Source organism: Enterobacter sp. JMULE2 (assembly GCF_013337145.1).
Lineage (GTDB): Bacteria > Pseudomonadota > Gammaproteobacteria > Enterobacterales > Enterobacteriaceae > Enterobacter > Enterobacter mori.
In genome coordinates, this window is record NZ_SGWD01000014.1 from 223714 (window position 1) to 339056 (window position 115343).

The 115343-nt window shown below is 55.8% G+C and carries 105 protein-coding genes, 5 tRNA genes, 2 pseudogenes and 1 riboswitch (2 of these 113 only partly in view); of the genes and pseudogenes, 68 read left to right on the top strand and 44 right to left on the bottom strand.

Annotated features, from left to right (window positions below):
• The 3 genes in view from EXW94_RS16400 to nagB are tightly spaced (at most 56 nt apart) and all read right to left on the bottom strand, a layout consistent with a single transcriptional unit that may run on beyond the window.
• Positions 1 to 1182, bottom strand: the 5' portion of a protein-coding gene (locus EXW94_RS16400) for an N-acetylglucosamine repressor (RefSeq protein WP_010428629.1). 39 nt of this gene lie to the left of the window's left edge; 1182 of the gene's 1221 nt are visible here — the first part of the coding sequence; it begins with the start codon at positions 1180 to 1182; the stop codon falls past the left edge of the window.
• A gap of 8 nt (positions 1183 to 1190) precedes the next feature.
• Positions 1191 to 2339, bottom strand: a complete 1149-nt coding sequence (nagA, locus tag EXW94_RS16405; RefSeq protein WP_089598895.1) for an N-acetylglucosamine-6-phosphate deacetylase — start codon at positions 2337 to 2339, stop codon at positions 1191 to 1193.
• 56 nt (positions 2340 to 2395) lie between these two features.
• Positions 2396 to 3196: a glucosamine-6-phosphate deaminase gene (nagB, locus tag EXW94_RS16410; RefSeq protein WP_010428635.1), complete on the bottom strand. Its 801-nt coding sequence runs from the start codon at positions 3194 to 3196 to the stop codon at positions 2396 to 2398.
• A 329-nt stretch (positions 3197 to 3525) separates the two neighbouring features.
• Between nagB and nagE the strand changes: the two genes are divergently transcribed.
• The 4 genes from nagE to chiQ all read left to right on the top strand — a co-directional run bounded on the left by nagE (position 3526) and on the right by chiQ (position 9543).
• Positions 3526 to 5478, top strand: coding sequence for a PTS N-acetyl glucosamine transporter subunit IIABC (gene nagE / locus EXW94_RS16415; RefSeq protein ID WP_108415858.1), 1953 nt, complete (start codon positions 3526 to 3528; stop codon positions 5476 to 5478).
• Between the two features lie 179 nt (positions 5479 to 5657).
• Complete coding sequence (gene glnS / locus EXW94_RS16420) at positions 5658 to 7325, top strand: glutamine--tRNA ligase (RefSeq protein ID WP_010428641.1); 1668 nt, start codon at positions 5658 to 5660, stop codon at positions 7323 to 7325.
• A gap of 446 nt (positions 7326 to 7771) precedes the next feature.
• Positions 7772 to 9169, top strand: coding sequence for a chitoporin (gene chiP / locus EXW94_RS16425; RefSeq protein WP_120159152.1), 1398 nt, complete (start codon positions 7772 to 7774; stop codon positions 9167 to 9169).
• A gap of 47 nt (positions 9170 to 9216) precedes the next feature.
• Positions 9217 to 9543, top strand: a complete 327-nt coding sequence (gene chiQ / locus EXW94_RS16430) for a ChiQ/YbfN family lipoprotein (protein ID WP_120159167.1) — start codon at positions 9217 to 9219, stop codon at positions 9541 to 9543.
• Positions 9544 to 9647: 104 nt separating this feature from the next.
• On the opposite strand, the gene fur is transcribed toward chiQ, so the two are convergent.
• The 4 genes from fur to ybfF form a co-directional block, all read right to left on the bottom strand.
• Positions 9648 to 10094: a ferric iron uptake transcriptional regulator gene (fur, locus tag EXW94_RS16435; RefSeq protein ID WP_010428651.1), complete on the bottom strand. Its 447-nt coding sequence runs from the start codon at positions 10092 to 10094 to the stop codon at positions 9648 to 9650.
• Between the two features lie 291 nt (positions 10095 to 10385).
• Positions 10386 to 10916, bottom strand: coding sequence for a flavodoxin FldA (gene fldA / locus EXW94_RS16445; RefSeq protein ID WP_089598899.1), 531 nt, complete (start codon positions 10914 to 10916; stop codon positions 10386 to 10388).
• Positions 10917 to 11071: 155 nt separating this feature from the next.
• Positions 11072 to 11359, bottom strand: a complete 288-nt coding sequence (gene ybfE, locus EXW94_RS16450; RefSeq protein WP_010428654.1) for a LexA regulated protein — start codon at positions 11357 to 11359, stop codon at positions 11072 to 11074.
• 128 nt (positions 11360 to 11487) lie between these two features.
• Positions 11488 to 12261, bottom strand: a complete 774-nt coding sequence (gene ybfF / locus EXW94_RS16455) for an esterase (RefSeq protein WP_108415861.1) — start codon at positions 12259 to 12261, stop codon at positions 11488 to 11490.
• Between the two features lie 183 nt (positions 12262 to 12444).
• Here ybfF and seqA point away from each other — a divergent pair, with 183 nt between their 5' ends.
• Both seqA and pgm read left to right on the top strand, forming a co-directional pair.
• A complete protein-coding gene (gene seqA / locus EXW94_RS16460; RefSeq protein ID WP_010428659.1) occupies positions 12445 to 12993 on the top strand; it encodes a replication initiation negative regulator SeqA in 549 nt (182 codons plus the stop codon).
• A 24-nt stretch (positions 12994 to 13017) separates the two neighbouring features.
• A complete protein-coding gene (gene pgm / locus EXW94_RS16465) occupies positions 13018 to 14658 on the top strand; it encodes a phosphoglucomutase (alpha-D-glucose-1,6-bisphosphate-dependent) (RefSeq protein WP_174340556.1) in 1641 nt (546 codons plus the stop codon).
• A 145-nt stretch (positions 14659 to 14803) separates the two neighbouring features.
• Here the strand turns inward: pgm and potE are convergent, their stop codons facing one another.
• From potE to kdpF, 9 genes and pseudogenes are all read right to left on the bottom strand, one after another.
• Complete coding sequence (gene potE / locus EXW94_RS16470) at positions 14804 to 16117, bottom strand: putrescine-ornithine antiporter (RefSeq protein ID WP_108415862.1); 1314 nt, start codon at positions 16115 to 16117, stop codon at positions 14804 to 14806.
• A complete protein-coding gene (gene speF / locus EXW94_RS16475) occupies positions 16114 to 18312 on the bottom strand; it encodes an ornithine decarboxylase SpeF (protein WP_174340557.1) in 2199 nt (732 codons plus the stop codon). The genes potE and speF overlap by 4 nt, the downstream gene beginning before the upstream one ends.
• A 255-nt stretch (positions 18313 to 18567) precedes the next feature.
• Positions 18568 to 18672: a leader peptide SpeFL gene (gene speFL, locus EXW94_RS16480; protein ID WP_003858645.1), complete on the bottom strand. Its 105-nt coding sequence runs from the start codon at positions 18670 to 18672 to the stop codon at positions 18568 to 18570.
• 278 nt (positions 18673 to 18950) lie between these two features.
• Entirely contained in the window at positions 18951 to 19628 is a 678-nt protein-coding gene (gene kdpE / locus EXW94_RS16485; RefSeq protein WP_089598902.1) for a two-component system response regulator KdpE, read from the bottom strand.
• Positions 19625 to 22313: pseudogene (kdpD, locus tag EXW94_RS16490) on the bottom strand (two-component system sensor histidine kinase KdpD). Before kdpD ends, kdpE begins: the two are co-directional and overlap by 4 nt.
• Positions 22314 to 22889, bottom strand: coding sequence for a potassium-transporting ATPase subunit KdpC (kdpC, locus tag EXW94_RS16495; RefSeq protein ID WP_120159156.1), 576 nt, complete (start codon positions 22887 to 22889; stop codon positions 22314 to 22316).
• Between the two features lie 12 nt (positions 22890 to 22901).
• Positions 22902 to 24950 carry a potassium-transporting ATPase subunit KdpB gene (gene kdpB / locus EXW94_RS16500; RefSeq protein WP_010428671.1) on the bottom strand — a complete coding sequence of 683 codons (2049 nt, stop codon included), beginning with the start codon at positions 24948 to 24950 and terminating at the stop codon, positions 22902 to 22904.
• Between the two features lie 18 nt (positions 24951 to 24968).
• Positions 24969 to 26648, bottom strand: a complete 1680-nt coding sequence (gene kdpA, locus EXW94_RS16505; protein ID WP_174340558.1) for a potassium-transporting ATPase subunit KdpA — start codon at positions 26646 to 26648, stop codon at positions 24969 to 24971.
• A complete protein-coding gene (gene kdpF, locus EXW94_RS28280) occupies positions 26648 to 26737 on the bottom strand; it encodes a K(+)-transporting ATPase subunit F (protein WP_014069365.1) in 90 nt (29 codons plus the stop codon). The genes kdpA and kdpF overlap by 1 nt, the downstream gene beginning before the upstream one ends.
• 309 nt (positions 26738 to 27046) lie before the next feature.
• Here kdpF and EXW94_RS16515 point away from each other — a divergent pair, with 309 nt between their 5' ends.
• The 7 genes from EXW94_RS16515 (at position 27047) to nei (ending at position 33152) form a co-directional block, all read left to right on the top strand.
• Positions 27047 to 27253: a YbfA family protein gene (locus EXW94_RS16515; RefSeq protein ID WP_003858637.1), complete on the top strand. Its 207-nt coding sequence runs from the start codon at positions 27047 to 27049 to the stop codon at positions 27251 to 27253.
• 598 nt (positions 27254 to 27851) lie between these two features.
• Positions 27852 to 29264, top strand: a complete 1413-nt coding sequence (phrB, locus tag EXW94_RS16520) for a deoxyribodipyrimidine photo-lyase (protein WP_174340559.1) — start codon at positions 27852 to 27854, stop codon at positions 29262 to 29264.
• A gap of 10 nt (positions 29265 to 29274) precedes the next feature.
• Positions 29275 to 30018 carry a type 2 GTP cyclohydrolase I gene (locus EXW94_RS16525; protein WP_174340560.1) on the top strand — a complete coding sequence of 248 codons (744 nt, stop codon included), beginning with the start codon at positions 29275 to 29277 and terminating at the stop codon, positions 30016 to 30018.
• 14 nt (positions 30019 to 30032) lie between these two features.
• Positions 30033 to 30689: a 5-oxoprolinase subunit PxpB gene (gene pxpB / locus EXW94_RS16530; RefSeq protein ID WP_100165275.1), complete on the top strand. Its 657-nt coding sequence runs from the start codon at positions 30033 to 30035 to the stop codon at positions 30687 to 30689.
• Positions 30683 to 31615 carry a 5-oxoprolinase subunit PxpC gene (pxpC, locus tag EXW94_RS16535; RefSeq protein ID WP_108415868.1) on the top strand — a complete coding sequence of 311 codons (933 nt, stop codon included), beginning with the start codon at positions 30683 to 30685 and terminating at the stop codon, positions 31613 to 31615. The genes pxpB and pxpC overlap by 7 nt, the downstream gene beginning before the upstream one ends.
• Positions 31602 to 32342 (top strand): 5-oxoprolinase subunit PxpA, encoded by a 741-nt coding sequence (gene pxpA / locus EXW94_RS16540; protein WP_174340561.1) that lies wholly within the window; start codon positions 31602 to 31604, stop codon positions 32340 to 32342. Before pxpC ends, pxpA begins: the two co-directional genes overlap by 14 nt.
• A gap of 18 nt (positions 32343 to 32360) precedes the next feature.
• Entirely contained in the window at positions 32361 to 33152 is a 792-nt protein-coding gene (gene nei / locus EXW94_RS16545; protein ID WP_174340562.1) for an endonuclease VIII, read from the top strand.
• A gap of 84 nt (positions 33153 to 33236) precedes the next feature.
• Here the strand turns inward: nei and EXW94_RS16550 are convergent, their stop codons facing one another.
• Positions 33237 to 34520 (bottom strand): citrate synthase, encoded by a 1284-nt coding sequence (locus EXW94_RS16550; protein ID WP_126815562.1) that lies wholly within the window; start codon positions 34518 to 34520, stop codon positions 33237 to 33239.
• Positions 34521 to 35159: 639 nt separating this feature from the next.
• On the opposite strand from EXW94_RS16550, the gene sdhC reads away from it, so the two are divergent.
• From sdhC to sucD, 8 genes are all read left to right on the top strand, one after another.
• Positions 35160 to 35564 carry a succinate dehydrogenase cytochrome b556 subunit gene (gene sdhC, locus EXW94_RS16555; RefSeq protein WP_020684965.1) on the top strand — a complete coding sequence of 135 codons (405 nt, stop codon included), beginning with the start codon at positions 35160 to 35162 and terminating at the stop codon, positions 35562 to 35564.
• The gene (gene sdhD, locus EXW94_RS16560) at positions 35558 to 35905 is read left to right on the top strand and encodes a succinate dehydrogenase membrane anchor subunit (RefSeq protein ID WP_010428702.1); all 348 of its coding nucleotides are present in this window, start codon (positions 35558 to 35560) and stop codon (positions 35903 to 35905) included. Before sdhC ends, sdhD begins: the two co-directional genes overlap by 7 nt.
• A complete protein-coding gene (gene sdhA, locus EXW94_RS16565) occupies positions 35905 to 37671 on the top strand; it encodes a succinate dehydrogenase flavoprotein subunit (RefSeq protein ID WP_089598911.1) in 1767 nt (588 codons plus the stop codon). Before sdhD ends, sdhA begins: the two co-directional genes overlap by 1 nt.
• Positions 37672 to 37686: 15 nt before the next feature.
• Positions 37687 to 38403: a succinate dehydrogenase iron-sulfur subunit SdhB gene (gene sdhB / locus EXW94_RS16570; RefSeq protein WP_010428707.1), complete on the top strand. Its 717-nt coding sequence runs from the start codon at positions 37687 to 37689 to the stop codon at positions 38401 to 38403.
• Between the two features lie 238 nt (positions 38404 to 38641).
• Positions 38642 to 41449, top strand: coding sequence for a 2-oxoglutarate dehydrogenase E1 component (gene sucA, locus EXW94_RS16575; protein WP_089598912.1), 2808 nt, complete (start codon positions 38642 to 38644; stop codon positions 41447 to 41449).
• A gap of 14 nt (positions 41450 to 41463) precedes the next feature.
• A complete protein-coding gene (odhB, locus tag EXW94_RS16580) occupies positions 41464 to 42684 on the top strand; it encodes a 2-oxoglutarate dehydrogenase complex dihydrolipoyllysine-residue succinyltransferase (protein WP_089598913.1) in 1221 nt (406 codons plus the stop codon).
• Positions 42685 to 42801: 117 nt separating this feature from the next.
• Positions 42802 to 43968, top strand: coding sequence for an ADP-forming succinate--CoA ligase subunit beta (sucC, locus tag EXW94_RS16585; protein WP_047347067.1), 1167 nt, complete (start codon positions 42802 to 42804; stop codon positions 43966 to 43968).
• A complete protein-coding gene (gene sucD / locus EXW94_RS16590; protein WP_008501094.1) occupies positions 43968 to 44837 on the top strand; it encodes a succinate--CoA ligase subunit alpha in 870 nt (289 codons plus the stop codon). The genes sucC and sucD overlap by 1 nt, the downstream gene beginning before the upstream one ends.
• 83 nt (positions 44838 to 44920) lie before the next feature.
• On the opposite strand, the gene EXW94_RS16595 is transcribed toward sucD, so the two are convergent.
• Positions 44921 to 45637, bottom strand: a complete 717-nt coding sequence (locus tag EXW94_RS16595; protein ID WP_174340563.1) for a GntR family transcriptional regulator — start codon at positions 45635 to 45637, stop codon at positions 44921 to 44923.
• Between the two features lie 170 nt (positions 45638 to 45807).
• Here EXW94_RS16595 and mngA point away from each other — a divergent pair, with 170 nt between their 5' ends.
• The 20 genes from mngA to pnuC all read left to right on the top strand — a co-directional run bounded on the left by mngA (position 45808) and on the right by pnuC (position 62590).
• Positions 45808 to 47715 (top strand): PTS 2-O-a-mannosyl-D-glycerate transporter subunit IIABC, encoded by a 1908-nt coding sequence (gene mngA / locus EXW94_RS16600; protein ID WP_174340564.1) that lies wholly within the window; start codon positions 45808 to 45810, stop codon positions 47713 to 47715.
• A gap of 23 nt (positions 47716 to 47738) precedes the next feature.
• Positions 47739 to 50369: a mannosylglycerate hydrolase gene (gene mngB, locus EXW94_RS16605; protein ID WP_174340565.1), complete on the top strand. Its 2631-nt coding sequence runs from the start codon at positions 47739 to 47741 to the stop codon at positions 50367 to 50369.
• Positions 50370 to 51044: 675 nt separating this feature from the next.
• Complete coding sequence (cydA, locus tag EXW94_RS16610) at positions 51045 to 52613, top strand: cytochrome ubiquinol oxidase subunit I (RefSeq protein ID WP_108415875.1); 1569 nt, start codon at positions 51045 to 51047, stop codon at positions 52611 to 52613.
• A gap of 15 nt (positions 52614 to 52628) precedes the next feature.
• A complete protein-coding gene (gene cydB, locus EXW94_RS16615; protein WP_010428732.1) occupies positions 52629 to 53768 on the top strand; it encodes a cytochrome d ubiquinol oxidase subunit II in 1140 nt (379 codons plus the stop codon).
• A gap of 14 nt (positions 53769 to 53782) precedes the next feature.
• Entirely contained in the window at positions 53783 to 53896 is a 114-nt protein-coding gene (gene cydX, locus EXW94_RS16620; RefSeq protein ID WP_003858598.1) for a cytochrome bd-I oxidase subunit CydX, read from the top strand.
• Entirely contained in the window at positions 53896 to 54186 is a 291-nt protein-coding gene (gene ybgE / locus EXW94_RS16625; protein WP_010428735.1) for a cyd operon protein YbgE, read from the top strand. The genes cydX and ybgE overlap by 1 nt, the downstream gene beginning before the upstream one ends.
• A gap of 148 nt (positions 54187 to 54334) precedes the next feature.
• Positions 54335 to 54736, top strand: coding sequence for a tol-pal system-associated acyl-CoA thioesterase (ybgC, locus tag EXW94_RS16630; protein WP_174340566.1), 402 nt, complete (start codon positions 54335 to 54337; stop codon positions 54734 to 54736).
• The gene (gene tolQ, locus EXW94_RS16635) at positions 54736 to 55428 is read left to right on the top strand and encodes a Tol-Pal system protein TolQ (RefSeq protein WP_089598919.1); all 693 of its coding nucleotides are present in this window, start codon (positions 54736 to 54738) and stop codon (positions 55426 to 55428) included. The genes ybgC and tolQ overlap by 1 nt, the downstream gene beginning before the upstream one ends.
• Before the next feature lie 3 nt (positions 55429 to 55431).
• The gene (tolR, locus tag EXW94_RS16640) at positions 55432 to 55860 is read left to right on the top strand and encodes a colicin uptake protein TolR (protein WP_003858589.1); all 429 of its coding nucleotides are present in this window, start codon (positions 55432 to 55434) and stop codon (positions 55858 to 55860) included.
• A 28-nt stretch (positions 55861 to 55888) separates the two neighbouring features.
• A complete protein-coding gene (tolA, locus tag EXW94_RS16645) occupies positions 55889 to 57142 on the top strand; it encodes a cell envelope integrity protein TolA (RefSeq protein WP_174340567.1) in 1254 nt (417 codons plus the stop codon).
• Positions 57143 to 57276: 134 nt separating this feature from the next.
• Complete coding sequence (tolB, locus tag EXW94_RS16650) at positions 57277 to 58569, top strand: Tol-Pal system beta propeller repeat protein TolB (RefSeq protein ID WP_089598921.1); 1293 nt, start codon at positions 57277 to 57279, stop codon at positions 58567 to 58569.
• Between the two features lie 35 nt (positions 58570 to 58604).
• Complete coding sequence (gene pal / locus EXW94_RS16655; protein WP_003858578.1) at positions 58605 to 59126, top strand: peptidoglycan-associated lipoprotein Pal; 522 nt, start codon at positions 58605 to 58607, stop codon at positions 59124 to 59126.
• A gap of 9 nt (positions 59127 to 59135) precedes the next feature.
• The gene (gene cpoB, locus EXW94_RS16660; protein WP_100165267.1) at positions 59136 to 59930 is read left to right on the top strand and encodes a cell division protein CpoB; all 795 of its coding nucleotides are present in this window, start codon (positions 59136 to 59138) and stop codon (positions 59928 to 59930) included.
• 161 nt (positions 59931 to 60091) lie between these two features.
• A tRNA-Lys gene (locus EXW94_RS16665) sits at positions 60092 to 60167 on the top strand.
• Positions 60168 to 60194: 27 nt separating this feature from the next.
• A tRNA-Val gene (locus EXW94_RS16670) sits at positions 60195 to 60270 on the top strand.
• 3 nt (positions 60271 to 60273) lie between these two features.
• Positions 60274 to 60349: transfer RNA gene (locus EXW94_RS16675), tRNA-Lys, on the top strand.
• Positions 60350 to 60395: 46 nt separating this feature from the next.
• Positions 60396 to 60471 (top strand) — tRNA-Lys (locus EXW94_RS16680).
• Between the two features lie 23 nt (positions 60472 to 60494).
• Positions 60495 to 60570: transfer RNA gene (locus EXW94_RS16685), tRNA-Lys, on the top strand.
• Between the two features lie 234 nt (positions 60571 to 60804).
• Positions 60805 to 61848: a quinolinate synthase NadA gene (gene nadA / locus EXW94_RS16690; protein WP_126815566.1), complete on the top strand. Its 1044-nt coding sequence runs from the start codon at positions 60805 to 60807 to the stop codon at positions 61846 to 61848.
• A gap of 22 nt (positions 61849 to 61870) precedes the next feature.
• Positions 61871 to 62590: a nicotinamide riboside transporter PnuC gene (gene pnuC / locus EXW94_RS16695; protein WP_010428749.1), complete on the top strand. Its 720-nt coding sequence runs from the start codon at positions 61871 to 61873 to the stop codon at positions 62588 to 62590.
• Here pnuC and zitB read toward each other — a convergent pair.
• Positions 62587 to 63522, bottom strand: a complete 936-nt coding sequence (zitB, locus tag EXW94_RS16700; RefSeq protein ID WP_174340568.1) for a CDF family zinc transporter ZitB — start codon at positions 63520 to 63522, stop codon at positions 62587 to 62589. The two genes, pnuC and zitB, sit on opposite strands and share 4 nt — an antisense overlap.
• A gap of 99 nt (positions 63523 to 63621) precedes the next feature.
• The gene (locus tag EXW94_RS16705; protein WP_029485008.1) at positions 63622 to 64002 is read right to left on the bottom strand and encodes a YbgS-like family protein; all 381 of its coding nucleotides are present in this window, start codon (positions 64000 to 64002) and stop codon (positions 63622 to 63624) included.
• Between the two features lie 304 nt (positions 64003 to 64306).
• Here EXW94_RS16705 and aroG point away from each other — a divergent pair, with 304 nt between their 5' ends.
• The gene (gene aroG / locus EXW94_RS16710; protein ID WP_010428756.1) at positions 64307 to 65359 is read left to right on the top strand and encodes a 3-deoxy-7-phosphoheptulonate synthase AroG; all 1053 of its coding nucleotides are present in this window, start codon (positions 64307 to 64309) and stop codon (positions 65357 to 65359) included.
• A gap of 61 nt (positions 65360 to 65420) precedes the next feature.
• Here aroG and gpmA read toward each other — a convergent pair whose 3' ends face one another.
• The 8 genes from gpmA to modE all read right to left on the bottom strand — a co-directional run bounded on the left by gpmA (position 65421) and on the right by modE (position 74538).
• The gene (gene gpmA / locus EXW94_RS16715; RefSeq protein WP_089598926.1) at positions 65421 to 66173 is read right to left on the bottom strand and encodes a 2,3-diphosphoglycerate-dependent phosphoglycerate mutase; all 753 of its coding nucleotides are present in this window, start codon (positions 66171 to 66173) and stop codon (positions 65421 to 65423) included.
• 280 nt (positions 66174 to 66453) lie between these two features.
• Positions 66454 to 67611, bottom strand: a complete 1158-nt coding sequence (locus tag EXW94_RS16720; RefSeq protein ID WP_174340569.1) for a DDE-type integrase/transposase/recombinase — start codon at positions 67609 to 67611, stop codon at positions 66454 to 66456.
• A gap of 135 nt (positions 67612 to 67746) precedes the next feature.
• A complete protein-coding gene (gene galM / locus EXW94_RS16725) occupies positions 67747 to 68790 on the bottom strand; it encodes a galactose-1-epimerase (RefSeq protein WP_174340570.1) in 1044 nt (347 codons plus the stop codon).
• Positions 68784 to 69932, bottom strand: coding sequence for a galactokinase (gene galK, locus EXW94_RS16730; RefSeq protein WP_174340571.1), 1149 nt, complete (start codon positions 69930 to 69932; stop codon positions 68784 to 68786). The genes galM and galK overlap by 7 nt, the downstream gene beginning before the upstream one ends.
• 3 nt (positions 69933 to 69935) lie before the next feature.
• Entirely contained in the window at positions 69936 to 70982 is a 1047-nt protein-coding gene (gene galT / locus EXW94_RS16735; protein ID WP_174340572.1) for a galactose-1-phosphate uridylyltransferase, read from the bottom strand.
• Positions 70983 to 70991: 9 nt separating this feature from the next.
• Positions 70992 to 72008 carry a UDP-glucose 4-epimerase GalE gene (galE, locus tag EXW94_RS16740; protein ID WP_174340573.1) on the bottom strand — a complete coding sequence of 339 codons (1017 nt, stop codon included), beginning with the start codon at positions 72006 to 72008 and terminating at the stop codon, positions 70992 to 70994.
• 201 nt (positions 72009 to 72209) lie between these two features.
• Positions 72210 to 73682 carry a molybdate ABC transporter ATP-binding protein ModF gene (gene modF / locus EXW94_RS16745; RefSeq protein ID WP_174340574.1) on the bottom strand — a complete coding sequence of 491 codons (1473 nt, stop codon included), beginning with the start codon at positions 73680 to 73682 and terminating at the stop codon, positions 72210 to 72212.
• Positions 73683 to 73749: 67 nt separating this feature from the next.
• Entirely contained in the window at positions 73750 to 74538 is a 789-nt protein-coding gene (gene modE, locus EXW94_RS16750) for a molybdenum-dependent transcriptional regulator (protein WP_174340575.1), read from the bottom strand.
• A gap of 127 nt (positions 74539 to 74665) precedes the next feature.
• On the opposite strand from modE, the gene EXW94_RS16755 reads away from it, so the two are divergent.
• The 4 genes from EXW94_RS16755 to modC all read left to right on the top strand — a co-directional run bounded on the left by EXW94_RS16755 (position 74666) and on the right by modC (position 77516).
• Positions 74666 to 74815 carry an AcrZ family multidrug efflux pump-associated protein gene (locus EXW94_RS16755; RefSeq protein ID WP_008501118.1) on the top strand — a complete coding sequence of 50 codons (150 nt, stop codon included), beginning with the start codon at positions 74666 to 74668 and terminating at the stop codon, positions 74813 to 74815.
• A gap of 177 nt (positions 74816 to 74992) precedes the next feature.
• The gene (gene modA / locus EXW94_RS16760; protein WP_126815571.1) at positions 74993 to 75766 is read left to right on the top strand and encodes a molybdate ABC transporter substrate-binding protein; all 774 of its coding nucleotides are present in this window, start codon (positions 74993 to 74995) and stop codon (positions 75764 to 75766) included.
• Positions 75766 to 76455 (top strand): molybdate ABC transporter permease subunit, encoded by a 690-nt coding sequence (modB, locus tag EXW94_RS16765; RefSeq protein WP_010428783.1) that lies wholly within the window; start codon positions 75766 to 75768, stop codon positions 76453 to 76455. The genes modA and modB overlap by 1 nt, the downstream gene beginning before the upstream one ends.
• A 2-nt stretch (positions 76456 to 76457) precedes the next feature.
• On the top strand, positions 76458 to 77516 hold the full coding sequence (modC, locus tag EXW94_RS16770; RefSeq protein WP_174340576.1) for a molybdenum ABC transporter ATP-binding protein ModC: 1059 nt from the start codon (positions 76458 to 76460) through the stop codon (positions 77514 to 77516).
• Here modC and EXW94_RS16775 read toward each other — a convergent pair whose 3' ends face one another.
• Entirely contained in the window at positions 77517 to 78335 is an 819-nt protein-coding gene (locus EXW94_RS16775; protein ID WP_174340577.1) for a pyridoxal phosphatase, read from the bottom strand. It lies immediately after the preceding gene.
• Positions 78336 to 78475: 140 nt separating this feature from the next.
• On the opposite strand from EXW94_RS16775, the gene pgl reads away from it, so the two are divergent.
• From pgl to tisB, 3 genes are all read left to right on the top strand, one after another.
• Positions 78476 to 79471, top strand: coding sequence for a 6-phosphogluconolactonase (gene pgl, locus EXW94_RS16780; RefSeq protein ID WP_174340578.1), 996 nt, complete (start codon positions 78476 to 78478; stop codon positions 79469 to 79471).
• A gap of 250 nt (positions 79472 to 79721) precedes the next feature.
• Positions 79722 to 80527, top strand: a protein-coding gene (locus EXW94_RS16785; RefSeq protein WP_174339605.1) for an IS5 family transposase whose coding sequence is annotated in 2 segments (ribosomal slippage) — positions 79722 to 80072 and positions 80075 to 80527 — 804 coding nt in all. Because the reading frame shifts where the segments join, the coding sequence is not laid out codon by codon here.
• 260 nt (positions 80528 to 80787) lie between these two features.
• Positions 80788 to 80877 (top strand): type I toxin-antitoxin system toxin TisB, encoded by a 90-nt coding sequence (gene tisB, locus EXW94_RS16790; RefSeq protein WP_023332440.1) that lies wholly within the window; start codon positions 80788 to 80790, stop codon positions 80875 to 80877.
• Positions 80878 to 80930: 53 nt separating this feature from the next.
• On the opposite strand, the gene EXW94_RS16795 is transcribed toward tisB, so the two are convergent.
• Positions 80931 to 82214 carry a putative acyl-CoA thioester hydrolase gene (locus tag EXW94_RS16795; RefSeq protein WP_108415886.1) on the bottom strand — a complete coding sequence of 428 codons (1284 nt, stop codon included), beginning with the start codon at positions 82212 to 82214 and terminating at the stop codon, positions 80931 to 80933.
• 223 nt (positions 82215 to 82437) lie between these two features.
• Between EXW94_RS16795 and hutI the strand changes: the two genes are divergently transcribed.
• From hutI to hutH, 5 genes are all read left to right on the top strand, one after another.
• Complete coding sequence (hutI, locus tag EXW94_RS16800) at positions 82438 to 83661, top strand: imidazolonepropionase (protein WP_174340579.1); 1224 nt, start codon at positions 82438 to 82440, stop codon at positions 83659 to 83661.
• Positions 83658 to 84596 carry a formimidoylglutamase gene (gene hutG / locus EXW94_RS16805; RefSeq protein ID WP_174340580.1) on the top strand — a complete coding sequence of 313 codons (939 nt, stop codon included), beginning with the start codon at positions 83658 to 83660 and terminating at the stop codon, positions 84594 to 84596. The genes hutI and hutG overlap by 4 nt, the downstream gene beginning before the upstream one ends.
• 19 nt (positions 84597 to 84615) lie before the next feature.
• Entirely contained in the window at positions 84616 to 85350 is a 735-nt protein-coding gene (locus tag EXW94_RS16810; RefSeq protein ID WP_029485009.1) for a histidine utilization repressor, read from the top strand.
• Between the two features lie 127 nt (positions 85351 to 85477).
• Positions 85478 to 87163, top strand: coding sequence for a urocanate hydratase (gene hutU / locus EXW94_RS16815; protein WP_174340581.1), 1686 nt, complete (start codon positions 85478 to 85480; stop codon positions 87161 to 87163).
• On the top strand, positions 87163 to 88683 hold the full coding sequence (gene hutH, locus EXW94_RS16820; RefSeq protein WP_174340582.1) for a histidine ammonia-lyase: 1521 nt from the start codon (positions 87163 to 87165) through the stop codon (positions 88681 to 88683). The genes hutU and hutH overlap by 1 nt, the downstream gene beginning before the upstream one ends.
• Before the next feature lie 84 nt (positions 88684 to 88767).
• Here the strand turns inward: hutH and EXW94_RS16825 are convergent, their stop codons facing one another.
• Entirely contained in the window at positions 88768 to 89244 is a 477-nt protein-coding gene (locus EXW94_RS16825; RefSeq protein ID WP_063143124.1) for a kinase inhibitor, read from the bottom strand.
• Between the two features lie 48 nt (positions 89245 to 89292).
• Positions 89293 to 90582, bottom strand: coding sequence for an adenosylmethionine--8-amino-7-oxononanoate transaminase (gene bioA / locus EXW94_RS16830; protein WP_375336648.1), 1290 nt, complete (start codon positions 90580 to 90582; stop codon positions 89293 to 89295).
• A gap of 86 nt (positions 90583 to 90668) precedes the next feature.
• Here bioA and bioB point away from each other — a divergent pair, with 86 nt between their 5' ends.
• The 4 genes from bioB to bioD are packed head-to-tail and all read left to right on the top strand — an operon-like array spanning position 90669 to position 94296.
• Positions 90669 to 91709 (top strand): biotin synthase BioB, encoded by a 1041-nt coding sequence (bioB, locus tag EXW94_RS16835; protein ID WP_080327842.1) that lies wholly within the window; start codon positions 90669 to 90671, stop codon positions 91707 to 91709.
• Positions 91706 to 92863: an 8-amino-7-oxononanoate synthase gene (gene bioF / locus EXW94_RS16840; protein WP_174340584.1), complete on the top strand. Its 1158-nt coding sequence runs from the start codon at positions 91706 to 91708 to the stop codon at positions 92861 to 92863. Before bioB ends, bioF begins: the two co-directional genes overlap by 4 nt.
• The gene (bioC, locus tag EXW94_RS16845; RefSeq protein WP_174340585.1) at positions 92847 to 93602 is read left to right on the top strand and encodes a malonyl-ACP O-methyltransferase BioC; all 756 of its coding nucleotides are present in this window, start codon (positions 92847 to 92849) and stop codon (positions 93600 to 93602) included. Before bioF ends, bioC begins: the two co-directional genes overlap by 17 nt.
• Positions 93595 to 94296, top strand: coding sequence for a dethiobiotin synthase (bioD, locus tag EXW94_RS16850; RefSeq protein ID WP_174340586.1), 702 nt, complete (start codon positions 93595 to 93597; stop codon positions 94294 to 94296). The genes bioC and bioD overlap by 8 nt, the downstream gene beginning before the upstream one ends.
• On the opposite strand, the gene EXW94_RS16855 is transcribed toward bioD, so the two are convergent.
• Positions 94259 to 94981: an ABC transporter ATP-binding protein gene (locus tag EXW94_RS16855; RefSeq protein ID WP_174340587.1), complete on the bottom strand. Its 723-nt coding sequence runs from the start codon at positions 94979 to 94981 to the stop codon at positions 94259 to 94261. The two genes, bioD and EXW94_RS16855, sit on opposite strands and share 38 nt — an antisense overlap.
• A gap of 752 nt (positions 94982 to 95733) precedes the next feature.
• On the opposite strand from EXW94_RS16855, the gene uvrB reads away from it, so the two are divergent.
• Positions 95734 to 97749: an excinuclease ABC subunit UvrB gene (gene uvrB, locus EXW94_RS16860; protein WP_100165248.1), complete on the top strand. Its 2016-nt coding sequence runs from the start codon at positions 95734 to 95736 to the stop codon at positions 97747 to 97749.
• An 86-nt stretch (positions 97750 to 97835) separates the two neighbouring features.
• On the opposite strand, the gene yvcK is transcribed toward uvrB, so the two are convergent.
• Positions 97836 to 98744 (bottom strand): uridine diphosphate-N-acetylglucosamine-binding protein YvcK, encoded by a 909-nt coding sequence (yvcK, locus tag EXW94_RS16865; RefSeq protein WP_010428835.1) that lies wholly within the window; start codon positions 98742 to 98744, stop codon positions 97836 to 97838.
• Between the two features lie 225 nt (positions 98745 to 98969).
• Positions 98970 to 99103, top strand: a riboswitch (molybdenum cofactor riboswitch).
• Here yvcK and moaA point away from each other — a divergent pair.
• The 6 genes from moaA to EXW94_RS16895 all read left to right on the top strand — a co-directional run bounded on the left by moaA (position 99091) and on the right by EXW94_RS16895 (position 102708).
• On the top strand, positions 99091 to 100080 hold the full coding sequence (gene moaA, locus EXW94_RS16870) for a GTP 3',8-cyclase MoaA (protein ID WP_174340588.1): 990 nt from the start codon (positions 99091 to 99093) through the stop codon (positions 100078 to 100080). It overlaps the preceding riboswitch by 13 nt.
• 24 nt (positions 100081 to 100104) lie before the next feature.
• Complete coding sequence (moaB, locus tag EXW94_RS16875; protein WP_010428839.1) at positions 100105 to 100617, top strand: molybdenum cofactor biosynthesis protein B; 513 nt, start codon at positions 100105 to 100107, stop codon at positions 100615 to 100617.
• Between the two features lie 3 nt (positions 100618 to 100620).
• Positions 100621 to 101106 (top strand): cyclic pyranopterin monophosphate synthase MoaC, encoded by a 486-nt coding sequence (gene moaC / locus EXW94_RS16880; protein ID WP_089598948.1) that lies wholly within the window; start codon positions 100621 to 100623, stop codon positions 101104 to 101106.
• Positions 101099 to 101344, top strand: coding sequence for a molybdopterin synthase sulfur carrier subunit (gene moaD, locus EXW94_RS16885; protein ID WP_042719364.1), 246 nt, complete (start codon positions 101099 to 101101; stop codon positions 101342 to 101344). The genes moaC and moaD overlap by 8 nt, the downstream gene beginning before the upstream one ends.
• Position 101345: 1 nt before the next feature.
• Complete coding sequence (gene moaE, locus EXW94_RS16890; RefSeq protein ID WP_108415901.1) at positions 101346 to 101798, top strand: molybdopterin synthase catalytic subunit MoaE; 453 nt, start codon at positions 101346 to 101348, stop codon at positions 101796 to 101798.
• 104 nt (positions 101799 to 101902) lie between these two features.
• A protein-coding gene (locus EXW94_RS16895) for an IS5 family transposase (protein ID WP_174339605.1) occupies positions 101903 to 102708 on the top strand; the annotation gives its coding sequence in 2 pieces (ribosomal slippage) (positions 101903 to 102253 and positions 102256 to 102708; 804 coding nt in all).
• A 15-nt stretch (positions 102709 to 102723) separates the two neighbouring features.
• Here EXW94_RS16895 and EXW94_RS16900 read toward each other — a convergent pair.
• Complete coding sequence (locus tag EXW94_RS16900) at positions 102724 to 103161, bottom strand: hypothetical protein (RefSeq protein ID WP_174339604.1); 438 nt, start codon at positions 103159 to 103161, stop codon at positions 102724 to 102726.
• A gap of 194 nt (positions 103162 to 103355) precedes the next feature.
• Positions 103356 to 104082: pseudogene (locus tag EXW94_RS16905) on the bottom strand (IS5 family transposase); the annotation flags it as partial.
• Positions 104083 to 104165: 83 nt separating this feature from the next.
• Between EXW94_RS16905 and EXW94_RS16910 the strand changes: the two are divergent.
• On the top strand, positions 104166 to 104873 hold the full coding sequence (locus EXW94_RS16910; protein ID WP_010428846.1) for a Bax inhibitor-1/YccA family protein: 708 nt from the start codon (positions 104166 to 104168) through the stop codon (positions 104871 to 104873).
• Between the two features lie 105 nt (positions 104874 to 104978).
• Here EXW94_RS16910 and EXW94_RS16915 read toward each other — a convergent pair whose 3' ends face one another.
• The 3 genes from EXW94_RS16915 to EXW94_RS16925 are packed head-to-tail and all read right to left on the bottom strand — an operon-like array spanning position 104979 to position 107937.
• Positions 104979 to 105941 (bottom strand): YbhN family protein, encoded by a 963-nt coding sequence (locus tag EXW94_RS16915; protein ID WP_174340589.1) that lies wholly within the window; start codon positions 105939 to 105941, stop codon positions 104979 to 104981.
• Entirely contained in the window at positions 105941 to 107179 is a 1239-nt protein-coding gene (gene clsB / locus EXW94_RS16920) for a cardiolipin synthase ClsB (protein WP_010428848.1), read from the bottom strand. The genes EXW94_RS16915 and clsB overlap by 1 nt, the downstream gene beginning before the upstream one ends.
• Positions 107176 to 107937: an endonuclease/exonuclease/phosphatase family protein gene (locus EXW94_RS16925; RefSeq protein ID WP_126815586.1), complete on the bottom strand. Its 762-nt coding sequence runs from the start codon at positions 107935 to 107937 to the stop codon at positions 107176 to 107178. The genes clsB and EXW94_RS16925 overlap by 4 nt, the downstream gene beginning before the upstream one ends.
• A gap of 133 nt (positions 107938 to 108070) precedes the next feature.
• Between EXW94_RS16925 and EXW94_RS16930 the strand changes: the two genes are divergently transcribed.
• Positions 108071 to 108481: a YbhQ family protein gene (locus EXW94_RS16930; protein ID WP_089598953.1), complete on the top strand. Its 411-nt coding sequence runs from the start codon at positions 108071 to 108073 to the stop codon at positions 108479 to 108481.
• Here EXW94_RS16930 and EXW94_RS16935 read toward each other — a convergent pair.
• From EXW94_RS16935 to cecR, 5 genes are read right to left on the bottom strand one after another with little or no spacing between them, the layout of a single operon-like run.
• Positions 108443 to 109549 carry an ABC transporter permease gene (locus EXW94_RS16935; protein WP_042715003.1) on the bottom strand — a complete coding sequence of 369 codons (1107 nt, stop codon included), beginning with the start codon at positions 109547 to 109549 and terminating at the stop codon, positions 108443 to 108445. The genes EXW94_RS16930 and EXW94_RS16935 overlap by 39 nt on opposite strands.
• A gap of 57 nt (positions 109550 to 109606) precedes the next feature.
• Positions 109607 to 110740 (bottom strand): ABC transporter permease, encoded by a 1134-nt coding sequence (locus tag EXW94_RS16940; protein ID WP_089598954.1) that lies wholly within the window; start codon positions 110738 to 110740, stop codon positions 109607 to 109609.
• A complete protein-coding gene (locus EXW94_RS16945; RefSeq protein WP_174340590.1) occupies positions 110730 to 112469 on the bottom strand; it encodes an ATP-binding cassette domain-containing protein in 1740 nt (579 codons plus the stop codon). The genes EXW94_RS16940 and EXW94_RS16945 overlap by 11 nt, the downstream gene beginning before the upstream one ends.
• Positions 112462 to 113457: a secretion protein HlyD gene (gene hlyD, locus EXW94_RS16950; RefSeq protein WP_010428860.1), complete on the bottom strand. Its 996-nt coding sequence runs from the start codon at positions 113455 to 113457 to the stop codon at positions 112462 to 112464. The genes EXW94_RS16945 and hlyD overlap by 8 nt, the downstream gene beginning before the upstream one ends.
• Entirely contained in the window at positions 113454 to 114131 is a 678-nt protein-coding gene (gene cecR / locus EXW94_RS16955) for a transcriptional regulator CecR (protein WP_174340591.1), read from the bottom strand. Before cecR ends, hlyD begins: the two co-directional genes overlap by 4 nt.
• Before the next feature lie 207 nt (positions 114132 to 114338).
• Here cecR and rhlE point away from each other — a divergent pair, with 207 nt between their 5' ends.
• Positions 114339 to 115343: the 5' portion of an ATP-dependent RNA helicase RhlE gene (gene rhlE, locus EXW94_RS16960; RefSeq protein WP_089598958.1), read on the top strand. It continues 381 nt past the right edge of the window; 1005 of the gene's 1386 nt are visible here — the first part of the coding sequence; its start codon is at positions 114339 to 114341; the stop codon falls past the right edge of the window.

Here is a 115343-nt window from a genome sequence, read left to right on the forward strand (position 1 = left end):
CATGGCGCGTTTTACCAGGGCAAACGCACCAATTGCGGAGCGGTGATCCAATGTAGATCGCACTACCGGTAAATTCTGACGAAACGCTTTCAGCGCCTGGGTATTGATGCAACCTTCAATGGCGGGCAGTAAGACTTTTTCGGCTTCGACGATTTCCCCGGCAATCACGACTTTTTGCGGGTTAAACAGGTTGATAGCAATGGCGATGGTTTTGCCAAGATGGCGTCCAACCTGCTCGATCACTTCGCAGGCCAGCGCATCGCCTTTATTAGCGGCTTTGCAGATGGCACCGATCTTACAGTCGTTCAGCGTTACACGGCTTTGATAGCCCTGTTCCAGCAGATGGCGAACGCGGTGCTCGATGGCGGCGTTGGCGGCAACCGTTTCAAGGCAGCCGAAGTTGCCGCAGTGGCAGCGCTCGCCGAGCGGTTCAACCTGAATGTGACCAATCTCGCCGACGTTGCCGTTGCGACCGATGAAAATGCGGCCATTCGAGATAATGCCCGCACCCGTCCCCCGGTGTACGCGCACCAGAATAGAGTCTTCGCAGTCCTGGCTTGCACCAAAGTAGTGCTCAGCCAGCGCCAGCGAGCGAATATCATGTCCCACAAAGCAGGTGACTTTAAAGCGCTTTTCCAGCGCGTCGACCAGCCCCCAGTTCTCGACCTGGATATGCGGCATGTAACGAATCACGCCGCTTTCCGGGTCGACAAGACCGGGCAGGATCACTGAGATAGCGATAAGCTCGCGGATCTTACGCTGACAGCTCTCAATAAAGTGCGCGATAGTGTTCAGCAGCGCGTGTTCCAGCGTCTCCTGGGTGCGCTCCGGAAGCGGATAGTGCTCTTCAGCGATGGCTTTACTGCTCAGATCGTAAAGCGTAAGGGTGGTGTCGTGACGCCCAAGACGCACGCCAATCGCCTGGAAATTGCGGGTTTCGGTAATGATGGAGATGGCGCGGCGGCCCCCGGTGGAGGCCTGCTGATCGACTTCTTTGATCAGACCGCGCTCAATAAGCTGACGCGTAATTTTTGTTACGCTGGCGGGAGCAAGCTGGCTTTGTTCGGCTATCTGAATTCGAGAGATTGGCCCGTGTGAGTCAATCAGGCGATAAACTGCCGCGCTGTTAAGTTGTTTAACGAGATCGACATTACCGATTTGAGCTTGTCCGCCTGGTGTCATACTTTTACTTACTCAGTGACGACCTCGTTACCATTAACGATGGTCTTAATAATTTTATAATCGTGTGTGAACGCCGTCAGGTTTGCAACCATACCCGGTGCAATTCCGCCAAGCTGTTTATCCACGCCCATTGCGCGAGCCGGATAAAGCGTCGCCATACGCAGCACTTCATCAAGCGCAATGCCGCAATGCTCAACCAGGTTACGTACCCCTTCAATCATGGTCAGGGCAGAACCGCTCAGCGTGCCGTTTTCGTCCACACAGAGTCCATTGCGGTAGTATATTGTTTTACCAGCAAAAATGAACTGCTCAATATTTGCCCCTGCTGGCGCTGTGGCATCTGTTACCAGACACAGCTTGTCGCCTTTCAGGCGTTTTGCGTTGCGAATGTTGGTGAAATCGACGTGCAAGCCGTCTGCGATAATGCCGCAGTAAACGTCTGGCTCATCCAGAATTGCGCCAACCAGCCCCGGCTCGCGACCGGTAATATACGGCATTGCGTTGTACAGATGCGTCGCAAAAGTAATACCTGCGCGGAAACCGGCTTTCGCTTCTTTCTGCGTGGCGTTTGAGTGACCCGCTGACACCACGATCCCGGCGGCAGCCAGTTTGCTGATAACGTCAGTACCGGTCATTTCAGGTGCCAGCGTCACTTTGGTGATCACATCGGCGTTAGCACACATGTAGTCGACCAGCTCAGCGTCCGGTTTGCGGACGTAGTCAGGGTTATGCGTACCTTTCTTCACCATGTTCAGCCACGGTCCTTCAAGGTGCAGACCCAGCGCCTGATTAGGGTGTTTGGCCAGGTATTCACGCATCACGCGGATACCCTGCTTCATGAGGTCATCACTGCTGGTGATGAGCGTTGGCAAATAGCTGGTGCAGCCCGATTTCTCATTGGCTTTCTGCATGATCTCCAGCGTTTCGACCGTCACGGCATCCGCGGAGTCATTGAACTGCACACCGCCGCAGCCGTTAAGCTGTACGTCGATGAAACCGGGGGAGATTACTGCTCCATTGAGTGAGCGCTGTTCAATCTCCGGCGGCAGTTCTGCCAGCGGACAAACACGTTCAATCAGGCCATTCGCGATAACAATCGCGTGGTCATCCAGAATTTCATGGCCGGTATAAATCCGACCGTGGGTTAAAGCGTACATAACGACCCCCGGTTTAAAAAAAGCGACCGCCTCTGCATACAGAGGCGGTTATTCAATTACAGACCTTTGATGTTCTCTGCTTCTAACTCGTTGAAGTATTTCAGCGTTTTCACTTTCAGCTCCATCGTGGACGGTTCGTCACACACGACGACGGCTTTAGGATGCAGCTGCAGGCAGCTGATGGTCCACATGTGGTTAACGTTGCCTTCAACGGCAGCCTGGAGTGCCTGCGCTTTCACGCCGCCCAGCACCAGGATCATCACTTCTTCGGCATCCAGCAGGGTGCCTACGCCAACGGTCAGGGCGTATTTTGGAACCTGGTTCACGTCACCGTCAAAGAAACGGGAGTTTGCCACGCGGGTGTCATGGGTCAGCGTTTTAATACGGGTACGGGAAGCCAGAGAAGACGCTGGTTCGTTGAACGCGATATGACCATCGTTGCCCACGCCACCCATGAACAGGTGGATTTTACCGTAAGAACGGATTTTTTCTTCGTACTGACGGCATTCTGCGTCAATATCAGGCGCGTTTCCATTCAGCAGGTTAATATTTTCAGCAGGGATATCAACGTGATCAAAGAAATTACGGTGCATGAAGCTATGGTAGCTTTCCGGATGTTCCTTTGGAAGGCCAACATATTCGTCCATGTTGAAGGTCACAACATGCTTAAAGCTAACCTGGCCCGCTTTGTGCATTTCAACCAGGGCTTTATACGCTGTCAGCGGGGTACCGCCGGTTGGAAGGCCAAGAACGAAAGGACGATCGGCGGTAGGTTTGAACGCATTAATGCGGTTAACGATATGACGCGCAGCCCATTTACCGACTTGTTCAGCTGTTGCCAGGGGGATCAGTCTCATTGTTCACCTCTAAAGTTTAATTAAAAAAGTGGGCGGATGATTAGTGCAACCTGATACTCAAGCGTAACCTGGAACCTTTCAGGCCGGATCAATCCGTCTTGATTTTTTGAATGATAAAATAAGTTTTCGCTGTTAGCCAGTGGAAGGGAGGAGTGATTACGATATTTGGTGACAAAAATCACAAAAAACGGGTGTTTAATTTGCGATACGAATTAATTTTTCACACACTCACACTGCCAGTGAATCATCAACGGTATCTATCGTTCGTGACACAATAAAAACATAGTTTATGCACGAGCCTTAATAAGGGGTCTCGTAGGGGGAATAGGATGAATATTTTAGGTTTTTTCCAGCGCCTCGGTAGGGCTTTGCAGCTCCCTATCGCCGTGCTACCGGTTGCAGCGCTGCTGCTGCGATTCGGGCAACCCGATCTTCTTAATGTGCCGTTTATTGCTCAGGCAGGCGGTGCAATTTTTGACAACCTGGCGCTGATTTTCGCCATCGGTGTGGCATCAAGCTGGTCCAAAGACAGTGCTGGTGCAGCGGCACTGGCTGGGGCAGTGGGTTACTTCATCCTGACGAAAGCAATGGTCACCATTAACCCTGAAATTAACATGGGTGTGCTGGCGGGTATCATTACCGGTCTGGTCGGTGGCGCGGTCTATAACCGCTGGGCGAATATTAAGCTGCCAGACTTCCTGAGCTTCTTCGGTGGCAAACGTTTTGTGCCGATTGCGACGGGCTTTTTCTGTCTGGTTCTGGCCGCCATCTTTGGTTACGTTTGGCCACCGGTGCAGCATGCGATCCATGCGGGCGGCGAGTGGATCGTTTCAGCGGGTGCAATGGGTGCAGGCATCTTCGGCTTCATTAACCGTCTGCTGATCCCAACCGGTTTGCATCAGGTACTGAACACCATCGCCTGGTTCCAGATTGGTGAATTCACCAACGCGGCAGGTGCGGTATTCCACGGCGACATCAACCGCTTCTATGCGGGTGACGGCACCGCGGGTATGTTCATGTCTGGCTTCTTCCCAATCATGATGTTTGGTCTGCCGGGCGCTGCGCTGGCAATGTACCTGGCTGCGCCAAAAGCGCGTCGCCCAATGGTTGGCGGTATGCTGCTGTCCGTTGCGATTACCGCGTTCCTGACTGGCGTAACCGAACCGCTGGAATTCCTGTTCATGTTCCTGGCTCCGCTGCTGTATCTGATGCACGCGGTGCTTACCGGTATCAGCCTGTTTGTGGCGACTCTGCTGGGCATCCATGCTGGCTTCTCCTTCTCCGCAGGCGCAATCGACTATGTGTTGATGTACAACCTGCCAGCGGCAAGCAGTAACGTCTGGATGCTGATGGTGATGGGCCTGATCTTCTTCGTTGTCTACTTCCTTCTGTTCACTGCGGTTATCCGCATGTTTAACCTGAAAACGCCAGGTCGTGAAGATACCAGCGACGAAGTGGTGACCAGCGAAGCCAACAGCAATACCGAAGAGGGTCTGACTCAGCTGGCGACCAGCTATATCGCTGCCGTCGGAGGGACTGACAACCTGAAAGCCATTGATGCCTGTATTACCCGTCTGCGTCTGACGGTAGGTGACTCGGCGCGCGTAAGCGATGCAATGTGTAAACGCCTTGGCGCATCGGGCGTCGTTAAACTGAACAAGCAAACTATCCAGGTTATCGTGGGCGCCAAAGCGGAATCCATCGGTGACGAAATGAAGAAAGTGGTTGCCCGTGGCCCGGTAGCGGCGGCCTCAGCCGACAGCGCGACTGCATCGACGGCAGCCCCGGTAGTGAAGCCGCAGGCCGTGCCTAACGCCGTGACGGTGGCAGCGCTGGTGTCCCCGGTTACGGGTGACGTGGTTGCCATTGAGCAGGTACCTGACGAAGCGTTCGCCAGCAAAGCGGTCGGTGACGGCGTGGCCGTGAAGCCAACGGACAAAACCGTTGTGTCTCCTGCTGCCGGTACCATCGTGAAAATCTTCAACACCAACCACGCGTTCTGCCTCGAAACGGAAAAAGGCGCGGAGATCGTTGTCCATATGGGTATCGATACCGTTGCGCTGAACGGCCAGGGCTTTACTCGCCTGGTGGAAGAGGGTGCAGAAGTAGTGGCAGGCCAGCCGATTCTGGAAATGGATCTGGACTTCCTGAACGCCAACGCGCGCTCGATGATCAGCCCGGTCGTATGCAGCAATATCGACGACTTCAGCGGTCTGGTTATCCAGGCGAAAGGTCAGGTGATTGCGGGCCAAACGCCACTGTATGAGATTAAAGGCAAGTAATCGCTCCTGAGTAGAGTCATGCCTTAAGCGGCGGGGGATATCCTCCGCCGCTTTTTTTTGCAGCAAACGCCCCCATTATTTTCATCTGATACGTATTTTCCGTAACTAAGGGTTGTCACTACGTCCGGCTTATAAGATCATATGCCGTTATACGTTGTTTACGCTTTGAGGAATCCACGATGAGTGAGGCAGAAGCCCGCCCGAGTAACTTTATTCGTCAGATCATCGATGAAGATCTGGCCAGTGGTAAGCACACCACAATTCATACCCGCTTCCCGCCGGAGCCGAACGGCTACCTGCATATTGGGCATGCAAAATCTATCTGCCTGAACTTTGGTATTGCGCAAGATTATCAGGGCCAGTGCAACCTGCGTTTCGATGACACCAACCCAGTAAAAGAAGACATCGAATACGTTGAGTCCATCAAGAACGACGTGCAATGGCTGGGCTTCAGCTGGTCTGGCGATATCTGCTACTCCTCTGATTATTTCGATCAGCTGTACGCCTACGCTGTAGAGCTTATCAACAAAGGTCTGGCGTATGTGGATGAACTCTCTGCTGACGAAATCCGTGAATACCGCGGCTCGCTGACCGCACCGGGCAAAAACAGCCCATACCGCGATCGCAGCGTAGAAGAGAACCTGGCACTGTTTGAAAAAATGCGTGCCGGTGGCTTCGAAGAAGGCAAAGCGTGTCTGCGTGCCAAAATCGACATGGCCTCTCCGTTCATCGTGATGCGCGATCCGGTGTTGTACCGCATTAAGTTTGCGGAACACCACCAGACCGGTAACAAGTGGTGCATCTACCCGATGTACGACTTCACCCACTGCATCAGCGATGCGCTGGAAGGTATTACGCACTCTCTGTGTACGCTGGAGTTCCAGGACAACCGCCGTCTGTACGACTGGGTGCTGGATAACATCACCATTCCTGTGCATCCGCGTCAGTACGAGTTCTCTCGTCTGAACCTGGAATACACCGTGATGTCCAAGCGTAAGCTGAACCTGCTGGTCACCGACAAGCACGTTGAAGGCTGGGATGACCCGCGTATGCCGACCATCTCCGGTCTGCGTCGTCGTGGCTACACCTCTGCGTCAATTCGCGAGTTCTGCAAACGTATCGGTGTCACCAAACAGGACAACACCATTGAAATCGCTTCTCTGGAATCCTGCATCCGTGAAGACCTGAACGAAAACGCCCCGCGCGCGATGGCGGTGATCGACCCGGTTAAACTGGTTATCGAAAACTACCCGCAGGGCGAGAGCGAGCTGGTGTCTATGCCTAACCATCCGAGCAAGCCGGAGATGGGTACCCGCGACGTGCCGTTCAGCGGCGAAATCTGGATCGATCGTGCTGACTTCCGCGAAGAAGCGAACAAGCAGTACAAGCGTCTGGTGCTGGGCAAAGAAGTCCGTCTGCGTAATGCATACGTGATTAAAGCTGAGCGCGTTGAGAAAGATGCAGAAGGTAACATCACCACCATTTTCTGTTCTTACGATGCAGAAACGCTGAGTAAAGATCCTGCTGATGGCCGTAAGGTGAAAGGCGTTATTCACTGGGTGAGCGCTTCCCACGCGCTGCCGGTTGAGATCCGTCTGTATGACCGTCTGTTCAGCGTGCCTAACCCAGGCGCGGCTGACGATTTCCTGGCGACCATTAACCCGGAATCACTCGTTATCAGGCAGGGTTACGCTGAGCCGTCCCTGAAAGCGGCTGAAGCGGGTAAAGCGTTCCAGTTCGAGCGTGAAGGTTACTTCTGCCTGGACAGTCGTTACAGCACCGCAGAAAAACCGGTATTTAACCGTACCGTCGGCCTGCGTGACACCTGGGCTAAGATCGGCGAATAATATTGCTGCTCTGGTCAAGGAGAAACAAACGCCGCTTATTGCGGCGTTTTTTTTATTTAATGATCATGGTATTAAGCCAGGGCTTAAAGACAAGCCGCTAAAATATCAGGTCAATGAGGTGCTACTTATTTTTCTAAAAAAAGTTTGTATTTTTACGAAATACAAAAAGGATGAAAAATAAACAGCAAATACCTGCGCTACCTGCTGAAATTTCTGATATTTCCCCGCCAATCCTCGTTCTCCTGTAAATGTTACAAAGCACTACGAATTATGTGCACTTCGTCATAATCCTGACTTTTGCCCACGGAAAAGCATTGATAATTCGCGTCGCGAAAAATAACCTAAAGGCGGTAGTTAATTCGAGGGTATTTCTAACTACCCCTGACCTTTTGGTCTTTTATATTTTCGCCGTTGAGGCGTTTTAATTCGTCAAAGAGGAATAATCTATGCGTACGTTCAGTGGCAAACGTAGTGCGCTGGCGCTGGCTATCGCCGGTGTGACAGCAATGTCGAGCCTGGCGATCACCCCAGAAGCTAAGGCAGAAGGTTTCATCGATGATTCTACCCTCACGGGCGGTATTTATTACTGGCAGCGTGAGCGTGACCGTAAAGACGTCACTGAAGACAAATACAAAACCAACCTTTCGCACTCCACCTGGAACGCCAACCTGGACTTCCAGTCAGGCTATGCCGCAGATATGTTCGGTCTGGATATTGCTGCCTTCACCGCCATTGAAATGGCTGAAAACGGCGACAGCGGACACCCGAATGAAATCGCCTTCTCCTCCAGTAACAAAGCGTATAAAGAAGACTGGTCTGGCGATAAAAGCGGTGTCAGCCTGTACAAGGCAGCAGCGAAATTCAAATACGGCCCGGTGTGGGCGCGTGGGGGCTATATTCAGCCAACCGGTCAAACGCTGTTAGCGCCGCACTGGAGTTTTATGCCGGGTACCTACCAGGGCGCGGAAGCCGGGGCTAACTTTGACTACGGCGATGCGGGCGCGTTGAGCTTCTCCTATATGTGGACCAACGAGTACAAAGCACCGTGGCACATTGAGATGGACAAGTTCTACCAGAACGATAAGAAAACCAAAGTCGATTACCTCCACTCGCTGGGCGCAAAATACGACTTTAAAAACGACCTGGTCCTGGAAGCTGCATTTGGTCAGGCGGAAGGGTATATCGATCAGTATTTTGCTAAAGCCAGCTACAAATTTGATGTTGTGGGCAGCCCGCTGAGCACCAGCTACCAGTTCTACGGCACGCGTGATAAAGCCAGCAATGGTACCGTTAACGATATCTATGACGGCACTGCATGGCTGCAGGCACTGACCTTCGGCTACAAAGTGGGCCAGGTCGATTTACGTCTGGAAGGAACATGGGTGAAGGCAGAAGGGCAGCAGGGCTATTTCCTGCAGCGTATGACGCCAACCTACGCGTCCTCTAACGGTCGTCTCGATATCTGGTGGGATAACCGCTCTGACTTCAACGCCGACGGCGAAAAAGCGGTGTTCTTCGGCGCAATGTATGACCTGAAAAACTGGAACCTGCCTGGCTGGGCGGTGGGTGCATCTTACGCTTACGCCTGGGACGCAAAACCTGCGGATATGGCGACACCGGACGCGTACTACGATCCAAACTATCGTCTGAAAGAGTCTTCTTACAGCCTGGATGCGATCTACACCCTGCAGGATGGCCGCGCGAAAGGCACGATGTTCAAACTGCACTTCACGCAGTATGACAACCACTCCGATATCCCAAGCTACGCGGGCGGTTACGGCAACATCTTCCAGGATGAACGTGACGTGAAATTCATGGTTATCGCGCCATTCACTATCTTCTGATGAACACACCGGCGGGCAACGTCCCGCCGGTATGGAGACTGCACATGATGAAAAAAATCGTAATCGTCGCGTTGCTGGCATCAGGGCTGGTGGCGTGTGCTCAGACAGCGGCACCAAAAGAAGATTCCCGCCTGAAGGAGGCCTATAGCGCTTGTATCAATACAGCGGAAGGGTCGCCGGAGAAAATCGAAGCCTGTCAGAGCGTGCTGAACGTGCTGAAGAAGGAGAAAGCGCATGAGCAGTTTGCGACGCAGGAAAACGTCCGCGTGATGGATTACCAGGCCTGCATTCAGGCGCGTAAAACCGGTAACGATCAGGAAGTGGCGAAGCGTTGCGATAAGATCTGGAGCGATATTCGCAGTAACAATAAATAAGTTGCTTTACGCCCGGTGGCGCTGCGCTTACCGGGCTTTTTTTTGTCCAAAAACAGGCAAAAAAAAAGCCAACCTTACGGCTGGCTCAGAGTATAAACACGATATTATTTCGCGTCGTGCGCGTGGTCGTCTTCACGGCAATCGCCTTCAGCACAGTGACCATACAGATACAGGCTGTGGTTGGTCAGGCGAATACCGTGACGAGCGGCGATTTCACGCTGGCGTGATTCGATGGAATCATCGCTGAATTCAATAACCTTGCCACAATCGAGGCAGATCAGGTGATCGTGATGGTGCTGCTGGGTCAGCTCGAAAACGGATTTGCCGCCTTCGAAGTTATGACGGGTAACAATGCCCGCGTCATCGAACTGGTTCAGCACACGATACACGGTTGCCAGCCCAATCTCTTCACCCATGTCGATAAGACGTTTGTAGAGGTCTTCCGCACTGACATGATGATTGTCTGGCCCCTGAAGCACTTCAAGGATTTTTAACCGAGGAAGCGTTACTTTCAGGCCAGCCTTCTTTAATGCGGTATTGTTGTCAGTCATGCGGAATCTGTCCTGTTGCTAAACGATTCACTTCTAAAGAAGAAGTGACAGAAAATGCACTTGGGATAATGCGTCTCATTATAGAACTGCCACGACTAAATGAAAACTGCAAGTCTCAAGCAAAGTATGCTTATAAAAACGTGGTATCACCAACAAACTTGTTCGATGGCATCCACTTTTTACCAGGGGGATATTGTACAGGTCTGAACGAAAAAGTTAAAAGTTTGTAGCAATTAATTTAATCGGTCTTACCTGGTAAGCGGGCGCAACCGGAGTTGCGCCACCGGGAAATCAGGCGTTAAGAATGTCGTCGAGGTTCAGTTCTTCGCGAACCTGCTTAACCCATTTCTCAACGCGTTCAGCGGTCAGTTCAGGCTGACGGTCTTCGTCAATGGCCAGGCCGACAAAGTGGTCGTCGTCTGCCAGGCCTTTAGAGGCTTCAAAGTGGTAACCCGCCGTTGGCCAGTGGCCGACAATCACCGCACCGTGTGGTTCAATGATGTCGCGGATGGTGCCCAGTGCGTCACAGAAGTATTCTGCGTAATCTTCCTGATCGCCACAACCGAACAGCGCGACCAGCTTACCGTTGAAGTCAACTTCTTCCAGGGTTGGGAAGAAATCGTCCCAGTCACACTGCGCTTCACCGTAGTACCAGGTCGGTATACCCAGCAGCAGGATGTCATAGCCTTCGAGATCTTCTTTGCTGCTCTTGGCGATGTCGTGCACATCGGCAACGTCTTTACCGAGCTGTTTTTGAATGTTTTTTGCGATATTTTCGGTATTGCCGGTATCACTGCCAAAGAAAATGCCGATGATTGCCATGAGTAAAATAACCTCTTGAAACTTAATGGTATGGTGGCGCAATTTGTCCACGGATAAGGGCAATAATAGCAGAACAGGCAACCCTGCGGAAACAGCTATCGCGCAGGACTGCACTCTGTGCTACATGAAAAGGGTCATAAAGGGGATTTTCAGACTTATGCCTTGCTGCGCAATGTCTCAAGTTGGGTGATTAACATCTCTTCAATCAGTTCGCTGCGGCTGATGTTACGCGCCTCGGCCAGCTCATTTAGTGCATCGACAGCATCGGCGTTCAGCTTCAGTTCGACACGCTTAAGCCCACGATTTTTATCGCGTTTAAGCTGGTTGCGTTTATTAATACGCAGCTGTTCATCGCGCGAGAGCGGATTCGTTTTCGGTCGTCCCGGTCGACGCTCATTCGCGAACAGATCTAGTGTCGTACGGTCCGTTTGTTCTTTGGCCATGATTCTGAGACTTCGGGGGAAATACGCCGCCCTGCTAATGCCCGGGCGATAAGCGCGCCATCATACATCACCGAAAACGGCACGCCAACGACTGGAAGCCCACAACCTTCCAGTCGCTCTCTTTTTAATCAATTTGCAGTATCAGAGAGATAGCGACGAATGGCGCGCAGCACGGCGTCCGGTTTTTCGGCGTGAACCCAGTGCCCGGCACCGGCGATCACATGGGCGCGAGCCTGCGGGAATTGGGCCAGCAGCGTGTCGCGGTAGGCATCGGTAACGTAAGGCGAGTTTCCGCCGCGAATAAAGAGGGTAGGGTGAGGCCACGCGGAGACGTTTTCCCAGCCCACGATGTTGTTGTATTGCTCCCAGAGCACCGGCACGTTAAAACGCCATTGCCCGTCGACAAAGGACTTCAGCAGGAACTGCACGACGCCTTCTTCATCCAGATGCTCACGCATCACGGCGGCGGCCTGTTGGCGTGTTGCGACGCCCGCTTCTGTGACCGCATTAATAGCGGCGAAAATCTCATCGTGACGGCGGACGTTGTAATCCACAGGCGCGACGTCAATGACAACCAGCCCGTTGATACGCTCTGGCGCAAGCGCCGTCAGGGCCATCACCGCTTTGCCACCCATGGAATGCCCGATCAGCGTTACCTTCTGCAGGTTATGTGCATCCAGCGTATCCAGCAGATCCTGCGCCATCGCCGCGTAGGTCATCTCGTCGGAACGCCCGGAAAGACCGTGATTGCGCATATCAACCTGTAAAATATCGTGGTCGGAAACCAGATCGCGCGCCAGCACGCCCAGGTTATCGAGGCTACCAAACAGCCCGTGAACCAGTACGATGGGAGAATTATTGTTCGGCGATTGTGCAGATTGCGCTCGGGTATTCAATTTCATGGCAAAGTTCTTTTTTTACGTATGTCAGGTTAGGGTATCATGTTGACCATTCTGCCGCCCGGCTGCAAGGATCCAGTTTAATCTGACTTTTGCCGCCTGCCGGGTTTGACGCTATCCGCTGTTGGGATTTGACCTTATAATCCCAACGACTTGTATTCAGATAAGATATCGCACTGGATTAAGATGAAAACAATCGAAGTTGATGACGAACTCTATCAGTTTATTGCCAGCCAGACGCGGCATATCGGGGAGAGCGCGTCCGACATTTTACGGCGTATGCTTAAAATTTCCGCCGCCTCACAGCCTGCTACCCCTGTCACAAAAGATGTCGTGTCTCAGCCGAGCGTTGTTGCACAAGCAAAACCTGCCGTAATACCGGCAAAAGATAAAGTGCGCGCAGTACGTGAACTGCTGCTGTCTGATGAATACGCAGAGCAGAAAAAGGCGGTTAACCGCTTTATGCTGGTGCTGTCTACACTTCATTCACTGGATAACAAAGCGTTTGCTGAAGCGACCGAGTCGCTCCACGGTCGCACCCGTGTCTATTTCGCGGGCGACGAACAGACGCTGTTACAAAATGGCAATCAAACCAAACCTAAACATGTCCCTGGCACACCGTACTGGGTCATCACCAATACCAATACGGGCCGCAAGTGCAGCATGGTTGAACACATCATGCAGTCCATGCAGTTCCCGGCGGAATTGATTGAAAAGGTTTGCGGTACAATTTAACCCTTGCATCAAAAGGACCAGGCAATGGCAAATCACAGCCGTGCAGGCCAACCTGCACAACAAAGCGATTTGATTAACGTCGCTCAACTGACCGCGCAGTATTACGTGCTGAAGCCGGTCGTGGGCAACGCAGAACACGCAGTGAAGTTCGGCACATCTGGTCACCGCGGTAGCGCGGCGCGCCATAGCTTTAACGAACCGCACATTCTGGCCATTGCCCAGGCCATCGCGGAAGAGCGCGCCAAAAATGGCGTCACCGGTCCATGCTACGTGGGGAAAGATACTCACGCCCTGTCTGAACCGGCGTTTATTTCCGTACTGGAAGTGCTGGCAGCGAACGGTGTGGATGTGATTGTTCAGGAGAACAACGGTTTCACGCCAACGCCTGCGGTCTCTAACGCAATCCTCGTACACAACAAAAAAGGTGGCGCTCAGGCTGACGGTATCGTCATTACGCCATCTCATAACCCGCCAGACGACGGTGGCATTAAATACAACCCGCCTAACGGTGGCCCGGCAGACACCAACGTCACCAAAGTGGTGGAAGACCGTGCGAACGCCCTGTTAGCCGACGATCTAAAAGGCGTTAAACGTATCTCTCTGGATGCCGCCATGGCGTCCGGTCATGTGAAAGAGCAGGATCTGGTTCAGCCGTTCGTGGAAGGGCTGGCGGATATCGTCGATATGGCGGCCATCCAGAAAGCCGGTCTGAAGCTGGGCGTGGATCCGCTGGGCGGCTCCGGTATTGAATACTGGAAGCGCATTGCAGAGCACTACAAGCTGGATCTGACCATCGTGAACGATCACGTCGATCAGACCTTCCGCTTTATGCACCTCGATAAAGACGGCGCGATCCGCATGGACTGCTCCTCCGAGTGCGCGATGGCGGGTCTGCTGGCGCTGCGTGATAAATTCGACCTGGCGTTTGCTAACGACCCGGACTACGACCGTCACGGTATCGTCACCCCTGCCGGGCTGATGAACCCGAACCACTATCTGGCCGTCGCAATTAACTACCTGTTCCAGCATCGCCCGCAGTGGGGCAAAGAGGTGGCTGTTGGTAAAACGCTGGTCTCCTCCGCGATGATCGACCGCGTGGTCGAGGCGCTGGGCCGCAAGCTGGTGGAAGTGCCGGTGGGCTTCAAGTGGTTTGTTGACGGTCTGCACGACGGCAGCTTCGGCTTCGGCGGTGAAGAGAGCGCGGGCGCGTCCTTCCTGCGCTTCGACGGCACGCCATGGTCAACCGATAAAGACGGCATCATCATGTGCCTGCTGGCGGCGGAAATCACCGCGGTTACCGGTAAGAACCCACAGGAACATTACAACGCGCTGGCGGAGCGTTTTGGTGCGCCAAGCTATAACCGCATTCAGGCTGGAGCGTCCTCTGCTCAGAAAGCCGCTCTGTCCAAACTCTCTCCGGAGATGGTCAGCGCAAGCACTCTGGCGGGCGATCCGATAACCGCGCGTCTGACGGCGGCACCAGGCAACGGTGCGTCTATCGGTGGTCTGAAAGTGATGACCGAGAACGGCTGGTTCGCTGCGCGTCCATCCGGTACGGAAGATGCGTATAAAATCTATTGCGAAAGCTTCCTCGGCGCTGAGCACCGTCAGCAGATTGAGAAAGAAGCGGTAGAGATTGTCAGCGAAGTGCTGAAAAACGCGTAAGTCGTGATCTGGTGCGGGCTGATGCCCTCACCCCGGCCCTCTCCCACTGGGAGAGGGAGAAAACATTAAAAACGGCAACCCTTGGGTTGCCGTTTTGCATTGACCTCGTAGGCCCGGTAAGCGCTAGCGCCACCGGGCTTTTTTTTTAACTATGCTTATTCTTCAATTCAAACCGCGGTGACACCAGACCGTACAGCGTCCAGCCCATAAAGGTCACCATCGCGCCATACAGCATCGCTTCCTGGCCGGATGAGTAGAGCGCGTAGAAGCTATAAATCGCCCCAATCAATGCCACTACGTTCGCAACCTTCGCCTTGCGTGGATCAACCTTCGCGACTTTCTGAATAATCACCAGCGCCGCCATCGACAGAATGTACGGAATGATATTTGTCACAACCGCCAGGTTGACCAGCACGTTGAACTGGCTGTTCAGCGATGGGCTAATGGTCATCAGCGACAATCCGCTCTGGAAGATGACAATCGCCAGCATGCCCTGCACCGGCGCATCGGCTTTGCTTACGCGGGAGAAGATTTTTGGGAAGTAACCTTCATCTGCGGAGGATTTAAACACCTGCGCGATGGTGAACTGCCAGCCGAGAAGGGAACCGCAGCAGGACATCACCATCAGACCCATAATCACTTTCCCGACTTCCGGCGTGAACATCTGCGCGAAAGCCAGCCCGAACGGCGCCGTGGAGTTTGCCAGATCCATATTCGGTACGATGCCCGCAATCACGTTAGTCGAGACGATATAGATCACCGCCGCGCCCAGCGTGCCGCCGAGGACCGCAATCGGCACGTTCTTTTCCGGATTCTCTACCACTTCCGCGTTCGCGCAGGCGGATTCCAGACCGAGGAAGGCCCACAGCGTCATGGCGATAGAAGAGCCCACTGCGGTAAAGAACGGCACGTGGTGCGGGTTCCAGGAGTTGGCGTACAGCGTCGGGCTAAACCAGAACCAGCCGATGATGCACAGGCCGACAACCGGGATAATCACGCCCCAGACGGTGATGCTGCTGAGCTGTCCGGTGATACGCGCGCCGCCAAAGTTAGCCACGGTGCAGATCCACAGAACCCCGATGGTCGCCAGCCCAATCTGTACCGGGCTGAGCGTCGCGCCAAACAGCTCCGTACCGTAGCCCACCGCAGAGATGGCAATCGCCACGTTGGCGATCAGCAGCGACACCCCGTAGGTATAGTTGGCCATAAAGTTGCCCGACTTGCCAAAAGCATATTCGGCATAGCCGCCCATGCCGCCAGACTTACGGCTGAACATCCCGCACTTGGCAAACGCCCACGCCAGCGCCATTGAGCCGACTGCCGTTACCAGCCAGGAGATAATCGAAATGGTACCCACTTCTGCGAGCTTGGTGGGCAGCATGATAATCCCGGATCCCATCATGTTGACCATGGTGAGGATGGTGAGTTGCACCACACCCATCTTATTGGACTTGCTCATAATTTTTCTCCTTTCAGCAGAGATGGCTGAGCGGCGGGTTGTTTAATGACGTAGCAGCGAACCTGTTTTCGACCGTCACACTCCTCGACGTACACGCCCTGCAGCTCCGGCGCGAAGCCCGGCAGAAGGTTGATGCCTTCTTCCAGCGCGGCAAAATAGCGCAGTACAGAACCGCCCCAGACTTCACCCGGCACAACGCACAGCACCCCCGGTGGATAAGGAAGCGCACCTTCAGCGGCGATACGGCCTTCTGCGTCACGCAGTGAAACCAGCTCGACCTCACCGCGCAGATAGGCATAGTTCGCCTCTTGCGGATTCATCATGACGCGCGGGAAGTGAGACTTGCGGAACATCTCTTTCTGTAGCTGTTTCACGTTGTGGCGGGCGTACAGGTCATGCATCTCCTGGCAGATCTGGCGCAGAGTGTAACCGGCGTAACGCTCCGGATGCTGTTTGTAGAGAGAAGGCAGAACTTCTTTCAGCGGTACATCGCTCTCGAGCAGTTTTTCGAAGCGCACCAGTTGAGCAACCAGCTGCTGCAGTTTTCCCATGTCCTCCGCAGGCGTGAGCAGGAACAGGATCGAGTTGAGATCGCATTTCTCCGGCACGATGCCGTTTTCACGCAGGAAGTTGGCGAGGATAGTGGCGGGCACGCCGAAGTCCTCATATTCCCCGGTGCGGGCGTTGATGCCCGGCGTGGTTAGCAGCAGCTTGCATGGGTCGATAAAATACTGGTGCTCAGCGTAGCCTTCAAAGGCGTGCCAGCGTTCACCCGGCACGAAGTGGAAGAAGCGCAGATCGGTCGCAATGTCCGCCGTGTCCCAGCTTTCCCACGGACGGCCATCCACCGTTTCCGGCACGAACGGGCGCAGATACTGACAGTTCTCCAGGATCAGCTTGCGCGCTTCGATACCGTTCACCACGCAGTCCATCCACATGTTGCGGCCGCTCTGGCCCTCATGCATACGGGCGTTAATGTCCAGCGCAGCGAACAGCGGATAAAACGGGCTGGTGGAGGCGTGCATCATAAAGGCATTATTCAGGCGCTTGTGCGGGACATAGCGCTGTTGGCCTTTGATATGGCTGTCTTTCTTATGGATTTGCGAAGTCTGCGAGAAGCCGGCCTGCTGTTTATGCACTGACTGGGTGACCAGGATCCCCGGATCGTTTTCGTTCAGCTCAAGCAGCAGCGGAGAGCAGTCGGCCATCATCGGAATAAACTGCTCGTAGCCCACCCAGGCAGAGTCAAACAGGATGTAATCACACAGGTGCCCAATCTTATCCACCACCTGACGGGCGTTATAGATGGTGCCATCGTAGGTACCCAGCTGGATCACCGCCAGACGGAACGGACGCGCATCGCGTGCACGGCCAGGCGCCACCTCTGCCACCAGCTCGCGTAGATAATTTTCTTCAAAGCAGTGGGCGTCAATGCCGCCAATAAAGCCGTACGGGTTGCGCGCGGTTTCCAGATAGACCGGCGTTGCGCCAGCCTGGAGGAGGGCACCGTGATGGTTAGATTTGTGGTTGTTACGGTCGAACAGCACCAGGTCGCCCGGCGTGAGCAGGGCGTTTAGCACCACTTTGTTGGATGACGAGGTGCCATTCAGCACGAAGTAGGTCTTATCGGCATTAAAGACTTTTGCCGCATGCTGTTGGGCGATGCACGGCGCGCCTTCATGAATGAGCAGATCGCCCATTGCGACGTCAGCATTACACAGATCGGAGCGGAAAAGCGTCTCACCAAAGAAGTCGACAAACTGATTACCGGCTGGATGACGGCGGAAGAACTGTCCTCCCTGATGCCCCGGGCAGTCGAACGCGCTGTTGCCCTGTTTAACGTAATCGACCAGGGCGCGGAAGAACGGTGGACGAAGCTGGGTTTCGTACTTCAGTGCAGCCGCTTCCAGCTGGCGTCCATAAAAATCGTTGCTGGTGTCTGAATACTCAAATACGCCATGAATGCGCGATAAATAGTCTGCCGGAATGAATTCTTCTTTGTGCGTCGCGACAAAAACAGGAATGCCAAAACCGGTGGCTTCTATTTCGTCCAGAGTACCGCTGGCAATATCCGTGACTGCCAGAACAATGGCGGCAACATCAATATAATCAGAAGCGCGGACATCCACCAGTTCACGCTGGGTAGTAAAGCAATCCGGACATGCACGGCTGGCTGCGATTTTTAAATTTTTCATCTTTCTCTCTTTATTTTAGGTAATAAGTGTCCCTCGATTTCTGGCAAGAAAGAAATCGATAATTTACCGGAAAAAAAAGCAAAGGGTGACCGCTGATTAAAATCAGTAAATTGCTTTTTTGATGATTGAAATTCAGTCCGCCCGGTGCGGATGAGTCTGAATCAAGATGAGTGAGCGCACGAGATTACAGGCAATAGCCTGTAAAGTAAGGTGTTTTAGGACGGCCTGTAAGCGAGTGCGCCAGAAGTCGAAGGACTACCGGGCATTAAAGAGATGAAAGTCAAAGCAGTTTCGGTGGGCAAACATCATGATATGTGTTGTCCGCCTTATATGGGGCATTAAACGATTGTTGTTTTCCATGTTTCATTTTCCTTTCAGTAATTGAAAGCATGGTCATTTTATCCAGGAAATGGCGATTAACTGTGAAGGAGATCACCGTTAACCGATCATTTCACAAATAATTAGTCGTTTTTGATGAATAACGCAGATCAAAATGCTGTTTTGTTGATGATGTGTTAATACTGTGTTTGTTTAGTGTTTTTATTGGACGGAAATAATCCGTAAAATAACGGTTGGATTATTTTTACGGCTATTTTGGAAGGTGGTTTTCTTTATTTGAAATTAATTTGAATAATTATTCAAATCATAAAACGATAACCGATACCGGTTTCAGTTAATAAATGGCGAGGGCGCGCGGGGTCAACTTCAAGTTTTTGACGAAGGTGTCCCATATAAATGCGTAAATAGTGACTATGCTCGACGGCATTGGGCCCCCAGACTTGGCTTAACAGCTGGCGCTGAGTCAGCACCTTGCCATGATTGTTGAGCAAAACGGCAAGCAGACGGAACTCGATAGGCGTGAGGTGGATCTCTTCTTCTGCCCGGGTGATGCGTCGAGCGGCAAGATCGACCTGAATGTCACCGAAGGTATACACCGGGTCGGAAGGCGTCGTTGCACTATGACGACGCAATGCGACGCGAAGCCGGGCCTGCAACTCACCAATGCCAAAGGGCTTGATAAGATAGTCGTCTGCACCTGCATCCAGCGCGGCGATTTTATCCGCTTCTTCCGTTCGCGCAGAAAGCACCAGAATCGGCATTTGGCTCCACTGACGAACCTCTCGGATAAAATCGATGCCATCCCCATCCGGTAGCCCCAAATCGAGGATCGTCAGGTCCGGCTTGCGCGTCGCGGCCTCAATTAACCCCCGTTGAAGCGTACCGGCCTCATGAACGCGCAGGCCGTCGGCTTCCAGCGCGGTACGCAGAAAACGGCTTATGGCGAGCTCATCTTCGACAATCAGGACGTTAATCACAAATCCTCTGGTAATTCATCAAGTTCTGGTGGGGTATCAAGTGGAAGTGTAACACAAAAATGTGCGCCGCCTTCCGGACGGTGCTCTGCCGAAATGGTGCCGCCATGCACGTCAATAATCGCTTCGCAAATAGCGAGACCCAGACCAACGCCGGGGATCGCGGATTCCTTATTACCGCGCGAAAATTTTTCGAAAATGGCCTTTTCCTGCCCGACCGGAATACCCGGCCCGGTATCCCAGACTTCCAGCTGCAGCGTTTGTGTGTTCACCGTGGCATTAATGCCAATCTGTGCTTTCGCCCCCGCATATTTAGCGGCATTTTCGAGCAGGTTAATCAGCACACGCTCGAACAGGGGGCCATCAACGTGAATTAGCGTCAGCGGTTCAGGCATGTTCAATGCGATATGGCGGCCGCCCAGGCCGGGCTCCAGCATTTTCAGCGCGCTCCCGACGACCTCTTCCAGCGTGAGCCACTCTTTTTTGAGGTTAAACCCGCCAGACTGAATGCGCGCCATATCCAGCAGGTTATTCACCAGCCGCGTGGTATTTAGCACATGCTGGCGGATTTCGCTGGCCTGCATCGCATGTTTTGAGCCTTCTGCAGCCAGGTCCAGCGTCAGGATCTCAGACTGACCAAACAGGACGGTGAGAGGGGTGCGTAGATCGTGAGAGAGCGCCGCCAGTAATGAATTTCGGATGCTTTCGCGCTCGCTTGCCAGCCGCGCCTGCTCTTCGCTGGCGGTGAGTGCCAGCCGTTCGAGCGCGCTGGCGACCAGCAGGGTGAAGGTTTCCAGCAAACGTTGCTGTTCGGGGATCATCAGCTGGCGCAGATTGGTCGGCTCAACGATAACCAGCCCCTGATTTTTATCCGCACTGCGTAGCGGCAGGATCTGATAAGGCACGCCTGGCAGAGTGTCCGTTCCTGCGCCTGCGGGCAGCCCTTTATCAAAACTCCAGCGCGCAATGGCTTCATCCCAGGGCGTCATGCCGGAGGCTGAGGTGAGAGGACGAAGGGTGCCATGCTCGTCCGGGAGCAAGATAAGATTACTGGCGTTAAACGTAGAGCGAATAAATTGCTCGCTGGTCTGGACAATATCCAGCGGCGTGCGGCCGACTGCCAGCGATTTGGACATCTCATAGAGATGGCGCGTACGCTGCTCGCGATAGCGTGCAATACGCGCCTGATAGCGAACGCCCGCCGTCAGATTACCAATCACCAGCCCGACGGTGAGCATCACGCCAAAGGTGAGAATGTACTGCACGTCGGACACGGCAAGCGTTCCGCGCGGGGCAATGAAGAAAAGATCGAAGCTGACAACGTTGATGACCGTCGCCAGCACGGACGGCCAGCGTCCGTAGAAGAGCGCCACCACCACCACGCCGAGCAGGTAAATCATCACCAGGTTGGCGGCGTCGAAGGCGATCAGCCACTGGCTGGCAATCACGGTAATCAGGGCGCAGAGCACGACGGCGACAAGGCAACCGCGGATCTGGATCCGCCATTTATCACCAAAGGCGCGGGCATCCGGCGCACGGTTGGGCAGGGGCGTGGGCTTGTCATCCAGCGCCACGATCACCAGATCCAGGTCCGGCGCGCGGCGGGGCCAGCTTATCGGCGAAGGATTCACGGCTGAACCAGCGGCGGTGCTGGCGACGACCAATGACAATTTTTCCGAGGTTATGCTCGCGCGCGTAGCGCAGGATGGCTTTATCTTCCTGAGGATCGGAAAGGGTGGCGGTTTCGGCACCCAGCTCCTGCGCCAGCCGCAGCGAGCTGAGGATGGCGCGCCGCTGATGTTCGGGCAGAGCATGCAGCTGCGGCGTTTCGACATACACCGCATGCCAGACGCTGCCAAATTTCGCTGCAAGCCGCGCGGCGGTGCGGATCAGTTTCTCATTGCCGCTACCGTGCCCGATGCACAGCAGAATGGCGTCGCGGGTGTGCCAGACGCGTTCTTGCCCCTGCAGGTCGCGCCAGGCGCGCATCTGGTCGTCAACGCGGTCGGCGGTACGGCGCAGGGCCAGCTCGCGCAGGGCAATCAGGTTGCCTTTGCGGAAGAAATGTTCGATGGCGCGTTCGGCCTGACCGGCAATGTAGACTTTGCCCTCGTGCAGGCGCTGGCGCAGGTCGTCCGGCGGCAGATCGACCAGCACCACCTCATCGGCGGAGTCAAAGAAGGGATCGGGCACTGTCTCTCGCACCTGAATGCCGGTAACGCCGCTCACCACGTCGTTCAGGCTCTCCAGATGCTGGACGTTAACGGTGGTGAACACGTCGATGCCGGCTTCCAGCAACTCTTCCACGTCCTGCCAGCGTTTCGGATGACGCGAGCCTGGCGCATTGCTGTGTGCCAGTTCGTCCATCAGGATAAGTGCAGGACGGCGGGCGAGGGCGGCATCGAGATCGAACTCCGTGACCAGCCGTCCACGATGGCTTATACGTCGTGGCGGCTGTGTGGCAAGTCCTTTCAACAGCGCCGCGGTCTCTTTACGGCCATGGGTTTCCACCACGCCGATGAGAATATCGAGCCCCTGCGCCCGAAGCCGCTGGGCTTCCGTCAGCATGGCGAAGGTTTTCCCGACGCCTGCGCAGGCGCCAAAGAAAATTTTCAATTTGCCGCGATGGGCTTCAGCCGTCTGTTCTAGCAGCCTGTCCGGATCCGGGCGCATGGGCTCGTCGGTCATTTAGTTTTTCCTTAGCGCGTCCAGCGCCAGATTCAGCTCAACAATATTCACTACCGGCATGCCGATGAAGCTGACCAGCGGCTTTTGCGTATGCTCAGCGACCAGCTGGCTCACCTGCTCAATGGTTAACTGACGGGCCGCAGCCACGCGCGGAATTTGCCATGCCACAGCCTGTGGCGTCAGGCTGTAGTCCAGCCCGCTGGCAGAGGCGGTGACCAGTTCAACAGGGACTTCACGGCTGGCCTGCGGGTTGGCGGCGCGCAGGGCGGCAACGCGTTCTGCAACGGCTTTATCCAGCTCCGGGTTGCTGCCCGCCAGGTTACTGCCGCCTGATGCCATCGGATTATACGGGCTTTCCGCGGTGGCGGAAGGGCGGCCCTGGAAGTAGCGAGCGTCCGTAAAGTTCTGACCAATCAGGCGTGAACCGCGGGATTCTCCGTTCTGGATAATCTGTGAGCCGTTAGCCTGGTCCTGGAACCACCACTGACCCAGCGCGGTGGTCACCAGCGGGTAAAGCCCGCCGGTAATAAGAGACAGCAGAATAAATAACAGTATAGCGGGACGTAACATCGTCATTTGATTCACCTTTTAGACCAGCCCGAACAGCGTCAGGAGCACGTCGATAACCTTAATACCAATAAAGGGCACAACCAGCCCGCCCAGACCGTAAATCCACAGGTTGCGGCGAAGCATGGCGGCCGCCGTCAGCGGCTTATAGCTCACCCCTTTCAGCGCCAGCGGAATAAGAAAGACAATGATCAGGGCGTTAAAGATAACCGCACTGAGAATGGCCGATGCCGGGGAGTGCAGGTGCATCACGTTCAGCGCATTCAACTGTGGATAGGTTGCCGCAAACGCCGCCGGAATGATGGCGAAATACTTCGCCACGTCGTTGGCGATGCTGAACGTGGTCAGTGAACCACGCGTCATCAGCATCTGTTTACCGATGTGCACTACCTCAATCAGCTTGGTCGGGTTAGAGTCGAGGTCAACCATGTTGCCCGCCTCTTTTGCCGCCTGCGTGCCGGAGTTCATCGCCACCGCCACGTCGGCCTGCGCCAGGGCAGGGGCATCGTTGGTGCCGTCCCCGGTCATCGCGACCAGACGGCCTTCAGCCTGATACTGGCGGATCAGCGCCAGCTTCGCTTCCGGCGTCGCTTCAGAAAGAAAATCATCCACGCCCGCTTCGGCGGCAATGGCGGCTGCGGTAAGACGGTTATCCCCGGTGATCATCACCGTTTTGATGCCCATTTTGCGCAGTTGAGCAAAACGCTCCTTGATGCCGCCCTTAACGATATCCTTCAGGGCAATCACGCCCAGCACGTTCGAGCCTTCCGCCACCACCAGCGGCGTGGCCCCCTGTCGGGCAACGCTTTCGACCAGTTTGTCTACTTCAGGCGGGAAGTGGCCGTTGTTGGCTTCGATATGGCGACGGATGGCGTCAACGGAGCCTTTACGTATCATTCGGTCCTGAATGTTAATCCCACTCATGCGGGTCTGCGCGGTGAAGGGGACGAAAGTGGCATGCAGGCTTTGCACGTCACGCTGGCGCAGATTGAAACGCTGCTTAGCCAGAATCACGATGCTGCGACCTTCCGGCGTTTCATCGGCCAGAGAGGAGAGCTGTGCGGCATCCGCGAGCGTTTTTTCATCCACGCCCGGCGCGGGCAAGAAATCAGAGGCCTGGCGGTTGCCGAGGGTGATGGTCCCGGTTTTATCCAGCAGCAGTACGTCGACGTCTCCGGCGGCTTCAACGGCGCGTCCGCTGGTGGCGATGACGTTCGCGCCCAGCATACGGCTCATCCCGGCGACACCGATAGCGGACAGCAATCCGCCAATGGTGGTTGGGATCAGACATACCAGCAGCGCCACCAGTACGGTGATGCTGACCGCCGTGCCGCCATAGGCGGAGAACGGCCACAGCGTCGCGGTTGCCAGCAGGAAAACGATAGTCAGGGCGACCAGCAGAATGGTCAGGGCAATCTCGTTCGGCGTTTTGCGACGCTGCGCGCCCTCCACCATGGCGATCATCCGGTCAAGGAATGTTTCGCCCGGGTTAACGCTGCACTGGATCACCAGCCAGTCGGAGAGAATGCGCGTCCCGCCCGTGACTGAGGCGAAGTCACCGCCAGACTCACGAATAACCGGCGCGGATTCCCCGGTGATGGCGCTTTCGTCCACCGATGCGCCGCCTTCAATGACTTCCCCGTCGCACGGGATGATGTCACCGGCCTCGACCAGCACCACGTCGCCTTTACGCAGTTCATCTGCCGGAACGTGGTCCATCTGCGCTCCGTGTTTAGGTTCACGTAATTTGCGCGCGAAGGCGGTTTTTTTGACCCCTTTCAGGCTGTTAGCCTGTGCTTTACTGCGCCCTTCCGCCAGCGCCTCTGCGAAGTTGGCAAACAGCACGGTAAACCACAGCCACAGGCTGATGGCACCGGTAAAGAGTGCATTACCCGGAAGATGCCCCGTACCCATCGCAACTGCCAGCGCGGTGGTGAGTAAACTCCCTATCCAGACGATAAACATCACCGGGTTGTGCCACTGCACGCGTGGGCTCAGTTTTTTCACCGCATCCATGAGGGCCTGACGAACTAACGTCGGTTCGAGCAGGGCCAGTTGTTTACGACTCATGACAAATTCTCCGCAAAATCAGCGTAAAGAGAGGGTTTCCGCGACCGGGCCTAACGCGAGGGCGGGGATAAAGGTCAGGGCACCGACCAGCAGTACGGTGCCAATCAGCAGGCCGATAAACAGCGCGCCGTGTGTCGGTAACGTACCGGTGGTGGTCGGTTGGATTTTTTTGCTCACCAGCGCTCCCGCGATCGCCATCACTGGCACAATCACGCCGAAACGCCCCACGAACATGCAAAACGCCAGCAGACAGTTCCAGAACGGTGAGTTAGCGCTTAAGCCTGCAAAGGCGCTGCCGTTGTTGTTGGCGGCAGACGAGACGGCATAAAGCACTTCGCTAAATCCGTGAATACCTGGATTGAAGATGCCGCTGCGTCCGGCGTCGGTCATCAGCGCCAGCGCGGTGCCGATCAGAACGAGGGCAGGGGTGACCAGAATCGCCAGGGCGGTTAATTTCATCTCGCGGACGTCGATTTTTTTTCCCAGATATTCCGGAGTACGGCCAATCATCAAACCGGCGATGAATACGGCGAGGAGAACGAACAGCAGCATGCCGTACAGCCCGGAGCCGACGCCCCCAAAGACCACTTCGCCAATTTGCATAAGCCACATTGGGATCATGCCGCCGAGTGCGGTAAAGGAGTCGTGCATGGCGTTAACCGCCCCGCACGACGCCGCCGTGGTGACCATCGCATACAGGCTGCTGGCGAGAATGCCAAAGCGGCTCTCTTTGCCTTCCATATTGATGTTGCTGTTGGCGCCCAACTGCATGAAGTGGCTGTTACCGTTCCATTCGGCCCACATCACCAGCGCCACGCAAACCACGAAGATTAGCGACATTGCCCACAGCAGGGTGCGCCCCTGACGGCGATCGTTAACCACATCGCCAAAGGCAAAACACAGCGCGGCGGGGATCAGGAAGATCGCCAGCATTTGCACCATGTTGGTCAGCGCCGTTGGGTTTTCAAAGGGATGCGATGAGTTGGCATTGAAGAACCCGCCGCCGTTAGTGCCAAGCATTTTAATCGCTTCCTGCGAGGCCACTGGCCCCATAGGCAGGAGTTCTTTTGCGCCTTCCAGTGAGGTATATGGGGCATAAGGCAGCACGTTTTGCAGGGATCCTTGCTGGATAAAGAACAGCGCAATCAACAGTGCCACAGGCACCAGCACCCACAGGGTTATGCGCGTCAGATCGACCCAGGCATTGCCCAACGTGCCAATGTTCTGACGGGCAAATGCACGCGTCAGGGCGAAGATCACCGCTATCCCGCTTGCCGCAGAGAGGAAGTTTTGCACGGTTAAGCCAGCCATCTGACTGAAATAGCTGAGCGTGGTTTCACCGGCATAGGATTGCCAGTTCGTGTTGGTTACAAAGCTTATCGCTGTGTTCAACGCCAGATGCCAGGACAGGCCCGGCAGCTGCTGCGGATTAAGCGGCAGGCTCCCCTGCAGCATCAGCATGGCGAAGAGAACAACCAGCCCGACGATGTTTAGCAGCAAAATGGCCATCAGATACTGACGCCAGTTCATCTCCCGATCGTCTATTCCCAGTACGCGCCAAATCCCTTTTTCAACGCTTCCCGTGCCGGGCAAGGGGACGTTGTTGATCAGCCGTGCCAGTCCTGTTCCCAATGGCCTTGCCAGTACGAACAACACCAGTAAAAAGCTGGCGATAAGCAAAAACGCCTGAGCAGCCATCAGAAGGCCTCCGCATTAATCAGGGCGTAGACCAGATAACCCAATAACAGGAACACCAGCACAATGCCGGCAATCAAACCTGCACTCACAATCCACCTCCGGGTGACATTTGTATTTGTGCTAAAGGTAGGATTTACGGCGCAAAGATTTCGCAAAAATCAGGCGGGAGGGTGTAAAAAAAGTATAAAAATGGAGATACCCATAATTTAACTATTGATAAGTAAATCGTTAACTTTTTTGTAACTTAATTACGGTGTGAATGTAAATATTCACTAAATGGATAAAAATAAGTGGTCGGATGAGTAGTAAAATTACAAACAAAGCGATATTATTTTAGCCAGGTCACAGATTTTGAATTTTCCGGATGACGTTTCCGGCCAACTATAGGGGAGAAAAATATGGATCTTTATAAAGAGTTTCCGGCTCATATCATTTTCATGCGTCGCACTTTCGCCGTAGTGGCTGGCGTGCTGGCACTGCCGGTAATGCTGTTCTGGAAAGATCGTGCACGTTTTTATAGCTATCTGCACCGCGTCTGGGCGAAAACCAGCGAGAAGCCGGTGTGGATGGATCAGGCCGAGAAAGCGACCTGCGATTTCTACTGATACGAAGACTACACACAGCAATAAAAAAACCGCCTACAGCAATGTGGCGGTTTTTTTGTCCCTCGGGATTCGCGGTCCGTTGGGTGGTCTTGCAGCCCCTACCCGGGATTTTTATCATACCCTCCTGCAAGCAGATGGCAATCCCTCGAAGCCTTTATAAAATCCTAATTTTATTTGAGTATCTTACCTTTCCAGCGGATGTTAATTATGATGCTGCGTCCCTTTCCGCCATCTCGCAAATGGGCATCGGTCCTGGGAAAGGTGTATTCACATCCGTAAAGCAGCCCGCCTACCCGGGCTTGTGTCCACCGACTTATCACCGGTGGTGAACGGTGGAGCGGTTAGCTGCAGGGACCGCATAATGAAACGCTATTTTTGCATCGCGTTCATTGTCGCCAGCGTACTCGTTGTGAAAAGTGATGAGCCGACCGCGTTTATTGCATTTACCACGATAGCGCAGGACAAGTAGCGTTAAGGCCGCCTCGGGCGGCCTTTTTTATTTCATCCCGTCTACACTTCATGGCAAAGTAGTTCAATGCATGCTTTTTCCTTTTACGGCATGCCCTTACGGACATAATGGACAATTGCCTGGAGTTTTATGCCCACCCATCTGGTTTGGTTTCGCGCGGACCTGCGCGTACATGACAATATCGCCCTTGCGGCAGCCTGCCGCGCCAAAGACGCTAACGTACTGGCACTGTTTATGGCTACGCCCGAGCAGTGGCGGCAGCACGATATGGCCCCCCGACAGGCGGCCTTGCTCCGGGCGTATCTGAACGATCTGCAGCACTCGCTTGCCGGAAAAGGCATACCGCTTCTCTATAAAGAGGTGAGTGATTTTGCTGCGCAGCTCCAGACGCTGCAGGAGATCTGTAAGCAGTATGACGTCAGGCATCTTTTTTATAACTACCAGTATGAATTCAACGAGCAGCAGCGGGATCGTCAGCTGGAGAACGTGCTGGAAGGGGTCGTCTGTGAAGGGTTTGACGACAGCGTGATGCTGGCACCGGGCAGCGTGATGACCGGCAACCACGAGATGTATAAAGTTTTTACGCCGTTTAAAAACGCCTTTATCAAACGCCTGAAGGAGGCGCTGCCGGAGTGCGTTGCCGCGCCTGCCGCGCGGGGCGAGCCCGTGACGGATTTGCCAGAGCTGACGTTTGATTACCCTCAGCAGGCGTTTGATGAAACGCTGTTTCCCGCCGATGAGAAAGCGGCTATTGCCCAACTCCGGCAGTTCTGTAAACAGAATGCGGCTGATTACGAAGCGCGTCGGGATTTCCCCGCCGTTGAAGGCACCAGCCGTCTGTCGGCCTGTCTCGCGCTGGGTGCGATCTCTCCCCGCCAGTGTTTGCATCGCCTGCTGGCAGAACAGCCGCAGGCGCTGGACGGTGGCGCAGGGGCTGTCTGGCTCAATGAACTTATCTGGCGCGAGTTCTATCGCCACCTGATGACGTATCACCCTGATTTATGTAAACATCGCCCATTCATTAAATGGACTGATAATGTAAGGTGGCAGTCGAATGATAAGCAGCTCAGAGCCTGGCAATCCGGACAGACGGGTTTCCCCATTGTCGATGCCGCCATGCGTCAGCTCAATGAAACCGGATGGATGCACAACCGCCTGCGGATGATTACCGCCAGCTTTCTGGTGAAAGATCTGCTTATCGACTGGCGTATCGGAGAGCGCTATTTTATTTCTCAGCTGATCGATGGCGATCTCGCGGCGAATAACGGTGGCTGGCAGTGGGCGGCCTCCACCGGCACCGATGCGGCGCCCTATTTTCGGATTTTTAATCCGACGACGCAGGGACAAAAATTTGATGCGGACGGCGAGTTTATCCGCCAGTGGGTACCTGAACTTAACGTTGTCCCCGCGAAAGCGATCCACGACCCATGGGCATGGGCGGATAAACAGGGCGTAAAGCTCGATTATCCCCGTCCGGTTGTCGACCACAAACAGGCACGCGTCGCCACGCTGGCGGCGTACGAAGCCGCGCGCAAAGTATGAGAGAGTGATGATGAAAAACAGCGAACTGGAAAGCCTGATTAACGAAAAACTGAACAGCGCCTCCTTCAGCGACTACGGCCCGAACGGCCTGCAGGTGGAAGGACGCGAAACGGTGCAGAAAATTATCACCGGCGTGACGGCAAGCCAGGCGCTGCTGGATGAAGCCGTGCGTCAGGAAGCCGATGCGGTCATCGTTCACCACGGTTATTTCTGGAAGAACGAATCCCCCATTATTCGCGGCATGAAGCGCAACCGCCTGAAAACATTGCTGGCAAATGACATCAACCTGTACGGTTATCACCTGCCGCTGGATGCGCACCCGGAACTGGGTAACAACGTGCAGTTAGCGCAATTGCTGGGTATTACCGTGATGGGGGAAATCGAACCGCTGGTGCCGTGGGGCGAACTGGCTATGCCTGTTCCGGGTCTCGAGCTGGCGTCGTGGATCGAAGCGCGCCTCGGACGTCGTCCGCTGTGGTGTGGCGACACGGGGCCAGATACCGTGAAGCGTGTAGCCTGGTGCACCGGGGGCGGGCAGGGCTTTATCGATAGCGCCGCGCGTTTCGGCGTCGATGCCTTTATCACCGGGGAAGTGTCTGAGCAGACGGTTCACTCCGCCCGCGAGCAGGGGCTCCATTTTTACGCGGCAGGTCACCATGCAACCGAACGAGGCGGCATTCGCGCCCTCAGCGAGTGGCTGACGGAAAATACCGATCTGGATATGACCTTTATTGATATCCCCAATCCGGCCTGATGAGAGGTGCCCGAGTGCAGAGAGCGCGTTGTTATCTTTTGGGTGAAACCGCCGTCGTACTGGAGCTTGAACCTCCGGTCACGCTTGCCACGCAAAAGCGTATCTGGCGGCTGACGCAGCGTCTGGCCGATATACCTGAAGTGGTTGAAACCATTCCGGGCATGAACAATATCACCGTCGTGCTGCGCAACCCGCACACGAAAGCACTGGATGCCATCGAACGCCTGCAGCGCTGGTGGGAAGAGAGCGAAGCGCTGGAGCCGGAATCGCGTGCCATTGAGATCCCGGTCGTCTATGGCGGCACAGGGGGGCCGGATCTTGGCGTTGTGGCAGCGCACTGCGGATTAACAGAAAAGCAGGTGGTTGAGTTGCACAGTTCGGTTAACTACGTGGTCTGGTTCCTGGGATTTCAGCCCGGCTTCCCGTATCTGGGCGGATTGTCTCCTCAGCTGCATACGCCGCGTCGTGCCGAACCGCGCCTGAGCGTACCGGCGGGGACGGTGGCTATCGGCGGCGAGCAAACCGGCGTTTATCCGCTGGCATCGCCTGGCGGCTGGCAGCTTATTGGGCACACGGCTACGCCGTTATTTGAACCTGGACGGGAGACGCCCATACTCCTGCGTCCCGGCGATACCCTTCGCTTTATCCCGCAAAAGGAGGGGGTATGTTAACGCTTATTCGCGCAGGGCTTTACACCTCTGTGCAGGATGCAGGCCGCTTTGGCCTGCGTCAGTCCGGCGTGAGCTATTGTGGTGCGCTGGACAGGCCTGCACTGGAGATTGCTAACGTGCTGGTGGGCAACCCCGGCAGTACGGCCGCGCTCGAAATTACGCTCGGCCAGTGTGTGATTGAGTTTGGCCAGGAGACCTGGTTTGCCTTAACCGGCGCAGGCTGTGAGGCCACGCTGGATGGTAAAGCGGTGTGGACCGGCTGGCGGCTGCGGGCGAAAGCCGGACAGCGTCTGACGCTCAAGCGACCGCTACACGGTGTGCGTAGCTATCTCGCGGTGGCTGGCGGCATTGACGTGCCGGAGGTGCTGGGCTCATCCAGTACCGATCAGAAGGCGGGCATCGGCGGGCATGAAGGGCGTCTGCTGCGCGACGGCGACCGGCTGGCAATCAAGCCCTCCGCGCGCCATTTCTCGACCACGCAGGGCGTAAAGCAGCTGCTGTGGGGAAACCAGATCCGCGCCTTACCGGGGCCGGAATATCACGAGTTTGACGAGGCTTCCAAAGAGTCCTTCTGGCGCTCGCCGTGGAAGCTCAGCCCGCAGAGCAACCGTATGGGTTACCGCCTGCAGGGGCAGCCGCTGACCCGCACGACGGACCGGGAACTGCTCTCCCATGGGTTATTGCCGGGGGTCATTCAGGTGCCGGGCAACGGTCAGCCCATCGTGTTAATGAACGATGCGCAAACCACGGGCGGATACCCGCGAATTGCCTGCATCATTGAAGCCGATCGCTACCATCTGGCGCAAATCCCTCTCGGGCAGCCGATTCACTTCGTGCAGTGTTCGCTGGAGGAGGCGCTCAAGGCGCGGCAGGATCAGCAGCGTTATCTCGAACAGCTGGCGTGGAGGCTTGATGGTAAAGATTGATTTAAACGCCGATCTGGGAGAGGGCGGCAGCGCCGATGCGGCGCTGATGACGCTGGTCACCTCGGTCAACATCGCCTGTGGCTTTCACGCGGGCGATGCGCAAACCATGCTGGAGAGCGTGCGTAATGCCATCAAAAACGGCGTGGCGATTGGCGCACATCCCAGCTTCCCCGATCGGGAAAACTTTGGCCGCACGGCGATGGATCTCCCGCCGGAGACGGTCTACGCTCAGGTGCTCTACCAGATCGGCGCGCTGGAGGCGATGGTGCGTGCGGAGAACGGTGTGATGTGCCACGTAAAGCCGCACGGCATGCTCTACAATCAGGCGGCGAAAGATCCGGCGCTGGCGGAGGCGATTGCCCGCGCGGTGCGGGACAGTAATCCGCAGCTTATCCTTGTAGGTTTGGCCGGTAGCGAGCTGATTCGCGCCGGGAAGCGGCTGGGGCTGACTACGCGTCAGGAAGTCTTTGCCGACCGCGGCTATCAGCCCGATGGCAGTCTGGTCCCGCGCACGCAGGCCGGGGCGCTGATAACCGATGAAGGTAAAGCGCTGGCGCAGACGCTGGAGATGGTGTGCGCCGGGCGGGTGACCGCCGTGGACGGAACATTAGCCAACGTTCAGGCCGATACGGTGTGTTTACACGGCGACGGCGAGCATGCGCTCCAGTTCGCGCGCCGCTTACGGGCGGCGTTCTCTGAAGAGGGCATTCTGGTCAGCGCAGAATAATCATGAAAGGACAATAACATGCCAGAAGGTCCGGAGATCCGCCGCGCGGCGGATAGCCTGGAGGCGGCGATAAAGGGCAAACCGTTGACGAATGTGTGGTTTGCTTTTCCTCAGCTTAAACCGTTTGAATCACAGCTGGTGGGGCAGACGGTGACCCATATTGAAACGCGCGGCAAGGCCTTGCTTACGCACTTTTCCCATAACCTGACGTTATATAGCCATAACCAGCTGTACGGCGTCTGGCGCGTGGTGGAGGCGGATGAGCAGCCGCAAACCACCCGCGTACTGCGCGTCAGGCTGCAAACGGCGGATAAGGCAATCCTGCTTTACAGCGCGTCGGATATCGAAATGTTAACGCCGGAGCAACTGCTCACTCACCCGTTCTTACAGCGGGTCGGGCCGGACGTGCTGGACATGCGCCTGACGGCAAACGATGTTAAAACCCGCTTGTTATCCCCCAAATTCCGCAACCGGCAATTTTCCGGGTTATTGCTCGATCAGGCGTTCCTGGCAGGGCTAGGTAACTATTTGCGGGTGGAAATTCTGTGGGAAGTGGGGCTGGCGGCGCAGCATAAAGCGTCTCAGTTAAGCGATGAACAGCTGGAGGCGTTATCCCACGCGCTACTGGATATTCCGCGACTGTCGTACAACACGCGCGGCGTGGTGGATGACAACACGCATCACGGGGCGCTGTTCCGCTTTAAGGTGTTTCATCGGGCGGGGAAAAAGTGCGAAAGGTGTGGTGGCATTATTGAGAGAACCACGCTCTCTTCACGACCGTTTTACTGGTGTCCCGAGTGCCAGACGTAAAAAAGCCGGGTGGCGGCTACGCCTTACCCGGCCTACATTTCGCACTTGTAGGCCCGGCAAGCGAAGCGCCGCCGGGCGTGTTTATTAGCGCTTAATATCAGACTTAAAATCACGCTGCTCGTAGCCGGTATACAGCTGACGAGGACGGGCGATTTTCATGCCTTCGCTGTGCATTTCGTTCCAGTGCGCAATCCAGCCTACGGTACGGGCCATGGCGAAGATTACGGTGAACATGGAAGACGGAATACCCATCGCTTTCAGAATAATGCCAGAGTAGAAATCGACGTTCGGGTAGAGTTTCTTCTCGATGAAGTACGGGTCGTTCAGCGCGATGTGTTCCAGCTCCATCGCCACTTCCAGCAGGTCATCTTTGGTACCCAGCTCTTTCAGCACTTCATGGCAGGTCTCACGCATGACGGTCGCGCGCGGGTCGTAGTTTTTGTAAACACGGTGACCGAAGCCCATCAGGCGGAAGGAGTCATTCTTGTCTTTCGCGCGACGCACGAACTCAGGAATGTGCTCAACGGTGCTGATCTCTTCCAGCATCTTCAGCGCCGCTTCGTTCGCGCCGCCGTGCGCCGGTCCCCACAGGGAGGCGATGCCCGCAGCGATACAGGCGAACGGGTTCGCGCCTGAAGAGCCTGCGGTACGGACGGTGGAGGTCGAAGCGTTTTGTTCGTGGTCAGCGTGCAGGATCAGAATACGGTCCATCGCGCGTTCCAGCACCGGGTTCACTTCGTACTCTTCGCACGGCGTGGAGAACATCATGCGCAGGAAGTTACCCGCGTAGGAGAGGTCGTTGCGCGGATACACAAACGGCTGGCCGATGGAGTATTTGTAGCACATCGCCGCCATGGTAGGCATTTTGGACAGCAGGCGGAACGCCGCAATATCGCGGTGACGTGGGTTATTCACGTCAAGGGAGTCGTGGTAGAACGCCGCCAGCGCACCGGTAATCCCGCACATCACCGCCATCGGGTGAGAGTCACGACGGAACGCATGGAACAGACGGGTAATCTGCTCATGGATCATGGTGTGACGGGTCACGGTGGTTTTGAATTCCTCGTACTGCGCCTGCGTCGGTTTTTCGCCGTTCAGCAGGATGTAGCACACTTCCAGATAGTTGGATTCGGTGGCTAACTGATCGATGGGGAAGCCGCGATGGAGCAGGATACCTTCGTCACCGTCAATGTAGGTGATTTTGGATTCGCAAGATGCGGTAGAGGTAAATCCAGGGTCAAAGGTGAAAACTCCTTTGGAACCCAGCGTACGGATATCAATAACATCCTGACCGAGCGTGCCTTTTAGCACATCCAGTTCAATAGCAGTGTCACCACCCAGGGTGAGCTTTGCCTTTGTATCAGCCATTTACGGTCTCCTTAGCGCCTTATGCTTAAGACTGCGCTTTACCGGATTTGCTTTCAGCTGTTAATCACCGTTACCAGATTGTTATTTGGCTTACCGCTCAGCTCACGAGGACAAACCAGGGTACAGAGCTATGGCGCCTTGCAGGTAAACGAATGAAATATCAGTGAAACAACAGCAAATCAGCGTTTTTGCAGTCCGAATTATTCAAACCTGTATACCACTAATAACTGTCCTGATAACTTCGGTCAATACCATCACACTGTTACATAACTATTTGTCAGGTGAAAGTGAGACCTCATAACTTTTGCGCATTATATGCCTTTTCTGCTGACGTTTGTAACAATATTGTTTAACATTTGTCAAATCAGATGATTAAAAATTAAAAAGATGTTGTTATCGTGACTCTGATCACTGTTCCAGAGAAAACCCGACAAACTGTATGTAGGTTAATTGTAATGATTTTGTGAACGGCCTATACTGCCGCCAGGTCTCCGGAACACCCTGCAATCCCGAGCCACCCAGCGTTGTAACGTGTCGTTTTAGCATTTGGAAGCAATGTTTTGCATGACGCGCAGTTATAGAAAAGGAACGCTGCTTGACCCGCATCGCAGTCCGGAGGAAGGAAACAATAAGAACAGCATGTGGGCGTTATTCATGATAAGAAATGTGAAAAAACAAAGACCTGTCAATCTGGATCTCAAAACGATCCGGTTCCCTGTAACAGCAATAGCGTCCATTCTGCACCGTGTATCCGGTGTGATTACGTTTGTGGCGGTCGGTATTCTGCTGTGGTTACTGGGAACCAGCCTCTCTTCTCCTGAAGGATTCCTCCAGGCCTCTGCCATCATGAACAGCTTCTTCGTGAAATTTATCATGTGGGGCATTCTGACCGCGCTGGCGTACCACGTTGTGGTGGGTGTTCGCCATATGCTGATGGACTTTGGCTACCTGGAAGAGACTTTCGAAGCCGGGAAACGCTCCGCTAACATTTCATTTGTGATCACTGTCGTGCTTTCACTTCTCGCAGGAGTTCTCGTATGGTAAGCAACGCCTCCGCATTAGGACGCAACGGCGTACATGACTTCATCCTGGTCCGTGCTACCGCCATCGTTCTCACCCTTTACATCATCTATATGATCGGTTTCTTCGCGACCAGCGGCACGCTTACGTGGGAAATCTGGAGCGGGTTCTTCGGATCTGCCTTCACCAAAGTGTTCACCCTGCTGGCGCTGTTCTCCATCCTTATTCATGCCTGGATTGGCATGTGGCAGGTGTTGACCGATTACGTTAAACCACTGGCGATTCGCCTTCCTCTGCAGCTGGTTATTGTTGTTGCCCTGGTGGTTTACGTTATTTATGGATTCGTTGTGGTGTGGGGTGTGTAATGAAACTGCCAGTCAGAGAATTTGATGCTGTAGTGATTGGTGCGGGTGGCGCAGGTATGCGTGCTGCACTGCAAATTTCCCAGAGCGGCCAAACCTGTGCGCTGCTCTCTAAAGTGTTCCCAACCCGTTCGCACACCGTGTCTGCTCAGGGCGGTATCACCGTTGCGCTGGGTAATACCCATGAAGATAACTGGGAATGGCACATGTACGACACGGTAAAAGGTTCCGATTACATCGGTGACCAGGACGCCATCGAATATATGTGTAAAACCGGCCCGGAAGCGATTCTGGAGCTGGACCACATGGGTCTGCCGTTCTCCCGTCTGGAAAATGGCACCATCTATCAACGTCCGTTTGGCGGCCAGTCGAAAGATTTCGGCGGCGAGCAGGCGGCACGTACTGCGGCAGCGGCTGACCGTACCGGTCACGCACTGCTGCACACTCTGTATCAGCAGAACCTGAAAAACCACACCACAATTTTCTCCGAGTGGTATGCGCTGGATCTGGTGAAAAACGCCGATGGCGCAATCGTCGGTTGTACCGCGCTGTGCATCGAAACCGGTGAAGTGGTTTACTTCAAAGCCCGCGCTACCGTGCTGGCGACCGGCGGCGCAGGCCGTATTTATCAGTCCACCACCAACGCCCACATCAACACCGGTGACGGTGTCGGTATGGCTATCCGCGCGGGCGTGCCGGTGCAGGATATGGAAATGTGGCAGTTCCACCCGACCGGTATCGCCGGTGCAGGCGTTCTGGTAACAGAAGGCTGCCGTGGTGAAGGCGGTTACCTGTTGAACAAGCACGGCGAGCGCTTCATGGAGCGTTATGCCCCGAATGCGAAAGACCTGGCGGGTCGTGACGTGGTGGCGCGTTCCATCATGATCGAAATCCGTGAAGGCCGCGGCTGTGACGGCCCATGGGGTCCACACGCGAAGCTGAAACTCGACCATCTGGGTAAAGAGGTGCTGGAATCCCGTCTGCCGGGCATCCTGGAACTGTCCCGCACCTTCGCACACGTCGATCCGGTGAAAGAGCCGATTCCGGTTATCCCGACCTGCCACTACATGATGGGCGGTATTCCGACCAAAGTGACCGGTCAGGCGCTGACCGTGAACGAGCAGGGCGAAGACGTGGTTATTCCTGGCCTGTTCGCGGTAGGCGAAATTGCCTGCGTATCCGTACACGGCGCAAACCGTCTGGGCGGCAACTCCCTGCTGGACCTGGTGGTGTTTGGTCGTGCAGTGGGTCTGCATCTGCAGGAATCCATTGCCGAGCAGGGCGCACTGCGCGATGCGACCGATGACGAAATTGATGCCTCTCTTGCGCGCCTCAACCGCTGGAACGGTAACCGTAACGGCGAAGATCCGGTGGAAATCCGTAAAGCGCTGCAGGAATGCATGCAGCATAACTTCTCGGTATTCCGCGAAGGTGACGCGATGGCCAAAGGCCTTGAACAGCTGAAAGCGATCCGCGAGCGTCTGAAAAATGCCCGTCTGGACGATACCTCAAGCGAGTTCAACACCCAGCGCGTAGAGTGCCTGGAGCTGGATAACCTGATGGAAACCGCTTACGCCACTGCGGTGTCGGCAAACTTCCGTACCGAAAGCCGTGGCGCGCATAGCCGCTTCGACTTCCCGGATCGTGATGACGAAAACTGGCTGTGCCATTCCCTGTATCTGCCAGAGTCGGAATCCATGACGCGTCGTAGCGTGAACATGGAACCGAAACTGCGTCCGGCGTTCCCGCCGAAGATTCGTACTTACTAATGCGGAGACAGGATAATGAAACTCGAATTCTCAGTTTATCGTTATAACCCGGATGTAGACGACGCTCCGCGTATGCAGGATTACACCCTGGAAGCGGAAGAAGGTCGCGACATGATGCTGCTGGATGCCTTAATGCAGCTGAAAGAAAAAGATCCAACGCTGTCGTTCCGCCGCTCCTGCCGTGAAGGGGTCTGTGGCTCTGACGGTGTGAACATGAACGGCAAAAATGGTCTGGCCTGCATTACGCCAATTTCAGCGTTGCAGCGTCCTGGTCAGAAAATTGTTATCCGTCCTCTGCCAGGTCTGCCGGTCGTGCGTGATTTGGTGGTAGACATGGGGCAATTCTATGCACAATATGAGAAGATTAAGCCTTACTTATTGAATAATGGGCAAAATCCACCGGCTCGCGAGCATTTACAGTCTCCTGAGCAGCGTGAAAAACTCGATGGGCTGTACGAGTGTATTCTCTGCGCATGTTGTTCTACGTCCTGCCCGTCGTTCTGGTGGAACCCGGACAAGTTTATCGGCCCGGCCGGTCTGCTGGCTGCCTATCGCTTCCTGATCGATAGCCGCGACACCGAAACCGATAACCGTCTGGAAGGACTGAGTGACGCTTTCAGCGTATTCCGCTGCCATAGCATCATGAACTGCGTCAGTGTGTGTCCTAAGGGGCTGAACCCGACGCGCGCCATCGGCCATATTAAGTCGATGCTGCTGCAGCGCAGTGCGTAAGTAAAAACGCCGGATGGCGCTGCGCTTATCCGGCCTACGTAACAGTAGGCCCGGTAAGCGTAGCGCCACCGGGCAAATTGCAGAAACCTTTAAAAACTGCCCTGAAGTCTAGACAGTTTCTAAAGGTTCCTTCGCGGGCCAAATGAAAAGAGCTCGCAGGTGAACCCCGGCACGTACACGTGGTGTGCGTGGTAGTTTCTACGGCGAAAGTAAGCATAAAAATGCTTAAGGGATCACGATGCAGAACGGCGCAATGAAAGCCTGGCTGGACTCTTCTTTCCTTTCTGGTGCGAACCAGAGCTGGATTGAACAGCTCTATGAAGACTTCTTAACCGATCCTGACTCAGTGGACGCAAACTGGCGTTCCATGTTCCAGGAGTTGCCTGGCACGGGAGTCAAACCGGATCAATTCCACTCCAAAACACGTGATTATTTCCGCCGTCTGGCGAAGGATGCCTCACGTTACTCTTCTGCGATTTCCGACCCTGACACCAATGCGAAGCAGGTTAAAGTCCTGCAGCTCATCAACGCTTATCGCTTCCGCGGTCACCAGCATGCGAATCTCGATCCGCTGGGACTGTGGCAGCAGGAACGTGTGGCCGATCTCGATCCGGCGTATCACGATCTGACCGAGGCCGATTTCCAGGAAAGCTTTAACGTAGGTTCCTTTGCCATCGGCAAAGACACGATGAAGCTGGGCGAACTGATTAACGCGCTCAAGCAAACCTACTGCGGCTCCATCGGTGCGGAATACATGCACATCACCTCTACAGAAGAGAAACGCTGGATCCAGCAGCGTATCGAATCCGTGGCGGGCCACGCGACATTCTCCGCTGACGAGAAAAAACGTTTCCTCAGCGAACTGACTGCAGCAGAAGGCCTTGAGCGCTATCTGGGCGCGAAATTCCCGGGTGCAAAACGCTTCTCGCTGGAAGGCGGTGACGCGTTAGTGCCAATGCTGAAAGAGCTGATTCGCCACGCGGGCAACAGCGGTACCCGTGAAGTGGTACTGGGCATGGCGCACCGCGGTCGTCTGAACGTGCTGGTTAACGTGCTGGGTAAAAAGCCGCAGGATCTGTTCGACGAGTTCGCGGGCAAACACAAAGAACACCTCGGCACCGGCGACGTGAAGTACCACATGGGCTTCTCGTCTGATATCGAAACCGAAGGCGGTCTGGTTCACCTGGCGCTGGCGTTTAACCCGTCGCACCTTGAAATCGTTAGCCCGGTGGTGATCGGTTCCGTGCGTGCGCGTCTGGATCGTCTGGACGAGCCGAGCAGCAACAAAGTTCTGCCAATCACCATTCATGGTGATGCGGCGATTACCGGTCAGGGCGTGGTTCAGGAAACCCTGAACATGTCGAAAGCGCGTGGTTACGAAGTGGGCGGTACCGTTCGCATCGTGATCAACAACCAGGTGGGCTTCACCACCTCTAACCCGCTGGACGCGCGTTCTACTCCATACTGCACCGACATCGGTAAGATGGTGCAGGCGCCAATCTTCCACGTGAATGCGGATGACCCGGAGGCGGTTGCTTTCGTCACCCGTCTGGCGCTCGACTTCCGTAACACCTTTAAACGCGACGTGCTGATCGACCTGTTCTGCTACCGCCGTCACGGCCACAACGAAGCTGATGAGCCAAGTGCAACCCAGCCGTTGATGTACCAGAAAATCAAAAAACACCCGACCCCGCGCAAAATCTATGCTGACAAGCTGGAAGCGGACAAAGTGGCGACGCTGGAAGATGCGACCGAGCTGGTCAATCTTTACCGCGACGCGCTGGATGCGGGTGAATGCGTAGTGAAAGAACTGCGTCCGATGAACATGCACTCCTTTACCTGGTCGCCGTACCTCAACCACGAGTGGGATGAGAGCTACCCGAACAAGGTCGAGATGAAGCGCCTGCAGGAGCTGGCTAAACGCATCAGCACCGTACCGGACGCTATCGAAATGCAGTCTCGCGTAGCGAAAATCTACGGTGACCGTCAGGCCATGGCGGCAGGCGAGAAGCTGTTCGACTGGGGCGGTGCAGAAACCCTGGCCTATGCGACCCTGGTTGACGAAGGTATTCCTGTTCGTCTGTCCGGTGAAGATGCGGGCCGTGGTACCTTCTTCCACCGTCACGCGGTGGTTCACAACCAGTCCAACGGTTCAACTTACACCCCGCTGCAGCACGTGCACAACGGTCAGGGCCAGTTCAAGGTCTGGGACTCCGTGCTCTCTGAAGAAGCGGTACTGGCCTTCGAATACGGCTACGCCACCGCAGAACCTCGCACCCTGACCATTTGGGAAGCGCAGTTCGGTGACTTTGCCAACGGTGCGCAGGTGGTTATCGACCAGTTCATCTCCTCCGGCGAGCAGAAGTGGGGCCGCATGTGTGGTCTGGTGATGCTGCTGCCGCACGGTTATGAAGGACAGGGTCCGGAGCACTCTTCCGCGCGTCTGGAACGTTATCTGCAGCTCTGCGCCGAGCAGAACATGCAGGTCTGCGTGCCGTCCACCCCGGCTCAGGTGTACCACATGCTGCGTCGTCAGGCGCTGCGCGGTATGCGCCGTCCGCTGGTGGTGATGTCACCAAAATCTCTGCTGCGTCATCCGCTGGCTGTTTCAAGCCTGGATGAACTGGCCAACGGCACCTTCCTGCCAGCCATCGGCGAGATTGACGAACTGGATCCGAAGGGCGTGAAGCGTGTCGTGATGTGTTCTGGTAAGGTTTATTACGACCTGCTGGAACAGCGCCGCAAGAACGATCAGAAAGATGTCGCCATCGTGCGTATCGAGCAGCTTTATCCGTTCCCGCATCAGGCGATGCAGGACGTGCTGAAACAGTACGCTCACGTACATGATTTTGTCTGGTGCCAGGAAGAGCCGCTTAACCAGGGCGCATGGTACTGCAGCCAGCATCATTTCCGTGAAGTGATTCCATTTGGGTCTGCTCTGCGTTATGCAGGTCGCCCGGCCTCCGCCTCTCCGGCGGTAGGGTATATGTCCGTTCACCAGAAGCAGCAGCAAGATCTGGTCAATGACGCGCTGAACGTCGATTAATTAAAGGATACATAATGAGTAGCGTAGATATTCTTGTTCCCGACCTGCCTGAATCCGTAGCAGATGCGACCGTCGCCACCTGGCACAAAAAACCGGGCGATGCCGTTAAGCGCGATGAAGTGCTGGTAGAAATCGAAACTGACAAAGTGGTACTGGAAGTACCGGCTTCGGCGGATGGCGTTCTGGACGCGGTGCTGGAAGATGAAGGTACCACCGTCACCTCTCGTCAGATCCTGGGTCGCCTGCGTGAAGGCAACAGCGCGGGCAAAGAGTCCAGCGCCAAGTCTGATGAGAAAGCCTCTACCCCAGCGCAGCGCCAGCAGGCGTCTCTGGAAGAGCAAACCAACGACGCACTGAGCCCGGCGATCCGTCGTCTGCTGGCTGAGCACAACCTGGACGCGGCAGCCATTAAAGGCACCGGTGTGGGTGGCCGTCTGACGCGCGAAGATATCGAAAAGCACCTGGCGAAAGCGCCTGCGAAAGCAGAAGCCAAAGCCCCTGCGGCAGCACCGGCAGCGCAGCCTGCTCTGGGCGCACGCAGCGAAAAACGCGTGCCGATGACTCGCCTGCGTAAGCGTGTAGCCGAGCGTCTGCTGGAAGCGAAAAACTCCACCGCGATGCTGACCACCTTCAACGAAGTGAACATGAAGCCAATCATGGACCTGCGTAAGCAGTACGGTGACGCGTTTGAAAAACGTCATGGTATCCGTCTGGGCTTTATGTCCTTCTACGTGAAGGCGGTGGTTGAAGCGCTGAAACGCTACCCGGAAGTGAACGCGTCTATTGACGGCGATGACGTGGTTTACCACAACTACTTCGACGTCAGCATGGCGGTTTCTACCCCGCGTGGCCTGGTGACCCCGGTTCTGCGTGACGTAGATACCCTGGGCATGGCTGATATTGAGAAAAACATCAAAGAGCTGGCTGTGAAAGGCCGCGACGGCAAGCTGACCGTAGACGATCTGACCGGCGGTAACTTCACCATTACCAACGGCGGCGTATTTGGTTCGCTGATGTCTACCCCGATCATTAACCCGCCGCAGAGCGCGATCCTGGGTATGCATGCCATTAAAGATCGCCCTATGGCGGTAGACGGTAAAGTTGAGATTCTGCCGATGATGTACCTGGCACTGTCTTACGACCACCGCCTGATCGACGGCCGCGAGTCCGTGGGCTTCCTGGTAGCGATTAAAGAGCTGCTGGAAGATCCAACGCGTCTGCTGCTGGACGTCTAGTAACGTTTTAGCGTCACCTGCCCTGTAGGCCGGATAAGCGTAGCGCCATCCGGCACACACACCGCGCCGGTCTACAGGTTTGAAGATAACGATTACCCTGAAGGATGGATAGAACACATGAACTTACATGAATATCAGGCCAAACAGCTGTTTGCCCGGTATGGCTTACCGGCTCCGGTGGGTTATGCCTGTACTACCCCGCGTGAAGCAGAAGAAGCCGCATCTAAAATCGGTGCCGGCCCGTGGGTAGTTAAGTGTCAGGTTCACGCTGGTGGCCGTGGTAAAGCGGGCGGTGTGAAGGTTGTTAAGAGCAAAGAAGAAATTCGTGCGTTTGCTGAACATTGGCTCGGCAAACGTCTGGTGACCTACCAGACAGATGCAAACGGCCAGCCGGTTAACCAGATCCTGGTTGAAGCGGCGACCGACATCGCGAAAGAGCTGTACCTGGGCGCGGTTGTTGACCGTAGCTCCCGTCGCGTAGTGTTCATGGCGTCTACCGAAGGCGGCGTGGAAATCGAAAAAGTGGCGGAAGAAACCCCGCACCTGATCCACAAAGTGGCTATCGATCCGCTGGCGGGCCCAATGCCTTACCAGGGTCGCGAGCTGGCGTTCAAACTGGGCCTGGAAGGCAAGCTGGTTCAGCAGTTCACCAAGATCTTCATGGGTCTGGCGAACATTTTCCTGGAGCGCGATCTGGCGCTGATCGAGATCAACCCGCTGGTGATCACCACCCAGGGCGACCTGATCTGCCTCGACGGCAAGCTGGGCGCTGACGGCAACGCGCTGTTCCGCCAGTCCGATCTGCGTGAAATGCGCGACCAGTCTCAGGAAGATCCGCGTGAAGCACAGGCTGCACAGTGGGAGCTGAACTACGTCGCGCTGGATGGCAACATCGGCTGCATGGTTAACGGTGCGGGCCTGGCAATGGGCACCATGGACATCGTTAAGCTGCACGGCGGTGAGCCAGCAAACTTCCTCGACGTGGGCGGTGGCGCAACCAAAGAGCGCGTAACCGAAGCGTTCAAAATCATCCTCTCTGACGATAACGTGAAGGCGGTTCTGGTTAACATCTTCGGCGGCATCGTGCGTTGCGACCTGATTGCCGACGGCATCATCGGTGCGGTAGAAGAAGTGGGTGTTAACGTACCGGTTGTTGTGCGTCTGGAAGGTAACAACGCTGAACTCGGCGCGAAAAAACTGGCTGACAGCGGCCTGAATATTATTGCAGCGAAAAGTCTGACGGATGCAGCTCAGCAGGTTGTTGCCGCAGTGGAGGGGAAATAATGTCAGTTTTAATTAATAAAGATACCAAGGTTATCTGCCAGGGCTTCACCGGTAGCCAGGGGACATTCCACTCCGAACAGGCGATTGCCTACGGTACGCAGATGGTTGGCGGCGTAACTCCAGGCAAAGGCGGCACCACGCACCTGGGCCTGCCGGTGTTCAACACCGTGCGTGAAGCGGTAGAAGCGACGGGCGCAACCGCGACCGTGATCTACGTTCCAGCGCCGTTCTGCAAAGACTCCATTCTGGAAGCGATCGACGCAGGCATCAAACTGATCATCACCATCACCGAAGGTATCCCGACGCTGGATATGCTGACCGTGAAGGTGAAGCTGGATGAAGCAGGCGTGCGCATGATCGGCCCGAACTGCCCAGGCGTGATCACCCCGGGCGAATGCAAAATCGGCATCATGCCGGGTCACATTCATAAGCCGGGCAAAGTGGGCATCGTTTCCCGTTCCGGTACGCTGACCTATGAAGCGGTTAAGCAGACTACCGATTACGGTTTCGGCCAGTCCACCTGTGTGGGCATCGGCGGTGACCCGATCCCGGGTTCTAACTTCATCGACATCCTGAAGCTGTTCCAGGAAGATCCACAGACCGAAGCGATCGTGATGATCGGTGAGATCGGCGGTAGCGCGGAAGAAGAAGCGGCTGCTTACATCAAAGAGCACGTGACCAAGCCGGTTGTGGGCTATATCGCAGGTGTGACCGCGCCGAAAGGCAAGCGTATGGGTCACGCAGGCGCGATCATCGCTGGTGGTAAAGGTACGGCTGATGAGAAATTCGCAGCGTTGGAAGCCGCGGGCGTGAAGACCGTTCGCAGCCTGGCGGATATCGGCGAAGCACTGAAATCCATCATTAAGTAAGTCCTCTCTGCGCCCTGGATGGGGCGCGTTGAAATAAAAAAATGTCCGTTTCGACATGGTTGGCCGCTGTAAAGCGGCCTTTTTTATTGCCTGCGTTTGGCAACGAGAGTGAACTTGTAATCGTCGGTATTGAACACGTTGCAGCTGTATTCAAATACCCGTCCGTCCTTCAGAAACCCGCGCGAGACTTTTTCCAGGATCGGCTTTGCCGGATCGAGCGACAGTGCGGCAATCGCCTCTTCTGACGGCATGATCGGCACCAGCTCCTGCTCGCTGCGATCGATAACCAGCTTTTTGATCTGCTCAACGTAGTGGTATTTCGAATTCTCCATCACTTCCCATGTGAGGTCGGGGAACATCGCCAGCGGCATCCACGTTTCTTCCAGATTCACCGGTTTTTGTTTGATAAAGCGGACGCGTTTGACGTGCCAGACTTTATCGTCCGGGTTGATCGTCAGCCTTGCTGCGAGTCTCTCATCGGCTTTCACCACTTCGAAGACGCTGACGTCGCTGTGCGTATCCACGTTGCGGTCCGCCAGCTTTTCGTAAAAGCCGGTGAGCTGGTAGATGTCGTAGTTAACACGCTCTTCTTTTACGTAGGTGCCGCTGCCCTGGATGCTCTCGACGATCTGCTCCTCCGTCAGCAGCTTCAGCGCCTGCCTCACCGTTACACGGCTCACGTTGAACGCCTCCTGAAGGCTGGATTCCGTCGGTAACGCATCGCCAGGTTTTAACTCGCCCGCATTGATTTTCTCGCGAAGCGCATCGGCTATCTGCCGGTACATCGGTTTGTTACCCATAGAATTTGCCTTTCTAATACCTTTTCACGGAATTATGCCTTCAGCGTAAAATTTGTAAATAATACAAGTTAAATACAAATTTGCGCTGTTAGTGAAAGTGATCACATAAATGTATTGCATTGCCTGCCACAATTGCCGCCAGACAATAACAAGTTACGTGTGAGGATCTTATGAACCTGACGACTCTGACCCACTCCAGCGCTGTCTGCGTGCAGGCGCACTATGCCAGCCGTGATGAGGCAATTCGCCAGCTTACGATGCGACTGGTGGCGCTGGGCAAAATTACCGATGGCGATGCGTTTCTGGCGGAGGTTTACCGTCGTGAATCACAAGGACCGACCGCACTCGGGGAAGGGCTGGCTGTTCCGCATGGTAAATCGAGCGCGGTGAACGAAGCGGCTTTTGCGGTTGCTACGCTGAGCGAACCGCTGGAGTGGGAGGGGGTGGACGGCCCTGAAAACGTTGAGCTGATCGTCCTGCTTGCCATCCCGCCTGCTGAAGCGGGATCCACGCATATCCAGGTACTGACGGCGCTGACGTCTCGCCTGGCAGATGATGCACTCCGGGAACGCGTTATGGCTGCAGCGACGGCGGAGGATCTGCTTGATGCTCTGAACGGTGGCTCGCAGGAAGACGAGGTTGCCACATTGGTGAATGCACCAACCGTCATCTGCGTCACCGCCTGTCCGGCCGGGATTGCCCATACCTATATGGCAGCTGAGTACCTGGAAAAAGCGGGACGTAAGCTGGGCGTCAACGTTGTGGTCGAAAAGCAGGGGGCGAATGGCATTGAGGGGCGCATCACCGAGCAGCAGTTGCAGGAGGCCAAAGCGTGTATCTTTGCCGCAGAAGTGGCGATCAAAGAGAGCGAGCGTTTTCAGGGGATCCCCGCTATTTCCGTGCCCGTCGCGGAACCCCTGCGCCATGCTGAAGCGTTAATTGAGCGCGCGCTGGCATTACCGTCTTCGTCTGAAGCGCAGCCCGGACAGGCAGAAAAAAAGAGCGTTAAAACTGAGCTCAAGCAGGCGCTCCTTAGCGGTATCTCCTTTGCGGTGCCGCTGATCGTCGCCGGCGGGACGGTACTCGCCGTGTCGGTACTGCTGGCGCAAATCCTGGGCCTGCAGCACCTGTTCGACCAGGAAAACTCATGGCTGTGGATGTACCGCAAGCTTGGCGGCGGCATGCTCGGCATTTTGATGGTCCCTGTTCTGGCGGCCTATACCGCTTACTCGCTGGCGGATAAACCCGCGCTGACCCCGGGCTTTGCGGCCGGTCTTGCGGCCAATATGATCGGCTCCGGTTTTCTCGGCGCTATCATCGGCGGGCTGATTGCGGGTTACCTGATGCGCTGGGTGAAAAATCACATTCGCCTGAGTAGCCGCTTCAACGGTTTTTTAACTTTTTATCTCTATCCGGTTATTGGCGTACTGGGGGCGGGCAGCCTGATGCTGTTTGTGATCGGTGAGCCGGTGGCCTGGCTTAATACTACGCTCACCGCCTGGCTTAACGGTTTGTCCGGCGCGAATGCGCTGCTCCTGGGGGCGATCCTCGGGTTTATGTGCTCATTCGATTTGGGTGGCCCGGTCAACAAAGCCTCTTACGCGTTCTGTCTGGGCGCGATGGCTAACGGGGTATACGGTCCCTATGCCATCTTTGCCTCCGTCAAAATGGTGTCGGCCTTCACCGTCACGGCGTCAACGTTGCTGGCACCGAAACTGTTTAAACCGTTTGAAATTGAAACCGGTAAATCCACCTGGCTGCTTGGACTCGCGGGCATCACCGAAGGGGCGATTCCGATGGCGATTGAAGATCCGCTTCGCGTCATTGGTTCATTTGTGCTCGGCTCCATGGTAACAGGCGCGATTGTCGGCGCGATGGGAATCGGGTTGTCCACGCCGGGGGCCGGTATTTTCTCTCTCTTTTTACTTCACGATGCCGGGTTGAGCGGTGTGGTTGCGGCGGCGGGCTGGTTTGGCGCGGCGCTGGTGGGTACCGCAATCTCCACCTTTATTCTGCTGCTCTGGCGACGCCAGGCGGTGAAAAAGGGCAACTACGTCACTGAAGACGCCATACCGTAACAACGCACAAACAGGAAACGAAGATGAAAGCTGTATCTCGCGTTCATATCACGCCGCATATGCACTGGGACCGTGAGTGGTACTTCACCACCGAAGAGTCGCGTATTCTTCTGGTCAATAATATGGAAGAGATCCTGACCCGTCTGGAGCAGGATGACGAGTATAAATATTATGTCCTCGATGGACAGACGGCGGTGCTGGAGGATTATTTTGCCGTCGTGCCTGAAAACCGCTCGCGGGTGAAAGCGCTTGTGGCGCGCGGAAAGTTGATTATTGGCCCCTGGTATACCCAGACCGATACCACAATTGTCAGCGGTGAGTCGATTGTCCGCAATCTTATGTACGGCATGCGCGACTGTATGGCGTTCGGCGAGCCGATGAAGATCGGCTATCTGCCGGATTCGTTTGGTATGTCCGGCCAGCTTCCGCATATCTATAACGGATTTGGCATTACCCGCACGATGTTCTGGCGCGGCTGCTCGGAACGACACGGGACCGACAAAACCGAGTTTCTCTGGCAGAGCCAGGACGGCAGTGAAGTGACGGCGCAGGTACTGCCGCTGGGCTATGCGATTGGTAAGTACTTACCGGAGGACGAAGCCGGGCTGAGAAAACGGCTCGACAGCTATTTCGAGGTACTGGAAAACGCCTCCGTTACCAAAGAGATTTTACTGCCCAACGGTCACGACCAGATGCCGCTGCAGCAGAATATTTTCGCGGTGATGGATAAGCTTCGTGAAATCTATCCCCAGCGTCAGTTCGTGATGAGCCGGTTTGAAGAGGTGTTTGATTATATCGACGCGCACCGCGACGAGCTGGCAACGCTGAAAGGAGAGTTTATCGACGGGAAATACATGCGCGTTCACCGCACCATCGGCTCCACGCGCATGGACATTAAAATCGCCCACGCGCGTATTGAGAACAAAATTGTCAATATCCTCGAGCCGCTGGCGGCGCTTGCCTGGACGCTGGGCTTCGACTACCACCACGGCCTGCTGGAGAAGATGTGGAAAGAGATCCTCAAAAACCATGCTCACGACAGCATCGGCTGCTGCTGCAGCGATAAGGTGCACCGCGAGATTGTCTCCCGCTTTGAGCTGGCTGAGGACATGGCGGACAACCTGGTGCGTTTCTATATGCGCAAGATTGTCGACAACATGCCGCAAAGCGACGCCGATAAGCTGGTGATGTTCAACCTGATGCCCTGGCCGCGTGAAGAGGTGATGAACACCACGATTCGGCTGCGGGCCAGCCAGTTCAGACTGCGGGATGAAAAAGGCAACGAGATCCCCTATTTTATTCGCAGCGCTCGCGAACTCGACCCCGGCCTTATTGACCGGCAGATTGTCCATTACGGCAATTACGACCCGTTTATGGAGTTTGATATTCAGCTCAGCCAGATACTGCCGTCGATGGGCTACCGTACGCTGTATATCGAGCCGAACGTGGCCGGGAAGGTGCTCCCGGCGGAGAAAAATGCCGAATCCTTACTTGAAAATGCCTTCTGGCAGATTGATTTAAATGGCGACGGCACGCTGCGCCTGCGCGATAAAGAAAGCGGGCTTATTTATGACCGCGTACTGGAAATTGAAGAGAGTTCGGACGATGGCGATGAGTACGACTACTCGCCTTCCCGGGAAGAGTGGAGACTCACGTCAGCGCAGGGCGAGCATGAGGTTAAGGTCACGCACGAAGGTTGGCAGAGCAGGGCGGCTATCCGCCATCGGATCGCCGTTCCGGCAAATCTGGCTGAACGCGCGGCGCGTCAGCGAAACGGCTCACTCAATATAGAGTTTGACGTCACGCTTAGCCATAACAGCAGGCGTATCGATGTGGCCGTGCGGCTGGATAACCAGGCCAACGACCACCGCGTTCGCGTACTGATCCCAACGCCGTTTATGACAGAGGACGTGTTAGCGGATACGCAGTTTGGCTCGCTCATTCGGCCGGTGCAGGACGCGGCGATGGCAACCTGGCATGAGGAGGGCTGGAAAGAAGCGCCGGTTCCCGTCTGGAATTTACTCAACTATGCCGTCCTGCAGGAAAAGCGCAACGGGCTGGCGCTCTTCACCGAGGGACTGCGCGAGTTTGAAGTGGTGGGCGATGACAAAAAAGCATTCGCCTTAACCTTGTTGCGCGGCGTGGGGCTGCTCGGGAAAGAAGATTTGCTGTTGCGTCCAGGCAGACCTTCAGGTATCAAAATGCCTGTTCCTGACTCTCAGGTACGCGGGCCGTTAACCTGTCGCTTTAGCCTCTTCAGCTTTAGCGGTACGCCAGAAAACGCGGGCGTCGCACAGCAGGCTAAATCGTGGTTAACGCCGGTGCAGTGCTATAACAAAATTCCCTGGGATGCGATGAAACTGAATCGCGCGTCGTTTATCACGCCGGAAAGTTACAGTCTGTTAGCGCTTTCGCCAACGGGATGCGCGCTCAGTACGCTCAAAAAGGCTGAAGATCGTGATGAGCTCATTCTCCGCCTGTTCAACCCTTCGGCGTCCAGCGCATGTGACACGACGTTATCCATGAATCCAACGGTGAAGCGGTGGCGCGAAACGGACATGAACGAACGGATAATGGATCGGTGTGGAGAAGAGGGTATTGTCGGGGCATTCAGGCCGGGGCAGTCGCGCACCTTTAGTATTCTTTTCGCCTGAACCCGCGATACAAAAAGGCTGCAGAGAAGGCGGCCTTTTTTCATTAAATAGTCACACATCGGTGTTAACTTATGGGGTGTCAAAAGTAAATTAAATGTAATTTCGGAGGGTTGCATAAATGCAATGGAAAAATAACCTGGCCCGACTACGCTTTATTGTTTGTCCCCCGTTGAAATGCTGCTTTCTTTCGCGTTAATTAAAATCACTTCTGTTTATATTTTTTCCCGTCTTCGATAACCAATCTCACCTTTGCGTGCACATATCATTAACATGGTTTTTACCATTCTCACCATGATTAAACATGGTTAACATCAATGCTTGTTTTTGATTTAAATCAAAGTTTAATCCTTGGAAAAACCCATCAAAAGGCGCTAAATTGTCCCGGATCAAAATGGCCGAAAAGTGGTAATTTTGCTATAAATTGATCGTCGTCGAAAAACGTAAATGTGATTCAATAAAAACCTGTTTATTGTAAGGGTTTTGCAGCGTATTATATTTGCGGGATCAATTTGAGTTTTTTATTAACCTATTTGTAACCTGACGTCATCGTTTTTATCCTTCTCCAGGGTAATAACGACGACAAGGATGCGAATAATTTGTATTGGGGCATGCGTGTGGATCTCTCTCTGACGGGGTTCACTCTCGGAGTCTTCATGCGATGAGCAAGGAGTCATAATGTTAGACGTAGTCGAACTGTCGCGCTTACAGTTTGCCTTGACCGCGATGTACCACTTCCTGTTTGTGCCGCTGACGCTCGGTATGGCGTTCCTGCTGGCCATCATGGAAACGGTTTACGTCCTCTCTGGCAAACAGATTTATAAAGATATGACCAAGTTCTGGGGCAAGTTGTTTGGTATCAACTTTGCACTGGGCGTGGCAACCGGTCTGACCATGGAGTTCCAGTTCGGGACTAACTGGTCTTACTATTCCCACTATGTAGGGGATATCTTCGGTGCGCCGCTGGCCATTGAAGGTCTGATGGCCTTCTTCCTCGAATCCACCTTTGTAGGTCTGTTCTTCTTCGGTTGGGACCGTCTGGGTAAAGTCCAGCATATGGCGGTAACCTGGCTGGTGGCATTAGGCTCTAACCTGTCCGCGCTGTGGATTCTGGTGGCGAACGGCTGGATGCAGAACCCAATCGCATCCGATTTCAACTTCGAAACCATGCGCATGGAGATGGTCAGCTTTGCTGAGCTGGTCCTGAACCCGGTTGCTCAGGTTAAATTCGTTCACACCGTGGCTTCTGGCTATGTGTGCGGTGCGATGTTCGTACTGGGCATCAGCTCTTACTACATGCTGCGCGGTCGCGACTTCGCTTTCGCAAAACGCTCCTTTGCTATCGCAGCAAGCTTCGGTATGGCGGCAATTCTGTCTGTTATTGTTCTGGGTGATGAATCCGGTTACGAAATGGGCGACGTGCAGAAAACCAAGCTGGCCGCTATTGAAGCAGAATGGGAAACCCAACCGGCTCCGGCGGCATTTACCCTGTTCGGTGTTCCCGATCAGGAAGCACAGGAAAACCGCTTCGCCATTCAGATTCCTTATGCTCTGGGCATCATCGCTACGCGCTCCGTCGACAAACAGGTGACTGGCCTGAAAGATCTGATGGTGCAGCACGAAGAGCGTATCCGTAACGGGATGAAAGCCTACTCGCTGCTGGAACAGCTGCGCGCCGGTTCAACCGATCAGGCCGTTCGCGATCAGTTTAACGACGTGAAGAAAGACCTGGGTTACGGCCTGCTGCTGAAACGCTATACCCCGAACGTCTCCGACGCAACGGAAGCGCAAATCCAGATGGCAACCAAAGATTCGATTCCACGCGTTGCACCGCTGTACTTCGCGTTCCGTATCATGGTGGGCTGCGGCATCATCATGCTGCTGATTATCGCGGCGTCCTTCTGGTCCGTGATTCGCAACCGTATCGGTGAGAAAAAATGGCTGCTGCGCACCGCGCTGTACGGTATTCCACTGCCATGGATTGCTATCGAATCCGGTTGGTTTGTTGCGGAGTATGGCCGTCAGCCATGGGCAATCGGTGAGGTGCTGCCGACGGCAGTAGCGAACTCGTCCCTGACTGCGGGTGATCTGATCTTCTCCATGCTGCTGATTTGCGGTCTGTACACCCTGTTCCTGGTGGCTGAACTGTTCCTGATGTTCAAGTTCGCGCGCCTTGGCCCAAGCAGCCTGAAAACCGGTCGCTATCACTACGAGCAGTCCACCGCGACTACTCAGCCGGCACGCTAAGACAGGAGTCATCAAATGATCGATTATGAAGTATTGCGTTTTATCTGGTGGCTGTTGATTGGCGTTCTGCTGATCGGTTTTGCGGTCACTGATGGTTTCGACATGGGTGTAGGGATGCTCACCCGTTTCCTCGGTCGTAATGACACCGAGCGTCGAATCATGATCAACTCCATCGCCCCTCACTGGGACGGTAACCAGGTGTGGCTGATCACCGCAGGTGGCGCGCTGTTCGCTGCCTGGCCGATGGTCTACGCGGCTGCGTTCTCCGGCTTCTACGTGGCGATGATTCTGGTGCTGGCGTCTTTATTCTTCCGTCCGGTAGGCTTCGACTACCGTTCCAAAATTGAAGATACCCGCTGGCGTAACATGTGGGACTGGGGCATCTTCATCGGTAGCTTTGTTCCGCCGCTGGTGATTGGCGTGGCATTCGGTAACCTGCTGCAGGGCGTACCGTTCCACATCGATGAATATATGCGTCTTTACTACACCGGTAACTTCTTCCAGCTGCTGAATCCGTTTGGTCTGCTGGCAGGTGTTGTTAGCGTGGCGATGATCATTACTCAGGGCGCGACCTATCTGCAGATGCGTACCGTGGGTGAACTGCACCTGCGTTCCCGTGCAACGGCTCAGGTTGCGGCGCTGGTTACTCTGGTTTGCTTCGCTCTGGCCGGTGTGTGGGTGGTGTACGGTATCGATGGTTACGTGGTGACGTCTGCGATCAACCATGTTGCGCCGTCTAACCCGCTGACGAAAGAAGTTGCGCGTCAGGCGGGTGCCTGGATGGTGAACTTCAACAATACCCCTGCTCTGTGGGCTATCCCGGCGTTGGGTGTACTGTTGCCACTGTTGACCGTGCTGACCTCTCGTCTGGAAAAAGGCGCTCTGGCGTTCGTGTTCTCTTCACTGACACTGGCGTGCATCATCCTGACGGCAGGTATTGCGATGTTCCCGTTCGTCATGCCATCCAGCACTATGATGAATGCTAGCCTGACCATGTGGGATGCAACCTCCAGCCAGCTGACGCTGAACCTGATGACCTATGTTGCCTGCGTGTTCGTACCGATTATTCTGCTCTACACCGCCTGGTGTTACTGGAAAATGTTCGGTCGTATCACCAAAGAACATATCGAAAGCAACACCCACTCTATGTACTAAGTAAGGAGCTGAATATGTGGTATTTCGCATGGATTTTAGGGACGCTTCTTGCCTGTGCATTTGGTGTCATCACTGCCCTGGCGCTTGAGCACGTCGAAGCGACCAAAGCGGGTGAAGAAAAACACTAATGAATATTATCGCAACGTTATATGCGGTAATGGACAAGCGCCCGTTACGGGCGCTTTCTTTAGTGATGGCATTACTGCTGGCGGGCTGCATCTTCTGGGACCCGTCGCGCTTCGCGGCAAAGACCAGCGAACTTGAGATCTGGCACGGCTTCCTCATCATGTGGGCGGTGTGCGCAGGGGTCATTCACGGCGTGGGCTTTCGTCCGAAAGCCGTTCACTGGCAGGGAATTTTCTGCCCGCTGATTGCCGATTTGGTTCTCCTTGCTGGTCTGATTTTCTTCTTCTTCTGAATAAGAAATGTCCTATAACGATATGGGCTTACCCGAGCCCATAAAAATTTACTCTCCGTTTACTTTCTCCCATTCCAAACCATCATTCCCGCGCGTATAGTAGCGAAGTTTGAAAGCCCCAACTTTTCTTGTTTTACCGGGATGTAAAGTGAATACAACGCTGTTTCGATGGCCGGTTCGTGTCTACTACGAAGATACCGATGCCGGTGGTGTGGTCTACCACGCCAGCTACGTTGCTTTTTATGAACGGGCACGCACAGAGATGCTGCGCCATCATCACTTTAGTCAACAGGTGCTGTTGGCTGAGCGAGTTGCCTTCGTGGTACGCAAGATGACGCTTGAGTATTTTGCGCCTGCCAGACTCGACGATATGCTCGAAGTCCAAACTGAAATTACATCAATGCGCGGAACCTCACTGGTTTTCACGCAGCGGATAGTCAATGCAGAGAACACCGTACTGAACTCAGCTGAAGTACTGATTGTTTGTGTTGATCCAACCATAATGAAGCCTCGTGCGCTTCCTAAGTCTATTGTCGCGGAGTTTAAGTAGTGACTGACATGAATATCCTTGATTTGTTCCTGAAGGCTAGCCTTCTGGTTAAACTTATCATGTTGATTTTGATTGGTTTTTCAATCGCATCCTGGGCCATCATTATCCAGAGAACGCGTATTCTTAATGCCGCTGGCCGTGAAGCCGAAGCGTTTGAAGACAAGTTCTGGTCGGGTATCGAACTTTCTCGTCTGTACCAGGAAAGCCAGGGGCGCCGTGATAATCTTTCAGGCTCCGAACAAATTTTCTATAGCGGATTCAAAGAGTTTGCCCGCTTACATCGCGCGAATAACCACGCGCCGGAAGCGGTAGTAGAAGGTGCATCGCGTGCGATGCGCATTTCCATGAATCGCGAACTGGAAACCCTTGAGACGCACATTCCGTTCCTCGGCACTGTGGGTTCCATCAGCCCGTATATCGGTCTGTTTGGTACCGTGTGGGGGATCATGCACGCCTTTATCGCGTTAGGCGCGGTGAAGCAGGCGACGTTGCAGATGGTTGCGCCGGGTATCGCTGAAGCACTGATTGCGACCGCTATCGGTCTGTTTGCGGCAATCCCGGCGGTTATGGCTTACAACCGTCTGAACCAGCGCGTGAACAAACTGGAACTGAACTACGACAACTTTATGGAAGAGTTCACCGCGATTCTGCACCGTCAGGCGTTTACCAGTACCGAGAGCAACAAGGGGTAAACCATGGCCAGATCGCGTGGACGAGGTCGTCGCGAGCTCAAGTCCGAAATCAATATCGTTCCACTGCTGGACGTACTGCTGGTACTGCTGCTGATCTTTATGGCGACAGCGCCCATCATTACCCAGAGCGTGGAAGTTGATCTGCCGGATGCGACAGAATCACAGGCGGTAAGCACCAATGACGATCCTCCGGTCATCATTGAGGTTTCCGGTGTAGGGCAGTACAGCGTCGTGGTCGAGAAAGATCGTATGGATCAACTGCCGCCCGAGCAGGTTATTGCTGAAGCGCAACGACGCCTGGAGTCAAATCCGAAAACGGTCTTCTTAATCGGTGGCGCGAAAGACGTGCCTTACGATGAAATTATTAAAGCGCTGAACTTGCTACATAGTGCGGGCGTTAAGTCTGTTGGCTTAATGACTCAGCCTATTTGATCATCTGCGTAGTTTTTGGGAACCGATAGTGTCAAAGGCAACCGAACAGAACGACAAGCTTAAGCGAGCGATAATCGTCTCCGCAGTGCTGCACGTTATTCTTTTTGCAGCGCTGATCTGGAGTTCGTTCGACGAGCACATTGATGCATCAGCTGGCGGCGGTGGGGGGTCTTCCATCGATGCCGTCATGGTGGATCCCGGTGCGGTAGTGCAGAACTATAATCGTCAGCAACAGCAGCATGCGAGTGCAAAACGTGCTGAAGAGCAGCGTGAAAAACAGGCGCAACAGCAAGCGGAAGAACTGCGTGAAAAGCAGGCCGCGGAGCAGGAGCGTCTGAAGCAGCTTGAGAAAGAGCGTTTGCAGGCGCAGGATGCGGCGAAAGAGCAGGCTGAGCAGCAGAAACAGGCTGAAGCCGCAGCGAAGAAAGCGCAAGAACAGCAGAAACAGGCGGAGGAGGCTGCGGCCAAAGCCGCTGCGGATGCGAAAGCACAGGCAGATGCGCAGGCTAAATTAGCCGCAGACGCTGCGAAGAAAGCCGCTGCTGACGCTCAGAAGAAAGCTGAAGCGGAAGCCGCGAAGAAAGCCGCTGCCGATGCTCAGAAGAAAGCTGAAGCGGAAGCCGCGAAGAAAGCCGCTGCTGATGCTCAGAAGAAAGCTGAAGCGGAAGCCGCGAAGAAAGCCGCTCAGGAAGCAGAGAAGAAAGCTGCTGCCGAGGCGGCGAAGAAAGCGGCTGCTGCCGAGAAAGCCGCAGCTGAAAAAGCGGCCGCCGCAGAAAAAGCCGCAGCTGATAAAAAAGCTGCAGCCGCGAAGGCCGCTGCCGATAAGAAAGCAGCCGCCGAAAAAGCCGCTGCGAAAAAGGCTGCTGCCGCTGAAAAAGCTGCCGCTGCTGCAGGCGTTGACGATCTGCTGGGCGATCTCAGTTCAGGTAAGAATGCACCGAAAACGGGTGGCGGAGCGAAAGGAAACAACGCAGCGCCGTCTGGAAGTGGTAACACTAAGAGTAACGGTGCATCAGGCGCTGAAATCAACGGTTATGCCGCGCAGATTAAATCCGCTATCGAAAGCCGATTTTATGATGCGTCTTCCTACACCGGTAAAACGTGTACGCTGCGTATAAAACTGGCGCCGGATGGGATGCTGCTCGATATTCAGTCTGAAGGTGGCGATCCAGCCTTATGTACTGCTGCACTGGCTGCAGCGCGTCAGGCGAAGATGCCAAAACCGCCTTCTCAGGCCGTGTATGAAGTCTTTAAAAATGCGCCACTGGACTTCAAACCTTAAGTTACATTTTCCCCGTGCAAACGGGGGAAAATAGACCAGGTTTAGTCACAGGGTTCAGGTAGTTTTGTCTATTTGAGTTTGTTAACATTCTGCTAAATTATCGTGGGTAAGGTTACCCAGATAAGGGAGATATGATGAAGCAGGCATTACGTGTAGCATTTAGTTTTTTAATGCTGTGGGCAGCTGTGCTGCATGCAGAAGTACGTATCGAGATCACCCAGGGGGTGGACTCGGCGCGCCCAATCGGCGTTGTTCCGTTCCAGTGGGCTGGCCCGGGTGCGGCGCCTGAAGACATCGGCGGCATTGTAGCCGCTGACCTGCGTAACAGCGGCAAATTCAACCCATTAGATCGTTCTCGCCTGCCACAGCAGCCGGGCACCGCGCAGGAAGTACAGCCTGCGGCGTGGTCTGCGCTGGGTATTGATGCGGTCGTGGTCGGTCAGGTAACGCCTGCCCCAGACGGTGGCTACAACGTGGCTTATCAGCTGGTCGATACCGGCGGTGCGCCAGGTACCGTTCTGGCTCAGAACACTTATAAAGTGAACAAGCAGTGGCTGCGCTATGCGGGCCACACCGCAAGTGACGAAGTGTTTGAGAAGCTGACCGGTATTAAAGGTGCATTCCGTACTCGTATCGCTTACGTGGTTCAGACCAACGGCGGTCAGTTCCCGTATGAGCTGCGCGTTTCTGACTACGATGGCTACAACCAGTTCACCGTTCACCGTTCTCCACAGCCGCTGATGTCTCCGGCGTGGTCTCCTGACGGTTCCAAACTGGCCTACGTAACCTTCGAAAGCGGTCGTTCTGCGCTGGTTATCCAGACGCTGTCTAACGGTGCCGTGCGTCAGGTTGCGTCGTTCCCACGTCACAACGGTGCGCCTGCGTTCTCTCCGGATGGCTCAAAACTGGCCTTTGCCCTGTCTAAAACCGGTAGCCTGAACCTGTACGTGATGGACATCGGTTCTGGTCAGATTCGTCAGGTGACGGATGGCCGTAGCAACAACACCGAACCAACCTGGTTCCCGGACAGCCAGAACCTGGCCTTCACGTCCGACCAGGCCGGTCGCCCACAAGTTTATAAAGTGAATATCAACGGCGGAGCGCCGCAGCGTATTACCTGGGAAGGTTCTCAGAACCAGGATGCTGACGTCAGTGCCGATGGTAAAACGATGGTAATGGTCAGTTCTGCGGGTGGTCAGCAGCACATTGCCAAACAAGATCTGGTAACGGGTGGCGTGCAAGTTCTCTCGTCAACGTTCCTGGATGAAACGCCAAGTCTGGCACCTAACGGCACGATGGTAATCTACAGCTCTTCTCAGGGGATGGGATCTGTGCTGAATCTGGTTTCTACAGATGGGCGTTTCAAAGCGCGTATTCCGGCAACTGATGGACAGGTAAAATCACCTGCCTGGTCGCCGTATCTGTAAATAATAATTAATTGATTACTAAAGGAATCTTAGAAATGCAACTGAACAAAGTGCTGAAGGGGCTGATGATCGCTCTGCCTGTAATGGCAATCGCAGCGTGTTCTTCTAACAAGAACGCAAGCAATGACCAGAGCGGTGAAGGCATGATGGGTGCCGGCACCGGTATGGACGCTAACGGCAATGGCAACATGTCTTCTGAAGAGCAAGCGCGTCTTCAGATGCAGCAGCTGCAGCAGAACAACATCGTTTACTTCGATCTGGATAAATACGACATCCGTTCTGATTTCGCTGCGATGCTGGATGCTCACGCTAACTTCCTGCGTAGCAACCCGTCTTACAAAGTCACCGTAGAAGGTCACGCGGACGAACGTGGTACTCCAGAGTACAACATCTCCCTGGGTGAACGTCGTGCTAACGCTGTTAAAATGTACCTGCAGGGTAAAGGCGTTTCTGCTGACCAGATCTCCATCGTTTCTTACGGTAAAGAAAAACCTGCAGTACTGGGTCACGACGAAGCGGCTTACTCCAAAAACCGTCGTGCCGTACTGGTTTACTAAGAGAATGGCATGAGCAGTAACTTCAGACATCATCTCATGAGTCTGTCGTTACTGGTTGGAATAGCGGCCCCCTGGGCCGCTTTTGCTCAGGCACCAATCAGTAGTGTCGGCTCAGGCTCGGTAGAAGACCGGGTCACTCAACTCGAGCGTATTTCTAACGCTCACAGTCAGCTTTTAACCCAACTCCAGCAGCAGCTTTCCGATAACCAAAATGATATTGACTCTCTCCGCGGCCAGATCCAGGAAAGCCAGTATCAGTTGAACCAGGTTGTGGAACGCCAGAAGCAGATCTTACTGCAGATGGATAGCCTGAGTAGCGGTGGTGCAGCAGCACAGCCAGCTGCGGGCGACCAAAGCGGTGCGGCGACAGCGACACCTGCTCCGACAGCAGATGCGCCAGCCTCTTCAGGCGCGCCTGTACAGAGCGGTGACGCGAATACTGACTACAACGCGGCTATCGCCCTGGTACAGGACAAATCTCGCCAGGACGACGCTATCGTTGCGTTTCAGAACTTCGTGAAGAAGTACCCTGATTCCACTTACCAGCCAAATGCGAACTACTGGCTCGGTCAGCTGAATTACAACAAGGGTAAAAAGGACGATGCGGCGTTTTATTTTGCCTCAGTGGTGAAAAATTACCCGAAATCGCCAAAAGCGCCGGATGCGATGTATAAGGTCGGCGTGATCATGCAGGACAAAGGTGACACTGCGAAGGCCAAAGCAGTGTATCAGCAGGTTGTCACAAAATTCCCGGGTACCGAAGGTGCCAAACAGGCGCAAAAACGTCTGAGTTCGATGGGATGATTATCGCATGACCAGAAATCGTGTTATTTCTGGTCGTGCCGCATGATTCGTAAGCAGTTAAGTGATCTTCATCGAAATTTTTGTTGCGCAGAATTCTTAAATCAGTAATATATGCCGCCGTTGCCACGGGATATCAAACAACGTGAAAACAGCGTAAAAGTGGGTCGTTAGCTCAGTTGGTAGAGCAGTTGACTTTTAATCAATTGGTCGCAGGTTCGAATCCTGCACGACCCACCACTTAACGCAAAACCAGTAGTACAGAGTGGGTGATTAGCTCAGTTGGTAGAGCATCTCCTTTACACGGAGGGGGTCGGCGGTTCGAGCCCGTCATCACCCACCACTCGGGTCGTTAGCTCAGTTGGTAGAGCAGTTGACTTTTAATCAATTGGTCGCAGGTTCGAATCCTGCACGACCCACCATTTTCCGGTGGTACCGAGTAAAAATCTTCGAAGTCAGCACCCGAATGGGTCGTTAGCTCAGTTGGTAGAGCAGTTGACTTTTAATCAATTGGTCGCAGGTTCGAATCCTGCACGACCCACCACTTCGAAGAAAAAATCCCGTAAGGGGTCGTTAGCTCAGTTGGTAGAGCAGTTGACTTTTAATCAATTGGTCGCAGGTTCGAATCCTGCACGACCCACCAATGTAAAAAAGCGCCCTAAAGGCGCTTTTTTGCTATCTGGCGTTTCAGAATCCTCACTTGTAGGTCGGGTAAAGCGAAGCCGCCACCCGACAAATGCTAACCGCACCTATACCCGGTGACTTTTCTTCTCAAATTCGCCATCTTGTTTAGTATACAAAACACAATTGCCGACCGTTTTGCTATGTTGCGCAAAATAAAGGCAATATTGTTAAGCCAGTAAAACGAGAAGCCATAATGAGTGTGATGTTTGATCCCGAAGCCGCAATCTATCCGTTTCCGCCAAAGCCTGTCCCGCTGAGTCAGGATGAAAAACAGTTCTATCGCGAGAAGATCAAGCGTCTTCTCAAAGAACGAGATGCGGTGATGGTGGCACATTACTACACCGACCCGGAAATCCAGCAGCTGGCGGAAGAGACCGGCGGGTGTATTTCTGATTCACTGGAGATGGCACGCTTCGGTGCAAAACATTCCGCTTCCACGCTGCTGGTCGCTGGCGTGCGCTTTATGGGTGAAACGGCAAAAATTCTCAGCCCGGAAAAAACTATTCTGATGCCGACGCTCAACGCAGAGTGTTCTCTCGATCTCGGCTGCCCTATTGAGGAGTTCACCGCATTCTGCGATGCCCATCCTGACCGCACCGTGGTGGTCTATGCCAATACGTCTGCGGCGGTAAAAGCGCGTGCAGACTGGGTGGTGACCTCCAGCATCGCCGTTGAACTGATTGAACATCTGGATAGCCTGGGCGAGAAAATTATCTGGGCGCCTGACCGCCATCTCGGTAACTACGTTCAGAAGCAAACAGGCGCAGATGTTCTCTGCTGGCAGGGCGCGTGTATCGTTCACGACGAATTTAAGACTCAGGCGCTGACGCGTATGAAGGCGCTGTACCCGGAAGCGGCCATTCTGGTGCATCCAGAGTCGCCTCAGTCGATTGTCGATATGGCCGATGCGGTTGGCTCAACCAGCCAGCTTATCAACGCGGCCAGGACGCTGCCTCACAAGCAGCTTATCGTGGCTACCGATCGCGGTATCTTTTACAAAATGCAGCAGGCGGTGCCGGAAAAAGAGCTACTTGAAGCGCCAACCGCAGGCGAGGGGGCAACGTGCCGCAGCTGTGCGCACTGCCCGTGGATGGCGATGAACGGCCTGAAAGCGATTGCCGAAGGGCTCGAGACGGGCGGGGCAGCGCATGAAATTCATGTTGATGCGGCGTTGCGTGAAGGTGCGTTAATTCCGCTTAACCGTATGCTGGATTTTGCGGCTACACTACGTACTTAACGTATTCAGAACCGGGGAAAAGATGGATTTTTTTAGCACGCAGAACATTTTGGTTCATATACCGATTGGTGCGGGTGGCTATGACCTGTCATGGATTGAAGCCGTTGGCACGCTGGCGGGGTTACTCTGCATCTGGCTGGCGAGCCTGGAGAAGATCAGCAATTACGCATTCGGGCTGATTAATGTCACGCTGTTTGCGATTATCTTCTTCCAGATCCAGCTCTACGCCAGCCTGCTTTTGCAGCTGTTTTTCTTTGCCGCCAATATTTACGGCTGGTACGCGTGGTCGCGTCAAAACAGCCAGCAGGAAGCCGAGCTGCAGATCCGCTGGCTGCCGCTGCCGAAAGCCATCGCCTGGCTTGTCGCCTGCGTGGCGGCCATTGGTTTGATGACCGTTTATATCAACCCGGTGTTTGCGTTTCTGACGCGCGTTGCCGTTTCGGTCATGTCCGGACTCGGTTTGAGCGTCACGATGCCTGAACTCCAGCCGGATGCCTTCCCGTTCTGGGATTCCTGCATGATGGTGCTGTCGATTGCGGCGATGATCCTGATGACCCGAAAATATGTCGAGAACTGGCTGCTGTGGGTCATCATCAATGTCATTAGCGTGGTGATTTTCGCCCTGCAGGGCGTCTATGCCATGTCGCTGGAATATCTGCTGCTAACCTTCATTGCCCTGAACGGCAGCCGTATGTGGATTAACAGCGCGCGTGAGCGAGGCTCTCGCGCGCTTTCCCACTAATGGTGATGATGTGAATGGCCGGACTGCGCCTCGTTCAGGTGGCAGTCTGGCCCGCTACAGGGCTGATACTCCATTTGGATCGTCGAATGGGCAATCTCATAGTGATGCTCCAGAAAATGCTGGATACGTTCGAGCAGCGCGTCGTGATCGTGGGGTGGGATCACCTGAACGTGCAGCGTCATGACAGGCTTTTCTCCGACCAGCCACACGTGAACGTGGTGGACGTTTCGCACCTCCGGAATCGAGCGGCTCAGATTTCGTCTCAGCTCACCAATGTCAATTGACGTGGGGGCACCTTCCAGCAACTCATTGACGCTCTCTTTCAACAGCCGCCAGGCGCTGCGTAGCACCAGACAGGAGACGAGCACCGAAAGAATCGGGTCGATGGGTGTCCATCCCGTCCCGAGAATAATCAGCGCAGCCACAATCGCCCCAACGGAGCCGAGCAGATCCCCCAGAACATGCAATGCCGCGGCACGCACATTGAGATTCTTTTCCCCGCTGCCGCGATGCAAAATCCAGAACGCCAGAATATTGGCTATCAGACCCGCTATTGCGATCACCATCATGGTGATTCCGGCGACGGGCTGCGGGTGTCTGAAGCGCTGAACGGCTTCCCAGACGATCAGGATGGTAATTACCACCAGCGCAATTGCGTTAACGAAAGCGGCAAGCGTAGTGAGCCTGAGCCAGCCAAACGTGTGGCGAGCATTGGGTGGACGGCGTGAGAACTGGACGGCGAGCAGAGCAAACAGCAGGGCAGCCGCATCGGTAAGCATGTGTCCCGCATCTGCCAACAGGGCCAGAGAACCTGAGATTATCCCCCCAATGACCTCGATAACCATAAACGTTGCTGTGACGCCAAACGCCAACAGCAGCCGTTTGGCATTTTCATCGCTGGAGGTGGGGGAAGGGGAGTGTGTGTGTGCCATGTCATCTTTCCTGATTTGTTATTATTTTTAGTGTAGCGTTTTTAAGAGCTTAAATAAAAAAGGAGAGCACGCGCTCTCCTTTATTGAGATTACTCAGCGTTACTGCGTGGTACCGTCAGTTTTGGTATCCGCATCACTGCCGACTTTATCATTTGGATCCGGACAGCGGCCGTCTTTACACATGGAGTTTTTGTGCACTTCATCTTTGGTCATGCCGTCGTGATTCATCGTGCCGGAATCCGTACCATTGGGATGTAGCATGGTGCCGCCGGTTTGGGTATTTCCGGAATTGATTTGACTGTTATCGACATTATTTGGCGCGATGTTTTGTTTAGCATCAGGGGCTACCTGGCCTGCAGCGGCGGCTGCATTGGCATCGCCGTTGCTGTCTGATGAGCCCGTGTCAGCGGCCAGGACGCTACCGCTTGCCAGGGTGAGTGTGGCGGTCAGAAAGAGAGTTGCCAGTTTCGTCATTTTCATCATGCTGCTCCTGTTCTTGTCGTTACGCTGGATAACATTCTCCAACAGTGCATCTTGTTCAAAGGCGAAAGATACCAGCATACGGACTTACGTCAGTATGGAATCGTGTTTAATCACACAAAAATGGTTGTTACAGTTAAAAAGCTTAGGTTAGATCTCATTTTTCGCTATTTTGTGGCGATTTTTAGGCGAATTCCAGGAATTATCTGCGTGAAGTGTAAAAGCCCGTTTACACTTCTTGGCCGACAAGTTAGATTGAAAGCATTGCTTTCATTACTAAAGATATGGCAAGGCCGGAAAGAAGATGAATTATCAGAATGACGATTTACGCATTAAAGAGATCAATGAGTTATTACCTCCTGTAGCACTCCTTGAAAAATTCCCCGCCACTGAAAATGCTGCAAATACGGTGTCTCATGCCCGCAAAGCGATCCACAAGATCCTGAAAGGCAGCGACGATCGTCTTCTGGTGGTGATTGGCCCGTGCTCTATTCACGACCCTGCGGCCGCGAAAGAGTATGCTGCCCGCCTGCTCACCCTGCGTGAAGAGCTGAAAGGCGAGCTGGAAATCGTGATGCGCGTCTATTTTGAAAAACCGCGCACCACCGTGGGCTGGAAAGGGCTGATTAACGATCCGCATATGGATAACAGCTTCCAGATCAACGACGGTCTGCGCATTGCCCGCAAGCTGCTGCTGGAAATCAACGACAGCGGCCTGCCTGCCGCGGGTGAGTTCCTGGACATGATTACGCCACAATACCTGGCAGACCTGATGAGCTGGGGCGCAATTGGTGCCCGCACCACGGAATCTCAGGTTCACCGCGAGCTGGCGTCCGGTCTCTCTTGTCCGGTTGGCTTCAAAAACGGCACTGACGGCACCATTAAGGTGGCTATCGACGCCATCAACGCAGCGGGCGCGCCGCACTGCTTCCTCTCCGTGACCAAATGGGGTCATTCCGCCATCGTGAACACCAGCGGTAACGGCGACTGCCATATCATTCTGCGCGGCGGCAAAGAGCCAAACTACAGCGCAAAACATGTCGCGGAAGTGAAAGTCGGGCTGGAAAAAGCCGGTCTGTCGCCGCAGGTGATGATCGACTTCAGCCACGCCAACTCCAGCAAGCAGTTTAAAAAGCAGATGGAAGTGGGGGCAGACGTTTGCCAGCAGATCGCCAGCGGTGAGAAAGCGGTGATCGGGGTGATGATTGAAAGCCATCTGGTTGAAGGTAACCAGAATCTGGAAGGCAGTGAACCGCTGGTTTACGGTAAGAGCGTCACCGATGCCTGTATTGGCTGGGACGATACCGATGCCATCCTGCGTCAGCTGGCGAATGCGGTAAAAGCGCGTCGCGGCTGAGTCCTCAGGCACAAATAAAAAAGCGCGGAAGGCTCCGCGCTTTTTTTATGCCTTGCGAAAATTACTTCGCTTTACCCTGGTTCGCGACAGCCGCTGCTTTCGCTGCGATCTCGTCCGCGTTACCCAGATAGTAATGTTTGATTGGTTTGAAGTTTTCGTCGAACTCATACACCAGCGGTACGCCAGTTGGGATGTTCAGCTCGAGGATTTCGTCTTCACCCATGTTGTCCAGATATTTCACCAGCGCACGCAGGGAGTTACCGTGAGCGGCGATGATCACGCGCTCACCGCTTTTCAGGCGTGGCAGAATGGTTTCATTCCAGTATGGCACAACGCGGTCGATGGTCAGCGCCAGGCTTTCAGTTTGTGGCAGTTCTGCGTCGGTCAGTTTAGCGTAACGTGGGTCGTGACCCGGGTAGCGCTCGTCATCTTTGGTCAGCTCAGGCGGGGTTACCGCGAAGCCGCGACGCCACTGTTTAACCTGCTCGTCGCCATATTTCTCAGCGGTTTCCGCTTTGTTCAGACCCTGCAGCGCACCGTAGTGACGCTCGTTCAGTTTCCAGGATTTCTCAACCGGCAGCCAGGCCTGATCCAGTTCGTCCAGCACGTTCCACAGGGTGTGGATGGCACGTTTCAGCACAGAGGTGTAAGCAAAATCAAAGGTGAAGCCTTCATCCTTCAGCAGTTTACCTGCCGCTTTGGCTTCGCTTACGCCTTTCTCAGACAGATCAACGTCGTACCAACCGGTGAAGCGGTTTTCGTTGTTCCACTGGCTTTCGCCGTGGCGCACCAGAACCAGCTTAGTTACAGCCATATCGTACTCCTCATAAGCTTTATTGAATGATAACAATTCTCATTATATTGCCGTGGACGTGCCAGCAGCAACGCTTAACCCTAACCATAGCGAAAATAGTCTCTGAGTGTAAGATGCTTGTGAATCCAGGGTTATGATTTTGTCTGCGATCGGCGGTATTTTCAGCAAGACGAGCAGAAAAAAGCCCTCGCTGTGAGGGCTGACATTTTTTGCCGGATGGTGCTTCTGTATGACCGGATACATAGGTGACAGATCAGACCGGGAACATAGGTAACACTTTTCAGTCTATCCGGAGCACACTCTCGGTTTTTCGGTCGTAGTACGCAAGCGTTATTCCGTTAAAGATGATGGCCTCCAGGCCATCATCCTGTTCTTCCAGCATGATGTACTCATCAGTCAGCGCTTCACTCAGGAACACCGTCCCCTTTTTCCCCATATAGAGTGTCCCCCGCGATTTCACCCTGTAGACCGTACCGCCTTCCGGATACGCGTATTCAGGAACACGGCCATCCCAGTGTCGGTTCGAGGGGTGCCATACCGTTCCGGGCGTTGCACCCGCCAGGGCTTCATGCGGCCTTTCGTAGTTAAATTCTTCCCGGTAGTCACTGAACCACCGCTGTTGTTCTTCCATCGTCATGAAGGTGTTGCCCTGTTTCACCGCACTTTTCAGGGAGCGGTGCATTCGCTCATGACGGCCATTTTCTTCCGGATGCCCCTTCCTGATACGCTCAGGCCTGATGCCCAGCTTGATTAGCCAGACGGCAAGACGACTTAGTCCGGCTATCCCTGTTCCCGCGAAGGGCTGACCGTTATCGGTTCTGAGCACTTCCGGCAGACCGTATTCCAGGAACGCATCCGTCAGGCACTGTCTGACGAAGGGCTCACTCTCCCGGTCCGTTCCCCGGCAGCTCAGAAGATACCGGCTGTGATTGTCGGTCAGGGTGAAGGGATGGCAGTACTCTCTGCTCAGCAGCCTGAACTTACCTTTAAAATCAGCGCTCCAGACCTGATTGTTCTCACTAATGGTGGTCAGGGGCTGGCGATTGCCCGGGGTCCTGCGTTTTCGCTTTTTATCCGGAACCAGGCCTTCACGCTTGAGGATATCGCCGATAGTGCTGGCAGCAGGTACGGTAAAATCGACATGATGATTGAGCAGCCACATCCGCAGTTTTTTGGGGCCCCAGTCAGGGTGTTTTTGCCTCAGGGCCGTAAGCTGTCCGGCGATATCATCAGGAACCGTCCGGGAGCGGGAGTGTGGCGCGCGCGACCGGTCAGAGAGAGATGACAGGTCAGAGGGGTCAAAACGCTGAAGCCATTTATAGCCGGTTTTACGGCTGATGCCAAAAAGACGGCAAAGCGCGGAGAAGGAGTCCGTACCTGCATGGCAGGCACGGATAAAATCAAGGCGTTGCATAGGTCGGGTCTCAGTCCAGGGCATAGCGAGTCTCCTCTTCTATGCCAGTTATAACTGTTACCCATGTATCCGGTCTAAAGTGTTACCCATGTTTCCGGTTCATACCCTTCGCTTATCCGGCCTACCCGTAGGCCCGTGCAAGCGTAGCGCCGCCGGGCATTAAGCGCGCGGAGTGAAATGATACTCTGTGACGCTCACGTACTCTTCGCCGGGGCGCAGCACACAGTCCGGCTGCGGCCATTCCGGATGATTCGGGCTGTCGGGCAGGAACTCGCTTTCCAGCGCCAGCCCTTGCCAGTCGCTGTACTCCTCGTGCTCGCGCGCCGTCGTGCCGCCGAGGTAGTTGCCTGAATAGAACTGCAGGGCAAGGGCGGTGGTGTAGACCGTCATCTGCAGTTTCTCATCCGCAGACCAGACCTGTGCGGCAGGTTGTTTCACATCACCTTTGGCCTGCAGCAGGAAAGCGTGGTCGTAACCTTTCACCTTGCGCTGATCGTCATCGCTCAGGAAATCCTGGGCGATCGTTTTCACGTTGCGGAAGTCAAAGCTGGTCCCGCTCACCTCTTTCAGCCCCTGATAAGGAATACCCATCTCATCAACCGGCAGATATTCATCCGCCAGGATCTGTAGCCTGTGGTTACGCACGTCGCACTGGTTACCGTCCAGGTTGAAGTACGCATGGTTAGTCAGGTTAACCGGACACGGCTTGTCGATCGTCGCACGGTATTCAATGGCGATACGGTTGTCGTCGGTTAGCGTAAAGCGCGCAGAGGCGATAAGGTTCCCCGGGAAGCCCTGATCGCCATCAGGTGAATCCAGCGAGAGCAGCACTTCCCCGTCGTTTTGACGAACAATCTTCCAGCGGCGTTTATCAAACCCGTCCGGTCCGCCGTGCAGCTGGTTCTCACCCTGGCTTGGCAGCAGGGTGTACTGCACGCCGTCGAGTTCAAAACGGCTCTTCGCGATACGGTTAGCATAGCGCCCAACGGACGCGCCCAGATAGGCGGACTGATTAATATACTGCTCAGGCGAGGCGCAGCCGAGCAGAGTCTCGCGTACGCTGCCGTCCGGCATCGGTACGCGGGCAGAAAGCAGGGTGGCACCCCAGTCCATCAGCGTAACGACCATCCCCGCGCTGTTGCGCAGGGTTAACAGGCGATACGGCAGACCATCCGGTGCAAGGGTAGGTGTTTCGTTTAGCACTGTCCGGCTCCTTGTGATGCTTTACAAACGTAGAAGGTTTCTTTGATACCCGTTTTTGCTTCGTACTGCTTCGCCACGGCGTCCTGTACGGCAGGGACCAGCTCTTCAGGCACCAGCGCAACGATGCAGCCGCCAAAACCGCCGCCCGTCATGCGCACGCCGCCTTTGTCGCCAATGGTGGCTTTGACGATGTCCACCAGGGTGTCGATCTGCGGAACGGTGATTTCAAAATCATCGCGCATGGAGGCGTGTGATTCCGCCATCAGCTCACCCATGCGTTTCAGATCGCCTTTCGCCAGTGCGGACGCGGCTTCAACGGTACGGGCATTTTCAGTCAGCACGTGACGAACGCGTTTGGCGACCACCGGATCCAGCTCGTGCGCTACTTTGTTAAACTCATTGAGCGTGACGTCGCGCAGGGCAGGCTGCTGGAAGAAGCGGGCACCGGTTTCGCACTGTTCGCGGCGGGTATTGTACTCGCTGCCCACCAGCGTGCGTTTGAAGTTGCTGTTGATAATCACCACGGCCGCGCCTTTTGGCAGGGGAACGGCTTTGGTACCCAGGGAACGGCAATCAATTAACAGGGCATGCTCTTTTTTGCCCAGCGCGGAGATCAGCTGGTCCATAATGCCGCAGTTACAGCCCACGAACTGGTTTTCTGCTTCCTGACCGTTCAGGGCGATTTGCGCGCCATCCAGCGGCAGATGATAAAGCTGCTGGAACACGGTTCCCACGGCGACTTCCAGAGACGCAGAGGAGCTTAAGCCCGCACCCTGCGGCACGTTGCCGCTGATCACTAAATCCGCACCGCCAACGTTCTTGTTACGCTTCTGCAGATGCTTCACCACGCCGCGCACGTAATTAGACCACTGCTGGCTGTCGTGCGTCACAATCGGGGCATCGAGGGAAAATTCGTCCGTCTCATTACCGTAATCTGCCGCAATCACGCGGACTTTACGGTCGTCGCGCTTCGCGCAGCTGATGACGGTCTGGTAATCGATGGCGCACGGCAGCACGAAACCGTCGTTATAGTCGGTGTGTTCACCGATCAGGTTAACGCGGCCAGGCGCCTGGATAACGTGGTTGGCAGGGTAGCCAAATTTCTCAGCAAACAGGGATTGTGTTTTATCTTTCAGACTCATTTTTTAGACTCCTGATTCGCGATAATGGACGTCGCTAACGGCACGCAGACGTTCTGCCGCCTGTTCCGCCGTCAGGTCACGCTGGGTTTCCGCCAGCATTTCATAGCCCACCATAAATTTACGCACCGTCGCAGAGCGCAGCAGCGGCGGATAGAAATGGGCGTGCAGCTGCCAGTGTTGATTCTCTTCGCCGTTAAACGGGGCGCCGTGCCAGCCCATGGAGTACGGGAAGGAGCACTGGAAGAGGTTGTCGTAACGGCTGGTCAGCTTTTTCAGCGCCAGGGCAAGGTCGTCACGCTGCGCCTCGCTGAGATCGGTAATGCGCTTCACGTGCGCTTTCGGCAGCAGCAGCGTTTCAAACGGCCAGGCGGCCCAGTAAGGGACAACGGCCAGCCAGTGTTCGGTTTCCACCACGGTGCGGCTGCCGTCGGCCAGCTCGCGCTGCGTGTAATCCACCAGCATCGGGGAACCGTTTTCCGCGTAATACGCTTTCTGCAGACGGTCTTCACGCTCGGCTTCGTTGGGAAGGAAGCTGTTCGCCCAGATCTGGCCGTGCGGGTGCGGGTTAGAGCAGCCCATCGCCGCGCCTTTGTTTTCAAACACCTGCACCCACGGATAGCTCTGCCCCAGCTCTGCGGTTTGCGCCTGCCAGGTGCTGACCACCTCTTTCAGCGCGTCCACGCTCAGCTCCGGCAGCGTTTTGCTGTGATCGGGCGAGAAGCAGATCACGCGGCTGGTCCCGCGCGCGCTTTCGCAGCGCATCAGCGAATCGTGGCTTTCCGGCGCGTCCGGGGTATCGGTCATCAGGGCGGCAAAATCGTTGGTGAACACGAAGGTGCCTTTGTAGTCCGGGTTTTTATCCCCGGTGACGCGCGTGTTGCCCGGACAGAGGAAGCAGTCCGGGTCGTGCTGTGGCAGCGTCTGTTTTGCAGGCGTCTCTTGCGCCCCCTGCCAGGGGCGCTTGGCGCGATGCGGAGAGACCAAAATCCATTGCCCGCTTAGCGGGTTAAAACGACGATGCGGGTGATCGACGGGATTAAATTGCGTCATGACGGATCCTTAGTCCGGATAGCCCTGCGGATGGCGTGACTGCCAGTGCCAGGTATCCTGTGCCATTTCATCAAGCGTGCGGGTAACACGCCAGTTAAGCTCTTTATCGGCTTTGGTGGCATCGGCCCAGTAAGCAGGCAGGTCGCCATCACGACGCGGGGCGAAGTGGTAGCTCACCGGCTTACCGCAGGCTTTGCTGAAGGCGTTAACCACGTCCAGCACGCTGCTGCCGACTCCGGCGCCGAGGTTGTAAATATGCACGCCCGGTTTGTTAGCCAGCTGCTGCATCGCCGCCACGTGGCCGTCTGCCAGATCCATCACGTGGATGTAGTCACGCACGCCGGTGCCGTCTTCGGTAGGGTAATCATTGCCAAAAATCGCCAGCGAGTCGCGGCGGCCTACGGCGACCTGGGCGATGTACGGCATCAGGTTATTCGGGATGCCCTGCGGATCTTCACCCATATCTCCCGACGGATGCGCGCCGACCGGGTTGAAGTAACGCAGTAGCGCGATGCTCCACTCCGGCTGTGCTTTTTGCAGGTCGGTCAGGATCTGCTCCACCATCAGCTTGCTTTTGCCGTACGGGCTTTGCGGGGTGCCGGTCGGGAAGCTTTCAACGTAAGGGATTTTGGGCTGATCGCCGTAGACGGTGGCGGAGGAGCTAAAGATAAAGTTTTTGACGTTCGCTGCGCGCATGGCGGAGATGAGACGCAGGGTACCGTTGACGTTGTTATCGTAATACTCAAGCGGTTTCGCAACGGATTCACCGACGGCTTTCAGACCCGCGAAGTGGATCACTGCTTCGATGGCGTGGTCGTGAAGGATCTCGGTCATCAGCGCTTCGTTGCGGATGTCGCCTTCCACGAAGGTCGGCTGTTTTCCACCTAGACGTTCAATCACCGGCAGCACGCTGCGCTTACTATTGCACAGGTTATCGAGGACGATCACATCGTGATCATTTTGCAGCAGCTGCACACAGGTATGACTTCCGATGTAACCGCTACCACCTGTTACCAGAACTCGCATAATTCGCTCCATTGGGCTTATGGTATGTAATAACCATAGCATAACAGAGACGCGAAAAGTGTGACATGGGATAAAATAGTGGAATCGTTTACACTCGGTTTTACACTCGCTTTTTCAATGACTGACGACATTCTAGATCAAAGGGATAGCGATGTATTGATGCAAGTTATCTGAAAAAGCAGAGGGCAGTGCCCTCCACAATTAATCGATTTTGCTGAGAAGGTAGCGATAGCGCTCTCCGTCGGGGACAAACTCAAGGCGATGCGTGATACAGGAGGGCGCATCTTCGGCATGGTGTGAAACGAACAGCAATTGCGTTTCGCCCTCACTAATGAGGATATCGACAAAGCGACGGACCAGCTGGCGGTTTAGCGGATCCAGCCCCTGAAGCGGTTCGTCGAGAATCAACAGCGTCGGGTGTTTTACCAGCGCGCGAACAATGAGTGCCAGGCGCTGCTGTCCCCACGACAGGCTATGGAACGGCGCGTCAGCAACCCGGCTGTCCATGCCCAGAATATCCAGCCACTGCTGAACCAGCTTGTGCTGTCTGTCCGACACCGCCTGATAAATGCCGATGGAGTCAAAATACCCGGAGAGGATCGCGTTGCGCACCGTGGTACTGACGCGGTAATCCAGATGCAGGCTGCTGCTGACGTAGCCAATGTGCTTTTTGATATCCCAGATGGTTTCACCGCTGCCGCGACGTCGGCCAAACAGCGTCAGATCGTTGCTGTAGCCCTGCGGGTGATCGCCGGTGACCAGGCTCAGCAGCGTCGATTTCCCCGCGCCGTTAGGGCCGACAATCTGCCAGTGTTCGGCGGGATTAACCGTCCAGCTAAGGTGGTTCAGGATCGGTCGATCGTCATAGGAGACCACGCCGTCGCGCAGAATGATAAGGGGCTGGTGGGGATCGAGGCCGTGGCGTGCCGCCGGGGCGTCGGGCTCCGGAAGCGTGATACCGTCCAGTTTTTCACTGTGCGCTAGCTGAGCAATCAGCGCTTGCCTGAGCAATGCAGATTTTTCCCCGGTTTCGGCCAGATTGCAGTCTGCCAGCACGCCCGCGTTCTGCACGAAATCCGGAATTTCATCAAAGCGGTTAAGCACCAGTACGATGGTGTAACCATCCTGATTAAGCGTTCCTAACAGGGCGGCCAGCTGGGCACGGGAGTGCACATCCAGCCCGTCGAACGGCTCATCCAGAATCAGCAGTTCCGGCTGGCTCATTAATGCCTGGCACAGCAGCGTTTTGCGCGTCTCGCCGGTGGAAAGGTATTTGAAGCGCCGGTTCAGCAGGGCGGAGATGCCAAACTGCTCCGCCAGCTGTTGGCAGCGGGCTGGGTTTTTGACCTCGTCCTGAATAATTTCTGCTGTGGTGCGGCCGGTATCATCTTCACCCGGGCTGAGCAGGTCGGTGTTGTTGCGCTGCCACTCATCGCTCACCAGCTTCTGGAGCTGTTCAAACGACAGACGCGTCAGGCGGGTGAAGGTGTTCTGGCGTTCGCCTTTAAGCTGGGTTAGCTCTCCGGCCAGAGCTCGCGCCAGCGCTGATTTGCCGCTGCCGTTGGTTCCCACAAACGCCCAGCTTTCGCCTGCGCGCAGCGTTAAATCAGGAAGGGTCAGCGTTCGGGTATCGCTAAGACGAAACGTGCCTTGCGAAATATGCAATGATGACATGATGTATCCCATTTTTTGCAGCGATAGATGTCAGGGATACTGGCTGTCGGCGCGATTGTCAATGCACTCAGCACAATGTGGCGATAATCACCCGGTCAGCGTTGAAATATGCGGTAACGACAGCACCTTCTTCTAAACCGTTCGCCTCCGCAGCGGGGAGCGTCGCGCAGAGAGGTTGCCCATCCGGCAGCGTCATCAGCACTTCGCACTGTTCTTCGCCGCGTTCGATATGGCTGATGGTGCCCTGCAGCTGGTTATCTGCACCACTGGCCTGTTCCGGATTGCGCGTAATGCTCACCCACGGCGCTTTGAGCAGCACCAGTACCTCTTTGCCTTCATCCAGACCAAGTCGCTGCCCGCTCTGCGCGGTGATCGCGGCTTTCAGACGAGTAGTCCCATCCGCAAGCAGGATGTCGATATGCTGCTGCACCTGGGCGTCATCGCGAGCCGTGACCTTTCCAAACCACTTATTGCGGGCGCTGGTCTGCAGTGAAAAACGTGAAATGGCGGCCAGCAGACTGTCCAGCGGGACGTTGTCATCATCGCTCAGTACATCGAAGGCTTTTTGCTGGATCTGCGCCAGAAGGTCGTAAAGCTGGATCAGACGCTGCCCGTAACGCGTCAGGACGGCACCACCGCCGCCTTTGCCGCCTGTTGCACGGTCGACCAGCGTTTGCTCGCTCAGGGTGTTCATCTCATTGATGGCATCCCAGGCGCTTTTGTAGCTGATGCCCGCGTTTTTGGCACCCTGGCTAATCGAGCCTGTTTGTTCTATTTGTTTAAGCAGGGCGATACGTCGCGGGTCGGCAAAAAGCTTTTGCTGAAGTCGTAAGGTGAGGAGAATTTCGGCCTGCATAACAGTGTCCTGGCAAAAAGTGTATTGTGACCCAAATGACGCAGGGCGCAAAGTGCACCGCACAAAAGGGGATGTTTTTCTCACTTGAAAGGGTAGAATAAGCCGTTCACAATAACTGGAGAAAACCATGTTAGAGTTGTTGAAAAGTCTGGTATTCGCGGTAATCATGGTACCAGTAGTGATGGCCATCATCCTCGGTGCCATCTACGGCCTGGGTGAAGTGTTCAACGTCTTTTCGAACATTGGTCACCGAGACCAGGCTAAAAAGCAGCATTGATTCCCTCCAAAACGCCCGGTTAACCCGGGCGTTTTGCTCTCAAGTATTTCTTTCCATCGCCGATATCTTTCTTAGCAACAGGCCGTTTACTCATTAATCGGTACCATTTAACGCTGGGATCTCCCTGACGATATCGTTATATTAATATGTATATAACGATGATGGCAGGAGCTACAGATGGCACGTACATGGGTACGCCTTTTTGCAGGGGCAACGCTGACGCTTTCTCTTACCGGGCACGCGCTGGCTGAAGAGGGGAAAATTACGGTGTTTGCGGCTGCCTCGTTGACCAATGCGATGCAGGACATCGCCGCTGAGTATAAAAAAGAGAAGAACGTTGATGTGGTCTCGTCGTTTGCTTCCTCTTCGACGCTGGCGCGCCAGATTGAAGCGGGTGCACCTGCCGATCTGTTCATCTCTGCAGACCAGAAGTGGATGGACTACGCGGCTGAGAAAAAATCGATTGATACCGCAACTCGCGAAACGCTGCTGGGGAATAGCCTGGTGGTCGTGGCGCCGAAAGCCAGCGCTCAGGGCGAGCTCACCATCAACAAGGCGACCGACTGGACCCGCTTGCTGAACGGGGGGCGTCTGGCGGTGGGCGATCCGGAACATGTGCCTGCCGGGATTTACGCCAAAGAAGCGCTGCAAAAGCTGGGCGCGTGGGACAGCCTGTCTCCGAAACTGGCTCCGGCGGAGGACGTTCGCGGCGCGCTGGCGCTGGTAGAGCGTAACGAGGCCCCGCTGGGGATTGTTTATGGCTCTGATGCCGTTGCCAGCAAAGGGGTGAAAGTGGTTGGTACGTTCCCGGAAGACTCGCACAAGAAAGTGGAATATCCTGTTGCGATTGTTGATGGACATAAAAATGCGACCGTGACGGCCTTCTATGACTATCTGAAGGGGCCAGACGCGTCTGCGATCTTTAAACGTTATGGATTTACGACTCACTGATGATATTGACCGATCCTGAATGGCAGGCTGTGCTGCTGAGCCTTAAAGTCTCTTCCCTCGCGGTTGCGCTGAGTTTGCCCTTTGGGATCTTCTTTGCCTGGTTACTGGTTCGCACCCGGTTTCCGGGCAAAGCCCTGCTTGATAGCGTTCTTCATCTTCCCCTTGTGTTACCGCCCGTGGTGGTCGGTTATCTTCTGCTCGTCTCGATGGGGCGACGCGGTTTTATCGGCGAGAAACTCTACGACTGGTTTGGGCTGACGTTTGCTTTTAGCTGGCGCGGCGCGGTGCTGGCGGCGGCGGTGATGTCATTCCCGCTGATGGTGAGGGCTATCCGCCTCGCGCTGGAAGGCGTGGACATGAAGCTCGAACAGGCGGCACGCACGCTGGGCGCCGGACGTTTACGCGTCTTCTTTACCATCACGCTTCCGCTCACGCTGCCGGGCATTATTGTCGGAACGGTGCTCGCATTTGCCCGCTCGCTCGGCGAGTTCGGCGCGACCATCACCTTTGTCTCGAACATTCCCGGCGAAACGCGAACCATCCCGTCCGCAATGTATACCCTGATTCAAACCCCTGGCGGTGAGGGAGCGGCGGCGCGTTTGTGCATCATCTCGATAGTTCTGGCGCTGGCTTCTCTACTGGTATCTGAATGGCTGGCCCGGCTTAGCCGCGAGCGAATGGGGAAATAAGCATGCTTGAACTCAATTTCACCCAGACGCTGGGAAACCATACCCTGACGCTTAACGAGACGCTACCGGCTAGCGGCATTACCGCCATCTTTGGCGTTTCCGGTGCGGGGAAAACGTCGCTGATTAATGCCATCAGCGGCCTGACGCGCCCGCAGTCCGGGCGTATAGTTCTGAATGACCGCGTCCTGAATGACGTGGAGAATAAGGTTTACCTCTCGCCGGATAAGCGCCGCATCGGCTATGTTTTCCAGGATGCGCGGCTATTCCCGCACTACAGCGTGCGCGGCAACCTGCGCTACGGCATGGCGAAAAGCATGGCTACGCAGTTTGATAAGCTGGTGGCTCTGTTAGGCATTGAACCGCTGCTTGACAGGCTGCCATCCTCGCTCTCGGGCGGAGAGAAGCAGCGTGTGGCGATAGGGCGTGCCATTTTGACCGCGCCGGAGCTGCTGCTGCTGGACGAACCGCTGGCCTCGCTGGATATCCCACGCAAGCGTGAGCTGCTGCCGTATCTGCAACGTCTGGCGCGGGAAATCAATATTCCGATGCTCTACGTGAGCCATTCCCTGGATGAGATTTTGCATCTGGCAGACAAGGTGCTGGTGCTGGAAGAGGGCAGCGTGAAGGCCTTCGGCAGCCTGGAAGAGGTGTGGGGTAGCAGCGTGATGCACCCATGGCTCCCGAAAGAGCAGCAGAGCAGTATCCTGAAAGTGAGCGTACTGGAACACCATCCTCACTACGCGATGACCGCGCTGGCGCTGGGCGATCAGCATCTTTGGGTCAATAAGATCGACAAACCGTTACAGTCCGCGCTGAGAATTCGCATCCAGGCGTCGGACGTCTCGCTGGTGCTGCAGCCGCCGCTGCAAACCAGTATCCGAAATATTCTGCGCGCCAAAGTTGCCGAGTGTTTTGACGATAACGGGCAGGTGGAAGTGAAGCTTGAGGTTGGCAGCAGGACGCTCTGGGCGCGCATCAGCCCGTGGGCCAGGGATGAGTTAGGCATCAAGCCCGGCCTGTGGCTTTACGCGCAAATCAAGAGCGTCTCGATCACCGCCTGATTACAGCAGGTGGGTATAAATGTACTGCGCGATGCTGTCGGTGGTGTTATCGCCGATCACCACGTTAGCGCGCGCTTTGACCGCGTCGTCGGCATTGCCCATCGCCACGCCCGTTCCTGCGGCTTCCAGCATGCTGATGTCGTTGTAGTTATCGCCAAAGGCGATCACATCCTGCATCGACCAGCCTTGAGATTCCACAAACTGCGTCAGGCGTTTGCCTTTGCTGTTACCTTTGCGGGCAATATCCACCTGATCGTGCCAGGACCATTCGCACTCCAGACCCAGCGTCTCCTCGACGTGCTTCGCAAACGCATTCAGTTTGGTGGTGTCTTCATCCGTCAGGGCGAATTTCCAGATAGCCTCAACGTCCTGGGCGGCCTGACGCAGAGAGGAAACCTGCGTAAAGACGGGGCGCTGCGCTTCAGGCAGGGAAAGCGCCCAGTTGCTGGTGCGTACCACATGGCCGGTCGGGCACTCGTACATCATCGCGTTATCTACGTACATCAGGCCGTGAATGGCGTGCTCATCCAGCAGATCAATTAATTGCAGCGCCTGAGGAACCGGCAGCGGATCGGATGCCAAAACCTTTTTTGCATGATAATCATACAAATAGGTGCCGTTACAACAAATTGCAGGTGTATCTAACGCCAGTGCCTGATAAAAAGGATGAATGGCAACGTGATGTCGACCCGTTACGATAAGGAGTTGATATCCCACTTCCTGCGCGCGCTTAAGCGCTTCAAGAGAAGAGGGGAGCAGGGTTTTCTGAGGGGTAAGTAATGTTCCGTCTAAATCCAGTGCAATCACACGCGAGGTCATTTGTTCTTCCGGGTTAATGTTGAATTTTAGGTCTCAGGGGATGTTACACCGAGAGTAAATCGCTGCAAAATTCCTGGCTAAAATTCAGCATTCACCGTTAAAAATAATCACTTTCACGTGCAGTGAGGAAAGGAGTATTCATGAAACAAACCGTTTATACCGCCAGTCCTGAAAGTCAGCAGATCCACGTCTGGCGTTTGAATGCAGAAGGTTCGCTCACGCTGGTTCAGGTTGTTGATGTTCCGGGGCAAGTACAGCCAATGGTCGTCAGCCCGGATAAACGTTTTCTCTATGTTGGCGTGCGCCCCGAGTTCCGCGTGCTGGCGTACCGTATCTCCCCCGATGATGGCGCACTGACCTACACCGCCGAAGCACCGCTGCCGGGTAGTCCTACCCATATCTCTACCGATCGCAAAGGGCGCTTCATCTTCAGCGGTTCCTATAATGCGGGCTGCGTCAGCGTGACCCGTCTTGAGGACGGTATTCCGGTGGATACTGTCGAGGTGGTGGAAGGGCTGGAAGGCTGCCACTCGGCGAATATCTCCCCGGACAACCGTACGCTGTGGGTGCCTGCCCTGAAGCAGGATCGCATCTGCCTGTTTACCCTGAGCGATGACGGGCATCTGGTGGCACAAAACCCTGCCGAAGTGACGACCGTAGAAGGCGCGGGTCCGCGCCATATGGTCTTCCACCCGAATCAGCAATATGCGTATGTGGTTAACGAACTGAACAGCTCAGTAGACGTGTGGGAATTGAAAGATCCACACGGTCAGATTGAGTGCGTACAAACGCTGGATATGATGCCGTCTGACTTCTCCGACACCCGTTGGGCGGCCGATATCCACATTACGCCGGATGGTCGTCATCTGTATGCGTGCGATCGTACCTCCAGTCTGATTACCGTCTTTAGCGTCTCTGAAGATGGCAGCGTGTTGGCGATTGAGGGCTTCCAGCCAACGGAAACCCAGCCGCGTGGCTTTAATATCGATCACAGCGGCAAATACCTGATTGCGGCGGGGCAGAAATCCCACCATATCGCGCTGTATGAAATCAAAGGCGAGCAGGGGCTGCTGGAAGAGAAAGGGCGTTATGCCGTCGGCCAAGGGCCAATGTGGGTAGTGGTAAACGCTCACTAAGCGGCTAAAAACAAAAAACCTCGCGAATGCGAGGTTTTTTTATGCCCGGTGGTAGCCGGGTGAGCACATCAAAACATAACCAACCTGATCATCATAATATTGGCTTAAGGCGATGTAAATTCATCGTCAACAAAGAAAAGAAAATACGGAATGATCAGAAATTAGTAATTAATGAATAATCATTTACTTAGAACCTATCCCAGAAGGGATTGTCAGAATGTCGTAACTGATAATTTCTGAAGGTGAAAAGATGACAGGCAGCAAATGGCGGATCAGCGATGAACTTTGGGAAAAAATGGCACCGCTTATCCCTGAGCACAAAACCTGCCATCCACTCGGTACGCACCGGAAACGCGTTGATAACCGCGCTGCCATGGACGCCATATTCTTCGTCCTCAGGACCGGTTGCCAGTGGAACGCCCTGAACGCCACCGGGATATGTTCATCGAGTTCTGCACACCGGCGCTTTCAGGAATGGCGCGATGCCGGAGTCTTCGAGCGCTTCTGGCAGAACGGTTTGCTTGCCTGCGGGCATCTGGACAGCATTGACTGGTCCTGGCTGTCAATGGACGGCTGTATCACCAAATCGCCGCTGTCAGGAACAAAAAAACAGGCCGTAACCCCACTGACAGAGGGAAACAAGGCGTAAAGCGCAGCCTTTTGACGGACGCCTGCGGGCTTCCTCTGTCGCTGGTTGTCTCAGCAGCGAACACGCACGACATCAAACTGGTTGCGGATACGCTCGATGCCCTTCAGACGGGTCGTCCGGGGCAAAAACTCAGACTCTGCCTGGACAAAGGTTACGATGCAGGCTGGCTGAAAACATATCTGCAGAGCCGCCGCTACGAGCCGCATATCCAGTCCCGTAAAGAAGAGTCAGATGCCAGTAAAAACACGGACTTCAAAGCCCATCGCTGGGTTGTCGAAAGAACTCATAGCTGGATGAATCGCTTTCGCCGGGTTCTGACACGATGGGAAAAGAAGACTGAAAATTACGAGGCCATGTTGCATTTTGCCTGTGGTCTTATTGTCTGGAATAAAGTCCTATTGAGATAGGCTCTTAGGTGATATTACTTTATAAATTCCTAAACTGATTTTATCTGTTTTTATGTACAGTGGTGATTTGATATCATTCTGTCCGTTGGTTTGATGTGCTGCAGTTCCGCAATTCAGGCTCCTTTTTAAGTCCTGGCTGTCGGGTGGTGCCGACGGTGCCTAAACTGCGGAGCACCTCAAAACATAACCAACACACCTCTGGTGACAGGCAGCGGAAAGGTAAATCAGAGGAGAAGTGCTCTATACCAAAGGAGTGGCGTATGAGCGGTGTGGAATGGGCAATTCTGTTCCTGCAACTCATGGTTGCGATTATGCAACTATTGGATGCGTATCTTAAGTTTGGTGCCTGACGCATTCAGTCGCAGTAAAAAGGGGGATTAAAACTCCCCCTTTTACTCTCATCTTACTGCTTCTGTTCAGCAACCACTTTGCTACCCACACCGCGGTTGTTGTATTCCCACATGCGGTTGAAGCTAGCGTCGTTCAGATTGCGCTGCACGATGCCTTTATCGTCCACCGTCCCGGTGGTGCCGGAGAACGGACGTTTGGAGATGGCCGCGTCCGCCCACGGTTTGGCGATGTTGAAGCCTTCGTTGATCACGCTGTCACGGATAACAACCTGGCCGTTAGTGGCAGAGTCCACATCCAGAGAACGACCCAACTGTGCAACGTTGTCACCTGCAGCAGTGAAACGGCTGTTCACCGCCAGGAAGCCGTAGAAGAGGTTTGACTGTGTCGCTGGCGCAAACACATAACCTTCCTGCTGCGTACGCGAGTTCACCACGCGGAAGTCGGTGTTATCAAACACCACTGCGCCACGACCAGAGACCAGATCCACGTCGCCTTCAACGTAGCTGTTGGTCACCAGGGTACGGGTCAGGCGGTTATTTTGCAGGGTATTCTGCACACCGCTATTGGTAACGAAGAAGGTGTTCTGGCGACCCAGAATATTCACGTTGTTAATCTGTACCTTGTCGCCATCGCTGCGCAGAGCCACGGCCTGATGATTACCCGCGTCAACGCTGTCACCCAGGGTATTTTGAATAGTCAGGTTCTGCAATTGCAGACCGTTATTCTGCGACCAGACCACCGCTGAGCACATCACGCCAATGGTGGCGGCGCGCTTGCTCTGGCAGTTATCAAACATATACCACGCAGGTTTACCCGGCATGTATTTACCGGCCGGGTTCACAAGGTGACGCCAGGTGGTGGTGTCGATTTCGGAATCAATCGCCAGGCCAATTTTCACGTCGAGCGCTTTTTCGCCCAAACCATAAATCGTAATGCTGCCCGGCGCCGCTGGTACGTAAACGGTACCTTCATATTCACCTGGCAGGATCGCGATGTACTGACGCGATGCGCTGTGTTTAGTGATAGCCGCGTCAACTGCCGCCTGGATAGAGGTATGGGTCACGCCCTGCGCCCCAGCCGGACCCACAACGAAGTTTGGCTGTTTTGGCAGAGTAATAGAAGACGGCGTCCACGGTGCAGCATTGGGATCCATCGCCGTGAAGTAACGCGCCTGGGTGAAGTTTTTCGCTTCATCGGCGGACAGGATCGGGCGAGATGAGGTCCCCGGCGCAACCTGCTCAGAAGGTCGCTGATCCGGCGGGGTTGAGCTGCAAGCGGATAAAGTCACGCCAAAGGCAAGTGCTAACGCCAGACGGGAAATCCTGGAAATGTTCAAGGTGAAGCTCCTGGGTATGCAAGTCTTAACGGGATAGACGAAATAGCCTGCTTTTTTATACTAAGTTGAGCGAAACGGGAAGATAAAAAGGGTAAAAGTTGCGTTTTTATCCTCAGGGGGCGGGGAAGTCATCACAAATAAATAACATTTTCCATGAATGCGGTTGACACCAGACAGCAGATGAAAATAAATGTCTATACAACCCATGACAAGTGGAATCCCCATGCAGCAGCTTCATCCCGACGATGTGATATGGCGAAATGCGCGGCTGGCAACAATGGTTGCTGGCGAGCCGGAACCTTATGGCCTGAAAGAACAACACGCTCTGGTGGTCAGGGGCCAAACCCTTCTGGCCGTTGTTCCAGAGTCTGAACTGCCTTCCGGACACCGTCACAGCGTCGATCTTCAGGGACGTCTGGTCACGCCAGGCCTGATTGACTGCCATACCCATCTGGTGTTTGGCGGCGACCGCGCGGCGGAGTGGGAGCAGCGTCTGAACGGTGTGTCTTACCAGGCCATCAGCGCGCAGGGGGGCGGGATTAACGCCACCGTGACGGCGACGCGCAGCAGCTCGCCGGAAACCCTGCTAGAACTGGCGCAACAGCGGCTCCAGCGTCTGATGAATGAAGGTGTGACGACGGTTGAAATCAAATCGGGATACGGGCTAAACGCCGAGGCCGAAGAGAAGATGCTGCAGGTCGCGCGCCAGCTGAGCCTCAATAATCCAATTGATATCAGCCCAACGCTGCTGGCGGCCCATGCGGTTCCGGCGGAATACCGGCAGGATCCGGATGCGTATCTCACGCTAGTCTGCGAGCAGATCCTGCCCACGCTGTGGCAAAAAGAGTTATATGAAGCAGTCGATGTGTTTTGTGAAAACGTCGGCTTTACCCCGTCGCAAACCGAGCGCCTCTTCCAGGCTGCTACCGCGCTCGGTATCCCGGTGAAAGGGCACGTCGAGCAGCTGTCGAATCAGGGCGGCGCGGCGCTGGTCAGCCGATACAAGGGGCTTTCTGCCGATCACATTGAGTATCTCGATGACGCAGGCGTACAGGCGATGGCGGAAAGCGGCACGGTTGCCGTCCTGTTGCCGGGTGCGTTCTATTTCCTTCAGGAGCGTCAGCGTCCGCCGGTTGAACAGCTCAGAAAACAGGGTGTCCCGATGGCCGTCGCCACCGACTACAACCCCGGCACCAGCCCGTTTGCCAGCCTGCACCTGGCGATGAACATGGCCTGCGTCCAGTTCGGCCTCACGCCGGAAGAGGCCTGGGCTGGCGTAACGCGACACGCGGCGCAGGCGCTGGGGCGCGGCGCCACGCACGGGCAATTAAAGGCCGGATACGTGGCGGATTTTATCGTCTGGGATGCAAAAAATCCGGTAGAAATGGTTTATGAACCGGGACGTAATCCTTTGTATCAACGCGTCTTTCGGGGGAAAACGCTATGACACTGTGGCGGTCCACATCACCGCAGATCTGGCAGGGGCGCGACGACAGCGCTGAAGCCACTAATGCAAAACGCATTTTCCAGACTATTCAGCAACGTGAAGCGTCTTCACCTGCGTCTTCAGGCATTGGCCTGATAGGCTTTGAATGTGATGAAGGGGTGAAGCGCAATCACGGCAGACCCGGCGCGGTGCAGGCACCCGATACACTTCGCCGGGCGCTCGCGAACATGGCAAGCCATCAGGGACATGAGCGGCTTGTGGATATGGGCTCAATTTATCTCGAGGGCACAGATCTTGAAGCCGCGCAGCGGGCATTAAGCGATACGGTGGTGCAATGCCAGCAGTCCGGGATGCGTACGCTGGTCTTTGGCGGCGGTCATGAAACCGCGTGGGCGCACGGCCGCGGCGTGCTGGACGCTTTCCCGAACGCGCGGGTTGCCATTATCAACCTTGATGCCCATCTCGATCTGCGCAAAGCCGATCGGGCCACGTCAGGCACGCCGTTTCGCCAGCTGGCGAATTACTGCGATGAGCGCGGGCGGGAATTTCAGTACGCCTGCTTTGGCGTGAGCCGGGCGGCGAACACGCTGGCGCTGTGGGATGAGGCGGAACGTCTTAACGTCACGCTGGTGGAGGATCTGCATTTCAGGCGTGATGCGCTCTCTTCACTGGAAAAGGTGCTGGCGCAGGCCGATCGCGTTTATCTCACGATTGACCTGGACGTTCTCCCTGCTGGAGAAATGCCCGCCGTCTCGGCCCCTGCGGCACTGGGCATACCGGCGCTGGATCTTATGCCGATCATCGAACGCATCTGCCGCAGTGGAAAACTGCAGGCCGCCGATCTGGTAGAATTTAACCCGCAGTACGACCGCGATGGGCAAGGCGCAAAGCTTGCCGCCCGTCTGGCCTGGCAAATTGCTCACTGGTGGGCATAACACTATTCAAGGAGTCACGATGTTTTCACGCTCACCTCTGCCGCCGTCGAGTCCTCCCGCGCCTTTCTACGAAAAGGTGAAGCAGGCCATTAGCGAAAAAATTGCCACCGGCGTCTGGCGGCCGCACGACCGCATTCCCTCGGAGGCCGATCTGGTGGCGCAGTTTGGTTTTAGCCGCATGACCGTCAACCGGGCGCTGCGTGAACTGACCGACGAAGGGCTTCTGGTACGCCTTCAGGGCGTGGGGACGTTTGTGGCGGAACCAAAAGGGCAGTCAGCCCTGTTTGAGATCCGCAGTATTGCCGATGAGATAACCTCGCGAAATCACCAGCACCGCTGTGAGGTGCTGGTGCTCGAGGAGACTCAGGCCAGCGCCGAGCAGGCCGTAGAGCTGAATGTGAAAGAGGGAAGCCGCATTTTCCATTCGGTGATGGTGCATTTTGAGAACGACATTCCGGTGCAGATTGAAGATCGCTGCGTGAACGCTGAACGGATCCCGGACTATCTGAATCAGGATTACACCCACACCACGCCGCATGCGTATCTCTCGCTCGTCGCCCCGCTGACGGAAGGGGAGCACATTGTGGAGGCGGTTCGCGCCACGCCGCAGGAGTGTGAGTTGTTGCGCATCAAAGAGCACGACCCTTGCCTGCTTATTCGCCGCCGCACCTGGTCATCCTCGCAGATTGTGTCGCATGCCAGACTGCTGTTTCCCGGTAACCGTTACCGGCTGCAGGGCCACTTTATGTCATAAGTTTTATAAGCGTGATCGCTAACGCAATATAACAAAATTGTATCTTTTTTGTTAAATCTGACCTTGTGTGTGCTTGTCTATACAAGTATATCTTAATGCATCATCTGTCCCGTATGAGGAGCACACAATGTCGTCAGGTAAATACCGCCAGCAGGATGTCCGCGCGCCGCGCGGCACCACGCTTACTGCCAAAAGCTGGCTCACCGAAGCACCGCTGCGCATGTTAATGAACAACCTTGATCCTGAGGTAGCGGAAAATCCCCACGAGCTGGTGGTCTACGGCGGCATTGGCCGCGCCGCGCGCAACTGGGAGTGCTATGACGCCATTGTCGAGTCCCTCACCAACCTTGAAACTGACGAAACTCTGCTGGTGCAGTCCGGCAAGCCGGTTGGCGTATTCAAAACCCACAAAAACGCGCCGCGCGTGCTGATTGCCAACTCTAACCTGGTGCCGCACTGGGCCACCTGGGAACACTTCAACGAGCTTGATGCGAAAGGACTGGCGATGTATGGCCAGATGACCGCCGGGAGCTGGATCTACATCGGCAGCCAGGGGATTGTGCAGGGCACCTATGAAACCTTCGTGGAAGCCGGTCGCCAGCACTATAACGGCTCGCTGAAAGGCCGCTGGGTATTGACCGCCGGTCTCGGCGGCATGGGCGGCGCGCAGCCGCTGGCTGCCACGCTTGCCGGTGCGTGCTCGCTGAACATTGAGTGCCAGCAGAGCCGCATTGATTTCCGTCTGCGTACCCGTTACGTCGATGAACAGGCAGCCGATCTGGACGATGCGCTGGCGCGCATCAAAAAATACACGTCCGAAGGCAAAGCGGTGTCGATTGCCCTGTGCGGTAACGCGGCGGATATTCTCCCGCAGCTCGTCGCCCGCGGCGTGCGCCCGGATCTGGTCACCGACCAGACCAGCGCCCATGACCCGCTGCACGGCTATCTGCCAAAGGGCTGGACGTGGGAAGAATATCAGCAAAAAGCGGAAATCGACCCGGAAGGCACAGTACTTGCGGCTAAACGCGCCATGGCGGAACACGTTTCCGCGATGCTGGCCTTTAGCCAGATGGGCATTCCGACCTTTGATTACGGCAACAACATCCGCCAGATGGCGAAGGAGATGGGCGTAAATAACGCCTTCGACTTCCCGGGATTCGTTCCGGCCTATATCCGCCCGCTATTCTGCCGCGGCATCGGCCCGTTCCGCTGGGTTGCCCTGTCCGGTGACCCGGAGGATATCTACAAAACCGACGCCAAAGTGAAAGAGATCGTCGCCGATGACGAACACCTGCATCGCTGGCTGGACATGGCTCGCGAGCGCATTAACTTCCAGGGTCTGCCGGCGCGTATCTGCTGGGTAGGGCTGGAGTGGCGGCAAAAACTCGGCCTCGCCTTCAACGAAATGGTGCGCAGCGGTGAAGTCTCTGCGCCGATTGTCATTGGCCGCGACCACCTGGACTCCGGCTCCGTTGCCAGCCCGAACCGCGAAACGGAAGCCATGCGCGACGGCTCCGATGCGGTCTCCGACTGGCCGCTGCTGAATGCTCTGCTCAATACCGCCAGCGGCGCGACCTGGGTGTCGCTGCACCACGGCGGCGGCGTAGGGATGGGCTTCTCCCAGCATTCCGGGATGGTCATTGTCTGCGACGGAACCGACGAAGCCGCCGCGCGTATCGCTCGCGTGCTGCACAACGACCCGGCCACCGGCGTGATGCGTCACGCGGATGCGGGTTATGAGATTGCCATTGACTGTGCCAAAGAGCAGGGCCTTAACCTGCCGATGATCCCTGCCACACAAGGAAAGCATTAATGAACGCGTTAACACTCACTCCCGGCTCGCTGACCCTCAAACAGCTGCGTAACGTCTGGCGCAAGCCGGTCACCCTTTCGCTGGATGAAAGCGCCCACGCCGCCATTAACGACAGCGTGGCCTGCGTCGAAGCCATCGTCGCCGAAGGGCGCACCGCCTACGGGATCAACACCGGCTTTGGCCTGCTGGCACAGACCCGCATCGCGACACAGGATCTGGAAAACTTACAGCGTTCGCTGGTGCTGTCGCATGCGGCGGGCGTCGGCCAGCCGCTGGACGATGAAATTGTCCGTCTGATGATGGTGCTCAAAATTAACAGCCTGGCGCGCGGTTTCTCCGGCATTCGCCTGAGCGTCATTCAGGCGCTGATGGCGCTGGTCAATGCGGAAGTCTATCCGTGGATCCCGGCGAAAGGCTCAGTTGGGGCATCTGGCGATCTCGCGCCGCTGGCGCACATGTCGCTGCTGCTACTGGGTGAAGGCAAAGCGCGCTGGCAGGGCGAGTGGCTTCCTGCGAAAGAGGCGCTGAAAAAAGCCGGGTTAAACCCGATCACGCTGGCGGCGAAAGAGGGGCTGGCGCTGCTGAACGGCACGCAGGCGTCGACCGCTTTCGCGCTGCGCGGTCTGTTTGAAGCGGAAGATTTGTTTGCCTCGGCGGTGGTTTGCGGTGCGCTGACCACTGAAGCTGTGCTGGGCTCGCGTCGTCCGTTCGATGCCCGCATCCACGAGGTGCGCGGTCAGCGCGGGCAGATTGATGCCGCCGCGATGTACCGTCACGTGCTTACCGACACCAGCGAAATTGCCGATTCACACCATAACTGCGAAAAGGTGCAGGATCCGTATTCCCTGCGCTGCCAGCCGCAGGTGATGGGCGCGTGCCTGACGCAGCTGCGCCAGGCGGCAGAGGTGCTGCTGGTGGAAGCCAACGCGGTGTCCGATAACCCGCTGGTGTTCGCCCAGGAAAACGAGGTGGTCTCCGGCGGTAACTTCCACGCCGAGCCGGTGGCAATGGCGGCGGATAATATCGCCCTGGCGATTGCCGAAGTCGGCGCGTTGTCAGAGCGCCGCATCGCGCTGATGATGGATAAACATATGTCCCAGCTGCCGCCGTTCCTGGTGCGTAACGGCGGGGTCAACTCGGGCTTTATGATTGCCCAGGTGACCGCGGCGGCGCTGGCGAGCGAGAACAAAGCCCTGTCGCACCCGCACAGCGTGGACAGCCTGCCAACGTCAGCGAACCAGGAAGATCACGTTTCGATGGCACCGGCTGCCGGGCGTCGTCTCTGGGAAATGGCCTCCAACACCCGTGGTGTGCTGGCGGTGGAATGGCTGGCGGCAAGTCAGGGTATCGATCTGCGAGAAGGGCTAAAATCCAGCCCGCTGCTGGAGCAGGCGCGTCATGCGCTGCGTGAGCACGTTACGCACTACGATGACGACCGCTTCTTTGCGCCGGATATCGATAAGGCGATGCAGCTTCTGGAAGAGGGAAGGCTTGTAGGTCTGCTACCGTCGGTGCTGTGATTTTTGCCCGGTGGCGCTGCGCTTACCGGGCCTACGGGTACGAAATGTAGGCCGGGTAAGGCGTAGCCGCCACCCGGCTTTTTTTTATGAATACATCGCCGTAATCGACGCGCTCCCCAGCGAATGGAAATGCACGTTAAACCCGACCATCGCGCCGCTCGCCCCTTCATCCACCTCAATCTTGTCCACGTCCAGCGCGTGCACCGTGAAGATATAGCGGTGAGTTTCTCCTTTTGGCGGCGCCGCGCCGCCGTAGCCTGCTTTACCAAAATCGGTGCGCGTCTGAATGGCGCCTTCAGGCAGGGCAACCAGGTCAGAGCCGGAGCCCTGCGGCAGGACGCGCGTGTCGGCTGGCAGGTTCGCCACAATCCAGTGCCACCAGCCGGAGCCGGTAGGCGCATCCGGGTCGTAGCAGGTCACGACAAAGCTTTTGGTTCCGGCCGGAACCTCGTCCCACGCCAGGTGCGGGGAGATATTGTCTCCCTGATACCCCATGCCGTTGAATACGTGACGTTCCGGCAGTTTTTCACCGTCGCGCAGATCTTTACTGATGATTTTCATACGGTTTACCCTCGTTGATCGCTCGTTCAGGAAGTGTAACGCATGGGGTCAAATCGTGAAATGCGCGGGAATGTTAACGGCTGTAACGACCGCGTCGGTTAATTTACGCAGTTGCTCTGGCGTGATGCTGTACGGCGGCATCAGATAGATAAGCTTGCCGAACGGACGCACCCAGACGCCCTGCTCAACGAAGAAGCGCTGCAGCGCCGCCATATTTACCGGGTGCGTTGTTTCAATCACCCCGATGGCACCCAGCACGCGAACGTCCGCCACAAAATTCGCACCCGAGACGGCGCTCAGCTCCTCTTTCAGTTGCGCTTCAATCGCCGCCACCTGCGTCTGCCATTCACCGCTTTCCAGAATGGCGAGGCTTTCGCTTGCGACGGCGCAGGCCAGCGGGTTTCCCATAAACGTCGGGCCGTGCATAAAGCAGCCCGCCTCGCCGTCACTGATGGTATCAGCAACGTGACGGGTGGTTAGCGTGGCGGAGAGCGTCATGGTGCCGCCGGTCAGCGCTTTACCCAGGCACAGAATATCCGGGGCGATACCCGCATGCTCGCAGGCAAACAGCTTGCCGGTGCGGCCAAAACCGGTGGCGATCTCATCGGCAATCAGCAGAATGCCCTCGCGGTCGCACATCTTGCGAATACGTTTTAGCCACTCCGGATGGTACATCCGCATTCCGCCTGCGCCCTGCACAATCGGCTCCAGGATCACGGCGGCGATGTCATGGCGATGCGCCGCCATCAGCCGCGCGAAGCCGACCATGTCCATCTCGTTCCACTCGCCGTCGAAGCGGCTCTGCGGGGCCGGGGCAAACAGGTTTTCCGGCAGATAGCCTTTCCACAGGCTGTGCATGGAGTTGTCCGGATCGCACACCGACATCGCCCCGAAGGTATCCCCGTGATAGCCGTTGCGGAAGGTGAGGAACCGCTGGCGCGTTTCGCCCAACGCATGCCAGTACTGCAGCGCCATTTTCATCGCCACTTCCACCGCCACGGAGCCGGAATCGGCCAGGAACACGCACTCCAGCGATTCAGGCGTCATCGCCACCAGGCGACGGCATAAATCCACCGCGGGCTGATGGGTGATTCCGCCAAACATCACGTGCGACATCTGGTCAATCTGCGCCTTCATCGCTGCATTCAGGCGAGGGTGATTGTACCCGTGAATGGCCGCCCACCAGGAAGACATGCCGTCAACGAGCCGCTCGCCGCTGGCGAGATGCAGCTCGCAGCCGTGGGCCGAGGCCACCGGATAGACGGGAAGGGGGCGGGTGGTAGAGGTGTAAGGGTGCCAGATATGCTGCTTGTCGAAGGCGAGATCGTCCTGGGTCATAATCGACTTGTAAACCATTTTGAAAAGTTTTAGGTTTACGAGTATAAACCGAACCGAAAATTAACAAAACCCTTTGGAGAAGCCCAATGGCTCACCACGCACGCTGGACGATGTCGCAAGTTACTGAATTATTCAACAAACCTTTCCTTGAGCTGATGTTCGAAGCGCAGCAGGTGCATCGTCAGCACTTCGATCCACGCCATGTTCAGGTCAGCACGCTGCTGTCGATCAAGACCGGTGCCTGTCCTGAAGACTGCAAATATTGCCCGCAGAGCGCGCGCTACAAAACTGGCCTGGAATCCGAACGGCTGATGGAAGTTGAGCAGGTGCTCGACTCGGCGCGCAAGGCGAAAAACGCCGGTTCAACCCGCTTCTGCATGGGCGCGGCGTGGAAGAATCCGCACGATCGCGACATGCCGTATCTGGAGCAGATGGTAAAGGGCGTGAAGGAGATGGGCCTCGAAGCCTGTATGACGCTCGGCACGCTGAACGACGAGCAGGCGCAGCGCCTCTCCGCGGCGGGGCTGGACTATTACAACCACAACCTCGACACCTCGCCGGAGTTTTACGGCAACGTCATCACCACCCGTACCTATCAGGAGCGTCTGGATACGCTGGATAAAGTCCGTGACGCGGGGATCAAGGTCTGCTCCGGCGGTATCGTGGGCTTAGGCGAAACGGTGAAAGACCGCGCGGGCCTGCTGCTGCAGCTGGCGAACCTGCCGACTCCGCCGGAAAGCGTGCCGATCAACATGCTGGTGAAGGTTAAGGGCACGCCGATGGCGGACAACGACGACGTGGATGCGTTTGATTTCATCCGCACCATCGCGGTGGCGCGCATCATGATGCCGACCTCTTTCGTGCGCCTCTCCGCCGGTCGCGAGCAGATGAGTGAGCAAACTCAGGCCATGTGCTTTATGGCCGGAGCCAACTCCATCTTCTACGGCTGCAAGCTGCTGACCACGCCGAACCCGGAAGAGGACAAGGACGTTCAGCTGTTCCGCAAGCTGGGGCTGAACCCGCACCAGACCGAGGTGCTGACGGGCGATAACGAGCAACAGCAGCAGCTGGAGCAGCAGATTTTTAACGCCGACACCGACCAGTTCTACAACGCGGCAGCCGTATGACCTGGCAGGCACGAATACATACCGCGCTGGACGAACGCCGGGCGGCAGAGGCGTTTCGCGTTCGCAGGGTGGTGGAAAACGGCGCGGGCCGTTTTCTTACCCGCGAGGGGCGGCAGTTTTGTAATTTCTCCAGCAACGACTATCTCGGGCTGAGCCAGCATCCGGCCATCATTAGCGCCTGGCAGCAGGGCGCAGAGCGGTTTGGCGTGGGCAGCGGCGGCTCAGGACACGTCAGCGGCTACACCACGGCGCATCAGGCGCTGGAAGAGGCGCTTGCCGACTGGCTCGGCTACCCGCGCGCGCTGCTCTTTATCTCCGGCTTTGCCGCCAATCAGGCGGTTATTACCGCGCTGATGGAAAAAGAGGACCGCATAGTCGCCGACCGCCTGAGCCACGCCTCGCTGCTGGAGGCGGCAAGTTTAAGCCCGGCACAGTTGCGCCGCTTTGCCCATAACGATGCGGGGCAGCTTGCCGCGCTGCTGGATAAACCCTGCGACGGACAGCAGCTGGCAGTCACGGAAGGGGTGTTCAGCATGGACGGCGACAGCGCGCCGCTTGCCGCGCTGCACGAGGCCGCAAAACGGCAAAACGCCTGGCTGCTGGTGGACGATGCCCACGGTATTGGCGTGATGGGCGACGAAGGGCGCGGCAGTGCGCATCAGCAAAACGTGAAGCCGGAACTGCTGATTGTCACCTTCGGCAAAGGCTTTGGCGTGAGCGGGGCCGCCGTGCTGTGCAGCGATTCGGTCGCTGACTATCTGCTGCAGTTTGCCCGACACCTGATCTACAGCACCAGCATGCCTCCGGCGCAGGCCGTGGCGCTGTCTGCGTCGCTGGCGGTGATCCGCAGCGCAGAAGGGGATGAACGTCGCCAGCGGCTGGCAGAGCATATCTCCCGCTTCCGCCAGGGGTTAGCGGCGCTACCCTTCCACAGTCCCGATTCGCAGAGCGCTATCCAGCCGGTGATTGTCGGCGAAAACGGCCGCGCGCTGGCGCTGGCACAGGCGCTGCGCGAGCGCGGCATGTGGGTGACCGCCATCCGCCCGCCAACCGTTCCGCCGGGCACCGCGCGGCTGCGCTTAACCCTGACGGCGGCACATGAGGCACGGGATATCCAGACGCTGCTGGAGGCGCTCCATGATGCCGGTGAATAAACAGGCCGTTGCAGCGGCATTTGGTCGGGCCGCGCAGAGCTATTCGCAGCACGATGAACTGCAGCGTCAGAGCGCGGAGGGGCTTCTGGCCGCGCTTGGCGAGAATCGTTTTCCGCAGGTGCTGGACGCGGGCTGTGGTCCCGGCAGCAACAGCCGCTACTGGCGCGGGACGGGAAGCCTGGTCACGGCTATCGACCTCTCAGACAAGATGCTCGACGAGGCGCGTCAGAGGCAGGCAGCGGATCGCTATCTGCTGGCCGATATCGAGGCTATCCCGCTGGCGGATGCGCAGTTCGATCTGGTCTGGAGTCATCTGGCGGTCCAGTGGTGCAGCAGTCTGCCACAGGCCTTACGCGAGCTTTATCGCATGGCGCGACCGGGCGGGAAGGTGGCCTTTACCACCTTGCTGGAAAGCTCGCTGCCGGAGCTGAATCAGGCGTGGAAATCGGTGGATGAGCAACCGCACGCTAACCGCTTTTTATCGCATGAACAGGTGACGCAGGCGCTGGCAGGCTGGCGCTATCGCAGCACGGTACAGACCATCACCCTCAATTTTAGCGATGCGTTCAGCGCCATGCGCTCGCTGAAGGGCATCGGGGCCACGCACCTGCATGCCGGGCGGGAGAGAAAACTGCTCACCCGGGGACAACTGCAGCGTCTGGAGCTGGCCTGGCCGCAGCAGCGGGGTCATTTCCCGCTCTCTTATCAACTTTTTCATGGGATTATCGAACGTGACTGAACGTTATTTTGTCACCGGAACGGATACCGAAGTGGGCAAAACGGTTGCCAGCTCGGCGCTGCTGCAGGCAGCGCAAAAGCTTGGGAAAAACACCGCCGGCTATAAGCCTGTTGCTTCCGGCAGCGAGATGACGGCGGAAGGGTTACGCAACACCGACGCGCTGGCGCTCCAGCGTAACAGCACGCTTGAACTCGCCTATTCAGCGGTCAATCCGTACACCTTTGCCGAGCCGACCTCGCCGCACATAATTAGCGCCGATGAAGGCCGTCCGATTGATTTCGCCGTGCTGTCTGCCGGATTACGGACGCTGGAAAGCCAGGCCGACTGGGTGCTGGTGGAGGGGGCTGGCGGCTGGTTTACGCCACTTTCCGAAGAAAACACCTTTGCTGACTGGGTGCAGGCCGAGCAGCTTCCGGTCATTCTGGTCGTCGGCGTCAAGCTGGGCTGCATCAATCACGCCATGTTGACGGCGCAGGCCGTACAGCAGGCCGGGCTGCGTCTGGCAGGCTGGATAGCCAACGACGTTGTTGTGCCGGGGAAACGACACCAGGAGTATCTGGCGACCCTCAAACGCGTGCTCCCCGCGCCGTGCCTCGGGGAAATCCCCTGGCTTGCTGACGGCGCGGAAAATGCCGAAACCGGGTGTTATCTCGACCTCAGCGTCTTGCTTCCCGCGACATCCAGTGGGCGATAAGCTCGTCATCCAGTTCGTTAACGTGGCCCTGCGCCACGTTACGCCCGCGATAGAGCATGCAGAAACGGTCCGCAACCCGGCGGATAAACGACAGCTGTTGCTCCGCTAATAACACCGTCATACCCAGCTCCCGATTTAAGCGCACCAGCAGCTGCCCCAGCTTCTGGGCGAAGCTGTGTCCTGCGCCGTGCAGGGGTTCATCGAGGATCAGCAGGCGCGGGCGGTTCACCAGCGCGTTGGCCAGCGCCAGCTGATACTGGTCATCCGGAGAGAGCGTGTTGGCGCGGGCCTGCCGCAGCGCATAGAGTGCCGGAAACAGGTCGTAAACGTCTCTTTTCGCCTCAGGGTCGGGTTTCCCCACGGCCTGCATCGCAATATGCAAATTCTCATCGATGGTCAGCTGGGAAAAGATCCGTCTGTCCTGCGGCACATAGCCTATGCCCGGCATGGAACGGTGCTCTGACGCCTGGCTGAGCAAATCGCGCGGCGGCGCACCGGCTTCATGCCAGATGATGGTGCCGCTTTCGACGGGCACTTTTCCGGTAATGCAGTTCATCAGGGTCGTTTTGCCCATTCCCGGCAGGCCAACGACGCCTGTACACATGCCTTGCGGAAAATCTAAATCCAGGTTCCATAGCGTATGTTGGCTTCCGTAAAACTGATTCACAGCACGCAGACTCAACATCTTTCTCTCCTTAAAAATGTTTATTGATGACGCTCGTAGTCGACTGTGCAAAACGCCTGCCAGAAACCATAAAGTGATTAAAAAAGGGGCTTTTTTAGGAATAAGTCTCTGCGGATCGTCGTGCGGATCCTTGAATTGCACATCAACGGTGCCGGAAGCGGTGAATTATGGTGCAGGGCGTAAAATGGCGGATTTGTGAGCGAGATCGCATGAGTTGGTTATGAATGACTCAACTGTTTATCATCAAAAAATAGCTATAAAAATTTTTTGTTGCCGCCTCGTGGGAGAAACCGGGAATTTGCCGAGTGGCGGTCTGTACGGGCTGGACGCAGTTATCCACTATTCCTGTGGATAACCATGTGCATTAGAGTTAGAAAACACGCGATAAGCGAGAGAATACGCGGGTTACGCCCGAATTGATGCGAAACACGGCTTTAGAAAATATCGCTTAGTAATTAGCTGGTTAGATAAAAGCAATTGCCGTCATGAAACTGTCACCCGTTGCCACAAAACTATCATTACCTGGCTTGACAAATGTTAAAAAAGGAAAAGTTCTGGGGATAACCGAGTCAGGCTGGTGTTTTATTTTGTCACAGTCTACATTTCAACCGGGATCGCGCTCTTTCCCCGGGCGCTACTCTAAATATCCTGCCACGCTACTGGTTTTTCATCCAGTGTTTTTTACTGGCATTCCTGGCAACAACGAGTAAAATTACTCACCTGCCGCTTATAACGTCATCAGGTTGTCGCCCATGAGTAAACCGTTCAAATTGAATTCTGCTTTCCGTCCTTCGGGGGATCAGCCCGAGGCCATCCGCCGTCTGGAAGAGGGGCTGGAAGATGGGCTGGCGCATCAGACGCTATTAGGTGTGACGGGGTCAGGTAAAACCTTCACCGTCGCCAACGTGATTGCAGATCTCCAGCGCCCAACTATGGTGCTGGCACCCAATAAAACCCTGGCGGCGCAGCTTTATGGTGAGATGAAAGAGTTCTTCCCGGACAACGCGGTGGAGTATTTCGTCTCCTACTACGATTATTACCAGCCAGAAGCCTATGTGCCGAGCTCTGACACCTTCATCGAGAAGGATGCCTCAGTGAACGAACACATTGAGCAGATGCGTCTGTCGGCCACTAAGGCGCTTCTGGAGCGTCGCGATGTTGTGGTTGTCGCATCGGTTTCCGCGATCTACGGCCTGGGCGATCCGGATCTCTATCTCAAGATGATGCTGCACCTCACGCAGGGGATGATCATCGACCAGCGCGCCATCGTCCGTCGTCTGGCGGAGCTGCAATATGCCCGTAACGATCAGGCCTTCCAGCGCGGGACGTTTCGTGTACGCGGTGAGGTGATCGACATCTTCCCGGCGGAATCGGACGATATGGCGCTGCGCGTCGAGCTATTTGACGAAGAGGTTGAACGCCTGTCGCTCTTCGATCCGCTGACCGGACACATTGAATCGGTGATCCAGCGCTTCACCATCTACCCGAAAACGCACTACGTGACGCCGCGCGAGCGTATTGTGCAGGCGATGGAAGAGATCAAAGTGGAGCTGGCCGAGCGCCGTAAGGTGCTGCTGGCCAACAACAAGCTGCTGGAAGAGCAGCGCCTGAGCCAGCGTACCCAGTTTGACCTTGAGATGATGAACGAGCTGGGCTACTGCTCCGGTATTGAAAACTACTCGCGCTTCCTCTCCGGGCGCGGGCCGGGCGAGCCGCCGCCGACGCTGTTTGACTACCTTCCGGCAGACGGTTTGCTGGTGATCGACGAATCCCACGTGACGATCCCGCAGATCGGCGGGATGTACCGCGGTGACCGGGCGCGTAAAGAGACGCTGGTGGAATACGGCTTCCGCCTGCCGTCGGCGCTGGATAACCGCCCGATGAAGTTTGAAGAGTTTGAGGCGCTCGCGCCGCAAACCATTTACGTCTCGGCCACGCCGGGAAACTACGAGCTGGAGAAATCCGGTGACGACGTTGTCGATCAGGTGGTGCGTCCAACGGGTCTGCTCGACCCGATTATTGAAGTTCGTCCGGTGGCGACTCAGGTGGACGATCTGCTCTCGGAAATTCGGGCCCGTTCCGCCATCAACGAGCGCGTGCTGGTGACCACGCTCACCAAACGCATGGCGGAAGACCTGACCGAGTATCTGGAAGAGCACGGCGAGAAGGTGCGTTATCTGCACTCGGATATCGACACCGTCGAGCGCATGGAAATTATTCGCGATCTGCGTCTGGGCGAGTTTGACGTGCTGGTGGGGATCAACCTGCTGCGAGAAGGTCTGGATATGCCGGAAGTCTCGCTGGTGGCGATTTTGGATGCGGATAAAGAGGGCTTCCTGCGTTCTGAGCGTTCGCTGATCCAGACCATCGGCCGCGCCGCGCGTAACGTTAACGGTAAAGCGATTCTGTACGGTGACAAAATCACCCCATCGATGGCGAAAGCGATTGGTGAAACGGAGCGCCGCCGCGAGAAGCAGCAGCGCTACAACGAAGAGCACGGCATTACGCCGCAGGGTCTGAACAAGAAGGTGGTGGATATCCTGGCGCTGGGCCAGAACATAGCCAAAACCAAAGCGAAAGGTCGCGGCAAGGCGCGCTCAGTGGTGGAAGAAGATACCGTCGTGCTGACGCCGAAAGCGCTGCAGCAGAAAATCCACGAGCTGGAAGGACAGATGATGCAGCACGCGCAGAACCTGGAGTTCGAAGAAGCGGCGCAGATCCGCGACCAGCTTCATCAGCTGCGGGATCTGTTTATTGCAGCATCGTAGTTTCTTGCCCGGTGGCGCTGCGCTTACCGGGCCTACGGGTTAAGTGCCCCTTGTAGCCCCGGTAAGCGCAGCGCCACCGGGGGTTGTTAACCCAGCGCCTGAATCGCCTTCTCCAGCGCCTCGCGCAGCAGGTGACGGTCATGGCGATACTTAATATCACTCGCTTCTAGCGGCTCCTGCACCACCACGCGGTCGCCAATACCCGATACGTCCACCTTCGGCCCCACCACGACACCGTCGATAATTTTTTTACCGACATACTGCTCCATTAAATCAAGCTTGTCCGCCAGCGACAGGCTCGCCGCCGCCGGGCTCAGTTCACGTCCCAGGTTACCGATGTAGACCATCGGGGCGGGGGTGCGGCGCAGCGCCTGTGCCAGCTCTTTCACCAGCAGAATCGGCATCAGGCTGGTGTAAAAACTACCAGGGCCAATCAGGATCAGATCCGCTTCACCGATGGCTTCTACCGCTTCGCGCGTGGCGGGGACGCTTGGATAGGTCATTAGCTCCGTTGGCGGCAGGATAAGCTGATCAATATTCACCTCACCGTAAACTTCATGCCCTTCAGCGTCGATAGCCATTAAATCGACCGGTTGTTCAGACATGGGGATCAGAAATGCATCCACTTTAAGCAGATTACGGATCAGGTTGATGGCTTCGAGAGGCCGCACACTCAGGTGATCTAAGGCCTTTAACATCAGATTTCCGAGGTTATGCCCGGAAAGTTCGCCATTACCGCCAAAACGGTACTCAAACATCGCCGATGCGACGCTCGGTTCGGTAATTAACTGGTTCAGACAGTTGCGCATATCTCCCCAGGCAATGCCGCCTTCGGCACGTCGGATCCGCCCCGTTGAGCCGCCGTTATCGGTGGTGGTCACTATCCCTGTCAGCCTTGACCCGAGTGACGACAATGAGGACATGACGCGGCCCAGGCCGTGGCCTCCGCCAAGAGCGACCACTCGGTCAAGATCCGCAAAAGTGCGATTGCGCATAGGTATTCCTTATCACGTTCGATCGCGTAACAGTAACCTAACTACCCCTAAAAGACGATGCCTCAGCCGATGCAAAATGACGTATATCAATGTGAAAGTGTGGTTTTTGGGTATTCTGTAGCGAAAATGCACGATTAAGTCGCTATATATATAATTATATAGCGAAATGCGAGAATGGCGAAGTGATGATTTCCGCGTTACTATCGCTATAACCACGTTTTCATTTTTGAAAACATACACTCTAGCCCTGGCGCCTGTGTCGAACGATATGGCGCCCTGGCCGTGGCAAATTAGCCACCAGGGTACAGAAAGAAATGACTGTGCCTCCCGATCTGGAAAGGTGTACATGGCTTCACAACTTACTGATGCTTTCGCGCGTAAGTTTTATTACTTACGTCTGTCGATTACCGATGTGTGTAACTTCCGTTGCACCTACTGCCTGCCCGATGGCTACAAGCCGGGTAAGGTCACCAATAACGGCTTTCTCTCCGTGGATGAAGTGCGCCGCGTTACGCGCGCCTTCTCTGAACTCGGCACGGAAAAGGTGCGTCTGACCGGTGGCGAACCCTCTTTACGTCGTGATTTCCCCGACATCATTGCCGCCGTGCGTGAAAACGAACGTATCCGCCAGATAGCGGTGACCACTAACGGTTACCGCATGGCGCGCGACGTGGCGAACTGGCGCGATGCGGGCCTGACGGCGATCAACGTCAGCGTAGATAGCCTCGATGCGCGTCAGTTCCACGCCATTACCGGACAGGACAAATTCCATCAGGTGATGGAAGGCATCGACGCCGCATTTACTGCGGGGTTCGACAAAGTCAAAGTGAATACCGTGCTGATGCGTGATGTAAACCATCATCAGCTGGACACCTTCCTGGCGTGGATCAAACCACGCCGCATTCAACTGCGTTTTATTGAGCTGATGGAAACCGGCGAGGGCAGCGAGCTGTTCCGTCGTCATCACATCTCTGGCATGGTGCTGCGCAACGCGCTGCTGAGACGCGGCTGGATCCACCAGATCCGCCAGCGCAGCGACGGCCCGGCGCAGGTCTTCTGTCACCCGGATTACGAAGGTGAGATAGGCCTTATCATGCCCTATGAGAAAGACTTCTGCGCCAGCTGCAACCGCCTGCGCGTCTCCTCCGTTGGCAAGCTTCATCTCTGCCTGTTTGGCGACGGCGGCGTAGATCTTCGCGATTTGCTGGAAGACGATGCGCAGCAGGACGCGCTTGAAGCACGCATTTCTGAAGCGCTGACGCATAAAAAACAGACCCACTTCCTGCATCAGGGCAATACCGGCATTACTCAGAACCTGTCTTACATCGGCGGGTAATCAGTCTTAAGAAGGAATCAGAAGATGAGTCAGGTAAGCGCAGAATTTATCCCGACACGCATAGCTATCCTTACCGTTTCCGACCGCCGTGGCGAAGAGGATGATACCTCCGGTCACTGGCTGCGTGATGAGGCGCATGACGCGGGGCATCACATCGTCGATAAAGCGATCGTAAAAGAGAACCGCTACGCCATTCGCGCTCAGGTCTCTCAGTGGATCGCCAGCGATGAGGTGCAGGTGGTGTTGATTACCGGCGGCACCGGTTTTACCGCAGGCGATCAGACTCCCGAAGCGCTGATCCCGCTGTTTGACCGCGAAGTGGAAGGCTTCGGCGAAGTGTTCCGCATGCTCTCCTTTGAAGAGATTGGTACCTCTACGCTCCAGTCGCGCGCCGTGGCGGGCGTGGCAAACAACACGCTGATTTTCGCTATGCCGGGCTCGACCAAAGCCTGCCGTACCGCGTGGGAAAACATCATCGCCCCGCAGCTGGATGCCCGTACCCGTCCGTGTAATTTCCACCCCCATTTAAAGAAATAAGCTATGTCACAACTGACCCACATTAACGCCGCCGGTGAAGCGCATATGGTGGATGTTTCCGCCAAAGCGGAAACGGTGCGCGAGGCGCGCGCGGAAGCGTTCGTCACTATGCTGCCAGAAACCCTGGCGATGATTCTCGACGGCAGCCACCACAAAGGTGATGTCTTTGCGACCGCGCGCATCGCCGGTATTCAGGCCGCGAAACGCACCTGGGACTTAATTCCGCTGTGCCATCCGCTGATGCTGAGCAAGGTGGAAGTGAACCTGCAGGCGCAGCCGGAGCACAGCCGCGTGCGCATTGAGTCGCTCTGCCGCTTAACCGGGAAGACCGGCGTTGAGATGGAAGCGCTGACGGCGGCCTCCGTCGCCGCGCTGACCATCTACGATATGTGTAAAGCAGTGCAGAAAGATATGGTCATTGGCCCGGTGCGCCTGCTGGCGAAAAGCGGCGGCAAATCCGGTGATTTTAAGGTGGACAGCCATGATTAAGGTGCTCTTTTTTGCCCAGGTGCGCGAGCTGGTCAATACCGACAGCCTGACGCTGGATGCGTCCTTCGAAAACGTCGCTGCCCTGCGCGCGCATCTGGCGGCACAAAGCGACCGCTGGGCGCTGGCACTCGAGGAAGGCAAGCTGCTGGCTGCCGTGAATCAGACGCTGGTTGAATTCACCCATCCGCTGAACGCAGGGGATGAAGTGGCCTTCTTCCCGCCGGTGACAGGGGGCTAAGATGGCTGAAACACGAATTCTGGTGAGTCCCGAGCGTTTTAACGTGGGGACCGAATACAGCTGGCTGGCGGAACGCGATGAAGACGGCGCGGTCGTGACCTTCACCGGCAAAGTGCGCAACCACAACCTCGGTGACAGCGTGAAGGCACTGACGCTGGAGCACTATCCGGGGATGACCGAGAAATCGCTGGCGGCGATTGTCGACGAGGCGCGGGGCCGCTGGCCGCTTGGCCGCATCACGGTGATTCACCGCATTGGCGAGATGTGGCCTGGCGAGGAGATTGTCTTCGTCGGGGTGACCAGCGCGCACCGCGGCAGTGCGTTTGCGGCAGGGGAGTTCATTATGGACTATCTCAAAACCAAAGCCCCGTTCTGGAAGCGTGAAGCCACGCCGGAAGGTGACCGCTGGGTGGAATCGCGCGACAGCGATAAACAAGCCGCCAGCCGTTGGTAGTCGGTTTACGTGGATGTGTTAATCTTAACGTGTGTGTCTACTTAGAACCTATCCCAGAAGGGATTGTCAGAATGTCGTAACTGATAATTTCTGAAGGTGAAAAGATGACAGGCAGCAAATGGCGGATCAGCGATGAACTTTGGGAAAAAATGGCACCGCTTATCCCTGAGCACAAAACCTGCCATCCACTCGGTACGCACCGGAAACGCGTTGATAACCGCGCTGCCATGGACGCCATATTCTTCGTCCTCAGGACCGGTTGCCAGTGGAACGCCCTGAACGCCACCGGGATATGTTCATCGAGTTCTGCACACCGGCGCTTTCAGGAATGGCGCGATGCCGGAGTCTTCGAGCGCTTCTGGCAGAACGGTTTGCTTGCCTGCGGGCATCTGGACAGCATTGACTGGTCCTGGCTGTCAATGGACGGCTGTATCACCAAATCGCCGCTGTCAGGAACAAAAAAACAGGCCGTAACCCCACTGACAGAGGGAAACAAGGCGTAAAGCGCAGCCTTTTGACGGACGCCTGCGGGCTTCCTCTGTCGCTGGTTGTCTCAGCAGCGAACACGCACGACATCAAACTGGTTGCGGATACGCTCGATGCCCTTCAGACGGGTCGTCCGGGGCAAAAACTCAGACTCTGCCTGGACAAAGGTTACGATGCAGGCTGGCTGAAAACATATCTGCAGAGCCGCCGCTACGAGCCGCATATCCAGTCCCGTAAAGAAGAGTCAGATGCCAGTAAAAACACGGACTTCAAAGCCCATCGCTGGGTTGTCGAAAGAACTCATAGCTGGATGAATCGCTTTCGCCGGGTTCTGACACGATGGGAAAAGAAGACTGAAAATTACGAGGCCATGTTGCATTTTGCCTGTGGTCTTATTGTCTGGAATAAAGTCCTATTGAGATAGGCTCTTAGTGCTGTTTCAAATCGTTTCAGTTAAATCAATTTTATCAACATCCAGATAGAAGCTCGGCTCAGGATTTTGTTCTGCTCGGATATGGATCATAAGTGGTGATACCCATGAGGCCTGTGCTTCTACAATAAATTGCTCTTCGTGCCATGTGTTGCTTCTGTTTTTATTAATGATAACAGGAACCCCCCACACATCATTAGTATTTTCTGTCATTACAGAAAGTGTACCAGTTAAAAAAGGGCTTCTGCTGTAAATTTTGATTAGGTACTTTTTACCCGGTTCAAGGTTAATCTGCTGATAGATTGCTTCTGTCGATGTGATACGGCAGTAGTTATTGATGACAGTAACAGTTTCATTTTCAGTAGCGACACCCGAACCATTGCTTGTGAAACCCCACTGGGAGTTACCATTATCAAACTCACCATTGCTGATTAAATTTTCTGACATTTTTTGTATCCTATAAAATTGTGATAAATATCAAAAGCTATTGCTTTATGAGTAAGCACGGGCACTGTACATAAATACAGCATCGCGATCAATTGACATGTTGATATGTTAATATATTGATAACATGAACCTGGCCCGATATTTCCAGACGAGAAGACCACAGGGAGCATGGACTCGTCATTTTAAGCCTTCAATTCCCATAGGGTCAGGACACGGCGAAAGCGATTCATCCAGCTATGAGTCCTCCAGACAACCCAGCGATGGGCTCTGAAGCCCGTGTTTTTACTCGCGTCTGACTCTTCTTTACGGGACTGGATATGCAGTTCGTAGCGGCGGCTCTGTAGATATGTTTTCAGCCAGCCTGCATCGTAACCTTTGTCCAGGCAGAGTCTGAGTTTTTGCCCCGGATGAGCCGTCTGAAGGGCATCGAGCGTATCCGCAACCAGTTTGATGTCGTGCGCGTTCGCTGCTGCGACAACCAGAGACAGAGGAAGCCCGCTGGCGTCCGTCAGCAGGCTGCACTTTACGCCTTGTTTCCCTCTGTCCGTGGGGTTGCGGCCTGTTTTTTGGTTCCTGACAGCGGCGATTTGGTCATACAGTCGTCCATTGACAGCCAGGACCAGTCAATGCTGTCCAGATGCACGCAGGCAAGCCAACCGTTCTGCCAGAAGCGCTCGAAAACGCCAGCATCGCGCCATTCCTTAAAGCGCAGGTGTGCAGAACTCGATGAACATATCCCGGTTGCGTTCAGGGCGTTCCACTGGCAACCGGTCCTGAGGACGAAGAATATGGCGTCCATGGCAGCGCGGTTATCAACGCGTTTCCGGTGCGTACCGAGTGGATGGCAGGGTTTGTGCTCGGGGATAAGCAGTGCCATTTTTCCCAGAGTTCATCGCTGATCCGCCATTTGCTGCCTGTCATCTTTTCACCTTCAGAAATTATCAGTTACGACATGCTGACAATCCCTTCTGGGATAGGTTCTTAATCTTAATCAGGAGTGAATCATGGACCGATTTCCGCGTTCCGATTCAATAGTACAGCAGACCCGTAGCGGCCTGCAGACGTATATGGCTCAGGTGTACGGCTGGATGACGGTCGGCCTGCTGCTTACCGCGTTTATCGCGTGGTATGCGGCGAACACGCCTGAACTGATGATGTTTATCTTTTCCAGCAAAATCACCTTCTTTGGGCTGATTATCGCGCAGCTGGCGCTGGTGTTTGTGCTTTCTGGCCTGGTGCAAAAGCTGAGTGCCGGAATGGCGACCACGCTGTTTATGCTCTATTCAGCGCTAACCGGACTGACGCTTTCCAGTATTTTCATCGTTTACACCTACTCCTCCATCGCCAGCACCTTTGTGGTGACCGGCGGGATGTTCGGCGTGATGAGCCTGTACGGTTACACCACCAAACGTGACCTGAGCGGCTTAGGCAACATGCTGTTTATGGGGCTGATTGGGATCGTGCTGGCGTCGCTGGTGAACCTGTGGCTGAAGAGTGACGCGCTGATGTGGGCTGTGACCTACATCGGGGTGGTGGTCTTCGTTGGCTTGACGGCCTACGACACCCAGAAGCTGAAAAACATCGGCGAGCAGATTGACGTGCGCGACAGTTCTAACCTGCGCAAATACTCGATTCTGGGGGCGTTGACGCTGTATCTGGACTTCATCAACCTGTTCCTGATGCTGCTGCGTATTTTCGGCAACCGTCGTTAAGGTTGCTTTGCTGGGTGGCGGTGCGGTCTGGTGCCCTCACCCTGACCCTCTCCCACGGGAGAGGGAACAAACACTAAAAACGGCAACAAGGTTGCCGTTTTGCTTTTATTTCGCCATTACCTTTTCGTTCTTCGCCCGCAGCTTCTTCGCCCGACTCTCCAGCACCAGATAACAGACCGTTGCCAGCGCCAGCGGCAGGAAGTAATAGATCATGCGGTACGCCAGCAGGGCGGCGATAATCGTTCCCTGAGAGACATGCTCCCCCGCAAGCAACGCGATAAACACCGCCTCCAGCACGCCGATCCCCGCCGGGATATGCACAATCACGCCTGCAATACTGCTCACCAGCAGCACGCCCAGCACGAAGAAGTAATTTACGTCCTCGCCAATCAACAGCCAGATAATCGCCCCCATCGCCATCCAGTTGGCGCTGGAGACCACCATTTGCAGCACCGCGAACTTCCATGAGGGCAACACCAGCTTTTGCCCCTTGATGGTCATATGGCGGCGTTTAGCAAAGGCGCAGGCCCACAGATACACGGCGATGATCAGCAGCAGCACGATGCCCAGAATGCGCAGCGTGGCCTCGTCGATATACCAGTGCGCGGGCAGCTGCACCACGCCGATGGTGAAGATCACCCCGCCGAGCAGAATATAGCCCAGCCAGTTCGTGGTGATGCTTAACGAGAAAATGCGCGTGATAGTCCCGCCCGGCAGGCCAAGGCGCGAGTAAAGGCGATAGCGCATGCCAATGCCGCCGACCCAGGTGCTCAGCGTCAGGTTAAAGGCGTAGCAGATAAACGACACCAGCATCACCTGGCGCTTTGCCAGCTTGTGTCCGCAGTAGGCGCGGCCCAGCAGGTCGTAGCAGCCGTATATCAGGTAGCTGACGATGACCAGCCCAACGGCGCTCAGGAGCACCATCCGGTTATAGTTGCGGATAACCTTCCACACCTCTTCCCAGTCGACTTTTTGCGCGTACACCACCAGCAGTACCGCGACGGCGATGAAGAACAGCCAGGTGAGGATTTTTTTTGCCAGCTTCCAGCGAGGATGCGATTTCGACATCAGGTTTTCCCTCCGTCTTCCGCTTCAATGCGGTCCTGAGTTTCCATTTCGGGTTGAACCGGCGGGTCCACCTGCGCAAGCTTTGGCGTATGCGCGGGCAGCCAGCCGACCATCGCCGGGAAATGACGCAGGAAGTGGAACACCACCACGCCAATGCCAAGGTTCCACCAGGTGCGTTTCGGCACCATGGACTCATCCACGCGCACGCAGTCATTGACGATCAGCCCCTGCAGGTTATCCCGCAGGGTTTGATTAAACTGCCGATCGTGAATGATCAGATTCGCTTCCAGATTCAGCGACAGGCTCAGCGGATCGAGATTGCTGGAGCCGACGGTGGCCCAGTGATCGTCCATCAGCGCCACTTTGCCGTGCAGCGGTCGGCGGCGATATTCGTAGATCTGTACGCCGCCTTTCACCAGATAGTTATAGAGCAGGCGTGCGCCCACTTTGACAATCGGCATATCCGGCTCGCCCTGCACAATCAGCTTCACGCGCACGCCGCGTCGGGCCGCATTGCGCATGGCATGCAGAATACGGTAGCCGGGGAAGAAGTAAGCGTTGGCGATAATCACCTCGCGCTTCGCGTTCGCCAGCATCTTCAGGTAATGACGTTCAATGTCATCCCGGTGCTCGCCGTTGTCGCGCCAGACGAAAAGCGCCTGCGCTTCGCCGGGCTGTCGGTTTTCCTCCGGGCGATGGCGACGCCGCCACCAGTGGCGAACGGCCTCTTTACCCGGCAGGTTCTCCAGTTCAAACAGTAAAATATCCTGAACCACCGGGCCTTCAATGCGGATCGCGTAGTCCTGCTTGGCTTCCGGGCCATAGTCGGACATATGTTCAGCGGAGTAGTTAATGCCGCCGACGAACGCCACCGTCTCATCCACCACCACAATTTTGCGGTGCATCCGACGAAAAAGGTTCGTGCGCATGCCAAATAAGCGGGGACCGGGATCGTAGTAGCGGAAGACCACGCCTGCGGCGGTCAGTTCGTTGACGAACTCATCGCTCAGGTCCGGTGAGCCATAGCCGTCGAGCAGCGCTTCAATTTTGACCCCGCGCCGGGCAGCACGCAGCAGCACGCTGTGCAGCTGCTTGCCAACCTCATCTTCGAACCAGATAAAGGTTTCGAGGATCACTTTCTGCTGTGCGTTATCAATCGCTTTAAACACGGCCGGATAATATTGATCGCCATTCTCCAGCAGCGTAATGCGGTTTCCTTCCTGCCATGTACATTTCATAAGTGGATCTCCGCGCTGAGCGGGGCATGGTCTGATAAATGTCGCCAGTTGAGTAACGCCAGCGCGGTAGGGCTGCTGGCATGGGCGTTTTTGACGTAGATGCGGTCAAGGCGCAGCAGGGGGAAGCGCACCGGGAACGTGCGTGCGGGGCGTCCGTTGGCGCGGGTGAAAATTTCCTCCAGCCCGGCGTTCACCTTAAGCGGATGGTTGGCGCGTTGCCGCCAGTCGTTGAAATCACCGGCGATGACCACGGGCTCGCCTTCCGGCAGCGCATTGCTCCATTCGGCGAGCATCTGCAGCTGAGCCTGACGGTGGGCTTCACGCAGGCCAAGATGCACGCAGCCTACGTGAACGGGAAATTGCAGATCGGGTGGCGCGATACGACAGTAAAGCAGGCCGCGTTTTTCACTTTCGCCCACCGACACGTCGCGGTTTTCATAATGCTCAATCGGAAAACGCGACAGCACCGCATTACCGTGGTGCCCTTCGGGGTAAACTGCGTTGCGTCCGTAGGCGTAATCGCTCCACATGGTATCGGCCAGAAACTCGTAGTGAGGGGTATCCGGCCAGTTTTCGACATGCATTGGATGCACTTCGTGCGCGCCCATCACTTCCTGCAGGCAAACAATGTCCGCGCTGACGGTGCGTACGGCGTCGCGCAGCTCCGGTAAAATGAAGCGGCGGTTAAATGCTGTGAAGCCCTTATGAATGTTTATCGTCAGCACCTTAAGCGAGAAATGCTGCGTTTTAATGGTCATAAACACCTTCCTGGGTGACTATCCCGATGAAAATAAAGTGTAGTCGGCGTCACAAAAAGATGCGGCGTTACGGAATTTTCCGTAAAGTGCGGTAGTCTGAACTAGCAGAGAAAAATCCTTCAGGAGAGAAGCCATGAAGTGGCAACAACGTGTTCGTGTCGCAACGGGTTTGAGTTGCTGGCAGATAATGTTGCATTTACTGGTCGTGGCCGTACTGGTGATGGGCTGGATGAGCGGCACGCTGGTGCATGTTGGTCTGGGGCTATGCGTGCTTTACGGCGTCACCGTGCTGTCGATGCTGTTCTTACAGCGCCACCATGAAGCGCGCTGGCGTGAAGTGGGTGATGTGCTCGAAGAGCTCACCACCACCTGGTATTTTGGTGCCGCGATGATTGTGCTTTGGCTGCTGTCGCGCGTGCTGCAAAACAACCTGCTGCTGGCCCTGGCGGGTCTGGCAATCCTCGCAGGGCCTGCGGTTGTCTCTTTACTCACCAAAGAGAAAAAGCTACGCAATGTTGCGTCTAAACATCGCGTACGCCACTGATCCCGTCGTGGCCGCGATAACCAGTAGCGGCCACAAACTTCCCCAGACAATGTCCAGGCTCGCATCCTTCAGATAGATTTGCTTGGTGATGTCCGTAAAGTGCCGAATCGGGTTTACCCACGTCAGATCCTGTAGCCACACCGGCATATTCTCGACGGGGGAAACATAACCCGAGAGCAAAATTGCGGGCATCATAAAGACGAATACCCCGATAAATGCCTGCTGCTGCGTCGAGCAGAGCGCCGAGATCAGCAGTCCAAACCCCACCAGCGACAGCCCGTAAATCACCATCGTGAAGTAAAACAGCGCCAGCGAACCGGCGAACGGGATCTGGTAGGCCCAAATACCTACTCCCAGCACGATGGTGGCCTGGAAGGTCGCGACAATCAGCGCCGGAACCGCTTTGCCGACGAAAATCTGCCAGGTGGCGAGCGGGGAGACCAGCAGCTGGTCCAGCGTGCCCTGTTCGCGCTCGCGGGCGACGGACAGGGAGGTGACGATCATCACCCCGATGGTCGTGATCATGGCGATCAGCGACGGCACCACGAACCACTTATAGTCCAGATTCGGGTTGTACCAGTTGCGCACTACCAGCTCGCTGTTGTTAGGCTTCGGTTTGCCCTCCATCAGCTCCTGCTGGTAATCCTTCACCACCTGCTGTAGATAGTTCGCTGCGATCTGGGCGCTGTTGGAGTTACGCCCGTCGAGGATCAGCTGCATCGGCGCGGTCTGGAAGGTATCCAGATTGCGGGAGAAATCCGCCGGGAACCGCACCAGCAGCAGCGCTTTTTGCGTGTCGATGGTGGGCTGGATCGCCTGCGGGCTTTTCAGCAGCAGGATGTGAGTAAAGGCCTTCGCGCGGGCAAAGCGCTGCGTTAGCTCGACGGAATGTTTGCCGTTGTCTTCGTTGTAAATGGCAATGGTGGCGTTGGTCACCTCAAGGGTGGCGGCAAACGGGAACAGTAAAACCTGGATCAGCACCGGCAAAACCAGAATGGCGCGGGTTTGCGGCTCGCGCAGCAGGGATTGCAGTTCTTTGCGTATTAACGTCCATAAACGGTGAAACATTGCATCGTCCTCCTGTCGGGTGGCGCTTGCGCTTACCCGACCTACAAATTCCGTTGGCTAATCTAATCTTCTTTTCGTTTTCATCCACGTCAACCCGATAAACATCACCGCCGACGCCATCAAAAACAGGGTGTTGATAATCAGCACCACCGGAATATTCCCCGCCAGGAACAGGCTTTGCAGCGTGCTCACAAAGTAGCGAGCCGGAATAACATAGGTCACGGCGCGGATCACCGCAGGCATACTGTCTATCTGAAAGATAAACCCGGACAGCATAATAGACGGTAAAAAGGCGGCGTTGAGGGCCACCTGCGCGGCGTTAAACTGGTTACGGGTGATGGTGGAGATGAGCAGCCCCATCCCAAGCGTGCTGAGTAAAAACAGGCTGGTGATAAAGAACAGCACGACAAGCGAGCCGCGATACGGCACGCCGAGGATAAAGACTGCGACAAGCATACAGAGCAGCATCGCCAGCATGCCGAGGAAGTAGTAGGGGATGAGCTTGCACAGTAGCAGCTCGACGCGCGTGACTTCGGTAGAGAGCAGCGCCTCCATGGTGCCGCGCTCCCACTCACGGGCGATCACCAGCGAGGTCAGTATCGCGCCGATTACCGTCATGATGATGGTCACCGCGCCCGGAATAATAAAGTGCTGGCTGATGGCGGCGGGGTTAAACCAGTAGCGCGTCTGCACATCGATCAGCGGCTCAAACTCCTCACCCCGGTCTTCGGCGCGCTGCATCTGCCAGAGCTGCCAGATCCCCTCCGCGTAGCCCTGCACGAAGTTCGCGGTGTTCGGCTCGCTGCCGTCGGTGATTACCTGGATCGGCGCATCGGTTTCAGCGCGCGCCATATTGGCGGCGAAATCCACCGGAATGACGATCAGACCGCGAATTTTCCCCGCCTGCATTTTCTGGATCAACTCCTGCCGGTTGTCGCTGATGGTGGCGTCAATGTAGGGCGAGCCGGTCATGGCATGAGTGAAGTCCAGCGCCTCCTCGCTCTGCTGCTCCAGCAAAATCCCGACCCGCAGCTTGCTGGAGTCCAGGTTAATGCCGTAGCCAAAGATAAACAGCAGCAGCAGGGGGATCACCACCGCAATCAGCCAACTGCTGGGGTCACGCACGATCTGCCGCGTCTCTTTAATGCATAGCGCACGCACCCTGCGCCATGAAATCGCATTACTGTGCATGGGCATTCTCCTTATCCCAGTCGTGGATGAGGGTGATAAACGCCTGCTCCATGGTCGGGTCTGGCTGTGCGTCGTCGGCGGCCTGGTTTTTCAGGTCGTCCGGCGTGCCGTGGGCAATCAGCTTGCCGCGATAGACCAGCCCGATGCGGTCGCAGTACTCCGCCTCGTCCATGAAGTGGGTGGTCACCATCACGGTCACCCCTTTTTCCACCATGCTGTTGATGTGCAGCCAGAACTCGCGGCGGGTAATGGGATCCACCCCGGATGTCGGTTCATCCAGAAACAGAATATCCGGCTCGTGCATCAGCGAGCAGGCCAGCGCCAGCCGCTGCTTAAAGCCGAGCGGCAGCTCGTCGGTGGCGTGGGAGGCAATGTTGGTTAACGCGAAGGCGTCGCTCATGCGGCGGATTTTTTCGTTCTGCGCCCGCCCGCGCAGGCCGTACACGCCGGAGAAAAAGCGCAGATTCTGCTCGACCGTCAGGTTGCCGTACAGCGAAAACTTCTGCGCCATATACCCGAGATGCTGGCGCGCCTTGCCGGAGCTGACCTTCAGATCCATATCCAGCACCAGTGCCTTGCCGGATGTCGGCACCAGCAGGCCGCACATCATCTTAAAGGTTGTCGATTTTCCCGCGCCGTTTGGTCCAAGCAGGCCAAAAATCTCGCCGCGTTTTACCGCGAAATTGACGTTATCGGTCGCGGCGAAATCCCCGAACTTTTTGGTGAGCGATTTGGCTTCGATCACCGTTTCGCCCGGCGTGCCTTCCACCGTATGCAGAATGGCGGCAAGTGGCGACTCTGACGTACCCGCGCCGCCCAGCAGGTCGATAAACGCGTCCTCAAAGCGCGGCGCGGTCTCTTCCATCTCGATCTCAGGCATGCCGGGCGCGCGGCGAATATCGTCGACGGTGGCCTCTTTTTTGAGAATAATGCGCACCGAGCGGCCCTGGATCATCCCGTCGCTCACCTGCGGCAGCCTGAGAACCCGCTGCAGCAGCCTGCGGTTGGACTCCTGCGGGCTATGCAGCAGGAAGCTGCGCCCGGCCATGCTCAGCGTCAGCGTCGTCGGCTCGCCCTGATAAAGCAGTTCGCCTTCGTTCATCAGCAGCACATCCCGGCACTGTTCCGCTTCGTCGAGGTAAGAGGTGCTCCAGAGGATCAGCATCCCATCACCCGCCAGTTCGTGCACCATCTGCCACAATTCACGGCGAGAAATCGGGTCAACGCCCACGCCGGGCTCATCCAGCAGCAGCACCTTTGGCTCGCCGACCAGCGTACAGGCCAGCCCCAGCTTCTGCTTCATCCCGCCGGAGAGCTTGCCAGCCAACCGGTCGGTGAACGGGCCGAGGGAGGTAAACTCCAGCAGGCGGGCGAAGGTTTTCTGCCGCGTTTCGCCGGTGACGCTGCGCAGATCGGCGTACAGGTTCAGGTTTTCCATCACCGTCAGGTCTTCATACAGGCCAAACTTCTGTGGCATATAGCCGAGCATGGCGTGGAGCGCACCGTCGTCTTTTATCGGGTCAAGACCGAGCACGCTGGCCGTACCTTCATCCGGCTTGAGCAACCCCGCCAGCATCCGCATCAGCGTAGTTTTCCCCGCGCCGTCCGGACCGACCAGCCCGGTCACGTAGCCTTTCTGGATGGTGCAGTTCAGCGGCGCGACGGCCGGTTTGTCCATTCCCTTAAAGCGTTTGACCAGATTGGTGAGCTGGATAACCGCGTCATTCATGTCGTTCCCCGTCGCTGACTGTTACGGTTACGGGCATACCCTGACGCAGCGCGTCGTCCGCATCGGTGACGATGATGCGCAGGCGATACACCAGGTCGGTTCGCAAGTCCGGTGTTTCAACCGTTTTCGGGGTGAATTCGGCGGTAGGGGAGACAAAGCCCACTTTGCCGTGATACGGCTTGTCCGGGCGACCATCGGTATAGAGCAGCAATTCGCGGCCCGGCTGCATCTGCCCGAGGTTCGGCTCGTCAATGTAAGCGCGTACCCACACCGGGCGGGTCAGGGAGAGCGTTAAGACGGTGCTGCCCGCGCTGAGCATGCTGCCCGGCTCCACGGCGCGGGTCATCAGCGTGCCGTCGGACGGGGCGATTAACGTGGTGTCGCGCAGGTCCAGCTCCGCCTGGGCCAGCTGCGCCTGTGCCTGTTCAAGGCTGGCTTTCGCCTGGGCAATATCCTGCGCGCGGTTACCGGTGCGGTACTGGCTTAATTTATCCTGTGCGGATTTCAGCGTCGCCTGCGCCTGGTCACGGGACGAGCGCGCATTTTCCAGATCGTTAGCGGAAATGGTGCGGCTTTTCCACAGCCCCTGCTGGCGCGCGTAGAAGTTCTGCGCGTAGTCATAGGCGGCTTTCGCCTGCTTAACGGCGGCGGCGGCCTGGGCGATCTCTTCATCGCGGTAGCCTGCCAGCATCAGGTCATACTGCGCCTGAGCCACGGATACGCCCGCTTTGGCCTGCATCAGCGCGTTCTCGTAGGGCGCTTTATCCAGCATCCCCAGCGTCTGCCCGCTTTTGATGGCATCGCCTTCGTCAACGCTCAGCGAGGCGAGACGTCCGCCGACGCGGAAGCTCATGTTCACCGTGCGAATATCCACGTTACCGTACAGCGTCAGGCCTTTATCCTGCTGGCTCTGATACCACAGCCAGCCACCTATTCCAGCAGCAAGCAACACAACAACCACCAGAACGATGGCGACAGGTTTTTTCATGACTTCAGGCTCCTTTGCGTTAAGCCTTGCAGGATCAGATCGACGTGACAGGCGATCACCTTGCTAATCTGCTCGGCTTTATCCTCATCAAATTGTGTCCAGCCCGTACGTAACAGGATGGTCTCCCGCCCCAGACGGAAGGCGAGCACTTCGCCCAACAGGGCATGGGTATGCAAAATCATTTCGGTGTCGCGTGCATCGCGTCCGGTATAGGCCGCGATAAGCCGGGTCAGGTGCGAGTGCATCGGCGCGATCACCCGATCGTGTACCCGCTGGTAAGCAGCCGTAGGGGAGAGCTGCTCGCGGGAAATAAACTTGCTCAGGTTCAGCGTATCGTCGTGCGTCAGCAGGCGGATCATATTATGACAGGCGTTGAGAATAAGCTGGCGAACGGCGGCGCGATCGGGCGACGGCTGGCCGAGCAGCGCGGTGGCCTCTTCCACCTGCGGGTGAAACTGCGTGCCGATAAAATCGGCGATCCACTCGGCACAGGCGAGATATAAATCCTCTTTTGAGCCAAAATAGTAGGTAATGGCCGCAATATTCTGCCCGGCCAGCGCGGCAATATCGCGCGTGGTCGCGTGCAGCCCGTACTCACCAAACTGCGCCAGCGCGGCGGCGATAAGCTGGCTTTTGGCCTGTTCACCTTTGGTTGTTGTGGGTGTCGTATTCATGACGGCATTAAAAATTAATCAATCGATTGATTAAGATTATGTCTGATTCACTCTCCCGTCGAGGGAATGTTGAGGGATATTTTATGCGCCACGTCACAAAAGCTGCTACACTCCGCCCCTTCGCGACATTGTGGTTTTTGTCCTCCCCTATTCGTTATATCTCCCTGAAAACTACACCTGTGATGGTCGGGGCGGTTCGGAGTTTTTATGTCTTTTGATTCCCTTGGCCTGAACCCGGAAATTCTGCGCGCGATCGCAGAACAGGGCTACGTTGAGCCAACCCCAATCCAGCAGCAGGCGATCCCCGCCGTGCTTCAGGGTCGTGACCTGATGGCCAGCGCCCAGACCGGCACCGGTAAAACCGCGGGCTTTACCCTGCCGCTGCTGGAACTGCTGGTAAAAAACCAGCCGCACGCCAAAAGCCGTCGTCCGGTTCGTGCCCTGATCCTGACACCTACTCGTGAGCTGGCCGCGCAGATTGGTGAGAACGTGCGTGACTACAGCCGCTATCTCAACATTCGCTCGCTGGTGGTTTTCGGTGGCGTCAGCATCAACCCACAGATGATGAAGCTGCGCGGCGGCGTGGACGTGCTGGTGGCAACGCCGGGCCGCCTGCTGGATCTGGAACACCAGAACGCGGTTAAGCTGGATCAGGTTGAAATTCTGGTACTGGACGAAGCCGACCGCATGCTCGACATGGGCTTCATCCACGATATTCGTCGCGTGCTGGCTAAGCTGCCTGCGCGCCGTCAGAACCTGCTCTTCTCCGCGACCTTCTCCGACGAGATCAAGGCGCTGGCGGAAAAGCTGCTGCATAACCCGCTGGAAGTGGAAGTGGCGCGTCGCAACACCGCCTCTGAGCAGGTGACGCAGCACGTTCACTTTGTTGATAAAAAGCGCAAGCGGGAACTGCTCTCCCAGATGATCGGTCAGGGCAACTGGCAGCAGGTGCTGGTCTTTACCCGCACCAAACATGGTGCCAACCACCTGGCGGAACAGCTGAATAAAGACGGTATCCGCAGCGCGGCGATCCACGGTAACAAGAGCCAGGGCGCGCGTACCCGTGCGCTGGCGGACTTCAAATCCGGCGACATCCGCGTGCTGGTGGCGACCGATATTGCCGCCCGTGGCCTGGATATCGAAGAGCTGCCGCACGTGGTGAACTACGAGCTGCCAAACGTGCCGGAAGACTACGTTCACCGTATCGGTCGT

Bases quoted from the DNA above. Each gene is read 5' to 3' on its own strand.
- nagA (WP_089598895.1), bottom strand. From the start codon at position 2,339: ATGTACGCTTTAACCCACGGTCGGATTTATACCGGCCATGAAATTCTG.
- nagB (WP_010428635.1), bottom strand. From the start codon at position 3,196: ATGAGACTGATCCCCCTGGCAACAGCTGAACAAGTCGGTAAATGGGCT.
- nagE (WP_108415858.1), top strand. From the start codon at position 3,526: ATGAATATTTTAGGTTTTTTCCAGCGCCTCGGTAGGGCTTTGCAGCTC.
- glnS (WP_010428641.1), top strand. From the start codon at position 5,658: ATGAGTGAGGCAGAAGCCCGCCCGAGTAACTTTATTCGTCAGATCATC.
- chiP (WP_120159152.1), top strand. From the start codon at position 7,772: ATGCGTACGTTCAGTGGCAAACGTAGTGCGCTGGCGCTGGCTATCGCC.
- chiQ (WP_120159167.1), top strand. From the start codon at position 9,217: ATGAAAAAAATCGTAATCGTCGCGTTGCTGGCATCAGGGCTGGTGGCG.
- fur (WP_010428651.1), bottom strand. From the start codon at position 10,094: ATGACTGACAACAATACCGCATTAAAGAAGGCTGGCCTGAAAGTAACG.
- fldA (WP_089598899.1), bottom strand. From the start codon at position 10,916: ATGGCAATCATCGGCATTTTCTTTGGCAGTGATACCGGCAATACCGAA.
- ybfE (WP_010428654.1), bottom strand. From the start codon at position 11,359: ATGGCCAAAGAACAAACGGACCGTACGACACTAGATCTGTTCGCGAAT.
- ybfF (WP_108415861.1), bottom strand. From the start codon at position 12,261: ATGAAATTGAATACCCGAGCGCAATCTGCACAATCGCCGAACAATAAT.
- seqA (WP_010428659.1), top strand. From the start codon at position 12,445: ATGAAAACAATCGAAGTTGATGACGAACTCTATCAGTTTATTGCCAGC.
- pgm (WP_174340556.1), top strand. From the start codon at position 13,018: ATGGCAAATCACAGCCGTGCAGGCCAACCTGCACAACAAAGCGATTTG.
- potE (WP_108415862.1), bottom strand. From the start codon at position 16,117: ATGAGCAAGTCCAATAAGATGGGTGTGGTGCAACTCACCATCCTCACC.
- speF (WP_174340557.1), bottom strand. From the start codon at position 18,312: ATGAAAAATTTAAAAATCGCAGCCAGCCGTGCATGTCCGGATTGCTTT.
- speFL (WP_003858645.1), bottom strand. From the start codon at position 18,672: ATGGAAAACAACAATCGTTTAATGCCCCATATAAGGCGGACAACACAT.
- kdpC (WP_120159156.1), bottom strand. From the start codon at position 22,889: ATGACGATGTTACGTCCCGCTATACTGTTATTTATTCTGCTGTCTCTT.
- kdpB (WP_010428671.1), bottom strand. From the start codon at position 24,950: ATGAGTCGTAAACAACTGGCCCTGCTCGAACCGACGTTAGTTCGTCAG.
- kdpA (WP_174340558.1), bottom strand. From the start codon at position 26,648: ATGGCTGCTCAGGCGTTTTTGCTTATCGCCAGCTTTTTACTGGTGTTG.
- EXW94_RS16515 (WP_003858637.1), top strand. From the start codon at position 27,047: ATGGATCTTTATAAAGAGTTTCCGGCTCATATCATTTTCATGCGTCGC.
- phrB (WP_174340559.1), top strand. From the start codon at position 27,852: ATGCCCACCCATCTGGTTTGGTTTCGCGCGGACCTGCGCGTACATGAC.
- EXW94_RS16525 (WP_174340560.1), top strand. From the start codon at position 29,275: ATGAAAAACAGCGAACTGGAAAGCCTGATTAACGAAAAACTGAACAGC.
- pxpC (WP_108415868.1), top strand. From the start codon at position 30,683: ATGTTAACGCTTATTCGCGCAGGGCTTTACACCTCTGTGCAGGATGCA.
- pxpA (WP_174340561.1), top strand. From the start codon at position 31,602: ATGGTAAAGATTGATTTAAACGCCGATCTGGGAGAGGGCGGCAGCGCC.
- nei (WP_174340562.1), top strand. From the start codon at position 32,361: ATGCCAGAAGGTCCGGAGATCCGCCGCGCGGCGGATAGCCTGGAGGCG.
- EXW94_RS16550 (WP_126815562.1), bottom strand. From the start codon at position 34,520: ATGGCTGATACAAAGGCAAAGCTCACCCTGGGTGGTGACACTGCTATT.
- sdhC (WP_020684965.1), top strand. From the start codon at position 35,160: ATGTGGGCGTTATTCATGATAAGAAATGTGAAAAAACAAAGACCTGTC.
- sdhD (WP_010428702.1), top strand. From the start codon at position 35,558: ATGGTAAGCAACGCCTCCGCATTAGGACGCAACGGCGTACATGACTTC.
- sdhA (WP_089598911.1), top strand. From the start codon at position 35,905: ATGAAACTGCCAGTCAGAGAATTTGATGCTGTAGTGATTGGTGCGGGT.
- sdhB (WP_010428707.1), top strand. From the start codon at position 37,687: ATGAAACTCGAATTCTCAGTTTATCGTTATAACCCGGATGTAGACGAC.
- sucA (WP_089598912.1), top strand. From the start codon at position 38,642: ATGCAGAACGGCGCAATGAAAGCCTGGCTGGACTCTTCTTTCCTTTCT.
- odhB (WP_089598913.1), top strand. From the start codon at position 41,464: ATGAGTAGCGTAGATATTCTTGTTCCCGACCTGCCTGAATCCGTAGCA.
- sucC (WP_047347067.1), top strand. From the start codon at position 42,802: ATGAACTTACATGAATATCAGGCCAAACAGCTGTTTGCCCGGTATGGC.
- sucD (WP_008501094.1), top strand. From the start codon at position 43,968: ATGTCAGTTTTAATTAATAAAGATACCAAGGTTATCTGCCAGGGCTTC.
- EXW94_RS16595 (WP_174340563.1), bottom strand. From the start codon at position 45,637: ATGGGTAACAAACCGATGTACCGGCAGATAGCCGATGCGCTTCGCGAG.
- mngA (WP_174340564.1), top strand. From the start codon at position 45,808: ATGAACCTGACGACTCTGACCCACTCCAGCGCTGTCTGCGTGCAGGCG.
- mngB (WP_174340565.1), top strand. From the start codon at position 47,739: ATGAAAGCTGTATCTCGCGTTCATATCACGCCGCATATGCACTGGGAC.
- cydA (WP_108415875.1), top strand. From the start codon at position 51,045: ATGTTAGACGTAGTCGAACTGTCGCGCTTACAGTTTGCCTTGACCGCG.
- cydB (WP_010428732.1), top strand. From the start codon at position 52,629: ATGATCGATTATGAAGTATTGCGTTTTATCTGGTGGCTGTTGATTGGC.
- cydX (WP_003858598.1), top strand. From the start codon at position 53,783: ATGTGGTATTTCGCATGGATTTTAGGGACGCTTCTTGCCTGTGCATTT.
- ybgE (WP_010428735.1), top strand. From the start codon at position 53,896: ATGAATATTATCGCAACGTTATATGCGGTAATGGACAAGCGCCCGTTA.
- tolR (WP_003858589.1), top strand. From the start codon at position 55,432: ATGGCCAGATCGCGTGGACGAGGTCGTCGCGAGCTCAAGTCCGAAATC.
- tolB (WP_089598921.1), top strand. From the start codon at position 57,277: ATGAAGCAGGCATTACGTGTAGCATTTAGTTTTTTAATGCTGTGGGCA.
- pal (WP_003858578.1), top strand. From the start codon at position 58,605: ATGCAACTGAACAAAGTGCTGAAGGGGCTGATGATCGCTCTGCCTGTA.
- cpoB (WP_100165267.1), top strand. From the start codon at position 59,136: ATGAGCAGTAACTTCAGACATCATCTCATGAGTCTGTCGTTACTGGTT.
- nadA (WP_126815566.1), top strand. From the start codon at position 60,805: ATGAGTGTGATGTTTGATCCCGAAGCCGCAATCTATCCGTTTCCGCCA.
- pnuC (WP_010428749.1), top strand. From the start codon at position 61,871: ATGGATTTTTTTAGCACGCAGAACATTTTGGTTCATATACCGATTGGT.
- zitB (WP_174340568.1), bottom strand. From the start codon at position 63,522: ATGGCACACACACACTCCCCTTCCCCCACCTCCAGCGATGAAAATGCC.
- EXW94_RS16705 (WP_029485008.1), bottom strand. From the start codon at position 64,002: ATGAAAATGACGAAACTGGCAACTCTCTTTCTGACCGCCACACTCACC.
- aroG (WP_010428756.1), top strand. From the start codon at position 64,307: ATGAATTATCAGAATGACGATTTACGCATTAAAGAGATCAATGAGTTA.
- gpmA (WP_089598926.1), bottom strand. From the start codon at position 66,173: ATGGCTGTAACTAAGCTGGTTCTGGTGCGCCACGGCGAAAGCCAGTGG.
- EXW94_RS16720 (WP_174340569.1), bottom strand. From the start codon at position 67,611: ATGCCCTGGACTGAGACCCGACCTATGCAACGCCTTGATTTTATCCGT.
- galK (WP_174340571.1), bottom strand. From the start codon at position 69,932: ATGAGTCTGAAAGATAAAACACAATCCCTGTTTGCTGAGAAATTTGGC.
- galT (WP_174340572.1), bottom strand. From the start codon at position 70,982: ATGACGCAATTTAATCCCGTCGATCACCCGCATCGTCGTTTTAACCCG.
- galE (WP_174340573.1), bottom strand. From the start codon at position 72,008: ATGCGAGTTCTGGTAACAGGTGGTAGCGGTTACATCGGAAGTCATACC.
- modF (WP_174340574.1), bottom strand. From the start codon at position 73,682: ATGTCATCATTGCATATTTCGCAAGGCACGTTTCGTCTTAGCGATACC.
- modE (WP_174340575.1), bottom strand. From the start codon at position 74,538: ATGCAGGCCGAAATTCTCCTCACCTTACGACTTCAGCAAAAGCTTTTT.
- EXW94_RS16755 (WP_008501118.1), top strand. From the start codon at position 74,666: ATGTTAGAGTTGTTGAAAAGTCTGGTATTCGCGGTAATCATGGTACCA.
- modA (WP_126815571.1), top strand. From the start codon at position 74,993: ATGGCACGTACATGGGTACGCCTTTTTGCAGGGGCAACGCTGACGCTT.
- modB (WP_010428783.1), top strand. From the start codon at position 75,766: ATGATATTGACCGATCCTGAATGGCAGGCTGTGCTGCTGAGCCTTAAA.
- modC (WP_174340576.1), top strand. From the start codon at position 76,458: ATGCTTGAACTCAATTTCACCCAGACGCTGGGAAACCATACCCTGACG.
- EXW94_RS16775 (WP_174340577.1), bottom strand. From the start codon at position 78,335: ATGACCTCGCGTGTGATTGCACTGGATTTAGACGGAACATTACTTACC.
- pgl (WP_174340578.1), top strand. From the start codon at position 78,476: ATGAAACAAACCGTTTATACCGCCAGTCCTGAAAGTCAGCAGATCCAC.
- tisB (WP_023332440.1), top strand. From the start codon at position 80,788: ATGAGCGGTGTGGAATGGGCAATTCTGTTCCTGCAACTCATGGTTGCG.
- hutI (WP_174340579.1), top strand. From the start codon at position 82,438: ATGCAGCAGCTTCATCCCGACGATGTGATATGGCGAAATGCGCGGCTG.
- hutG (WP_174340580.1), top strand. From the start codon at position 83,658: ATGACACTGTGGCGGTCCACATCACCGCAGATCTGGCAGGGGCGCGAC.
- EXW94_RS16810 (WP_029485009.1), top strand. From the start codon at position 84,616: ATGTTTTCACGCTCACCTCTGCCGCCGTCGAGTCCTCCCGCGCCTTTC.
- hutU (WP_174340581.1), top strand. From the start codon at position 85,478: ATGTCGTCAGGTAAATACCGCCAGCAGGATGTCCGCGCGCCGCGCGGC.
- hutH (WP_174340582.1), top strand. From the start codon at position 87,163: ATGAACGCGTTAACACTCACTCCCGGCTCGCTGACCCTCAAACAGCTG.
- EXW94_RS16825 (WP_063143124.1), bottom strand. From the start codon at position 89,244: ATGAAAATCATCAGTAAAGATCTGCGCGACGGTGAAAAACTGCCGGAA.
- bioA (WP_375336648.1), bottom strand. From the start codon at position 90,582: ATGACCCAGGACGATCTCGCCTTCGACAAGCAGCATATCTGGCACCCT.
- bioB (WP_080327842.1), top strand. From the start codon at position 90,669: ATGGCTCACCACGCACGCTGGACGATGTCGCAAGTTACTGAATTATTC.
- bioF (WP_174340584.1), top strand. From the start codon at position 91,706: ATGACCTGGCAGGCACGAATACATACCGCGCTGGACGAACGCCGGGCG.
- bioC (WP_174340585.1), top strand. From the start codon at position 92,847: ATGATGCCGGTGAATAAACAGGCCGTTGCAGCGGCATTTGGTCGGGCC.
- EXW94_RS16855 (WP_174340587.1), bottom strand. From the start codon at position 94,981: ATGTTGAGTCTGCGTGCTGTGAATCAGTTTTACGGAAGCCAACATACG.
- uvrB (WP_100165248.1), top strand. From the start codon at position 95,734: ATGAGTAAACCGTTCAAATTGAATTCTGCTTTCCGTCCTTCGGGGGAT.
- yvcK (WP_010428835.1), bottom strand. From the start codon at position 98,744: ATGCGCAATCGCACTTTTGCGGATCTTGACCGAGTGGTCGCTCTTGGC.
- moaA (WP_174340588.1), top strand. From the start codon at position 99,091: ATGGCTTCACAACTTACTGATGCTTTCGCGCGTAAGTTTTATTACTTA.
- moaB (WP_010428839.1), top strand. From the start codon at position 100,105: ATGAGTCAGGTAAGCGCAGAATTTATCCCGACACGCATAGCTATCCTT.
- moaC (WP_089598948.1), top strand. From the start codon at position 100,621: ATGTCACAACTGACCCACATTAACGCCGCCGGTGAAGCGCATATGGTG.
- moaD (WP_042719364.1), top strand. From the start codon at position 101,099: ATGATTAAGGTGCTCTTTTTTGCCCAGGTGCGCGAGCTGGTCAATACC.
- moaE (WP_108415901.1), top strand. From the start codon at position 101,346: ATGGCTGAAACACGAATTCTGGTGAGTCCCGAGCGTTTTAACGTGGGG.
- EXW94_RS16900 (WP_174339604.1), bottom strand. From the start codon at position 103,161: ATGTCAGAAAATTTAATCAGCAATGGTGAGTTTGATAATGGTAACTCC.
- EXW94_RS16910 (WP_010428846.1), top strand. From the start codon at position 104,166: ATGGACCGATTTCCGCGTTCCGATTCAATAGTACAGCAGACCCGTAGC.
- EXW94_RS16915 (WP_174340589.1), bottom strand. From the start codon at position 105,941: ATGTCGAAATCGCATCCTCGCTGGAAGCTGGCAAAAAAAATCCTCACC.
- clsB (WP_010428848.1), bottom strand. From the start codon at position 107,179: ATGAAATGTACATGGCAGGAAGGAAACCGCATTACGCTGCTGGAGAAT.
- EXW94_RS16925 (WP_126815586.1), bottom strand. From the start codon at position 107,937: ATGACCATTAAAACGCAGCATTTCTCGCTTAAGGTGCTGACGATAAAC.
- EXW94_RS16930 (WP_089598953.1), top strand. From the start codon at position 108,071: ATGAAGTGGCAACAACGTGTTCGTGTCGCAACGGGTTTGAGTTGCTGG.
- EXW94_RS16935 (WP_042715003.1), bottom strand. From the start codon at position 109,549: ATGTTTCACCGTTTATGGACGTTAATACGCAAAGAACTGCAATCCCTG.
- EXW94_RS16940 (WP_089598954.1), bottom strand. From the start codon at position 110,740: ATGCACAGTAATGCGATTTCATGGCGCAGGGTGCGTGCGCTATGCATT.
- EXW94_RS16945 (WP_174340590.1), bottom strand. From the start codon at position 112,469: ATGAATGACGCGGTTATCCAGCTCACCAATCTGGTCAAACGCTTTAAG.
- hlyD (WP_010428860.1), bottom strand. From the start codon at position 113,457: ATGAAAAAACCTGTCGCCATCGTTCTGGTGGTTGTTGTGTTGCTTGCT.
- cecR (WP_174340591.1), bottom strand. From the start codon at position 114,131: ATGAATACGACACCCACAACAACCAAAGGTGAACAGGCCAAAAGCCAG.